The organism is Oceanobacillus limi (assembly GCF_900111445.1).
Taxonomy (GTDB): Bacteria; Bacillota; Bacilli; order Bacillales; family Amphibacillaceae; genus Ornithinibacillus; species Ornithinibacillus limi.
This window is the reverse complement of sequence record NZ_FOHE01000004.1, coordinates 56,945-172,287: the sequence shown is the minus strand read 5'-3', so window position 1 is coordinate 172,287 and position 115,343 is coordinate 56,945. Positions and strand designations below refer to the sequence as shown.

Genomic DNA, 115,343 nt, shown 5'->3' with positions numbered 1-115,343 from the left:
CTTTTCGTATGTCTACAGCATCTTTTCCCCAGCTATTTAAAACTTCACCTTTTGAATGCTTGGGGTCTACTATATAAAGAATATCGACTTTTGATCCTGGATTATAGCCTGCAAGTTCAAATGCTTTTTCCCCTGCACGAATGGAGTGCTCTGAACCATCAGCTGCAATAAGAATCTTGTTAAACATCATTATCCCACCTTTTATATAGGGTATGCTAGATGTGAAAAGGAAGTGCTTTCATTTAACTATTAACCTAGTATAACATGAATCGCACGGTCAAATAAAAATATTTTTGAAATAATTCGATAACTAGCGCTCTAAGTTACTATCTTTTGTTATAATGGTTACTAAATTACAGAGGATGGTGTGTATAGATGAAGAAAGGGTTGTTGCACCATGTTGAAATGAATGTATCAAACCTCCAGGCTACCGTTGATTTTTGGGGTTGGCTCTTAAATGAACTAGGGTATGATCGATTCCAATCCTGGGAGAAGGGGCAAAGTTGGAGGTTGAACGATACATATATTGTATTTGTTCAAGTAGAGGGGCGTTTTCGTGACGTACCATATCACCGCTCGCGTGTTGGATTAAACCATTTAGCGTTCCATACAGAATCAAGAGAACAAGTAAATGAACTAACGGATAAATTGAAACAAAAGGGAGTCTCTATTCTTTATGAAGAAAAGCATCCATATGCTGGTGGCTCGGATCATTACGCGGTTTACTTCGAGGATCCTGATTGCATTAAAGTAGAGATTGTGGCGCCATGAACCGTACGTTATTACGAGAAACATTAAAGGGTTTGAAGCAGGATGAATTTCAAAATATAAAATCCGTTGACATACGACAACTTACGAGTGCTATGCTGGAACATTTAGGTGATCCCGATGGAGAGTTGAGGGACTCGTTGATATATCGAACCTTTTCCTATTTGATAGCTAACGGTTATTAATCTGAAAGACAGTTAAAACAACTACTAGAAACGTGTCTCAGTGAGGACTATTTATTTTATCAAATTGGTGCTAAGGCGAATGATAGTGTTTTTACTAGATCCTTTTCCTCGTTGATTGTTGCTTTAATATTCTATGTTAATCATCAGGGTGATTTCTTGTCTGCTACTGAAATCGATTCTAGTATGAATAAGTTACTAGACTATGTGAACCGAGAAGTTGATGTAAGAGGGTTAGTGGAAGGTAAGGGATGGGCGCATAGCATTGCACACGTAGCAGATGCCATTACTGAAGGGCTAAAACAGTCAAAACTATCCAAAAACCTGCGTGAGGAATTACTTCTAGCAATAGTTGAAAAAATGTGTTTCCAAAACGATTCCTATTTGTTTGAGGAAAATGAACGTATGGTTGTTCCTATTATTACCATACTGCAATCGGAGGGGAATGATTATGTCCTCATGAAAAGAATCCGGGAGAAGGTTGCGGAACTATGTAATGTATTCCCTGAAGATGATGAAGCATTACTGATGTATCGATTTAATTTTAAACAATTTTTACATAGTTTATATTTTCATTTAGAAGCAAAAGATCAGAATGAGGAGCTAAGAACGCTAATCAAATATTCTTTGCGACAACTAAATGAGCCCTATTATCATTTTTAAAGAAGGAGTTAACAAAATGAACCCAATTTTACTAGAATTCCCACATGAAATTGAAACGGAGAGATTATTTATTCGTATGCCAATGCCTGGGGATGGTAAAGCCATTCATGAAGCTATAACAGCCTCTATTAATGAATTAAAACCTTGGATGCCGTTTGCTCAAAAACAACAAACAGAAGAGGAAACAGAAGCGAATATTAGAGAATCTTACGTGAAATTTTTGAAAAGAGAGGATCTTCGTTTTATCGTCTTCCGTAAAGAAACTGGTGAATATATCGCTTCATCGGGTTTACATCGAATCGACTGGGATATTCCAAAGTTTGAAATCGGATATTGGATAGATACGCGTCACAGTGGGAAGGGATATGTAACCGAAGCGGTGGAAGGCATCGCAAACTTCGCTTTTAGAGAGTTAAATGCCAAGCGAGTAGAGATTCAGTGTGATGCAAAGAATGTAAAAAGTCGGGCTGTGCCGGAGAGACTAGGTTTTGAACTAGAGGGGATATTAAAAAATGATGAACTTTCAGTCGATGGAAAAGAGTTACGGGATACGTGTATCTATGCTAAGGTCGTAAAATGAGCGTGGTGACCATATGATTAAAAATAACCATGGGCGTCAATTTCTTGACTTTATCCAAATAAATGAAAATAGGATCGAATCCTACCAACCATTAGCAGGTTCTTTTGCTGTTATAACATGCAATGAGAAATACTTACTTTGCTACAATAAGTGGAGGAAGCAATGGGAGTTACCTGCAGGGAGTAGGGAAAAAGATGAAACACCTCTTCGTTGTGCGATACGAGAACTGTATGAGGAAACAGGTCAAGTTGTACAGGATATGGAATTGAAAGGACTGCTCAAGGTGGAAAATCTTATTGATGGTACGGTTCAATATAATCCTGTTTATTTTCAGAAAGTATTCGAAATACAACCGTTAATTAAAAATGAGGAAACCACGGAAATCATGCTATGGGATCAAGAGACGCAGTTAACTACATATGATTGTGTTGATTTGCAGGTTCTAAAATATTTATCCCGGATATAACTGGCGAGTTGGGATAAACGAGTCGTCCTGTACATTGTCGGCACTAGCACGTCCTGTGCGTTGTAAGCCCCTCACTGCAAACCTATGTGGTAAAGCTAAGTAGATAAGTGGGGGGATCAACTGAACGTCAAATGTCCGATTTGTTTTTTAACAATCAGTGTGTGATGAAATCCCCTACTGATTAAAAATTCTTTTTAATAATTATTGCATAGGTCTTTACAAATAATAATAAATTATCTATAGTATAGATACCTAATATTTCTAGGTAGGTGAAAAACATGTTTAATAGGGAGCTTGTCAAAGGGAGTACTTCCTTACTAGTACTACAGTTGTTAAATGAGCGTGATATGTATGGTTATGAATTAGTAAAGGAAATGGATCAACGCAGTGAGCACCACCTGCAAATGAAGGAGGGTACATTGTATCCGGCGCTTCATAAACTGGAGAAGCAAGAGTATATTGAGTGTTACTGGAAGAATCAAGAAAAGGGACCAGCCCGTAAATATTATCGAATCACTCCACAAGGGCAGGAAATCCTACAAGAAAAAACAAGTGAATGGCATCGATATGTTCAAGTAATGAACAACCTTATCGGGAGAAGTGAATCATGACGGATGGTGGCAAACGATTTCTCCAAGAATTGGCTGAGGAGATTGGCGACCATCCGGATAAGAGCTCTATTTTGGAGGAGTACCACGCCCATATTTGGGAAATGAAAAAGGAAGCGTCCTTTTCAGAGGATGAACTTTACGACCAAGTTGTTGACCGACTAGGCACACCAAAAGAAATTGCGAGCATGTGGAAGCAGGAATCACGTATTACGCCACAAAAAACCCAGTGGTTATTTGTACTTTTGAATTTAACATTATTTATTGGTGGAGCTGTTTTAACATTAAGTTATAATGTGCTTGATTGGACCTGGATTGAAGTTCTTTGGGCGGAGCTTACTGATATTTCCATTATTATTATGCTGGTATACATATTATTTTGGGGTCTTTTGGGCTATGAAATTGGAAGAGAGTTCGGCCATCGGGGACGTAAGCTATTAAGGAAAACATTTTTTGTGTCGGTCATTCCAAATTTAGTTCTCATGTACTTAATTATATTTAAATTGATCCCTCATGAATGGTTTCAGCCATTGATAAATGTACCGTTTATGATCGCATGTATTGTACTTACAGCTTTACTATATCCTGTTAGCTGGCTTGGCTATCGATGGGGTAGAAAAGCGTCTGTTTAAATCGGACTGTTCATAAATTACGTTCAGTCCCTGTTAATTGGTTCATTTTTTTGCGTATATACATAGGAATACGATGTATATAGAATAACTATAGTGAGGAGGGTTTCGTATGGAGCTTAAAATGAAACGGAGGGATTTTATTTTCTTCCTTGTTTGTATAGGGTTAGGATGGCTGGCGGAAATTAGCTTTTTCCATGGTGAAATTGGCATTTCCTATCTCGTTTTTATTACTGGATTTTATGTTGTCCTTTTTGGTCGCTATAAACTGGCATTTTATAACCGGAGAATAGGGTTACTTCTAATGGTTGCTATTTGGGTGTTGGCCGGATCGTATACATTTTATGATAATGTCTTGTTTCGCCATGTAAATGTTTTATTTATTCCTGTACTTGTATTTTTTCATATTGTATTGATTACAAGTCCAAATAATATTAATTGGAGTAAACCTGCTTTTGTCGCATATTTAATTAGAAAGCTACAGCAAGGAATTAAATATAGCACTCGATTTTGTAAGTTGGGTTTGAAAAAAGTATTCAAAAATATGGATGAACAAACAGCACAGACGATTAAACGTATTATTATCGGGATGGTAATTGGAATCCCCTTGTTATTTGTTATAACAAGTTTATTAATGTCAGCAGATTCCGTTTTTCAAGATATGGTGTTACAACTCCCTGAGTTTATATTGCAGCTTAATTTTTTAGAAGGGTTATTTAGAGCAATTCTTGTTTTCGGATTTTCTTTCCTCTTCTTTGGTATATTTCAGGTGCTATATGTGCGGTTAAAGCCTCCAAAAGAGAGTTTTCGTCCTATTAATACCCAACAGAAAGAGCTGCGGTGGGATGGTGTTATAGCTATTACGATCTTAGTGTTGCTAAATGTAGTCTATGTTCTATTTACAATTATACAGTTTACGTATTTCTTTAATGGTGGATTACAGTCTGGTTTTACGTATGCGGAATATGCGCGAAGAGGTTTCTTTGAACTTGTATTTGTGACTTTAATTAACTGGAGTTTGTTAATTAGCTTTCTAAAACTAGTGAAGGAAGACAGCAGTTCGATGAAGTTGATGCTTAAAGTTATGTACTCGCTTCTTATTCTCGTAAGTGGTGTAATGCTTACATCGGCGTATCAGCGATTAAGCCTGTATGAAACGGCATATGGATTTACGTTGGACCGACTTTTGGCGCACGCATTTATGATCTTTTTAATGGTCATATTTGCATATACGTTCATTCGAGTATGGGTGGAAAGATTATCAATTCTTCATTTTTACTTAATTGTAGCTCTTGTATTTTATACCGGTTTAAATGCAATTAGTTTGGAAAAAATCGTTGTATCAAATAATTTAGAGCGTTATGAGGAAACAGGGAAAATTGATATTTATTATTTAAGTCGGCTTTCTTATACCGGTTTAGATGGATTGATGGATTTATATGAAAAAGAACCAGACTATCCCGAATTAATAAATTTACTGAGTCATCGAAAGCAATGGGTGGACGATCAACAAGATAGTACTTGGCAATCATTTAATTTCACGAAACAACGTGTGACACAACGATTGGAAGAGTTGGATTATTAGAAGGTTTTATTATTTACTAATGTCAACTTAGAACGGAGGAAGTAAAATGGAATCAAGTATACCAAAGCATGTTGCGATTATCATGGATGGAAATGGAAGGTGGGGGAAAAGTAGAGGCCTCACTCGAAGTGAAGGGCATTATGCTGGTGTAAAAGCAATGGAAAAAATGATTGATGCAAGTATTGAGTTGGGAATTGACATATTAACTCTCTATGCATTTTCATCAGAGAACTGGTCGCGACCTGAAGATGAGGTTAACTACTTGATGCACTTGCCAGTAAGATTCTTTAAACAAAAGCTTCCGGAATTTATGAGAAGAAATTGTCAAATACGGATATCCGGCAATACGAAGTCCTTACCTAATAAAACAAAACATGCATTGGAAAAAGCTGTTAATAAAACGAAGCATAATAATGGTCTAATTGTTAACTTTGCTTTTAATTATGGTGGAAGAGCAGATATATTGCAGGCTGTTAGTAAGGTGATTCAAGAAGTGAAAAGTAATAAGATAGACTTAGAAAATATGGATGAAACAATGCTTCAAAAATATTTGTACACCGGTGATTTACCAGATCCAGATATTATTATTCGAACGGGTGGTGAAAAAAGGATAAGTAACTTCCTGTTATGGCAATCCTCTATGTCGGAATTTTACTTTAGTGATGTTTATTTTCCGGACTTCACAAAATATGATTTGTTACAGGCAATTGGAGGAAATCACTATCATACATCGTCCATAGCCATGGAAATGTAAAAAATAAACTTTGCTAGAGGAGTAGGAGTATTAAAGGCGGTGAAAGCTATTTTAATACTCCTTTAGCATACTGAGATTTGATTATTATGGTTAATAGCTATTCTTTCAAAGTCTGCTAAATTCCCTTGATACTCTAGTTGGAATTCAGAAGTTTTTTGTAAATCGTACGGTGTTATAAGGGAAGTGGGTTTTGTAAAGCTGATAATCTTTCCCTCTTCTAATACGGAAGAGACGAATTGTGAGCAGAAGAAAGCTCGTTTACGTTTAATAGACTTATTAAACATGACTCCAAATAATCCAATCAAGTTGTAATGGTAAAGATGCTGTTGTTCTTCAATCTGATTAATAAAGGTCTTTGCCTTTTGAAATTGTTCGGTTGAAACTTCACAAGAATAAACGGCGCATCTTGCATGAAGAAAGATTGTTGCTTGAAAATCTTCTTTAACAAAGCCCCCGATAAATGGATTGTTCGGCATCTTACGCCCGAAGCTGTAAACATTGGATAAATTTTCGTCTAAACATATTGATGCATGATTAAATGGCTTTTTTGTATAAGCCTTTATTAATCTTGTAAATACTGTTCCTGTATCTGTTAGAATTAGATAAATCTTTTTCTTCTGCATATATTCTAGTCCCCTTCATCTCTAATAGCTTTATCTATACTCTATACAAAAAATATAAAGAATAGCTTAAATAAATTATTAAGAAATTCTTAATTTATAACTTACTAGTTTTTTGTAAATGGATGAAGCCACTTAAGGAATATTTTGGGGTAAGACTTGAGGCTTATTTTAATTATTGGTAATAAGAATGTCGGGATAATTGTTGATCGCTGGATTATAAAGAAGTTTTCGGGTAAGACAAGAACAGTCTGGGTTGTAACCGTATTTTTAAATGGATAGAGAGATGGAAAATGGATCTATTGAAAATTGGTATTCTAGTATTCGACTGGTGGTGGAATACTTTATTTTTTTTCAGTGAGAAAAAACAAGATTCATCCAACCACATTAGGTACAAATAGCGGAATGGATTCACATCAATGACGAAGTGGAACCTCATTCCGCTAAATGGCCAAATTTAGCCATCTGGAGCATGGTTTGGAACCTCATTCCTTTATTTACCTTTTTTCAGTACAATTTATCCTAATTTATGTCTAATAGCGGAATGAGAAACATCATACTCCTTGTTTGGCCTGTATTTTTGACAATTAACGGAACTAGGATCCACATCAATGACGAAGTGGAATCTCATTCCACTAAAGCAACTTTGTTTTGGAAAACTTGCAAAAGAAATCCGGTCACCAGATGTATAATTCTTTAACTCTAACCCATTAATTTTTCTTTTTCGTAGCTTCTGTCATTTGGTGCCAAATGGATCCTTTGGCTTCTTCTCCCCCTTGAATTCGTGCTAAAGCCATTTTTGCTTGCATACGAACTTCAAACTCTGGATCTTCTAAAGCATCTTGTAATGCTGGTACTGCCGTATCGTCACCAACCTCATATAAAAACATTGCAGCACGCCAACGAACGAGGCGGCTGGAATCCGTTAACGTTTTTGTCATTTCTGGGATAGCGTCTTTAAATCCAAGATCAGATAAACAATCCCCAGCTGTGCGACGGACATTAACAGCCTTATCATTAAGCGCTTTGTACAAATAAGGAAGTACAGCTCGATCTTCAATCATTCCAAGATATGCCGTTGCGAGTCGGCGAATGGATGCCTTTTGGTCATCTAATGCTTTCTCAAGTACGGATAAATCCTCCAGCGATGGATCCATTCGATCAAGTGCAGCATACCGTTCTTTCCAATTCGGATTATCTAGCATTTCTAACGTTACATTTTTCCAAGGTCGTTTTTCTTCAAATTGCTTCGATTCGGAGGCTAGTTTAATTAGGTTTTTTAACCTTTCTTCATCATAGCTAGCTGTTATTTCATCTACCACTTCCTGACCAATATCTTCAAGCTTTCCGTAACGTGGGCCTTGTTCCATCCATTTCCGTTCTTCTAACATATTATCTGATGTCATAGATGCTTCCATCACTGCATTCATGAATTGTTGGGGTAGACCAAAGCGTTGTTCTTTGTCGCCTTCCTCTAATTTTACTTGCATGGGAATATTTCGAAACAATTGAATGAAAACATTGACTTCACCAAAATGTTCATCTTTAGAAGTGGTATTGGCCGCTAAGGATGCATCTTCTCTAGCGCCAAAAATAGCACGAACCTCTGGTAATATTTCTTCCCAGTTGACGCGGGGATCTCTTTCTAAAGCAATAAAATCAATTACTCGGTATATTCCCTTAACTCCATGAACAGAAAACAATTTCGTGATATACTCAGGTGCGCTAGAAAGGTCGTCACCTTGCTTGTAATTTTCCGTCTTTCCATCAGCCAACCGCTCATCCAAAACGATTTTCATGGAGTATGGACTTGGAGTTGGTTCAATTGATACAATCTTCAATTCGTTTCCCCCTTTAATGGCATTCATTACAATTGATCGTATCAAAGAATAAGGTGCCTGTCACTTAGTCGAATTTCTGATAAACGGTAATCACTGAAACAAATTAGTTAAACGGGTCGTCTTATAGATAGATTTATATTTACGCATCTTTGGAAGGAGTTTTAGGTTGAAATTTCATAGCAAAATATTAATAGGATTAAGTGTAATCATTATTTTTTCGGTATTTTTCACAGGAGGAATTACGGTATCTGCTGCTAATAACGGTGAATCCGATTTAACAGAAAAGATGAAGGGGTGGGAAAACCAAGGGATTGATCCAAACCATTCAGAAGTTATTGAAGAAATAAGAATGTATATTGAATCAAATTTCGATCCAGAAGTATTTGCAAGCCTTCATATCGATCGGGAAAAAAGAGCACTTGGGACCATAGTCATTTCCTTTACAGAGCAACCTGCCAATGAAAAACAAAAAGAAATGGAAGCATTATTAGATGAACATGCAGAAATTGAGTTTCAAAAAGTAGACTTTACGGAAAATGAATTAGTACAGAAGCAAAAAGAAGTCGATAAAAATGAATTTGGAAATGGAGAAACTTTCGTCACACATACAAGTGTCGATATCATTACTAACAGAGTTGAAGTTGGCATTGATCCATACAATGAAGAAACAGTGGCAAGCATATATAAAAAATATGGGGATGAAAAGGTGATTGTAGTGGAAGGGAAGCAGGCCACCGCACTCAACGATATGGGAGAAAACGAGTTGGTAGAGAGGAATGATAGGGCAAAAGAGGGGAATTGGGTTGAAAGATTAATTACTTCCATTTCAAGATGGGTTAAAAACATATTCTAAACAGAGAGGGGCATCCCTATACATACAAAGGATGCCCCTTATATCTATTAATTATCGCTTTTTACTTGGTTTGTGTTTCTATCTTTCTCAAACCAAACCAATAATCCTGGAAGTAACACGCCTCTGATTAAGAAGGTATCAATTAATATACCAACTGCTACAATAAATCCAAAAACGAAAAGTAGTTGAATTGGCTGTGTCATTAGTACGGCGAAAGTTGCGGCTAAGATCAGTCCTGCAGAGGAGATCACGCCTCCAGTACTCGCAACGGCAACCTGTACCGCTTCTTTGACGGCCTTCTTTTTCCTTTCTTCCATAAATCGAGATACAAGAATGATGTTATAATCAATTCCTAGCGCTACTAGAAAGATAAACGCATAAACTGGAACTCTATTGCTAATCGTGTCTATATCAAAAAATAAGTTTGTTAGAAACATGCCTAACCCTAATGCTGCTCCAAACGATACAAGTATTGTTCCCATCATATAAATTGGCATCTTGAACGATCTTGTTAAGAATATGAGCATTAGGAAGATTAATATCGTTTCAAGTAATACGATGAGTATTAAATCACGGGTATTGGCTGAACGGTCATCTACGGAAGTTGCAGTTTCGCCTGTAAAATATAGCTCTCCGTTAATCTGATTATCTGATAAAATTGTTTCAGCATTATGTTGCATGGTTTCAAGAGCATCTAATGTTTCTTCGGCATAGGGGTTCTCCGTGAAAGTTAAACTAAATGTAATAGCAGTTGCTTCATCATTTTTCTGATCGACGCGAACATCTGCAACTAGCTCTTGTTCTAATAAGTATTCTATGAAGTCCTGCTGTTTTGTATCGGTTATCTTATCCTCGGATTCTAGCAAAATCGTAGTTGGTGCTAACTCTCCTGCTTCAAAGTTATTTTCCAATATCTCATAACCTACACGAGATGACATATCTTCTGGGAAAGATTTAATAAGATCAAATTCGTATTTCAAGTTAAACAAATAACTAGCAGAAATAATAATAAAGATTCCCACTACGATTACAGATGTTTTAGGTCTGTTTGTAACGGAATGACCAGCTTTACTCCAAAATGAGGTATCTTTTACTTTAGAATCTCCAACCTTAGGGATAACTGGCCAAAAAGATTTTCTACCGAATAAAGTGAAAAGTGCTGGAATTAAGGTGACCGACGATAAAATGATGACTACAAGTGTTGTTCCGAATATTGGTGCAAAGTTTTGGTAATCCCTTAATGTCGCAAAAATTAAGATTAACATTGCGGCTAACACCGTAGCACCCGAGTAAAACACAGGAAGTCCAGTACCTCGCATTGCTTCTTTCATAGCAAGGTATTTATCATCATTCGTTTTTAGTTCCTCTCTAAACCTAGAAAATACAAATAAGGAATAGTCAATAACAGCGGCGAATAAAAGAATGGACATTATGGAAACGGACTGTGAACTCATTAATAGTCCAGCTTTACCAAATATGCCTAAGATTTGTGTAACAATTTGATAAACAAATACAGCCCCTAATAAAGGAATGATTGCTAGTAATGGTGAACGATAGATTACCACTAACAATACTAAAATGATCGCTACAGTTGAGAAGATCAGTACGAGATCTGCTCTTGTAAATAAGTCTGTCGTATCAACAGCGATTCCTGCTGGACCTGTTACATATAATACTAGGTTTGTTTCATTTTCTACGATTGTATGAATCTGATTTAAAGCATGATCAATATCTGGTGTATCCAATGATGGATGAAAATTTAACGGTATAAATGCTGTTTTATGGTCTTCGGAATAGAAATTTTCTGTAGCTTGAGGCGGCAGTTGGCCAATTGGAAGGATTTCCTCAACTCCAGAAATATTTTCATCTGCAATTTGGTTGGTGATTTTTTCAAGATCTGTTCGTTCTACTTCACCAGTACTCGCTTTAAACACAAGTAATCCGGGAATTTGTTCATTACCTTCAAAGTATTTTTCTATTTTTTCAGTTGCGATAACTGATGGGGCGTCTTCAGGTAGTGATTCGATACTAGTCACTTGATAATCTCTTGCTGCAGGAGCGAACATCGTTAATACAATCATGGCAAATAGCCAAATCCCCAACGTGATCCACGTTCCTTTTTTGGAAGAAACACGGTCTGTGACAAACTGTAAGATGGTTTTCATAATATATTCCTTTCCATTTATAATTTTCATAAAGTGACACGAGTGTCACTTAAAGTAAAAAATAAGCGACACAGTCGTCACAAATAAATTATCTGTGAAAGTGACACCTGTGTCAATTATTATATTTTGAACATTCCATGACGGAGTATTTCTTTTATAGAGGAGACCCATTCGCTATAGGGAAGGTTTTCGTGATTTGGAATAGCAATCGTTTGAAAGATAAATCCTAAGAATAATCCATTAGGAATGGATGGTTTTATAATTCCCTCTTGTTTGCCTAACTCAACAAAGCTTTGTAAGCTTGTGTACATTTCGTAATGAAGCTGATCAAGTTGTTCTTGGTTTTCATGTACTTTCGTATTAGGAGACCTTGGTATTTCAAGCCCGATCTCTCGTAGTCGATGAATTTCTTGATCGTGGAAAATTAGATGGATTAAATAATCAAATTTCTCCTCAAATGATTTATATTCTTGAATTTTATGTAGTTGAACCATAAATTTTTTCATTTCAAAAACCATATATTCACTTATTAAAACTTCTTTATTCTCGAAGTATTTATAGAGAGCTCCCCGAGAAATATCTAAACGATTGGCTAGCATGCTGAATGTAAATCCATCATATCCATGTTCCAATAGTAGGTGCTTGGTTGATTGGTATAAGTCAACTGTTGAAAATTTGCGTTCACGTGCCATTTGCTCACCTCTAGATTTATTATAATGAATTCAATCTAAAAATGAAATAGAGGTATAAAGACGGTATGTAAAACGAAACCTACGTAATATGATTTAACATCCTAAATGAGGTGAAAAAATGCCATATAGAGAACAAATTCCAATTGATAAAGGAATAGATAATAGTCTAGCTCTGATGACGGAAGGCTATAAATATATTACCAATAGGAGGGAACGTTTTGGGAGGGATATGTTTGAAACAAGACTACTTGGCGGTCAAAGAGCAATATGTATTGCTGGAGAAGAAGCAGCGAAAGTGTTTTATGATGAAGAAAAAATCATGCGAAAAGGTGCGGCCCCTAAACGAATAAGGCAGACAATCTTTGGAGAGAAAGCGATTCAAACAATGGATGGTGCTTCCCACGAACATCGAAAAGCGTTATTTATGTCATTTATGAGTGAAGATAAGTTAAAAGAAGTTGTGAACATAACTAGAGATGTATATGACCAATTTATTCAGAAATGGGAAGAAATGGATAAGGTCGTATTATTTGAGGAATCCAAGGAATTGTTAACACTTGTTGCCTGTCGTTGGGCTGGTGTTCCCCTGCAATCGGGTGAAGTAAAACAACGGACAAATGAGCTTGCAGCCCTATTTGATTCTGCTGCTGCTATTGGTCCGAGACACTGGCGTGGTAGACAAGCTCGTAACAGTGCGGAAAGCTGGATTAGGAATATGATTGAACAAATTAGGTCAGGAAATATGAAAGCAGATGAAACCATATTATCTAAAATAGCGAATTATCGAGATTCGCAGGGTAATTTATTAAATAGTCAAGTTGCAGCTGTCGAAGTGCTAAATATATTGCGTCCTATTGTGGCGATCGCTGTATATATGACCTTTTGTGCACTGGCAATCCATAAGTTCCCCAAGCAATCGGAAAAGTTAAGTGATGCAGATGACGCTTATAATGAAATGTTTGTTCAGGAAGTGCGGCGCTATTACCCATTTTTTCCATTTGCAGCAGCACGCGTACGAAAGGATTTCCTTTGGCAAGGGCATGACTTTAAAAAAGGAAATTTAGTACTGCTTGATATTTATGGTACGAATCACCATCCTAAGCTATGGAAAAAGCCTTGGTTATTTAATCCGAATCGGTTTGCTAATCGAGATGATAATCCGTTTGATTTTATACCACAAGGTGGTGGAGATTATTATGAAGGTCATCGTTGTCCTGGTGAATGGCTGACAATTGAAGTCATGAAGATTACGACTGATATATTTGCGCGTAAAATGGATTATAATGTACCAGCACAAAACTTAGAGTATAGTATGATGAGAATGCCGAGCCTACCAAAGAGTAGATTTGTGTTTACAAGCGTTAAGAAAATAAATAGGTGAATTTAATTTCTCCCCTATAAAAATTGATTGAAAGTCTCTTTTTAGGGGATTCTTTTTGCTTCCATTTAAGGAGGGTTATTCTAAACAAATTCCTTCTTTTATACTAGGACAACCAAGTTTCGAATAACGTAATAAATAGATATTAGCTTATTGGGGGAATATGATATGGAACTTCATGTTGTCGAACGTGGTGAATCTTTAAGGAGAATTGCCGAGGAATATATAGCTGATGTAAATCAGGCTTTTTTACTCAATCGAATAGAGAATCCGAAAGAACTTGTTGCCGGGCAAACCCTTGGAGTACCTGAAGTCGAAGAGGATTATGTTGTGCAACCGGGGGATAATTTATGGTTAATTGCTAGTAATTTAGGAGTTACGGTTAAGGATCTTGTACAAACTAACGATATTACAAATCCAAGTTTGATATATGTAGGTGAAATGCTAAAGATACCCTTTTTTATCCATACGGTTAAACCGGGTGAATATCTCTGGGCCATCGCTCTGCGGTATGATGTTACCATTTATCAAATTTTACAAACGAATCAAATTGAAAGTCCTTCCTTAATTTATCCAGGTCAAACTTTACAAATCCCTCGAAAAAGAAAACCGACTATTGAAGTAAATGCCTATACAATAAGAATGAATGCACAAGGAAGGCAAGAAGTACTAGCACTTGGTCGGAATTTTACATACCTTTCTCCGTTTGTGCACAGTTTTCATCGTGATGGAAGTCTTACTGAAGTGCAAGGTATTCCAATGCTAGAGGCTGGTAATGCCAATCAAGTTTCCCCACTCTTCGTAATTACAAATTTTCGGGAGCAAACCTTTGACTCCGATTTAGCTGCAACCCTATTACGTAATACTCAACTCCAAGAAACTCTATTAACAAATATACTCAAAATCATGAAGGAGAAAAATTATGCTGGCTTAACTATTGATTTTGAATACGTATATCCAGAAGATCGCGAAAATTATAGTATATTTTTGCGACGAGCTAGGGAAAGGTTGCATCCAGATGGTTTTACACTATCTACTTCCCTGGCTCCAAAGGAAAGGGAGGATCAAAAAGGATTACTTTATGAGGCTCATGATTATCCAGTACATGGTGAAATTGTAGATTTTGTTATTTTAATGACCTATGAGTGGGGGTGGGCTGGAGGTGAGCCTTGGCCAATTGCACCAATTAATAAAATGCGTGATGTATTAGATTATGCTATTACTGCTATTCCTTCGAATAAAATAATGTTGGGAATCCCCTTGTATGGACGGGACTGGAAAATACCGTGGGAGGAGGGGACCATTGCTCAAATGGTAAGTCCCATGGAAGCAATAAATACAGCAGCAAAAATAAATGTAGCAATTCAATATCACGAAGTCTATCAGTCTCCCTATTACCATTACGTAGATGAAGGTGGGCAAGAACATGAAGTTTGGTTTGAGGATGCAAAAAGTATGCAAGCAAAGTACGATTTAATTAAAGCGTACGGCCTTAGGGGGCTAGTTTTTGGGTATTAGGAAGTTCATTTCCACAAAATTGGCCGGTCTTACAAGAAAATTTTCGTATTCGAAGATTTTAGTAGGAATCATTAAAACCCCATTATCGATAATGGGGTTTTTGAAGCTCGTTCTGTTAGTATATAACTTTCGCTGAAGAGGATAAAAATCAAGGTGAAAGACGATTCTTTCCATCGCTTACTCATTTTTGTGTTGAATGATTGTTTCCTCTAGTAGTTCTTTGAATTTTTGTCTTTCGGTGTCGGTAAAAGGTTTAGGCCCCTTAGTTTTTTGGCCACTTCTTCTAGCCTTAGCGCTAGCATGCCTTGTTTGTAACAAACGGTCAATATTTTCATTTGTATAAGCAAAACCTTTATGGTGTAAAACAATGCACCCTTTTCCAAGTCCTAAAGAGGCTAATCCGTAATCCTGTGTAATAATGATATCGTTTTTTTGAGCCATTTGCATAATTCGATAATCTGCAGCATCTGCTCCAGTGTCTACATATACTGTTTCAACACCTGCAACTTCTTCATCGTGAGAAAAGTGGCTAAAGCTTTTTACGAGAACAACATGGAGGCCGACTTTTTTTGCTACTGTAATCACGATATCCTTTACTGGGCTTGCATCCGCATCAACATAAATTTTCATGTGCTATCTCCTAAATTAATATTACTTTTATCTAATCGAACCGAAATTCATTTGTCAACTGTTAGGAGCATGAAGTTTGGTGGAGTAGTATACTTATATTTAATCTCTAGGTCGTACCATCGTCGTAATCTTTAATTTCAATGATTTCTTGGTTTTCAAAAGTCGGTTTCGTTAGCTTGTTTAATCCAGTTGAGGGTATGGACAAAGAAGATAATGTATTATTTATTCCGAGGTAAATAATAATGCCGGCTAATAAGATGACAATGATGATAAATCGATAAATTCCTTTCCTCATGTTTACCTCCTTTCAAATTTTTAATTATATATTATATAATATTCTGAACAAACAGTCAAATGGGATGTGTTTGAAACTATTTTCCTTCTGTACCGTAGTATAGGAAAGTATGAGCGTGGGGGGGCTGGATGAAGAAGATTTTAATGGTGGTCATCGTTGTTGGTGGACTAGGAATGTTTTTTCTTATTAATAGCTTTAGCGATGAAATTAGTAATAGTCAGAGTGAATTTAGTTCAGGATCCAAAGCAAATAGTATCTTTGAAAATTACAAGGCATCAGGAGCAGATTGTACAAAAGTAAAAGATATATTGATACGAGGAGATTGCTTCCAAGAAGTAAATGATAAGTATTTAGAATGGTATCTTGATCAATCCAAAAGAGATTTCGATTTTTCTTTTCAACAAGAACAAAACCATTGGAAGGATATTTTTTATTACGAAATTAGTCCAGAAGATCATTTAGAGGAATTAGTAGAAACAGAACATAATTTAGACGATGAAGATACCTTTCCGAGTGGTGATTCTAATTATCAGAGAGGAATAGAAACTGTTCAAGAATATTGGTATGTTTTTTCGAACATGATCCCAGTAGAGTACCGTGAATCACTAAAAAGCGTATATTGGACAGATACTGGGGAAGATTTTGTTTTAGGAATTGGGAGAGACGAAGAAAACCTTGAAGATACTCTATTCATGATTTCACACAATGTTGGAGAATATCACCCATTAATAAAAGCGACGTTGATTCATGAATTTGGCCATGTTCTAACTTTGGGAGAACAACAAGTATCCATAGATGAAGAAGTTTACCTTTCAGAGGAAGAGGATGTGTGGAAGGAAGCAGAAGAAGCGTGTTCTACTTATTTTGTATCCTATGGTTGGGGTTGTGTTGATGAATCGAGTTACTTATTTGCCTATTATCAGCAATTCTGGGATGATATATTTAACGAATTCGTTCAGATTGACTGGGCTGCTGAGCGTGATTATGAAGATTTTTTCTTTCATCATGAAGAGCGCTTTTTTAATAGCTATCAAGGAACCAATCCTGAAGAGGATATAGCAGAGGCATTTACCTTTTTTATCATGATGGATCGTACTGAAGTTGAAGAAGGATCCGAAATGAAGTACGAAAAAATACGTTTCTTTTATCAATACGATGAATTAGTGGCGTTACGAACGCGAATACTAGAAAACATTTATAACCTATCCGTGGAAAATGGAGAATTTTATTAACGGTGCCAGGCACTTGTCGAACATTCGACAGGTGCCTGGCACCGTTTTTTATGAAGTAAAATAATGTGCACTTTACAATAATGTGCGTCATACACTATAATGATTTTAGGAGTTGATTGAATGAGTGATGTTACGGTGCACATTGATAAGGTGATGCAGGAATTACGTAGGGGAACGATTACGATCGGTGTGTTAAGTCAGCTATCCGAACCGCAATATGGTTATTCGCTGGTCTCTAAATTAAATGATAAAGGCATTCAAGTAGAAGCTGGGACACTTTATCCGTTATTAAGAAGGCTGGAAAAGCAGGGGTTGCTAATGAGTGAATGGGATACAAATGAAGCTAGACCTAGAAAGTACTATCTTCTAAGCGACTTAGGAAAACAAGTCTTTCAGCAATTGTGTGATGAGTGGAATGGGATTGTAAGCAGTCTAGATGGATTACTAAAAGGTGAAGGGGGGAAGAAGAATGGAAGTGATTGAACGCTATGTATATGCTGTTACCCAGCGACTGCCGGAGAAACAACGGGAAGATATCGCAATAGAACTTCGGGGATTAATCGAAGACATGGTAGAAGAACGTTCCAATCACGAAAGTAGTAAAATGGAAGTGGTTAAAGAGGTGTTGATCGAGCTAGGAAATCCTAAGGAACTAGCACAGCGATACCGAGGTGTAAATAACTACCTGATTGGCCCTGAATTGTTTGATTCCTATCTCACGGTCTTAAAGATTGTACTATTTTCTTTATTAGGAGCAATGGGTATAGTTTTCATCATTCAATCAGTGGTATATCCAGTAGGTATACTGGATCATTTTATTGATTTTATTGTATCCATTGTTTCTGCTGGTCCGTCTGCGTTTGGATGGGTTACTTTCGTGTTTATGATGGTCGAGTATTCCAATAAAGATAAAGCTCAAGATAGCAAAGTGGAAAAACAGTGGGAACCATCAGAACTGCCACCAGTTCCCGATCCGAAGCTTGATATAAAGCGTCGTGAACCAATTATAAGTATCGTTTTTTATGTTTTCGCTATGGTTCTTTTCTTATTTTCAAGTAACTACTTTGGTGTTTTTGTATTCAATGAAGAAGAACCGATTCGGGTAATTCCTTTTCTCAATGAAAATGAAATATCAACCTACCTACCTTTTATATTAGTTATACTGGGACTTTCTATCGCCATGGAAGTGTTAAAAATTATTTTTGGAAAATGGAATTTAAAACTTGTCGTTTTTACATTTTTTATCCATTTAATTACAATAATAGGGATCATCATCCTTATAACACAAACTTCTTTTTGGAATCCAAACTTTATGATGGAATTAACAGAGGCGGGGATTGTTACTAAAGGGAGCGATGGATATCAAGTTATCAATCAAATATGGACACATTCAACTAACTGGATCATTGTAATCCTTATTATTGGCCTAGTGATAGATGTAGTAAGTGGTTTTGTGAAATCGAAAAAAGGATAAACGATCATTCTTCTTTGGTAGGAAAACAAGACTCAGTTAACGACAATTGGGTCCAATGAGTAGAATGAGGATGGTCCCCATCAAAAGAAGAAGTGGAACCTCATTCCGCTAAATGGTTGAAATTACGTGTCTGGAGCAAGGTTTAGGAACCTCGATCCTTTATTAACCAATTCTTAGTGCAATTTTCACTGATTTATGTCTAATAGAGGAACGAGGACCTCATACTTCAAGTTCGGGCGGTATTTTTGTCATATAACGGAACCAGGATCCTCATCAAAAGCGAGTTGGAACCTCATTCCACTAAATGGTCGGTATAATGCTACTGGAGCATAGTTTGGTTCCAGTGTATTATATTACTATTGTTTAGAAAGTAGATCATGCAGAAAGTGAGCTTGGTACAAATGGATAATTCAACAATCATTATAGAAGAGATGGAAGCGGAGGATTGGGACGAAGTACGCGATATTTATATTGAAGGAATTCAAACAGGTAATGCTACATTTGATACAGAAGCACCGACATGGGATGAATGGCATCGTGGACATTTAAATGATTGCCGACTGGTTGTGCGTGAAAATGGTACGGTTATTGGTTGGGCTGCTTTATCCCCGATTTCCAAAAAAACTGCTTATCAAGGTGCGGCTGAAGTAAGTATTTATTTATCTCAAAAAAGCGTTGGAAAAGGATTAGGAAGTTTATTACTACGTGAAATTATTAACGAAAGTGAGCAAAAGGGCTTTTGGACCTTGCAAGCTGGTATTTTCCCAGAGAATAAGACAAGTATTCATCTCCATGAAAAATATGGATTTGAAAAAGTTGGAGTTAGAAAGCGGATTGGTAAGTTAAATGGCGTATGGCGTGATGTTGTTCTATTAGAAAGAAGGAGTACAAATGTTGGAGTAGACTAATGTAAAGGAGGAAATCGATGAGTGGTTTACCGACGAAGGAGCTTGCTGTTGAAATAGAGAAGTCAGAGATAGAACTTTTCAAGTCTAGACTCTCAAGTATTGAAGCACAACCTGGTAACCCGATGGGAGTAGAGTTGAAGGATTTTGGAGGTGCGACAGCTTTTTCAGCGAAGCAAATCCCTGGACCATCCTATAATACGGTAAAGGGAATATCGGGGGATAGTCTGGGTTATGTAGATCCTATTATAAAATTCTATGAGAAACGTGGCATCCCTACTCAATTTGAGATCACCCCAGTTGGAGCTAGTTCTGAGCTGTTTAAATTGATTTACCAAAAAGGATTTTATCAACATGCTTTTCATACATCGTTCATCGTTCAATTAATCAAATAGATAGTACTAATCCTTTCACTGGGATTTCCATTAAGGCTTTAGAAAGAAATGATTTCAATCGATTCGCTGATCTATATGTTAGAGGCTTTGCGATGCCAAGTTTTTTAAAAGAATTCGTTGCTGTTAACAATAAAGTTTTACATAACAAGGCAGGATGGCGTTTTTACATCGCCTATGTAGATAAAATACCTGCGGGGATTGGGGTGCTGTTTAGGAAGGGGGCTTTTGGCATGCTTGCTGCATCAGCAACTGTTCCAGAATTTCGAAATAAAGGTGTGCATCGCGCCTTAATAAACCGCCGCGTGGAAGATGCAAAAGATATGGGGTGTTCATTTATGGTTGGTCAAGCTGCATATGGAAGTGTAAGTCAGTCTAATATGGAAAAAGCGGGAATGAATATTACCTATACAAAATCGATTTGGGTAAGAGCTGATAACGTAGTTTAGAAAACTATAGAATATAGGAGTTTATCATTCATTATGGTAGCGTATGTTAAAGGCTACCTTTTTCTTTTTATTTTTTTCCGTGTAGAATATGAAGTACTGTATGCCGATGTGATTTACGGTAATGTTAATAATGTGGTATATAGCAATAGACAAGGGTAGGGTGACATGATGAAAAAAGAAATGGACCTATTTGTGAATGCGAAACATGAAAAAAAGTTTAAAAATCACTATCCATTAATACATAAAGATGCTGTTCGTAATTATAGCGTACTTAAACAAGAGGGGAGTATCATCAATTTAATTGATCAAAATGGTCAGTTTATTGCAAAGGGTTATTATGGGATTCAAAACAAAGGAATAGGATGGGTGCTTTCCCACAATAAAGGAGAAAAAATTGATTTCCTATTTTTTAAGTCTAGGATGGAAACGGCAATAGATCGACGGAATGCTTTTTATAAAAGTGAAGAGACGAACGCTTTTCGGATATTTAATGGAGAAGGCGATGGGATAGGTGGGCTTACCATTGACTATTTTGATGGTTATTATTTAATCAACTGGTATAGTGAGGGAGTCTATTCTTTCAAAGATCAAGTAATTCGTGCCTTAGATGAGCTTACTGATTACAAAGCTATTTATGAGAAAAAACGTTTTGACACCAAAGGAAAGTATATTAATGATGATGATTTTGTTAAGGGAGATCGTGGTGAATTCCCGATAATTGTGAAAGAAAATGGTATGAATTATGCAGTTTATTTAAATGAAGGAGCCATGGTAGGAATATTTTTAGATCAGCGGGACGTTAGAAGTGTAATTCGGGAAAAATATGCTCTAGACAAAAATGTTCTAAACACGTTTTCCTATACAGGGGCATTTTCTATTGCTGCAGCATTAGGTGGTGCAAACAAAACGACAAGTGTTGACTTGGCAAAACGAAGTAAAAGTAAAACAATTGAACAATTTAGTGCCAATGGGATTGATTTTGAGCTTCATGATATTGTTGTTATGGACGTTTTTGACTACTTCAAATATGCTAATCGAAAAAAATTGACGTATGACCTAGTTATTTTAGATCCGCCAAGCTTTGCACGGTCTAAAAAGCGAACATTTAGCGCAGCAAAAGACTACCCAGGGTTATTGAAGGATGCTATTTCAGTTACGGAGAAGAATGGTGTAATTGTAGCTTCCACTAATAATGCTACTTTTGGTATGAAGAAGTTTAAAGGTTTTGTTGAACAAGCGTTTAACGAATCTGGTGACAAATATAAAATTCTTGAAGCTTATCAGTTGCCGGTGGACTTTCGAACGGTTCAAGAATATCCTGAAGGAAATTACCTTAAAGTATTATTTGTTGAAAAAATAAGTTAGACTACTGAAACTCAAAGTCGTTCCAGCCGTATAGCATTGTCTGGAATGATATTCATTGGGTGTATGTTTCTTGGAATTGGACTTGGGATGTTTTTGGATAATGTAGGTGCGGTACATTAGTAGGTATGGGAATTGGGTTTCTAGGTTTTGCATTGGCCGAAAGGAAAAAATGAATTCATTTAATACGATTTAAAAAGTCTTCTATATTTAGGAGGCTTTTTTTGTGCTTTTTAAACTTGTATCGCATATGTTAATATTGTATACTACATTACAACACTAATGTACTACATCGGTCGGAGGGAGGGTTTGTCATCTGATGATAAATACGGACGGTTCAAAGCCAATATATATCCAGATTTCTGAATGGATTGAAACAGAAATTTTAAATGGGAATTTTAGAGAAGATGAAAAGGTTTATTCTCAATACAAACTTGCTGATTTATTTACGATAAATCCAGCAACTGCAGCAAAAGGACTAAATTTACTCTATGAGGAAAATATTCTTTACAACAAGAGAGGGCTTGGGAAGTTTGTTTCTCCAAACGCAAAAGCGATTATTGTGGATAAACGGAAAAATCGAAAGCTGAAAGGGCTAATTCACGAAGTTGTTCAGGAATCTGAGAGGTTGGAAGTTACAGAGGAGGAGTTAGTCGAAATGATACAAACCGCTATAAAGGAACGTAAGGAGGCAGGAAAATGAAAGTAATCAAATGTCATGATGTAACCAAAGAGCATAAAGGTATAAAAGCTTTAGACGAGTTGAGTTTTGAGATTGAGGAAAACAAGATTACTGGATTAATTGGTAGAAATGGGGCAGGGAAGACAACCCTTTTAAAGATACTAGCCGGTCTGTGGAAGGAAACTTCAGGAGAGGTTCAAGTGTTTTCAAAACGTCCTTTTAACAATCTTATGGTTTCGGCTAATAGCCTTTTTGTTGATGATGGTATGACTTTTTCTAATTCACTGACGCTTCAAGAGTTGCTGAAAGAAGCGAGTACTTTTTATCCGAATTGGGATGTTGAGTTGGCTAATCGATTGTTTGATTACTTTCAGTTTGAGCCGAAGCAAATTCATGAAAGGCTATCAAAAGGGAAAAAGAGTACATTTAATATGATAATAGGCCTATCTGCTAAGTGTGCCTTAACAATTTTTGACGAACCAACTACCGGTATGGATGCGGCCGTAAGAAAAGATTTTTATCGGGCATTATTAAAAGATTACCTAGCACACCCTCGAACAATTATTATTTCAAGTCACCACTTGGATGAGATCGAGGATGTATTGGAAGATGTTTTATTGATTAACGAAGGAAAGCAATTAATGCACAAATCAATCGATGATTTGAAAGAATATGCAGTTGGTTTAACTGGACAGTCAGCAATTGTTCGACAGTGGATCGGTGGTAAAGAGGTGCTTTATAGCCAAGAACTTGGTATGGATCAATCGTATGTTGTGGTCAAAAACAACTTTGATCGGAATGCTGCGGAGCGTTTAGGCATATCCGTTTCTGCTGTTGCTCCTAGTGATCTATGTGTCTACTTAACTGGCTCGAATAAGGGAGGAATTGATGATGTCTTTAACAGCCGTAACGTTAGGTAATGTTGTCAAAAAACTGTACATTTTCAAAATGAAATCGTATATGGGATTATTTACTTCTCTAGTTATATTGCAGCTATTGGCACTTCTGTTTTCGTTATCTGGAGTAGGTTCAAGCGGTGGTAGCATAAATGGGAATTATGTTTCCGTAACCTATTATTCTGCTGACATGGTCATCGCGTTTACATTATTGTGGTCCTTCATCAGTGCGATCATGATTACAACAAAAGCCTATCGTGAAGATGATTTTATATTTGTCACAAATCGATTCATTAGTAATTTAGCAAATATAGCCTTCTTGATAACAGCTAGCTTGATAGGCGCTATAACAGCTTTATTATCCAGCTTTTTGTTAAAAGTAGTTATTTATTACTTTGTCCAAGTAGAGCCTGCCATCAATTCTAGTATGGTTTACTCTCCAATGGAGTTTATTTTAGGTATGGTAACGACTTTTGGTTATATCTTTTTATTTAGTGCAGTTGGCTATCTGATCGGGTCTTTTGTACAGTTTCATAAGCTTTTTATGTTTCTAATACCTGTATTACTCATTGGTTTTATTGTTCCGGTATCTCGAAATGGATTCAACATTTTAATTTATGCTGGGGAATTTTATTTCCAAGAGCCATCCTTTTTCCTAACGATTATGAAAGTGGTTGGTACAGTTGGTATTCTTTTTTCAGCATCAATTTTATTACTAAATCAAAGGGAGGTTAGGAAGTGATGACTTCAACAAACTTTATACCTTTAATAACCCTTATTATCTTACTATTATTTTTGATTTTCGTAACTACAGGAGTATCAAATAAAGTGAATCGGATTTTTTCCTTTGTAAAGGCTCAGTGGTTATTAGGAGTTTATATAGCAGTTCTTATTCTCTCAACAGGCTTCTATTTTCTAATTCCAAATGATGTAAATTCGGATGAACAATTTGATGTAGAACGTATTCCTAATTTATATAATGTTGTCAATCAAGGGGAAGAAGTTGACCAACAGTATATTCAGGATGAGTGGGAATTTGAGTATGAGAAAAATCAACTTCAATTAAATGCGCATTATGTTAATGAGGTAAACAGTGCCTATACCTTTATTGAAGCGCACTCAAATGGTACAGACCAAGTGGAGATCATTCATTACCGAACGCCTACGTTAATAGCAGGAGGAATTAACGTAACGGAAATAATTCCTCCTTTGGATATATCCATATCGGATAACGAACTGACTCTAATTAACTCGGATCCGATCGATCAACAATTTAGTAGCTATAAGAAGGAATTTACGATTACACAGCATTCGGGAGAAAAGTCAGAAGGATGGATGGAGCCGATTTATCGTCATCGAGGGGAGGATATCGTATTAATTCGTGTTCCACAGGATTTAGAGGTTGATTACGATTCGGAAATGAACGTACAATTTGTTAACAGGTAAATATAACATTTCTAGCTTGGATAAATACAACAATGGTTATGATTCGCACCGCGTTTTGTTTGAAAAGAATAAGAACGAAAAAAGATATTCCATAATACAATATTACAAACGACTAGGCATTTGAGGTGCTAATCATGCAATATGAGCGAGCGGGATTTACATTTATTTGTTGTTTGTTAATCGGTACAATCGTAGGAATATATTATGATAATTTGCAGCTGGGGGAACCGTAGGGCTTGGAGCTGGAATATTAGCCATTGTGTTACTAAGGAAAAAGTAAAGGCTAGTCACATCTATGATGCGATGGGTGTGACTTTTTTATGTGGATAATGATTAGTTGTATAAGAGCACAGGGTTATTCACTATTTTCCAAAGCAGAAAACTTGGCGATAGACCAAGTTTTCTGAACGAATTAATGTTGCTGTCCTTTTGAGGAGTAAAAATCATACGTATCCATTGCTAATGTAACTCCTTGAGAAAATGCTGCTCCACCACCTAATGCAGAGCAAACGGCTACTGTTTCCATTAACTCTTCCTCTGTAGCGCCGTGTTCAACGGCCCCTTTCGTATGATAAATAATACAATACTCATCCTGTGCATAGATGCTTATGCCTAGAGCCATAAGTTGTTTTTGTTTTTGATCTAATTTTCCTGGTTCGAAACATGCATCTGTAAATTTAAAATAGCTTTTTGTTATTTCTGGTAGATGTTTTTCCAGGCGGCTACTTCCTTGCTTATAGTCCAGTATGGATTGATCAAAATAATTTGCCATTTCTTCATGATTGATTTCCATTAGTATCACTCCATCCGTAAAAATTTTCCTACATGATTATCCTTCATTATTGATAGAAAAATATCCTTGTAAGAAATTGGGAATGGAAAGTTATTCTTTCTGTTCATCTGTATCCTGATAAAACCCATATTCAACGCCGTAATAATGATCATACCGCTCTTGGAATTTTACAAAGAGGTATGTGATAATAACTTTTAAAATGGCATAACCTGGTATACCGAGAATTACTCCAATAACCCCAAATAAATTTCCAGCTACAAGTAGAACAATGATAATCGTTAATGGGTGGATCTTCATTGTTCTTCCCATGATGTTTGGAGAAACAAAGTTACCTTCCAGAAATTGTACCGCTATCCAAACAATTGCAAGCTTGAGAAGCATAAAAGGAGAATCGACTATAGCAATAATTATTGCTGGAATAATGGCTATTGTTGGTCCTAAATATGGTACAACACTTGTAACGGCAGCAATAATAGCCAGCGTAATTGCGTAGTCTAATCCAATTATTAAGTATCCGATGAATAGTAAAATTCCGATGCAAGATGCAACAATAATTTGCCCTTGGATGTATGATCCAACTTGAACATCCATGTTATGAAGAATCTGTTGGACATCCCCTCTAGATCTTGGGGGGAACAACTTAATGAAATAGCGCTTAAAACGGTCTCCATCCTTTAATAAAAAGAATAGTATAAAAGGAAATGTAAAGAGCGCAACAAATACGTTTGTAACCGTTGATGCAACATTTCGAATACCTTCAAATGCATCACCTAAATAGGTACCAATCATTCCTGGGATATCACTAAAGTAGGAAACAACCCAATTGTATCCTTGTTCATAGTAATCTCCGAAGATGGAGTTTTGGATCCATTGCAATATACTATTTCCCATTTCACCAAGATAAATGGGAAAGTTTTTTATTAACTCCTTTACTTGAGCTTCTACAGCTGGAGCCGAAAGAAGAATAATTCCAGTTAATAAACCACTTATTCCAAGGATAATGATGAGAATTCCCCAAATCCGTTTTACCTTTACTTTTTCTAATAAATCAACAATCGGATTTAGAAGGTAGTAGGCAATGAAAGCTAAGATAATTGGTGGTGTGATGGTTGATAAGATAACCACAACGGGAGTAAAAATAAATGATATTTTAGTGTATATAAAAATTACTATTCCAAGAAGAATGAGTAAAACAAGTCCAAAAAGGAGGTCACGTCCCCCAATAAAATTCATAAACCTACTAAATGATTTCATGTTTGGTGCTCCTTCATCGGTTCATCGAGATTTGCTTCACATTATAAGGTGTAGCATTTCAAAATAATGACCTATTATTTTCACTGTAATTAAGTCTATTCATAATTATAAAATAAATTGAAAAAGATTCCAATTAATAGAACATATTACAACGTTCAATAGAGTCTATAATGGGAGGCGCGGAATACGATAAAGATAGCTTTTAGACGTATATCAAGAAATATTAGAGGATGTTTGGTATAATTGATGTTACTCATTGTAGTTATAAGGGAGGCAAAACCTCATTGCGTGATGAAGCTAAATTACAAAAAGAAGCAATGCATACACTGAAGCTTACTAGCAGAACGTTTTATATTCCAATTAAGTTGTTAAAACCCACGTTAAGGAAAACGGTAGCCTCAGCATACTTATGTATGCGAGCAATTGATGAGATAGAAGATCATGAACAACTTACTAATGAAACAAAAAGTCATTTATTGCGAAAAACAAGTGAGCTCTTAAAGGAAAGTAATTTTAACGAGGAAGCATATCAAGATCTAATTAAGCCATATCATGCTATACTACCTGATGTCTCCATAAGACTCGGTGATTGGATTCACTTTTGTCCGGTTGACATTATCGATCGAGTGAAAGAGTCAACAAGTATTATGGCAAAAGGAATGGCTGACTGGGCTGAAAAAAATTGGCAAGTGAAGACGAAAGCGGATTTAGATGACTACACCTACTATGTTGCAGGGCTGGTAGGAGTGATGCTCTCGGATATTTGGGAATGGTATGATGGGACGGAAACAGATCGCGAATTAGCAATTGGTTATGGTAGGGGATTGCAAGCGGTTAATGTATTACGTAACCAAGACGAAGATGCGGAACGCGGTGTGCAATTTTTCCCGGAAAATTGGAGTAGAGATGACATGTTTTCTTATGCTGAAAACAATTTAGATAAAGCGGATCGTTATATGAAAAGTATTCAAACAAAAAATATTATTCTTTTTTGCAAAATACCATTAGCGCTTGCCAAACGTACGTTAAAGGCACTTAAGAGTGGGAAAGAGAAGATGTCTCGTAGTGAAGTTGAACAGACAGTCGAAGAGATTATAAAAGAATAGAGGAAAAGCGGTTAGGTAATGTGAAACCTAACCCTTTTTTTATTTGTTATTCCTAAAGAACGGAGATGAGTAACCTAAATTTCAATTTTATTGAGGTTCGAGGGATTACTACAATTTTTTACGTTTGAATGGAAGAAAAGTTGGTAAAAGGTATGTATATAAAAATAAGGTGCAAAATAATAAGTGATTAGGAGGAATGTAGCGGATTTAGGTAGTATTTCAGTATTTTTGCGGGGTGAGTGTTTTTGGAATAGTTTGACCGAATGATGGATTGTTCCTATAATTGATAATTGTGATAAAAAATTGAGCAAGCTGATGGGTTTTGTCAATGGTTATGTATCTGTGTTTATTTAGGTAATCAGCTCCATCCGACGGTCTTAAATGGCAAATGGAAGATTATATTTTAGACACTTGCTCCTAACAAAATTAGGAGGAAAAACGTGAAATTAAACAAGAAGGAAACATTAGATTGGCCAGTCTTTATAGTTAGTGGTGGATTTCTCATCTTATTTATTATTCTATCATTTGTTAATAATGATATGGTGGGGTCTGCGATCTCCAATCTATTCGATTATTCAGCGAACTTATTTGGTGCTTATTGGCAGTTATTATTACTCGGTAATTTCTTTATTGGTATTGGTTTGGCGGTATCGAAATATGGAAAGGTTCGATTAGGTAACCAAACGAAACCGAAATACAGTTATTTCCGATGGGTTGCAATGATACTCGTTACATTACTTGCGAGTGGAGGTGTTTTCTGGGCAGCCTCAGAGCCAATGTACCATTATATGGATACTCCACCGCTTTTTGGCGGAGGTCAGTTTAACAATATGGATGCTGCTTTTGCCCAAGCATTTCTTCACTGGGGTTTCTTAGCTTGGGCTATTTTGGGAACTTTAGCTGTTATTGTAATGATGTATGTACATTATAGTAAAGGTATGCCTTTACGTCCAAGAGGTTTATTATATCCGATTTTCGGTGATAAAATATATCATAAAAATGTTGTTGGTTCGGCAGCAGATATATTTTCAATAATCGCAACAGTTGCTGGGACCCTAGGGCCACTAGGATTTTTAGGGCTACAAATATCCTATGGTTTAAATCATCTATTTGATGTACCTAATACCGTTACATTGAGTATTGTCGTGGTTTTAGCACTAGCAGGAATTGCTGCTATTTCTGCAGCTACTGGAGTCGATAGAGGAATTCTTACTTTAAGTAGATATAATGTAGGATTTACTATTTTCTTGGCGATTGTTATTTTAATTATCGGTCCAACATTATTTATTATTGATGCATTTGTTGGTGGAACTGGAGTGCATTTGCAAAACTTCTTCACCATGAGTATGTTCCGTGGAGATAGTGCTTGGAATGGTTGGTGGACGATCTTTTTCTGGGGATGGTTCATCGGTTATGCACCGATGCTAATTGTATTTATAAGTCGGATTTCTCGTGGAAGAACGATTCGTGAACTGATTATCGCCGTTTCGATTGTTGCGCCATTAGTTAATAATTTTTGGTTTTCAATCGTTGGTGGTACCGGAGTTTTCTTTGAAACAGAAAACCCCGGCTCTATTTCCAATGCTTTAAATGAAGGTGGAATGCCTGCTGCTGTAATGGCGATTACAGATCAACTACCAATGGGTGTAGTTTTTGGATTAGCTTTCTTACTTGTTTCCATAATTTTTGTTGCAACAACAGTAGATACGATGTCGTACACCGTTGCTGCTACGTTAACAGGTAGAGATAATCCGAAGCGTTGGTTACGTGTCTTTTGGGCTATCATATTCGGACTGACAACTGTGGTGATTTTAACAATTGGTGAGGATAGTATCTCATCTATTCAAAATTCCATTGTAATAACTGCTGTTCCGGTATCCTTCTTACTGTTGCCGCCATTATGGCATGCACCAAAAATAGCGAAGAAGATGGCATTGGAACAAGGATTAATTTGGCAAAGAGAATTGAAGCGTAAAGTGGATAAGAAACCAGAGTAATATATGGGACTATTTCAAGTGGCGATGGAAAGTCATTTGAAATGGTCCTTTTCTTATTGGATTTAATAAAATTTTAAGAAATGTATTCGGGTAAATTAATGTTTTGCTATCATAATAGTAGTTGCTATTAAGGATGTTATGAAAGAGGTGGTACTAGTGACAATAAAAAGGCGATTGGTTCTTTCAAATATAGCTATGATTATTATCCCGGTTGTTTCGTTCTTCTTAATTGAGATAATTATGGGATTTGTTTTATTTTATTTATTTAAAAGTGATTTGAATGATCGTAATATGGAGTTATTTTTATCCCTTCGATTTATAAGCTTATTAATCATATTAATTTTAACAAATGGGTTATTAACTTATTTCGTCGCAAGAAGCATCATTCGTCCGGTAGATAAGTTAACGTATGCTGCTAAACAAATTAGTGATGGTAATCTTAACTATAGAATAGACAAGACAGGTAAGGATGAGCTTGGTCAATTATCGGAGACATTTGAGACGATGCGGAGAAAGTTAAAAGAAGCGGAAGAGCTTCAATATCGGTATGAGGAAAACCGAAAAGAATTAATTGCTAGTATTTCGCATGATTTAAAAACGCCTATGACATCTATAAAAGGATATGTTAATGGTATCCGCGACGGGGTTGCGAACACACCAGAAAAGATTGACCGGTATATGGAAACAATCTACGCAAAGGCGAATGATATGGATCGATTAATTGATGAACTATTTCTATATTCGAAATTAGACTTACACCAAGTACCATTTCATTATGAGACGATTAACTTACAATTGTATTTGAGTGATTTCGTGGAAGAACTTGCTTTTGACCTAGATGAGAATGGTGAATTGGATTTCAGCTATGATTCCAGTAAATCTTATTTTGTACGAGCTGACCAAGAAAAACTGCGACGAGTATTAACAAATATCATTCAAAATAGCTTAAAATATATGGATAAGGAACAGAAGCGAATACAGGTTAGTTTACTTGATGAAGACACAAGCCAAGTTACGGTAAGAATAGATGATAATGGCAGTGGAATACAAGAGGACGCGATTCCTTTTATTTTTGACCGTTTTTATCGTACGGATACTTCTAGAAATTCGACTACAGGTGGCAGTGGATTAGGGTTAGCAATTGCTAAACGAATTATAGAAGAGCAAGGAGGCAAAATTTGGGCTGAAAGTAAAATTGGGATAGGCACCAGTGTGTACTTCACCCTTCCGAAAGCGAGTGAAAAGTCATGAAAAAAATCCTTATTATAGAAGATGAGCAAAGCATTGCTGAACTAGAACGTGATTATTTAGAAGTCAATGGCTTTGCCAGTGATATTGTATCAACGGGTAGAGAAGGTTTGAGAAGGGCAACGAACGAATTTTATGATTTAATTCTCCTTGATTTGATGTTACCCGAAATGGATGGTTTTGAACTTTGTAAGCAGATTAGAGAAGTAAAGGATATTCCAATATTAATGGTAACTGCAAGAAAAGAGGATATTGATAAAATACGGGGTTTTGACCGCGGAGCAGACGATTATATTGAAAAGCCTTTTAATCCAAATGAGCTTATAGCTCGAGTGAAGGCACATTTAGCTAGGTATGATCGACTTGTGAAAAATGATCAAGTGAACCAAGACATCCAAGTGAAAGGATTGCGAATTGACCAATTGTCTCGCCGTGTTTATGTAAATGAGGTAGAGAAGGTCTTTACCGCTAAAGAATTTGACTTGCTAACCTTTTTAGCAACAAATCCTAATCAGGTTTTTAGTAAGGATCATTTATTCGAGCGGATTTGGGGATTTGATTCTATGGGTGATATTACTACTGTTACCGTTCATATTAGAAAAATCAGGGAGAAAATAGAAATGGACCCTTCTAACCCGGTATTTATTGAAACGGTATGGGGAGTAGGATATCGTTTTATCGCCTGACAAAAGATCGTGGGAGCTCACTAGAGCTGTCACGTTTTTTGTTTGGACTCAAACATAGATAAGGAATAGCTAACTTATACTTAATAAATATTTAATAATTTCCTAAGGGGCTATTTAGATTCAGTTTGTAAGATAAATACATAGTTAATGAAAGAGATCTTAATAAAGGGGATGAAAATAGATGGTAAGGAAACGAAGCAACGTACCACAATATTTATATTTAGGACTATCTAGTATTTTTTTCATTTGTTTAATTGTACAAGTGTTTTTGGCAGGCTTAGCAACCTTTGATAGCGCAGCTTATTGGTTGATGCATACAACATTTGTCCATTTGTTCGGTTTTAATTTATTAATCTTCATGCTGTTCTTCGCATTTATTGGCAAGATGCCTAAATGGACTTATTGGCACATATTTGGATTATTGACTTTAGTATTCATGATGTATTTTACAGCAAATATGCAACTTAACTGGATAGGGTCATTACATCCAGTGCTAGCAATATTGTTAATAATGATTTCTTATTTAAATGTAAAAAAGGCTTGGTACAAATTAAATAGTGAAAAGAAAGGTGAGAATTAGTATGAGAGCGTTTATTGGTATGATTGTAGGTATAATTGGGGGTTTTGTTTTAGGAATTGCATTATCCAGCTTTATTGGTATTTTAGGAATGATGGTATTTAATCAACCGATGGGAATCAAATTTCTTCCATACTTTACTGCGATATTATGTGCAGTGTTGGTCCCATATCTAGATCATAAAAATGCTGGAAAGAAATCATAGTATTCTTTTTGGTAGGTATGCTAACGGTTGGATTTAATATGTAGTAGATATATTATGCGACGTAAAAAATGTATTCAAATATGAAGTTGATGGTGGAATACTTAATCCGCCAATGGGGGAAGTAGGATTCATCTAACCGTCATTGGGTCCAAATAGCGGAACCACGATCCTCATCAATGGCGAAGTGGTTCCTCATTCCGCTAAATCGCCGATATCACTCATTTGGAGCATGGTTATGGAACCTCATTCCTTTATTACCTATATTTAGTAAAATTTACACTGATTTAGGGCTAATAGAGGAATGAGGATCCTCTTACACCTTATTTGGGCGGTATTTTTGTGATTTAGCGGAACCACAATCCACATCAATGACGAAGTGGATCCTCATTCCGCTAAATGGAGGATATCATTCATTTGGAGCATACCTCATTCCTTTATATATAGGCTCAGGCAATCCGTGGAAAACGAAGTATTCTGTCGTAGCGGCTATATATCAATATTTACATTAGGTGAAACCTAAAATTATGACGCATTATATACGTTATGTGCATCAATCGTAAAATCGAACTAAGTATAAAGGAGGCATTCACCATTAAAGCTTGGTGAATGCCTGGGTTGAATCTTGAATGTGGTATGAAACTACTAATTAAAATGTTTGGTAAAGAGTGCTTTTAACCCTAAGTGAACCAATGCTAAGGAAAATACCAGGATAACGACTCCACCTACAATATCGAAGAAGTCAGCAATTGGCTCTGTGATGAGCGAGGATGTTGGGACAAATGCCATAGCAAAACCTGCTAAAATACTTGCTAAATATAGATATACGAGTCTATCCATAAACAATCCCTCCTTTTCCCTTATACAATATGTGAACAGGAGGGATTGTGTTTATATCATATACCTATAACAAATAGGATTTTTGCCTAATTTCATGTCTAACTAATAACACTGAAAAGAGTCAATTCTATCTAAGTCTATACCAAAATAGACCCATCTATTGCGTTGCCACCTAAACCCAGAAATTGAATTTCTACCTACAAAGGTTGGATAGAACCAGAATGATCCCCCTCGATCAAGCCAAACATAGGTGAAGCGAAACAAGCATCCTCTAATAGCACCAGGATCTACTGCAAATGTTTGAAATTGTGGCTGTTGAGGTGTAAATCCAGGTGGGGGGCTAGTTGGAGCGCCTCCTCCTTGTTGAGGTCCGCCACCAGGCTGACTAGGGAATTGTCCTCCAGGAAATCCAGGAAAGGCTCCTCCACCAGGCTGACCTCCTCCAGGAAATTGCCCGCCAGTTTGCCCTCCACCAGGGAACTGCCCTCCAGGCTGCCAAGGAAATTGCCCCCCACCTGGTTGGTTTGGATATCCGAAAAACTGTCCCAACCAATATCCTGGGAAATTAAAATATCGTTCATCGGTATGCGATTGTTCATATGGATTCATTTCATGTATCCTCCTCAAAAAGTATTCTATTTAATATATGGGAAAAACGTCTATATTGGGATATTATTTAGAAAAATAGGCATTTGTGTATGTAAACGTAATAATAATTTTATATTTACCCTTGACCCTATCGTAACGTCATACTCTATAGTGATGATAAAGGGAGGCTTAAACATGAAAGTGAAGGAAGTTGCAGAGTTAGTTGGGATTAGTGTGCGCACACTACATCATTATGATGAAATAGGTTTGTTAAAACCAGATAATACAACGGAATCGGGTTATCGAATATACTCTCAGGAAAACCTCGAATCCTTGCAGCAGATTTTATTTTTTAAAGAATTAGGTTTCCCTTTGAAAAAGATAAAAGAAATTATCAGTAGTCCGACTTTTGATCAACAAGAAGCTTTAAAGCTTCATAAAAAAATGTTAGAAGATAAACGAAAACGAATTGATCAAATGATTCGGACAATCGAAAAAACAATGAAACACTCGAAAGGAGAAATTAAAATGAGTAATAAAGAGAAATTTGACGGCTTTGATTTTAGTAATAATCCTTATGAACAAGAGGCACGTGAGCGATGGGGAGACGAAGCGATAGATGAATCCAATGCCAAAATAAACAATATGTCGACGGCACAACAAAAGAAAATGGGAGAGGATTTCGATGCCATCTACAAGGAGTTAGCTGCAATCCGCCATCAACCCGCCGATTCCCAAATTGCTCAACAAACCATAGAACGCTGGTATGAATACCTGAATAAAATAGGTAGTTATTCGTTGGAGGCATTTAAAGGCTTAGGTCAGATGTATGTAGACGATGTTCGTTTCACAAAAAATATTGACAAATATGGTGATGGCCTAGCAGTGTTCATGAGAGATGCGATGGCTGTTTATGCCGATAAAAATCAATAATAACAGCTGGTAGAAAGTGGGTAAAGTATAACTGTCAGTTTAACTCCTATCTTAACCCCGAGAAATTGATAGAAAGTGAACGATTCTAATGAATGGAATATCGACAAATTAACGATGATTGATGAGAGAGCTAAACGATTAGCTCTCTTTTTTAATAGCAAAGCCTGCTCACGTTTTTGTTCATTGTTAATTTAATAATGTCCAAAGTTAACTCGTAACTTGCTCTATGGTATTCGTTTAAATTATTCTTCCCTGCGAAGTCCATGCTGATATATATGTTTATATTATCTATGAATTTCTAACTGTAAATGGTATAACTAAAGTATTGAATTTTTGCGGAGAAGGGGGATTTGAGATCCGTGTTATCGATCAAAAATATAGAGAAGCATAGTGAAGAAACGATACTGTTTCCGGCGTTTAGTTTAACCTTGGAAAAAGGTGAGATTGTTGCCATTCATTCTAATTTAAATGTTCGACATGCATTAATACATATGTTTATGAGAAAAACGAAGCTTACACATGGAGAAATCTCTATTTTAGGACAACCGATTTCTGAGAATAAGACAGTATACCCGAAACAGATTGCAGTATCTTCTTATGAAGAAGGTTTGTATGATCGTTTATCTATAATGGATCATTTTAAATTTTATGAAGGGCTGTATGGATCCAATCAAAAAGTTGATAAAATTTTACAATTAACCCATTTATACACAATTAGACATAAACGAATTAAAAATCTAACAGACTCGCAAAAGAAACGAATAAATTTTGCTAGGGTACTTATTCAAGATCCATCTTTCTTTATTTTTGAAGAACCTGACTTAAACGTTGACGTGGAAACAAGAAAGGTTTTTCTTAATATTACAAAGTATCTACAGGATAACGGAAAAGGAATTTTAATACTAACAGGGAATATCGAAAGTGCCATTATGATAGCTGATCATGTATACCGATTACATGATCAGGGGTTACAGCCTTATGAATTAGCAGAAGAGCGGAATCAGGAAGAAAAGGAAATAGATACCGATGTAAGTGATAATGAAGAAAGTGGATTTCAATTTAACAAGATTCCTACAAAGGTTAATGACAAGATTGTCTTGTTTGATCCTCCTGAGATTGATTATATCGAAAGTAGTGCGGGACAATCGACCATATTCATCAAGGGAGAAGCTTTTCAAAGTATGTCTACATTAAATGAATTAGAAAAACGTCTCATCCCATTTGGTTTCTTTCGCTGCCACAGATCCTATATCGTAAACCTACAAAAGGTACGCGAAGTTATTCCATGGACAAAGAATAGTTATAGTTTAGTATTAGATGATAAACCAAAATCTTCCATACCGCTTTCAAAGTCCAAAATGGTTCATTTAAAAGAAATGCTGGGGCTGAAATAAGATCCATTCATCCCCGAAATTCCTCCATTCAACAGAAAAGTGCTGATTTCATAGGGTTTTTGATATATTCTAATTATTGTACTCGAATCAGTTAGGAGGAAAGAACGGTGGAAAATGTAATTGAAGTAAATAAGTTAGAAAAAGTATATGGCACTCAAACAGCCTTAGCAGATGTAAACTTCCAAGTGAAAAAAGGGGAAACTTTTGGTTTCTTAGGACCGAGTGGTTCTGGCAAAACAACTACGATTAAAATATTAACCGGTCAACTACGACCAACTTCTGGTGATGCTCAAGTATTTGGTCATTCCAATTCAGCTCTTAATCATCAGAGTTATCGCCAAAGAATAGGAGTTCTTACTGATAATAGTGGATTGTATCAACGACTTTCTATATATGATAATTTGAAATTGTACTGTGACCTGTATCATGTTCCCGTTCAGCGGATCGGAGAAGTGTTACAGCTGGTAAACTTAACAGACGAAAAGAAAAAGCTCGTATCGAAGTTATCAAAAGGGATGTTACAACGGGTATTATTAGCACGGACGTTATTACATGAGCCAGACCTTTTATTCTTGGATGAACCAACATCAGCATTGGACCCGGCTAATTCCAAACAAATTCATGAGGGGCTACGACGGCTAAATGAAAACGGAACGACTGTCTTTTTGACGACACATGACATGTCTGAAGCGGAAACATTGTGTGATCGAGTTGCTTTCTTGCATAAAGGAAAAATTAAACTGCTTGATGAACCGAAGAATTTACGTAGAAAATATTCCGATTCCACAATCACACTGGAGTTGAAGGATGGAAGGGAGATTGTTCTGCCTGGTGGTTCAGAAGGTGCAGATGTAGTTTACCAGTATTTATCTACGAATCAAGTTGTTTCCATTCATTCCAACGAGCCTACATTAGGGGATATATTTGTTGATATAACAGGGAGGGAGTTAGTATGAGTTTATCGTTAAAACGAATCTATGCGATCTTTCTAAAAGATTTGAAGGATTTATCGAAGAATCTATATGTAAGTTCGATTGTTATATTACCGTTGTTTTTTGCAATTATGTATAGTCGAATTGATCAACCAACTATTGAAATACACTATCTAATTATCAATTTAACCTTAGTGTCAATCACTGCAACTATTCAATGTGCCGTTATTGCAGAAGAGAAGGAGAAAAATACGTTGCGTGGTTTAATGTTATCTCCAGCTACCGTCTTAGAAATTTTAACCGGAAAAAGTTTTGTAAGCTTAGTATTAACTGCCGTTACGATTTTGGTCTGCATGAATATAACAGGATATATGCCAGAAAATACAGTTTTTGTTTTGATAGCAATATTATTATCGTGTGTTTTTTACTTAGGACTAGGTACATTACTTGGACTTGTCACTAGAACAGTAGTAGAAGCCTCTGTAATCATTATGCCTTTTTTGTTTCTATTTGGTTTTGGTTCTCAATTGCAAGGACTAACGGATCAGTATTCGATTCTTGCGTTTGTTAATTACATGCCAAATACCCAGTTAATTGAGTTTGCCCATAAAGTAGAGGATGGATTAGGGTTTGCTGATCTTTGGAGTCATCTGTTAATTATTCTTGCTTGGGGAGTGGCAATAGGAATTTTAACAATTGGCGTCTATCGTAAACGAGAAATGGATGAATAATAAACAGGGTGAGATCTGAAAACTACCAAGATCTCACCCTGTTCCTATTAACCTAATTCCTTGTCCAAGAATGCATAAAAGTCGACCCACTCATCTATAATCTTAGTGGTTGGTTTCCCTAGACCATGACCTGCTTTCGATTCTAGGCGTAACACAATCGTAGAATCCGGGTCTGCTTTCTCCAATAATGTTGCCGCAAACTTCTTCGCATGTGCAGGAACAACGCGATCATCACTTTCGGCAGTTGCAATGAGGACAGCCGGATATTTTTGTCCATTTTTAATATGATGCAGTGGGGAGTACGCAAATAGAAATGGAAACTGCTCCGGATTTTCTGCACTTCCATATTCAGGAACCCAGTAACGTCCAATGGTAAATTTGTGATAGCGTAGCATATCAATAACTGGAACCCTACAAATTACCGCTCCGAATAAATCAGGTCTTTGTGTCATGCATGCTGCTACTAATAACCCACCATTCGAACCACCCATGATGGAAAGTTTTTCTTTTTTCGTGTATTTGTTTTCAATCAGCCATTCTCCAGCCGCAATAAAATCATCAAATACATTCTGTTTATTTGCTAGCATTCCAGCTTTATGCCACTCTTCACCATATTCTGTTCCCCCGCGGAGATTTGCTACAGCATAGATGCCGCCTTTTTCGAGCCAACGTAAAATGGCGGGATTAAAGGAAGGGGTTATATTAATATTAAATCCACCATAACCGTATAATATTACTGGATTTTCCCCACTTAATTTGATTGCTTTGTGGCATGTAATAAACATTGGTATTTTAGTACCATCCTTCGATGTGTAGAAAACCTGTTTTGTTTCATAAGTTGACGTATCAATTGGGAGTTTCGACTCTGCAAATGTAGTTAATTGTTTACTTTTTAAATCGTATTGATAGACAACAGTAGGACTAAGGAAAGTTGTAATTCCAAAGTAAATTTCATCAGTATCTTTGCTTCGCGTCATGTTAGTTAAAGAACCGAGCACGGGCAAGTCAATAGGGTACAGGTAATCCCCGTTCATATGATAAACATGAAGCTGGTGGTGTGCGTCATGTAATAAAGCTACGATGAATTTATCATTGATGTATAGAACATTGTCCATTAGATCCGATTGTTCTGGAACGATCTCTCGCCAATTTTCCTTTTCAGGATGATTTGCATCAATTGCAATAATTTTTCCGTTTGGAGTATGTAGATCTGTTCTAAAATAGAAGATATTATCCTTATTTGTAATATAGGAGTATTCAGCATCTTGGTTATCTAATAATCTTACAAATTCACCATTAGAATCTAGCTTCCTCATATAGAACCGATTTTCCGTAGCTGTTCCATGTAATACATAGAGACATAGATATGTTTCATCTTCACTTACTACGGGCGAAAACATTAATTCCTTTTCTTCGGGTTGCTCATGGATAAGAACATCTTCACTTTGATCTGTTCCTAATTTATGAAGGTAGACTTTATTATAATTGCTTTCGTCCTCTGGTTTTACACTTCCGGGTTTAGGAAAGCGGCTATAAAAGAATCCTGAATGGTCAGGTAACCAAGCAATATTTGTAAATTTAACATACTGAATAAGGTCATCCATATCTTGTCCAGTTCTAACATTTCGTACGCGTATTTCTTGCCAATCACTACCATGAGTCGATGTAGCATACGCCATGTACCTTCCATCATTGCTAAATTTATAATTTGTCATTGCAACAGTACCATCATCACTTAGTACGTTAGGATCAATAAGAACTGTATCTTCTTTATCTCCTTGTTTATATAGGATCGCTTGGTTTTGTAATCCATCATTTCTTTGATAGAAGATCTGATCCTTTACCTTTTGTGGAACAAAGAATTTTGGGAAATTCCATAGCTCTTCCAGCCGTTTTTTGTCATCCTCTTTCGTAGTCGTATCCGAAAAGTATGCATCACATTGTTCTTTCATCCAATTGCTCCACTCCATGGATTCCTTTGAGTCCGGATTTTCTAACCATCGATATGGATCAGCTACTTCGGTGCCGTGGAAGTTTTCTATAATGTTATCTTTTTTTACGTTAATCAAGGTATCCCTCCTTTTCTGTGTAGTATAAAAATTCGCCAAACCTTGATCGAATCCCTTTATTAATTAAAATTTTTCAGTCTCCATCTAAAAAATCTGTTTACCTTAATTATAATATGGTTATTTGTTTCATAGTATATAGAAATGAGGCCGAATAATGGAATGCTAAATTGTATTTAGACATGAATAGTTTTATCGGTGCTTGGGTATAATTTCCTAGTGACAATTTCATCATCGATTATTGACTTTTTTAAATGGTGGATTTATACTTCCAATATAAGACTTTTGGAGATTCATATTTTTTTCAAGAAAAACTAAAACGTTTTCATATTTTTTTTAGTAGATTACTAAAACGTTTTAGTATTTTTAAAGAACAAATTCGAAAACGTTTTCGAAAGGAAGTATCCATATGATGGAATATTCGTTAGGGGAAGGGAACTTTAAAGATTGGATTGTTGCAGAAACTAAGTTTTCCCCTGATTTATTAGGTAAAGGTGAATCAATCATGTATCTTGGGAACGGATACATGGGACTGAGATCAGCGACTGAAGAACCTTACTTACAAGAAACTAGGAATTTATTTGTAAATGGTACCTTTAACAAAGCCTTTCCGAATGAAGTTACGGAGCTACCGAATATAGCTGACAGTACAAGAATTGACATACGTGTTGATGGAGAACGCTTTAGTCTTGAGCTAGGAAAAACAAATGAATACATCCGTCAACTAAATTTAAAGACAGCAGAATTAACCCGTAATATAAATTGGACATCTCCAAAGGGGAAGGAATTGCGGTTCCAGTTTAAACGATTTGTATCTTTAGATAATCTACACCTGATTGGTATGAAGATGGAGGTAGAGAGTTTAACTGACACGGTTGATTTATCGTTTGATTCAGGAATTAATGCTCAATTAAGTAATTCAGGCTCACAACATTTCCTTGAAGGTGAGCGTAGAGTTTTTGATAGACAGTTTCTATCACTCACACAAACTACTTCTGAATCAAATGTAGATATAGCAATCAATACAATGCATCGCATCTCTAAAAACGGAAAAGAGACTAACAATATAGAGCCAAGAATGGACATGGCACGGCGTAGTGTTTGGCTCACATATGATATCCAACTTGAGCCGAAGGAAAAATTGCAAGTTGAAAAGCTGACAACAATATATACAAGTCGTGATAACGTATTGGAAGAATCTAGCGATCAACTAGAAGCGTTACGTGATTATTCATTGAATCAATTGAAAGCGATTTCTGAAAAGGGTTACGATAAATTGTTTGAAGATCATCAGCATGCCTGGAAACGAAAAGTCTGGGACGTATATAACCTAGATGTCAAAAGTGAGTATTCCTATGATTTACTTGCATTACGATTTGCGATTTACCATCTTACGGTAATGACGCCAGCACATGATGATCGAATGGGAATTGGTGCAAAAGCCCTAAGCGGAGAAGGGTATAAAGGTCATTCCTTTTGGGATACGGAAATTTTCATTCTACCATTCTTCACGTATGCTAACCCGAAAGTTGCGAAATCACTATTAACCTATCGTTATCATGGTCTAATTGGTGCTAGAAGAAAAGCCAAGGAGAATGGATACAGTGGAGCGATGTACCCATGGGAAGCCGCTTGGCCAACAGATGGTGAAGTTACTCCGTTATTTGGGGATATTGATATCGTAACAGGAGAGCAAACAAAAATCTGGTCTGGTTTAATTGAACAGCATATTACCTCGGATATTGCCTTTGCCGTTTTTCAATATTATCTTGTTACAGGTGATCACGCGTTTATGGAACGATATGGTTACGAAATGATATTTGATACTGCAAATTTCTGGGCTAGCCGATTGGAATGGGATGAGAAAAGAAGGGAATATCATATTAACAATGTGATTGGGCCAGATGAGTATAAAGAGCATGTTAATAATAACGCATATACAAATTATATGGCTTACTTCAATTTACGACTAGCAGGACGTTACTATGAATTGTTAAAAGATAATAACCCTGACCTACTCTATCGTTTAAACGAGCGATTGAATTTAAAAGAGCCTTACCATGATTGGCAAAGGAAGGCTGATAACCTTTATATACCAAAGCCACGTAAGGAAGACCTTGTTATTCCACAAGATGATACGTATTTAAGCTTGAAAGAGATAGACTTATCTAAATATAAAAATCAAGAGCAGGTAAGAGGTATATATAGGGATTATAACCCGGAGCAAATTAATGAGATCCAAGTAACCAAACAAGCAGACGTATTAGTCTTACTCTACTTACTAGAACAAACTTTCTTAAAAGAAGATTTTCGTTTAACACGTGAGCTTAAACATGCAAACTTCGATTTTTATGAACCAAGAACATTACATGACTCATCCTTAAGTCTAGCAACGCACGCAATTTTAGCAAACGATATTGAAAAAGCAGATCTAGCATACGCCTTATTTAAAGAAGCTACAGAAATTGATCTTGGACCAAACATGCAGTCTTCAGATGAAGGTGTACATGCGGCATCTATTGGTGGTATTTGGTCATCAGCGATATTTGGTTTTGCCGGGCTACGTTTAGACGGGGAAAAGCTTCGTATTAACCCGTCATTGCCGAAGCATTGGGATGAAATGAAATTCACAATTAATTGGAAAGGGCAACCAATAACCTTGCTCATTACGCAGTCATTATTAACTGTAAAAGCTGAGAATAAGGAACCGATTAGTTTTGAAACCTTTGGTAAAGCATACAGTTGTACAGATTATTTGGAAGTACCAATTTAGTAAACATTAACTAGCGTTATTTACTGGGTGATTTAATCATCCTTAAATAAAAAAATTATTATTAAGGGGAGGATTTCAAATGAAATTCCGTAAAAGTCTTTTATTTTTAGTAGCAATCACGGTTGTGCTCGTATTAGCAGCATGTGGTGGAGAAGATAATGAAGGGAACGAGAACTCAGAAGGGTCTGAAGCATCTTCAGGAGAAAAAATTACCATTTTCCAAAGTAAAGTAGAAATCTCAGAGCAACTAGAAGAATTGGCGGCTGAATATGAAGAAGAAACAGGTGTTGAAGTAGAGGTGTGGGGAACAACCGGCGATGACTACTTCCAGCAATTACAGATTCGTTTAAACAGTAATCAGGGACCATCGATTTTCAGTGTTCGTCATATAACAGAAGCAGAGAAATTAGATTCTTATTTATATGATATGAGTAATGAACCGTTTGTTGAGCATATTGCTCCTGATATGGCATTAGAGTATGATGGAAAAGTTGTTGGTGTACCATATGGTGTTGAAGGTTTTGGATTAGTTTATAATAAAGATTTAGTTAGTGAAGAAGATATTGCTGACTATGAATCTTTCATTAATACATTAGAAGAATTCAATGGAACAGATGTAGATGGTCTTAGTCTAGCACAAGAAGCATATTTCTTAATCGGGCACTTAAGTAATTATCCTTTCTCACTACAGGATGACAACTATGAATATATTCAACAATTAAACAATGGTGATGTAACAATGGCTGATACAGAAGAGTTCCAAGCATTTGGTCAGTTAATGGAAGATCTACGTGCAAACATTCCAAACCCATTAGACATTACGTATGATGAGCAGGTTGGAGATTTTGCTACTGGTAAAACAGCGATGATCCATCAAGGGAACTGGGCATATGGTATGTTTGAAGATTATGATTTAGACTTTGAAATTGGTATGGCGCCACTTCCATTATTAGATAATGATAAGTTAGAGGTTGGTGTAGGAAGTAACTGGGGAATTAACGGAGAGAAAGATGATGCAGAAGTTCAAGCTGCAGCAGACTTCTTAAACTGGATGCACACGAGTGAAACTGGTATGCGCTACATTGTCGAAGAATTCGGTGCGGTACCTGCCTTCACAAATATTGAAGCAAATGACTTAGATCCATTATCACAAGCGGTGTTGGATGCGACGAATAGTGGGGAAACAATTCCATGGTCACATAACTACTATCCAGCAAATGTAATTGTGAATGACTTTGTACCAGCTACAGAGAACTTCTTCTTATCAGAGGATGTATCTGGTGATGATTTCATTGACAGCTTAGATACGGCTTGGCAAAACGCAACTAAATAAGTAGAGAATTAGAGACAAGATAGGGAGATAAATCAGAGATGAATGATCAACCAATGATGTATTATCTCAAAAGATTATCTTCCTATCACTTTTTCATAAATCTTTTATAGAACGATCTTTCTTCTAGTAGTAATAGGTTATAACCTTCTAGAGAAAAACGATCAAATTATTAAATTGGAAAGAAGGGGTTGACGTGACAAATAGAATGACCAAAGGTTGGTTTGCGTTATTCACTATCCCACTTTTATTAATCTTTGTTACGGTAGTAATTATTCCATTCTTAATGGGAATCTATTATTCCTTTTTCGACTGGGATGGTATTGGGGCAAACCCAATGGTATTTGTAGGGCTAGACAACTATTTGCAATTATTCAGTGATACCCGTTTTATGGACTCTGCTTGGATAACGGTAAAGTTCACAATATTAGCTCTTATAACGGTTAATATTCTTGGTGTTACTTTTGCACTGCTCGTAACATCTGCATTGAAAACAGTTAACGCAGCAAGGGCTATGTTATTTATGCCAAACTTAATTGGTGGACTAATTCTTGGTTATATATGGCAATTTATATTTACAGATGCATTTAAAATCATCGGAGAAGCAACAGGCTTTGAAAGTGTCTTCTTCAACTGGTTATTAAATCCGGATTATTCCCTATATGCACTTGTATTCGTATTTACATGGCAAATGGCAGGATATATGATGATTATTTATATTGCGGGTATACAAGGAATTTCCAATGACGTTATTGAAGCATCTATGATCGATGGAGCAAGCTATTGGCAGAGACTACGAAAAATTATTTTACCACTACTAATGCCATCATTTACAATCTGCTTGTTCTTAACATTATCGTTTGCTTTTAAAATCTATGACGTAAACTTATCCTTAACAGGTGGAGGACCAGTTAACTCGACGGAATTATTCGCATTACACATTTATAATGAGATATTCGGTTATGGAAACTATGGCTTTGGTCAAGCAAAAGCGGTTATCTTTTTCGTAATTGTTGCAGCGGTAACATTAACACAAGTTTATATTACGAAGAAAAGGGAGGTTGAGATGTAATGAAAAAATCCAGTAAATTAATAAGAGAACTATTACTCTTATTAGGCGCATTGGTCTTCTTATCTCCCGTTTATATCATGGTTGTCAACTCGTTTAAAAATCGCCAAGAGTTATATGAAAATGTGATTGCTCTTCCATCTGAATTTAGTCTACAGTATTATTTGGATGCAATGGATAAAATGAACTTCATGACAGCACTTGGAAATTCTCTATTTATTACGATAACCTCTGTCATATTCATTGTTATTCTATCTTCAATGACAGCCTGGATGTTGGCTAGAACGGATAATGTCTTGAGTAAAATTATTTTTATGACATTTATAGCAACAATGCTTATTCCTTTCCAAACCTTGATGATGCCACTCATTCAATTTATGGATACACTTTCAGGTGTATTACCTGTTGAAATGTTAAATACACGTGGCGGTTTAATCTACATGCATGTAGGTTTTAATGCAGGGATGGCTGTTTTCCTTTATCACGGTTTTGTTCGTTCAACTGTCCCAATTTCATTGGAGGAAGCAGCGACAATAGATGGTTGTACGAAGTTCGGATTATTTTGGAGAATCGTATTTCCAATGTTAAAACCAATTACAGTAACAGTTATCATCTTAAATGTTATTCAAATTTGGAATGACTTCTTATTACCATCTTTAACGTTAACGGATACATCCTTACGTACCATTCCATTGTCTACTTTCTATTTCTTTGGTGAGTTTACCATCCAATGGAACTTAGCGATGGCTGGATTAACGTTAACGGTTATTCCGGTTGTGATCTTTTATATTTTTGCTCAAAAGCATATTATTAAAGGGATTGGTGAGGGAGCAGTTAAGTAAATTGACTAATTGAAGAATAATCGGCATCCAAGAAGTACAAGAATATAATCCAAAAAGGATGCCGAATGTGTTTTTTCTATCTATTCCATTCAATCCAGGAGGGAAATGGAATGAATTATTCAGGATTTATGGGGGGATTATTTTCTCTAGCCGAATGGATAATGCGTTTTACGGTTGTAAATATCCTTTGGATAATAAGTAACCTTCCAATCTTTATTATCGTTTTCGTGATGTTCTTAACACCATCTAATCTAGCAAATGTTATATTAGCTATTCCGATCGCAATCTTATTCCCAATTTTGTTTTTCCCAAGTTTAGCAGCAGCGTATGCTACAGTTCGCGATTGGATTATCAACAAAGAGAAAGTGTCATTGTTAGGTGCTTTTTGGACATATGGAAAGGAAAATTATAAAACAAGTTTTCAATCCGGTCTACTAGTAACAGGCTTATGGATTATCTGGGCGGTAGATTTTTACTATTTCTATCAACAGAACAATTTTCTTGGCTTTATCATGTTAATCATTGGCGTAGGATTGTTTGTATTTATGACCAATTTCATTTGTTTAAGTGTACACTACCATATGACGAAAAAAGAACTTTTTAGAAATGCCTTTTTAATTACTGTAGGTAATCCATTATTATTTATATCCATTATAATTATTCATGCATCTGTCATTTACATGAGCATGAGAATTTGGTTCTTATTTCCGTTTTTCTCATTATCTGTTACTGCCTTCTTGACTTTTTATGCCTTTTATCGATTCACGTTAAAAATGGAAGCGAGAGCGATGAAGGTGACAAAACGCTAGAATTATATGGATGATTAGAAAGATGTAATTAAATTTACAGGAAGTGATGTGAAAATGGCAACGATAAAAGATGTTGCGAAAAAAGCAGGTGTTTCCAATAGCGTTGTATCGAGGGCGTTTAATAATTACCCAGACATCAATGAGAAAACTCGACAACGGATTTTTGAAATTGCAAAAGAACTAAACTACACGCCAAATATTGTTGCTAAAAATCTATCCTCTAAAAGACAAAAAACAATTGGATTAATTGCTTCAGGTATCTTCACTCAAAATACGAAGGATACGGTTTCATTTGAAGTACTTAAAGGAGTTTATACTGGTGTACAGGAAAATGATTATGAGCTCTCGATTTTTTTAATTGATTCTATGAAACAAGAACAAAAAAGTTATGCTCAGTTTTGTCGGGATCGAAAAATAGGAGGAATTATTTTACAAGGAATTCGTACGGATGACCGTTATTTTAATGAGCTTATGGATACCAATATACCTTGTGTGATGGTTGATGTCGTTTCAAAAAATAGTAGTCGTTTAATTGGTAGTGTTACGAGTGATAACTTTGGAGCAAGTAAAAAAGTGGCGACATATGTATTAAATCACGGACACAGGGATATCGCTGTCATTGCAGGAACGAAAGAAACCTATGTTAACTCGGAGCGATTAAAAGGAATTGAACGAGCATTTGGAGATTTCGGCTTGGAGCTTCGAGAAGAAAATATTCTTTATGCAAATTTCTCTGAAGAAAGAGCATATACCTTGGCTAAGAAATATTTAGAGGTAAAACGTCCTTCGGCATTCATTTGTATTAGTGATTTGATGGCATATGGTGTTATGAAAGCAATAAAGGATAAGGGCTTACGCGTTCCAGAGGACATCTCCGTTACCGGGTTTGATGATCTACTCTTAAGTGATTTCACACAACCAAGATTGACTACCATCAAGCAAGATTTTTTTGAGATGGGAAAACAATCTGCTTTATTACTTCAACAGCTTATGGAAAATAAAGAAGAGGAAAAGCTAGTATGTGTAGATCATGAGTTAATGGAACGTGAAAGTGTTCAAACATTTAAAGAAGACGTATTGGAGGCAGTAGACAACGATGGACAAACCAAACATCTTAATGATTATATCACATGATACAGGCAGGCATATCGGTAGCTACGGGCATAATGTAGAGACGCCAGAGTTAAATGATTTAGCTGAAAATGGTGTTCAGTTTAATAACTATTTCTGTTCTCAACCACAATGTAGCCCGAGCCGTGGCAGTATTTTAACAGGAATGTATGGCCACAATCATGGAATGCTAGGGTTAGCGCATATGGGCCATTCGATGAAAAAAGATATGGAGACAATCCCTTCTGAGATGAGTAAAGCCGGATATGATACTTGGTTGTTCGGTTTCTTTCATGAGTCAATTGATGGAGAATTAGATGGCTCCAAGCTTGGATATGAGCATGTGGTGGAAGTGCCGGGGAACGCAGCTAAAAAAGTAACCGATAAGGTCGAGACGTTTTTAAAAGAAAGAGCTTCCTCATCAGATCAGACGCCATTTTATGCTTCAGTTGGGTTCGAGGAGACACATCGTCCATTTGATGACTTTGAACCAGTTCCCCTCGAGTCGGTGGAAGTTCCCGATTATTTACCAGATACGCCAAAAGTGAGAGAGGATTTGGCATATTTCTATGGCTCTGTTAAAGAGCTTGATAAAGCTGTTGGCAGAATTAAAAAATCGTTAGAAGAAAATGGTTTGGCAGAGAACACATTATTAATTTATACAACAGATCATGGCATAGCATTCCCTAGAGCGAAAGGGACCTTATTAGATGCTGGTCTAGAAACCGCTCTTATTATGCGTCTTCCAAAAGGTATGAAAAATAATGGAAGGGTGCAAGATGAGCTGCTTTGTAATATTGACCTTATGCCAACCCTACTTGAACTAGCTGGTGGAAAGGTTCCAGATGGAATAGACGGAACAAGCTTCTTACCTTTATTAAGGGAAGAATCGTATAAAGAGCGTGAGAGTTTTTTCTGTGAGTTAACCTGGCATGATCGTTATCATCCGATGAGAGGTATTCGAACCAATAAATATAAATATATTCGAAACTTTGAGGACGGGCCAAAAGTATATTTACCATATGATATTCATGAAAGCTTGTCTGGGCAAGATGTTCGAGAAGAGTATTATGTATCCAATTCAAAAGAAGAGTTGTATGACCTTGAACAGGATCCATTAGAGCAAAAGAACCTTGCAAATAATGAAGAATATCAGGAAATAGTAAGTAACCTGCGGTTGAAGGTAGAACAATGGATGAGAGAAACGAAGGATCCGTTATTAGAAGGGCCTGTTCCAGGTGAAGAAGCGACAGAGTGGAGAAAAGAAATTGAAGCAGGAAGAGTATATAAAGGTTCAAGCAGCAACTAATTAAATCGAAAAAAGCAGGCTGGTACAAGGGTGAGGTGACTGGCTTGCTTCTTGCATCAGATACATAAAATGATTGGAGGAAGGGAAAATGAATGACAGAGGAGCTTCGAATTGTTGTGGGGTGAACCGATCATCCCAGACGAATACTTCCTTAGAGAAACTGCAAATACATAGCCATTCCTCCAATAAACAGGTAAATATAGAAAAAATGATCCGAATTACTGGTGGGAAGTTTTTGATGGGAACGGATTCGAAAAAAGGCTTTCCTAATGATGGTGAAGGTCCTATTAGAGAGGTAGAAGTTAACTCATTTTTCATGGATTCACATACCGTTACAAATAAGGAATTTAAAACTTTTATCGATGACACTGGTTATCTAACAGAAGCAGAACGTTTTGGTTGGTCCTTTGTTTTCTACCAGTTAATTAATCCGAAAACCGCAAGAACTGTTCGACAAAAAGTACAACAAACTCCTTGGTGGTGGGTGGTAGAAGGGGCTAGCTGGAAACACCCAGAGGGACTTGATTCGACAATAGAAAGCCGAATGGATCACCCGGTTGTCCATGTTTCCTGGAATGATGCCCAAGCATTTTGTAAGTGGGCAGGCAAAAGACTCCCAACGGAAGCAGAGTGGGAATATGCTGCTCGCGGTGGTTTAGAACAAAAGGAATATCCTTGGGGAAACGAGTTTATGCCAAATGGTGAGCATTATTGTAATACCTGGCAAGGGAAGTTTCCTTATGAAAATACACAAGAGGACGGTTATTTAGGAACAGCTTCAGCAAAATCATTTCCAGTGAACGGGTATGGGTTATATAATATGGCAGGAAATGTTTGGGAGTGGTGTTCGGATTGGTTCCAAAAAGATATTCACGTACTCGGTGAGAAGACAAACCCTTTAGGTCCAAAGAATGGGGATAGCCGGGTAATGAGAGGTGGATCTTATCTTTGCCAGGATTCGTATTGCAATCGCTACCGTGTGGCGGCAAGGACATCTAATACACCGGATAGTTCATCTGGAAACATTGGGTTTCGTTGTGTGATGGATATGGATTAAAGCGACCCTTTAATCAGGAGGAGCCTTCTTCCAATAGTTGTTAGTTGAACCAATAGGATTTTTGTGTACAGTCCCTTATCACTTGAACTTTCTATGGTGAGGATCTAGCTATCTGTTACATACGGGATAAAAATACAACAAGTTTTTTCAGAAAGGAATAAGGTTTATGTCACAATCGCCGAAGTTATTTATTTTTGATTTGGATGGAGTTATTACAGATACAGCAGAGTTTCATTATTTAGCTTGGAAAAAGCTAGCCGAGGAGCTTGGTGTTACGTTTGACCGACAGTTTAATGAGCAATTAAAAGGTATTAGTCGTATGGAATCACTAGAACGAATTTTGGCTTTAAATCCTGCTTTATCCTTAACCGAGGAAGATAAGGAACAACGTGCTCATGATAAAAATGAATATTATAAAAACCTTATCGCTTCAATTGACGGTGAACACACCTTACCGGGTATCGAAAATTTACTTAAAGAGATCCAGGGTAGTGGAATTAAAATTGCTCTTGGCTCTGCAAGTAAAAATGCATCAATGGTGCTAGAAAAGCTAGGTCTAACAAATTACTTTAATTATATTGTGGATGCGGCAAAGGTGAGTAAAGGGAAGCCAGATCCAGAAACATTTACAACTGCAGCAGATACACTAGGGATAGCATACTCCGATTGTATTGGGGTTGAAGATGCAGCAGCCGGAGTAGAAGCGATTAATAAAGCGGGGATGTTCTCCGTTGGCGTTGGTTCATCAGACCATTTAGCTGCCGCAGATTATATCGTAGAGGATACAGCTAAATTAAATTTTGAAGAAATTGTAAGACAATATGTAAGCTGGAAGGGAAAACCTTAAGAATTATAGACTGCCAGGAGTGTTTAATTATGACGTGGAAGTTAACGAAGTCCGAGTTGGATAATCAAAATCTATTAGTAAACGAAAGCTTGCTTTCCTTAGGAAATGGTTATCTAGGAGTGCGTGGTAATTTTGAAGAAGGTTATCATGATGGGTATAAATCTATTCGTGGTACGTATATTAATGCGTTCCATGATGAAACGGAGATATCTTATGGGGAAAAGCTACATGCTTTTCCAGAAACGCAACAGAAGCTGGTAAATATTATTGATGGTCAAGGAATCCATATTTACATTGATGATGAGTTATTTTCCCTATTTGATGGAGAAATTATTGCATTTGAACGGAATTTACATGTTGATGCTGGTTTTGTAGAGCGGATTATTCATTGGAAGTCTCCAAAAGGGAAGGAATTAAAGCTCCACTTCAGACGCGTTGTTTCTTTTGAAGTGAAAGAACTATTTGCTATTGATGTGAGAATTGAACCTGGTAGTAATGTGGAACAGGTGAAGATCGTTTCAACGCTTGAAGGGGATGTTTCCAACTTTGTTGATAAGAGTGATCCACGTGTAGCTTCAGGTCATGCGAAACGTCTTAAAGTGAGTGAGGTGGATAAGAAGGGGGCATATAGTGTCGTAAAGGATACTACCTATGTAACTAATCTAGAAGTTGCTAGTGTGACATCAACTAGGGTCTCTACTACCAACTCATATGATAGCGAAGTTACAGATACAGGGGTTAAAGAAGTGTATATTTGTGAGGGGAATGGAGTCATCGATTTCACAAAGTTTAATGTATACACAGATACACTCAGACACGGGAAAACGGTTGTGGAACAGGCATTAGCTATCCAGGACGAATTGGAAAACAAAACGTTTGAAGATCTGTTGGACGCACAGAAGCGCTATTTGGATGCATTTTGGAGTAAATCTGATATTCAAATTGATGGGGACGATGAGCTCCAACAAGGAATTCGATTTAATCTATATCATTTATTGCAATCAGCTGGTAAAGATTCGGTTAGTAATATCGCAGCCAAAGGATTATCTGGCGAAGGATATGAAGGGCATTATTTCTGGGATACCGAGATCTATATGTTCCCTGTATTCCTAATGACTAACCCTGAAATAGCTAAAAACTTATTGTTGCATCGTTATTCTGTGCTAGATAGTGCGAGAGAACGAGCGAAAGAGATGGGGCACACGAAAGGTGCGTTATTCCCTTGGAGAACGATTACTGGCGGAGAAAGCTCGGCATTTTTCCCTGCAGGTACGGCACAATATCATATCAGTGCAGATATTGCATACAGCTTTATCCAGTATTATTTAGTAACAAAGGACGAGGATCTTCTCAAGACGTATATGGCCGAAGTTCTATTCGAAACAGCACGTCTCTGGGTAGATACTGGGCATATGTTGGATGGACAATTTCGAATTGATGACGTAACAGGTCCTGATGAGTATACCTGCATTGTTAACAATAACTATTATACGAATGCGATGGCTAAACATAATTTATTATGGGCTGCGAAAGTATATCAACAGTTAAAAGAGACGGAATCGTTACAAGAGTTGGCTAGTAAAATTAATGTAACGGAACAAGAAGTCAATGAGTGGCTGGAAGCTGGAGAAAATATGTACTTGCCATACGACGAAGACCTGAAAATCAACGCTCAGGATGATAGCTTCTTGAAAAAAGAACGCTGGGATTTGGAAAATACGCCTAAGGATAAATTTCCGTTGCTACTTAATTATCATCCGTTAACATTGTACCGCTATCAAGTGTGTAAACAAGCAGATACGGTGCTTGCTCATTTTCTTTTAGAAGATGAACAAGACGAAGAAACAATTAAAAATTCCTATGATTACTATGAGCAAATTACCACACATGATTCTTCCCTGTCGTATTGTGTGTTCAGTATTATGGGATCAAAGCTTGGTTATGATGACAAAGCATATCGATATTTTAATGAAACAGCAAGATTGGATTTAGATAATACACATGGAAATACGAAAGATGGGCTTCATATGGCAAATATGGGTGGAACCTGGTTAGCTATCGTATTTGGATTTGCTGGTTTAAGGGTAAAAGAAAGTGGGATATCTTTGCAACCAACACTACCTAAGCAGTGGAATTCCTTAGCATTTCACTTGCAGTACCAAGGTCGATTGCTTAAGGTTCGGATGGAGAATGAAGTCATCACGTATACCATTGAAGAAGGCGACAGCTTGGAGATAATGCATCATGGCAAGCCTGTTGTTTTAGAAAAAGGTAAGGAAGTAGAAATGGCTATTCAAGTATAAATTCAAATTTAGAGATATAAGAAGTGATACCTTCTACTAGGGGGTATCATTTTTATTTTGGAATAGTTTGTAATGGCATTAGCGCGCTAAGCTTACTATTGCTATTTATTAAACAGTGAGTTACCATAACAGTGTCTTATATTGGTAGAATTTTCCCTTCTCTAATACCGTTTTGTTGTTCCTCCCCTCCTACTCACAAAAAATCCTTGTTCATTATTCTTTAAATCAATATTTAATAAAGGATGTGGTACTGTGAAACCATTTAAAGAAGCATTTAACGATTGGCTTCAAAAAAATATTAATGAAGAGAAGAATCATCGCAGAAGAGAAATATTGGAGAAAGGATTAGGACATGGAACTGTTGAATTTCTACGTCTTATTTGGTATCCAACCATTGGCAATTTTGACTATTTATATCCAGAATGGGAAGTAAGAGACTTCAATAACGGATACCGTTATCTTGATCTTGCCTATATGCCTAGAGATGCTAAAGGAGGAATAGAGATTCAAGGTTACGGTCCTCATGCTCGAGATCTTGATGTTAGAAGGTTTAAAGATTTATGCTGGCGACATTCTTTGCTAACTTTAGACGGCTGGACTTTTCTTCCGATTGCTTACTTATCCATCAAAGACGAACCCAAACAGTGTCAACAACTCATTCTCTCCTTTATCGGTAACTTTATTTCAACAAAAGCCCCCTCTCATTTATCCTGGTTAGAAGCAGAGACGGTACGATTTTCGCGACGAATGCTTCGGCCAATTACCCCACTGGAACTCGCAAAACATCTGAGAATCAGTGATCGTCATTCCCGAAAAATATTACATCAATTGGTAGAACAACAGATATTGGTTGTTGCAAGTGGCAAACAACGAGCGAGAACGTATAAGCTTAATACTCGGTAAGTGATACAGAAATGGTATGTAAGTCATGTGGATCCTCATTCCTCTATTCCCTTCAAACACCATATAATTTGCAGGTATTATGATCGACATTCCGCTATTTACCGATATCAAGCAGAATGAAGGCGCTAATTGCACCAATAGAGGAACGAGGAACCAATTTAACCCTTGAGAAGGGGAGTTCTGGCCGAATAGCGGAATGAGGAACCAGTTTATAAGTCATGTGGAACCTCATTCCGTTATTCCATTCAAACACCATGATAGTTGAAGATTATATGATCGACATTCCGTTATGTATTAAAATCAAGCGGAATGAAGGCACTAATTGCACCAATAGAGGAACGAGGAACCAATTTAACCCTTGAGAAGGGGAGTTCTAGCCAAATAGCGGAATGAGGAACCAGTTTGTAAGTCATGTGGATCCTCATTCCGTTATTCTGATCAATTATATTATCGGGTAGGGTAAAGGTTTGTTTTTGCACAAACAAACAATCCAAACCTGATAAACCTACAAATGTGAATGCTGGTTTGATGGAGCATAGCGGGCTCGAACCGCTGACCTTTTGTCTGCCAGACAAACGCTCTCCCAGCTGAGCTAATGCCCCCTAAATACTTATATATTATTATATAAGACCTCTTATGTTTATATCAACTCAATCCTAATTAAACTCATCTAATAACATATAGGAAAAATTAACTGTTTTATGAAAAATAGTAGATAAATAGACCGAGTTTCTAGGATTTTTACAATTAGTTAATGGTATCTTACTAAGTTCTATGCCATATTAATAGTGTGTTAGATTCGTATAATGTAACACAATATTATATTAAATGGAGGGTACGAATGAAAAATTCAATTGTTCAAAAAGGGTTTTACTTATTTCTTATTTTTGCGCTTGTATTTATGAACTTTTCATCGGTATTTACTATGAAAGTCTCAGCGGAAAGCGAAGAAGAATTTGCTGAGGATTTGTTTATCTCTGAGTATATTGAAGGCAGCTCGTATAATAAAGCAATTGAAATTTTTAATGGGACCGGGCAAGTAGTAGATTTAGGAGCATATCAACTACAATTGTATAGCAATGGGGCTAGTACACCAACGCAAACCCTGAATCTGTCTGGCGAATTGGAGCATGGAGATGTCCTTGTGATGGCTCATCCAAGTGCTGATCAAGCCATAATAGATGTGTCTGACATGACGAATGGTGCACTTATAAACTTCAATGGAGATGACGCATTCGTACTCGCAAAAAATGATCAAGTATTAGACGTTATAGGAATAGTCGGTGAACGAGAGAGCTTTGGACAAGATAAGACGTTCGTTAGAGATGCGTCTGTTACTGCACCGAAGAATACGTATGAGGAAATGGAGTGGACGGACTACGCTCAGGATACATTTGCGTATCTTGGAAGCCATACAATGGATGGCGTGGACCCTAATGATCCTGGAGAACCAGGTGAACCAGGTGAAACGATTGACATTGCCGATGCTCGTGAGCTTAGTGATGGAACAATAGTTACAGTGGAAGGAATTGTAACAGCAGCTAATGAAGCGATTAGTAATGGCTCACAATTTACGACCTATATTCAAGATGACACCGGAGGAATTAACCTTTTTTCCTATGAGCAAGGAGAACTACCAAATCTAGAAAAAGGTGATTTGGTTCAAGTTGTAGGGGAACTAGATTCCTATAATGGTTTAAAAGAAATTATTCCAGATTCAATAGAAGTAGTGGAGAAGGGTCAAGAATTACCTGAAGCACAACAAATCACACTTGAAGACTTACAAGATTCTGAGGTAGCTGAGTCTTATGAAGGTGAATTGGTTCAGGTTAACGGTTATATTCATAACATTCCTGACACTCCTGCTGGTGGAGGATATAACGTTTCCTTTATAGATGAAGAGTTTAATGGGACGACCTTACGTGTGATGGAAAATGCGCTAGATATTTCTCAAGTAGACTCAGATAGATGGTATGATGTAACAGCAATTGTAAGTCAATATAACGATTATCAGTTAATTCCTACGGAGCAGGCTGATATCGAACTAGCAGCGGAACAACCAGCGCCTCCATCTGCCAAAGGTTTTTATGAAACCACTGTTGAAAGCATAACGGATGGTGATACGATTCGTGTTGCTGATCCCGTGTTCGGAGAAACAAGAGTACGGTTTTTGAATATGGATACACCAGAAACATATGCTGCACATAATAATGATCCGGATAGAGAAGAGGTTAACGCTAATCAGAAGTATTATGGAGATCTAGCAACAGATTATATGCGTGAGTTATTGCAACCAGGTGATGAGATATATTTAAAAATAGGTGATGAACCAACAGATGATTATGGAAGGATTTTAGCAGAAGTCATTCGAAAAGACGATGATATAAATATTAATTTAGAAATGGTGGCACAAGGTTATGCTTCTACGTATTTTATAGCTCCGATTGATGAAGAAGTATACCCAGATTATCAAAACGCAGTCAAAGAAGCAAAAGACGCAGAGCTTGGTATATGGAATTCGGAAAATCCATTACTTGAACTACCTTTTGTATTTCGAGCATTTGATGATCAAAAAGGATTATTACGCTATGTTGGGAACTCGGACACACTGGAGTATGTGGAACCACAAGATTGGGCAGATGTACCGGTAGAAAAACGGATCTTTTTCTCCAGTGCAGAGGAAGCGGAGTCTTATGGATATGCACCTGTAGATGGAGGTGATAATGCAGATCCGAATATTCTCGAATTACAACTATTAAGCATGAATGATCTGCATGGGAAAATTGATCAAGAATATACTCTTGATCCTGATGGGGACGGCAATAGTGATTGGTATGGCCGTATGGATTATACGGCGTCGGCAATAAAGGAACGTAAGATGGGAAATGAAAACACACTCATCGTACATGCAGGCGATATGATTGGTGGAAGCTCCCCAGTCTCAGGCTTACTACAGGATGAACCAACAGTAGAGATTATGGAGGAAATTGGATTTGATGTAGGTACTGTAGGGAACCACGAGTTTGATGAAGGGCTTGATGAACTGCTACGAATGGTGAACGGTGGAGAGCATCCAGATGGCCTTGGGACCGATGATTATGATGGTATGAATTTCCCGGTACTTTGTGCGAATTGTATTCAAGAGGATACAGGTGAAAATTTCCTACTTCCATTCCATGTGGAGGAAGTCGATGGAGTGGAGATTGGTTTTATAGGTGTAAATACGCAGGAAACAGTCAATATGGTTATGCCTTCTTCCTTGGAAAATGTAGCATTCACTGATGAAGTAGAAGCGGTAAATGATGCAGCATCACAACTAACAGCACAGGGCGTCGAAGCTATAATTGTTTTGGCTCACATGCCTGCAAGTCAATCCGGAGAAAGTGCAACTGGTGATGCAGCCAACTTAGCTCGAGATGTTGATGATGCAGTGGATGTTATTTTTGCAGCTCATAATCATCAAGTGGTAGATGCGGTTGTGGATAATAAGTTAATTGTTCAAGCTGCAGAGTATGGTCAAGCATTTGCAGATGTAGATTTGAAAATTGATCGTACGACAGGAGACATTTTTGAAAAAGAAGCGGAAGTAGAATTTGTAAACCAAGCAGATTATACTCCAGATGAGAAAGTAGCTACCATTTTAGATACTTACGCAGAGGAAATTGCATCAATAATAAATGAAGTGGTTGGATATAACTTTCAAGATTTAACAGGAAGTTATACGAATGATTCTGATCATGGTTTAGGTAATTTAATTGCAGATGGTATGAACTGGGCAATGGACAGTGATTTCGCTATGATGAACGGTGGTGGAATTAGAGATGTATTGTTAGAGGGGCCGATTACATGGGGAGAATTATATAACATTCAGCCCTTTGGAAATACGCTTATGCGTGTTGAAATTAAAGGTGCAGATCTTTACCCTATATTAAATGATCAATTATCTAGTTACGGTTCTGACTATAGTATCTCAGGATTCCATTATACATTTAATCCGGAACTTCAAGAGGTTGTCGAAATTACTTTACCAGATGGTTCTCCTATCAATGAAGAGGCAGTATATACGTTAACTATAAACAATTATATGGGAACTTCTGAAGGGCCAATTAAAGAGCTTGGTCAGAATCCAATTATGGGACCAGAAGATATCGATGCAACCGTTGATTTTGTTCGTAGTTTGAATAGTTCTGAATCAAATCCAATCGTTTATGGTCCAGAAGGTAGAATCGCTGTTATGGATGAAGTGCCTGGTGAAGAAGAAAGACCCGTAGTAGAAATAGAACCGAAGAAAAACAATGGAACAGCTACCGTACACACAAGAGATTTAGAAGCTTTAGAAGATGGTGTTCAGGTTGTAATCAATATTTACAATGCCAAAAAGCCTAGAAAATTACTACTGAATAAAAAACAAGTTGATATATTAAAAGATAAAGAGGTAACCTTAGTTGTTACCAATGGTAGTAATTCAAAAACCTTTGAAATGATTGACGTGAAAGCTAAGGTTCTAAAGGTAAACTTAGAAGACTAATTTAAAGGCATTCTCCAATTAAGGGGGAATGCCTCTTTTTTCGCCGATATAACAAGCAACCATCATCTTCAGTAGTCAAATAAGGTAAAACTCTCTACGTATGTTTTAAATTGCTTCTTACATATGAAAATTATAAATTAACTGTTTCTTTTATGGTGTCTTTACAGTATATTATTAAGTGATGAATAGTAAACTAGTTTTTTAATAATAAAGGAGGTCTACACATGCAAGAAGATTACCGGTTTAAAATAGCAAATCGGGAAGCGTTAATTGGTGTTGGATTGGTTATCTTTAATTTTATTTGGTGGTTTGCTTTTGCCTATGGAATGGGAAGCAAAGATCCAGAAGAATACACCTATGTATTTGGACTACCGGATTGGTTTTTCTACAGTTGTGTAGTTGGCTTCGTTGTAATGGCAGTATTGGTAACCTTTATAGTGAAGAAATTCTTTGTAGAGGTTCCCTTTGATGATGAAGAGGAAGAAGGGAATGAAAATAAATGAACTGGGAAGCGATTATCCCACTAATTGGATTTTTAATCATTATATTTGGTGTTGGAATGTATGCAGGGAAAAAAGTTCAATCCTCCAATAACTTTCTAGATGAGTATTTTTTAGGCGGACGAAGTTTAGGTGGTTTTGTACTAGCAATGACAATGACTGCTACATACGGAAGTGCTAGTAGTTTTATTGGCGGACCTGGAACGGCCTATACACAAGGGCTAGGCTGGGTATTACTAGCGATGTCACAAGTAGCAACAGGTTATTTTGTGTTAATGATTTTAGGAAAGAAGTTTGCGATTGTAACTCGAAAGTATAAAGCTGTAACAATGGTTGACTTCTTGAGGAAGCGCTATCAATCAAAGTGGGTTGTACTATTTTCTGCTATTAGTATTATTATCTTTTTATTTTCAGCTATGGCAGCTCAATGGATTGGTGGAGCTAGGTTAATAGAATCCCTTACAGGTTTATCGTATATATCTGCATTATTTATTTTTGCTTTATCCGTTTTACTATATGTCACAATTGGTGGATTTCGAGCAGTAGCTTTAACAGATGCAATTCAAGGAACTGTTATGTTTATTGGAACATTGATCTTGTTAATTGCTGTCATTATTGCAGGTGGTGGAATTTCCTCTATTATAGGGGATCTAACAGCTGAAAATCCGAATTTAGTTACGCCATTTGGCTCGGAAGCTAGTCTAACACCGGCCTATGTATCTTCCTTTTGGATCCTTGTTGGTGTTGGGGTTGTTGCTTTACCACAAATTGCTGTACGCTCTATGTCTTACAAAAATTCTCGCTCCATGCACCGAGCATTAATTATTGGGACGATTGTCGTTGGATTTATCATGTTAAATATGCATTTGATTGGTGTTTTTGCAAGGCCGATCTTACCTGGGATTGATGTTCCAGATACGGTAATGCCGTTAATTGCCCTTGAAGTAATGCCAGCCTGGCTAGCTGGAATTGTATTGGCTGCACCAATGGCTGCAATTATGTCTACCGTTGATTCGCTGTTATTATTAGTTAGTTCATCGATTGTAAAGGACGTATATTTAAATTATGTACAGCCAAAAGCATCTCACCAACGTGTGAAATGGCTTAGTATTGGTATAACAGCCGTATTAGGGATTATTGTATTTTTAATGTCTTTAAATCCACCGGAATTAATTATTTGGTTAAATCTATTCGCCTTTGGTGGTTTGGAGGCTGCCTTTATTTGGCCAGTTGTAATGGGGCTTTACTGGAAGCATGGAAACAAATATGGCGCAATTGCATCAATGATTGTAGGGGTAGGTTTATATATTCTTTCTGACTTTGAGGTATTTGCACAACCATTTGGTATGCATGCAGTTGTTTTACCAATTTTTGTTGCTTTCTTTGCCTATGTTATTGTTAGTTTGGCAACGAAGAAGTTTGTTTCCAATCAAATGAATTTATCCTAATAACATTATCATTAGGTGTTTCTATAAATTTGATATAAATTACGTGCGTTCCGAAGAATGGGAGGACCCGGAACGGAAATACATTTTGCTTATTGATGGCAACTGCTAGTCCTCTTCATGCTACCGCATCTCGGGACTTCATCCTCCTTCATAGAATTCAATACTTTATCATGTTATAGTTTAGGTGAAGCATGGCTTACATGGAGGCGGGTTGTCATGAGTGGTATCATACTGTTTGATGGTGTTTGTAATTTTTGTGATCAGAGTGTTCAATTTATATTAAAAAGAGATGAAAAACACTATTTTCAATTTGCATCATTACAGAGCGACGCAGGAAAAAAACTTATAAAAGATTTCGATGTTCCAACTGATATAGATAGCATGATTTTAATCGAAAATAATAAATATTATTCCAAATCATCAGCAGCTCTTCGAATATGTAAAAACCTGAAGGGCTTGTGGAGACTTTTATATGGATTCCTCATTGTTCCAAAACCGATTCGGGATTTTGCATATGGGATAATAGCCAAAAATCGATATAAGTGGTTTGGTAAAAGAGACAGTTGTATGTTGCCTCCTCCAGAGGTCAGAGATCGCTTTTTGTGAAATTATTTTCCTATATAAAAAAACGGTGTCCCTTTTTAGGAGACACCGTTTTCTTCTGTTGCTTAATACATTTCTTGTTTAGCAAAATGCAAAAAATACTCTAATGATTTTTCGTTACTTAAAGATCCCTTATTAACTACCTGATCCAATGGTTTACCCATTAAAAGCTTCTTAACCGGTATTTCAAGCTTCTTGCCGTTTAAGGTTTTTGGTAGGTCTGGTGCATGGTAGATATCAGTTGGGACATGCCTTGGTGAGCATTGTGTTTTAATTTGTTGTTTAATTGCATGTTTAATTTCTGCTGTTAAAACATATCCATCTTTCATTATCACAAACAATGGAACAAAGGAATCCCCGTTGTCTTTTGGAATATCTACAATTAGGCTATCAGCTATTTCCTTTACTTGATCCACTGCTCGATAAATTTCGCTTGTTCCAATGCGAATTCCACCTCTGTTGATGGTAGCGTCAGATCTTCCGTAAATAACACATGTACCACGTTCTGTAACCTTTAAATAATCTCCGTGACGCCAAACTCCTGGGAACATGTCAAAATAGCTCTCCCTTAACCTGGATCCGTCAATATCATTCCAAAAGTAGATTGGCATTGAAGGGAATGGTTCTGTTAAAACAAGTTCGCCCACCTCTTCAATTTTAGCTTCCCCTTCATCGGTAAAGCTTTCAATTTTTGCACCTAATCCCCTACATTGTAGTTCACCTGCATATACTGGTAGAATAGGCACCCCTAAAATAAATGCGGTACAGACGTCCGTACCACCACTTGCAGATGCGATCCAAAGGTCTTCTTTAACATGATCATAACACCATTTAAATCCTTCTGGCGGAAGGGGGGAGCCGGTTGAACCGATGCTCTTTAATTGGGATAATTGAAAGGATTCTTTTGGTGAAAAATCCTCCTTCATACATGCAGTAATGTAGCTTGCACTCGTTCCTAATACCGTCATTGATGTGTCTTCTGCAAGTTTCCAAAGCGCTTTTTTGTCTGGATATGCTGGATTACCATCATATAAGATAATTGTGCTACCTGTAAGTAATCCACCTACAAGGAAGTTCCACATCATCCAGCCAGTTGTCGTAAACCAAAAAAAGCGATCATTTTCGTCTAAATCGACGTGAAAGCTAAGTGCTTTTAAATGCTCCAAAAGGATGCCACCTTGACTTTGCACAATTGGTTTCGGTTTTCCAGTTGTTCCAGACGAAAATAAAACCCATAGCGGATCATTAAATGGTACACGTTCATAAGTGAGAATTGTATTACCGTCATATTTTATGGCGTCGTCCCATAACGTAACATTTTTCAAATGATTAAAGTCGGCATTGTTGTTTAAGTAAGGGATTGCGATTGTTGCTTCTAATGTCGGAAGTTGGGCTTGAATGTTTTCAACAATAGCTGTTCGATCAAACTTTTTTCCACCATAGCTATATCCATCTACGGTTACCATAACTTTTGGCTCAATTTGTTTAAATCGGTCAATAACGCTTTGAGTTCCGAAATCAGGGGAGGCACTAGACCAAATGGCGCCTAAGCTAGCAGTTGCTAAAAATGCAACAGTAGATTCATAGATATTTGCAACATATGCAACGACACGATCGCCTTTTCGCACACCTAAATTCATTAATGTTTGCTGTAAAGCTGTCGTATCTTGATAAAGCTTTTCCCAGGTTACTTCAGTTCTTTTGCGAATTTCTGAATTATGTATAATGGCAGTTGTATGTTTATCTCGGTTGCGAAAGATGTGTTCCGTGTAGTTAAGTGATGCTTGAGAAAACCACTCGGCTCCAGGCATTTGATGGGTTGTTAAAACAGACTCATAGGTTCCATCAGATTGAATGTCAAAGTACTGCCAAATGGATTCCCAAAACTCTTCTATTTCTTGAACGGACCATTCCCAAAGAGAATGATAATCGGAAAAATGAAGTTTCTTATGGCTTTTTAACCAATTCATATATTGATAGATATTTGAGTTAACTTTTTGTTGTTCATTCGGTTCCCATAGCAATGTACCTTCTTCAATTCGTTCCACGTAATCACTCCCTGAATTATATCGCTAATTAATCTTATTATATGGAACCGCTTTCTATGTGTAAAGGTCCTTTGTTTTCAATTCTATCATTATATAATACCTAGTAGTAATAATGACGTAAAGATTTTCCATTTCAGAGTTAAACCACTCATCCTATGAAAGATAAAAATCTAGGTATCCTAAAAGAAGAATACCTAGAAATAAAATTGATAGTTATTGTTCCGCTAGCTTATCGGCAAATACCTTCATGTATTCAGGTAAATCTGGCGGACGGCGACTAGAGATAAGATGTCCATCTACCGTGACAGCTTCGTTAACCCAAGTAGCTCCAGCGTTTGTCATATCATCCTTAATACCTGGTGTACTGGTAACTTTTTTACCTTGCAGAATATCCGCAGAGATTAACACCCAACCTGCATGGCAGATTTGCCCAATTAGTTTCTTCGCTTGATCCATGTGCTTCACGAAATCGAGGACTTCTGGAAAGCGCCGTAGTTTATCCGGTGCCCATCCTCCAGGAACTAAAATGGCATCATAATCTTCTATAGTAATATCAGAAAAGGAGTAATCAGATTCTGCTGGTACACCATATTTTCCGATGTATTTGTTTTTAGCTTCCTTACCTACTAAATCAACCTGTGCGCCTTCTTCTTGAAGACGTAATATGGGATACCATAGTTCTAGATCCTCAAAATCTTCATCTATTAAGGCAATTACTTTTTTATCTTTTAAACGCATATAACCCCTCCTAACCTTATTGTAACAACTTAAACTATGTGATCCAACCAAAGTAAAACCAAGTTAAGTGGGGATCGACTGAAAGTCAAGTGTCCGATTCGTCACCTAACAATACAGTGGGGATTATGTAACTCCCACTGATTGAAGACTCACTTTATTTTTGATTATCGTATTCTGCAAATTTAATGAAATTTTGTTCATCCTCTATTAGCCCACAAGAGCCACACTGAATCTTATATTTTGGCCCCTTATAGGTGGTATGGAAGACCTCAACCGGTCCTGATGTATAGTCGTTGATGATGTCGCCAGTTTGCGGATCCAATTTTACAGGTTTTGCAACTTGTTCGATAATATTGAAGCGGGATCGATTTGTTTTACAGTTTGGGCATAAATAACGTGCCATGGTATACACCTCCACCATTATTATTTGTTTGGTGGAAGAAATTATGTGTGATTAAGTTACAAATTTCCATGCAAATAGCGGGCAGTTAACCCTGAATTGAATATTCATTTTACTGAAACATATTTTTGATTTTTGAAATGAATGAAGTAGACACTTCCTTCTCATCGGTTTCCTGGTCATCATTCTCTTGTTCTTCTAATAGATAGATATTTTCCCGTTCAACCGCATAATCGTAAGCTAAAACAGCACCAATATCTGTTTCTGATTCCTCGTTTGTGACAACGGTATATGGAATATTATACTTATCTGCAAGTTCTTTTTCTTCTTTGAGAAACTTACTTGCGACATCTCCATTAAAGATTAGTTTTGCGTCTTTATTTTTTTTCATTTCCTCTTCTAACTTTTCCAGTCCCTTATCTGTCATCACTTGTCCTTTCTTTAATGCAAGGACAATTCGTTCACGTAATGTTCCTAAAAAATAATTTCGTTCGCCTTGCTTCGGTAAGCGGGTGCCATATATTCCTTCGTTGAGGTAATCTTCAACGTTTTTCTTCGTCATTTATAAACCTCACTTTTATATAAATTATACTCTTATTGTATGTATATGCTCTGTTACTTGCAATAATTTGATTTAGAAAAGAGGCGATTCGTTAGAAGAATCGCCTGAGTACTTACTTCTTTTTTTTTGCGCGTAGATCTGCAGCACGACTTCTTGCTTGAGCCTCTTTATCTTCGTGGTCTGCTAATTCCTCTGAAAACTCTATATCTAGTCCATCTGCCTTCTGATTCTTTGGAGTTTGTGCGAGGTAGTTATGTCCTTTTGACTTGTTATGATCATCTCTTCCACCCATGTGTAAGCACCTCTTTCGTCATTTTTTCGTAGCAGTAAATAAAGAAAAACTTTTTCTACCCTGTATAACTTAGCATTCGTAATCCATACTAAGCTTCCATATTAGTATGCTCTATATAAAGTGAAAAATGTAAAAAAGAAGCAATCAACAGGATAAAATCCTATCGATTGCTTGTTGTTTTAGCGCTCACTATTTTCTTCTTTATCTTCTAAATATAAGACATCATCAAATGGTTCTTCATATTCTTGTTCAAGTTGCTCATTTTCTTCTTTTCCATACTTATAATTGGAAGGATCCACTGGTTCCCAAGCTTCTGTTGGTTGGTAAAAACGTAATAAATCTCCATTTAACAATTTATCGGACAATTCCAGTTCATGGTGGGCACCTTCGACAATTTCTTTCATTTCTTCTGTTGGTTCTATTTCCTCACCTGTCACCGTGTCGTAATAAGTGTCTGACACAACACTAAATTCTGGTGTAATGACGTCACCATTACGGAATGGCACGACTTGATTATGATCATCTGAGAATAAATCTGTTCCAAATTGGATATAGTCTTGTGCGTTTATTCCCATTAAGTGAAGCATTGTTGGCATTACATCAATTAAACCACCATAGTTATGGTTTGTTCCTTGTCCTTCGACTCCAGGTACTTTAATGATAAATGGAACGCGCTGTAACTGTGCATTCTTAAACGGTGTAATTTCTTCACCTAATAATTCCTTCATGGCACGGTTATGGTTTTGAGATATACCATAGTGGTCACCATAGATCATGATAACAGAATCCTCATATAAGCCAGATTCTTTTAGATCTGTAATGAATTGTTCCAAGGCCTCGTCTAGATAGCGAGCAGTTTGGAAATAACGGTCGACTGATTTATCGCCAGTTTCTGCCGGAGCAATAGTTGCTTCCTCTTCATCAATTAAATAAGGATGGTGATGTGTTAATGTTTGTAAGTGTGCATAAAATGGCTCATCCAAAGATTCCAATAATGGCATAGATTCTTCAAAGAATGGTTTATCTTTTAGACCATAGTTAATGACATTTTCTTCATTCATATCATAATAACTAGCATCAAAGTACGTATCGATACCGAATTGCTTGTATATTTCGTCACGATTCCAGAAGGATTTATAATCTCCATGGAATACAGATGAGTTATAATTTAACTCTTGATTTAGGATTGCAGAAAAAGCTTGGTACGTGTTATTTCCGCGTGTTACAAATGCAGAACCCTGTGGTAATCCATAAATAGAGTTAGCTAATAAAAATTCCGCATCTGCTGTTTTCCCTTGTTCCGTTTGATGGAAAAAGTTATCAAAATACGTGTAATTCTTTTCTTGATCATGAACTAAGGAATTGATAAAAGGTGTAACCTCTTCCCCATGTAATTCAAAATCGATCAAGAATGATTGGAATGATTCTAAATGAATTTTAATAATATTTTTTCCTTCTGCCACACCAAATAATTCATCATTTGGCTCTGCATACTTATTCTTTGTATAGTTTTCAACTTCTGCAATATCACTGCTGTCAGCTAAGACACGTTGTGATGATGTTTTTACATTTTGAACTGCATCATATAAGGCAAAGTTATAAATGCCTAGATACTTAACGATATAGTTACGATCAAATGTCCGTTTTAATAATTCAGGTCGATCTGCTTCTGCCATACTTAAGTTAACCGAAAATGCAATTGCGCCTGCGATCAGTACTAATAATGGTGTTCTAAAATGCATACGTTTCGTTGACCAGTATTTCTTACTCCAAATAAATAAGGCAATAAGAATGATGATGTCAACTGCAAACAATAGATCTGTCCAATTAGCAAGGCTCACAATACTACCACCAAGACTACCGAAATTATCCGTTTGAGTCATTGTCGGTAATGTGATGTAATCATTGTTAAATCGATAATAGACAACATTGGCATATAATAGGATACTCATGATTGTGTCTATCAGAATAATCCATATACCAGCACGTTTTCCTTTAGCAAATAATGCTAGACCGAGAAAAATTAAAGCAGAACTAAGAGGGTTAAAGAACAAAAGAAACTCTTGTACTCCACCTTTTATATCTAATCTAAATTCAGTAACATATATAAAATACGATTTTATCCAAAGTAAAATAACAGCTACGAAGAAGAAACTTATCTTTGATGTAAAGATTTTTTTCATCGTATTCACCCCATATTTCTTCTAATTATAGATGATTGTAATTTCATCAAGTTTTTATTCTAACCGATATTTAAAAAAGGTGCAAGCGTTTTTACATTTTTTACCATTGGGAAAGTTTTCACTTTTTATGATTCATAGAGAAATAGACCTAAAAATGATTCTATTTATGTTAGAATAGATTTTGTGTGCATTTCACAATGGAAAGGAACGTTGCATCTATGAGCATCGTAAATAAGCTAAACAAAACTGTGAAAGAGTATATCTATATTATATTTGGTGCTTCTTTAGTAGCACTGTCTTATAATATTTTTTTGCTACCTGCAAAGCTTGCAGCAGGTGGAATCTCAGGGATCAGTACGATCTTATTTGAACTATATGAATTAAGTCCAGCGCTAACCCAATTTATTATTAATTTACCAATCTTTATTATTGGTTGGTTTGCATTGGGGAAAGATTTTAGTGGTAAGACTTTAGTCGGAACTTTTTGGGTGCCTTTTATTATTTGGTTAAGTGAAGATATTCCGCTTACTGTAACAAATCCAATTTTAGGTGCAATCTATGGTGGGATTGTTCTTGGTGTTGGTCTAGGAATTGTATACAAAGGAAATGGTTCGACAGGTGGAACCGCTGCTATTGCTCAGGTAGTAAAAAAATTCACCGGGATATCTAGTGGTTATTCGCAATTAATTGTTGATGGAATTGTCGTGATTGGATCCATTATTGTATTCAATTTAGAATTAACTTTATTTGCACTTATGACAATTTATATATGTAGTAAAGCCATTGATGTTGTTCAGTTAAGAACGTCCTCTTCAAAGTTGATCTTAATTATCTCGGAAGAGGAAGAAAAAATACAATCTATTATTCGTGACGGAATTGACCGAGGGCTTACAAAAGTACGCTCGGTAGGTGGATATTCCAATAAAGACAAAACAATGATCTTATGTGTTGCAGAACAGCAGGAAGCTGTGTATTTAAGAAAAGTACTTCAACAAGATGAACCAAACTCCTTTGTTGTATTCATTAATGCATCTGAGATCCTTGGAAGAGGTTTTTCATTGGATAAATACTATGGACAGAAATTATAAAAAAACGCACTCCGCCAAGCTAAGGAGTGCGTTTTTAAATTAGGATCTGCTTACCTAAATTTAATTAACGCCTGTCTCCTCCTAAGAGGTCAAACAATCCTCCAGCAACACTACCTTCTCCTTTTGACCCACCACGTTCTGGAGCTGCAGCAAATACTCTACTTGCAAGTCTGCTGAATGGAAGGGATTGAACCCAAACTGTCCCAGGTCCTTTTAAGGTTGCGAAAAATAAACCTTCTCCTCCAAATAATGCAGTTTTTACCCCGCCGACATATTCTATGTTGTAATCAATGTCGCCAGTCATCGCAACTAAACAACCGGTGTCAACACGTAAGGTTTCTCCTACTTGTAGCTCCCTTTTATGTATAGTACCACCAGCATGGACGAATGACATCCCGTCTCCTTCGAGCTTTTGCATAATAAATCCTTCCCCACCAAAGAAACCAGTACCAATTTTGCGTTGAAATTCAACACCAACTGCAACGCCTTTTGCTGCAGCCAAAAAAGCATCCTTCTGACAAATTAACTTCCCGTTAATCTCACTTAAATCCATTGGAATAATCTTACCAGGGTATGGAGAGGCAAATGATACATGCTTTTTACCTGCCCCCTCATTTGTAAAAGTCGTCATAAATAAACTTTCCCCAGTTAAAACACGCTTTCCAGCACCAATTAATTTACCCATTAACCCGCCACTTTGATTGGAGCCATCTCCAAAGATTGTTTCCATGCGGATTTGGTCATCCATCATCATAAGGCTACCTGCTTCAGCTATTACAGTTTCTTGTGGATCAAGCTCCACCTCAACAAACTGCATATCATCACCATAAAGTTTGTAATCAATTTCGTGATTATTCATATTCCCAGTCCTTTCAAAAGGCTTATTAGTATGTATACGGTTTGTAAACCAAAAAGATTCAACTTTTGTATTTATTGATTCTAATAAGGAAATTTTTTCTGCATATAACTGGATATATCCACCACTGATTGACGCTTCCGCTTTATTTCACTTGTCTTCCTTTGTTCAAGCGGGATAATAATTTGAAAAACTCCATAGAATATAATAGGAAGATATTAATTTCTTAAGGAGGAAATACGATGGCATTAAATATAACGCAAAAATTAATTAAAGACCATCTTGTTAGCGGAGAAATGACTCCTGGAATGGAAATTGGACTGAAAATTGATCAAACGTTAACCCAAGACGCTACAGGAACTTTGGTTATGCTAGAGCTTGAAGCGATGGAATTGGATCGTGCAAAAACAGAGGCGTCAGCACAGTATGTGGATCATAATATCATTCAAGAGGATAGTAAAAATCCAGATGACCACTTATTCCTACATAGTGCTGCGAAAAGATTTGGGCTTTATCATAGTCGCCCTGGTAATGGAGTTAGTCACCCCGTCCACATGCAACGGTTAGCAAAGCCTGGAAAAACATTACTTGGTTCTGACAGCCATACATGTGCAAATGGGTGTATGGGTATGCTTGCCATGGGAGCTGGAGGCATAGATGTTGCCATGGCGATTGCTGGTGAACCGTTTTATGTAAAAATGCCTAAAGTCTGGGGAATTAAATTAACAGGAGAACTTCCAGATTGGGTAAGTGCAAAGGATGTGATTCTAGAGCTGCTACGTCGTCATGATGTAAAAGGTGGAGTAGGAAAGGTGATCGAGTATTATGGTCCAGGTTTAGAATCATTAAGTGCAATGGATCGCCACGTAATAGCTAATATGGGGGCAGAGCTCGGTGCAACAGGAACTGTGTTTCCGTCTGATAAAGAAATTAAGCGGTTTTTAAAAGAACAAGATCGGGAAGAAGACTGGAAAGAACTAGTAGCTGATAAGGGTGCAACCTATGACATAGATGAAGAATTAAATTTATCCGAGATTGAACCACTTATTGCAAAGCCTTCCAGTCCTGGAAATGTTGTTCCTGTTAAAGAGGTAGAAGGTACACCAATTTATCAATCGTATGTAGGATCCTCTGCAAATCCTGGATTCCGCGATTTTGCAGTAGCTGCTGAAATCGTAAAAGGAAAGCATATTGCAGGTGGGGTTTCCTTTGATATTAACCCTACATCTAGACAGATGCTGACGGACTTAGTAAAAGAAAGTCATATTGCTAGCTTGCTTTCTTCTGGTGGGCGCCTTCATCAAGCAGGCTGTAATGGTTGTATTGGCATGGGGCAAGCACCTGCTTCTGGACGAAATAGCTTACGCACAACACCAAGAAACTTCCCTGGAAGATCGGGTACAAGGGAGGATAGTGTTTTTCTTTGTAGTCCGGAAACTGCTGCAGCATCTGCGTTAACAGGAAAAATAACAGATCCACGTTCTCTCGATATGAAATATCCAAAGGTGAAGGATCCAAAGCATCCAACAATAGATGTGAATCTACTAGATGAACCATTACCATATGAAGAAGCGAGAAATGTTCAATTGGAAAAAGGGCCAAATATAGCTTCCATTCCAGAGATGGATGAAATGCCTGATAAAATTGAACTTCCTATTTTACTTAAAATGGGGGATAACATTTCGACTGATGAAATTCTTGCGGGTGGAGCTCGCGTATTACCATATCGAAGCAATCTCCCTGAAATAAGTAAATTCACCTTCGAAATAATTGATGAAGCCTATCACAAACGTGGGAAGGAAACCGTTGATAAAGGTGGTCATGCAATTGTTGGAGGGTTTAATTATGGGCAAGGATCTAGTAGAGAACATGCAGCATTAGCACCAAGGTATCTTGGTTTGCGTGTTGCTTTAGTGAAAGACTTTGCGAGAATCCACTGGCAAAACCTTGTTAATTTTGGAGTGCTACCACTAACATTTGTGAATGAAGCAGATTACGATGAACTTGAACAAGGGGATGTTATTGAAGCAACTGGTTTACGTGATAAAGTAAAACAAGGTAATGAATTTAGTGTTCAAGTAAAAGGAAAAAATAAAGAAATAAAAGTACGTCATGCCTTATCAGAGCGGCAAGTAGATATCATGTTAAAAGGTGGAATTATAAATTGGGTGAAAGATCGCAGGATTAAATCATAAACGAATGGAGGGTTTGTAATGGTTGATAATAGCAAACGATGCAAAGCATGCGATGGAACAGGAATTTTATCAGATCAGGAAGGTTGGCAATATAAATGTAGCGTATGTAATGGGGATGGCATATATAATCATACGGATGCAACTACAAGCGCACGTATAATGAATGTAGATGAAAATAATCGTTTATTGGATTAACTAAAATAAAGGTGTTTGCTTGTGGAGATGCCACGAGCAAACATCGGTTGACATCGAGCAAAGACCACATAAAAAGGGTGTTCCAATATATAGGGACACCCTTTACTTTGTTTAATGTGGCATTTGGCCTTGGATTGGTGCAAAGCTATTCATATAATTCTGCATATCTTCTTGTTTCAGTTGTGGTACCTGATAATATTGATTTTTGTTTTGATATAAGAATACTTCATAAGCCATTTCAATTAGGTTTGGTACACTATCTTGAAATACTCTTCTCATCACGGGATTGGTTGACTCAAGTGCTGCCATTGTAAATGAAGATGCAGCAGACTTTAAACATCCCATCATAAAGCTGGAGATGCATTGGTCATTAAGTTCATTTGCAGATTGTGCTGGTTTTTTCGGTTGAGATGGTTGCATACCGTACACGACGTCGTTATTCTGTGTCATGTTATATGTTTGCGTAGGTACACTTGGTTTTTGGCCAGTTTTCAAGGTTTCGACTAACGTATTATAGAGCTGTGTTAAAAAGGTTTGATGCTGTTGAAGCATTGTTTGTAACTCGGGATCCTGGACATGCTGTTCATAAAGCAAGTATTGTTCCATTCCGCCTACTAAACCACTAATTGCTTCATGCGCATCAAATAGTTCATGGCCTCCATGGCTTTGCTGCGCGGGCATTTGAGATGATCCTTGTAAGTTTTGGTTTTGTTGGTTGTTCACGTTTTATAGCCTCCTTATAATTGATCATAAGTATTTTTATCTTAAGTGAGTAATTTATGCATCATGACAAGGGTGACGGAGCCTTTTAGTTGGAAAGCTGATGGGATCAATAGTAAGTTTCATGTGCCGGATATATCCATTTGTCAAAACTCTTTGGTTCCGTAATAACCCAATGTATAATAATAACGTACATATTATTTTTCAAAGGAGTAACAAAATGTCAATAAAAGATCAAAACAAGGACGTAGAAAATATAGAGGTGTGGGAGGATCTTGTTCACATTAGGGATCTTGTCATTTGCCTCGTTATATGTAGTCTGACAACATTGGGAGGTTATTTAATTGCCCCGAATGAACCACCAACACCTTTAATAGTTGGATTAATAGGAGCGGTAGTCGGTTTTATTCTATGTAGTATAATCATTAAACCCAAAAGAACGTTCCGCTATGAGGAGGAGAAATAATTATGGAAATGGATTTAGTATTAATTCTGCACATGATTATCGCTTCCTTGGCAGGAACAGTGTTGTACACGCTTATCGGTATTGCTCCTGGTACAGATGAAACAGCAGTGCTCGCTCCAGTTACCATGGTCATGGTGTTAACAGGATTTGAACCAATTGTTATATTAACCTTTTTCATATCTGCAATTATCGCGAAAAAGTTAACAGACTCCATACCAGTAGCGATAGCGGGGATTCCTGGAGGAGTTATGTCTGCACCAATGGTAGAACATGCAATGGTACTTAAGAAACATGGAATGCCAGAAGTGAGTATTCGTAAGATGGCTTCTGGTTCTGTAATCGGTACTATAGTTGCTGTTCCACTCAGTTTGTTATTGGCGAATTTTATTCTTCCATTTGGAGATACACTTTCACAATATGCAAACCAAGTATTTTTGGGAGGCGCAGTTTTTCTAGCCCTTATGACAAAAAGTCGTTGGTTTGCTTTATTATCAATTCTTCCTTTTGCGTTTCTCATTCAAGGACTACGCAACTTTTATTGGGAGATTGGTGTTGTTCCAGAAGATACGACGGTATTTACTTCATTCTTCTTAGGAATCACATTAGGTCCTGTCATACTAAAATTAGTGGAGCTACTAAATAGAAAAGTTCGTGATCGATTACCACGTTATGGGATCAAGGAAATTATACTTACGAAAAGAACACCCGAAAAAGGTTTTCCTAATCCATTTAAAATACTTACCAAAAAAGAAGTTGGTACTTCGTCTATCGCTTCCTTTTTTGGTGTTTTGACTTTCTTTATGAGTCCAGTCGGAATGACAATTTTTCTCGGGGAAACATTAACAAGTAGAATAAAGGAACCGATTAAACGAGCTTCAAGGGCCGTATCAAGCATGGATGGGTTAACGAATGCTGCTTATATTTCAGGGACCTTAATTCCGCTCATTGCAATTGGTCTTCCGTTATCTCCTACAGCTATTGGACCTGGAGGGGCACTATTTAATGCACCACCTGTTTTTACGCCTGAAAATAATATTCACCATATGTTATCAATGGGTGATTTTGTATTAGCAACCATTATAGGGTCTGTCGTTGCAATTAGTATTACATTCTATATTACGATAAAATATGCTCAACAAATTTGTGCTTTCGTGTTCCGCTACATTCCTCACGAAGCAATGCTCGGTCTATTTATCGGTCTTGTCTTAATGCTTTCTTATATGGATGCGGGAATTTTGAATATATTTGGTGTCATCCTCGTTGGTTTAGTTGCAGGGTTTTTACACCGTAAAGGAGTAAATTATGGGGTTCAATTTATGACTCTCTATGCTGCACCTTGGCTTGTTTCTTTATTTTTCTAGGATTGAAGCACTGGCGGATAAGTTAGTGCTTTTTTTGAAAAAGAACTCACTTTAACTAGGAGGAAATCATGAGCAGAAAGAGTATCTTTTATATATTTTTTCTTCTTATTATACTTGTTGGATGTAAGGAAGAGGAAAATAACGCAAAGGAAGTTGCAAATCTTTCTGGAGAATGGACTGGAGAAATTGAAATTCCTAATCAGCCTTTAGGAATTCGAATGACGTTTGACGAGCAAGAAGACGTGTCCGGGAATATCAGTATCCCTGTTCAAGGAATACAAAACTATCCCTTGTCGTCGGTCACGATGAAAGAGGATAAAAATATTGTTTTCATATTGGATATTCAAGGCCAATACATGATATTTGAAGGACATATAGAGGAAGATAAGGTTACTGGCACATTCAAACAGAATGGACAGTCGTTTCCCTTTGAATTAAAAAAAGGGGAAAGTATCCTTTCCACTGAGGAGGAAGAAAAATTCTTGCAAGTAGAAACCTCCGCAGGAACTTTATATGGGGAACTATTGATGCCAAGTGGAGAAGGGCCCTTTCCGATAGCTATTATCATTCCTGGTTCAGGCCCTACTGACCGCAATGGTAATTCAACTGCTGGTGAGAATAATAGCTTAAAAATGTTAGCAGAGGGGCTTGCGGAAAATGGAGTGGCTACTTTACGCTATGATAAACGTGGTGCAGGAAAAAACCAACTGGCAGTAATACCAGAAGAAGAAATGCGGTTCGACCAGTTTATTGAAGATGCAGTGGATTGGGTAGAGTTGTTGGAAGAGAATCCTAATTTCTCGGATGTAGGAATTATTGGGCACAGTCAAGGATCATTGGTTGGGATGCTAACAGCCCAAAAAACGAACGTTGATTATTTTATCTCCATTGCTGGGGCAGGGAGGTCAATCGATCAGGTTCTGTATCAACAACTTCAAGAGCAGTTGTCTGACAAATTGCTGGCTGAAAGCAAGGAAATTGTGCAGGCGTTGAAGCAGGGAGAACGAGTGGAAAATGTCAGTCCTCAACTGGAAAGTATATTTCGTCCTTCTGTACAGCCATTTACAGCTTCTTGGATGAAGTACGAGCCAGTTGAAGAAATCGCTAAACTGGAAATCCCTATATTAATTATTAATGGGGAAAATGATTTGCAGGTACCTATAGAAGATGCAGAATTGCTTAAAGATGCAAAGCGGGATGCTGAACTTTTGCTCATTGAATCCATGAATCATGTTTTAAAAGATGCACCAACAGATAGAGAGGGAAATTTGGAAACGTATTCTAATCCAACACTTCCTATATCAGAGAGGTTAATTGATGGAATCAATCAATTTTTGGTGGAGAATTAATTACTTGCCAAATCAATCTATTAGTAGTTGTGCTATCATGAAAGTAATATCTTGTGATTAGGGGGAGTTACATGCAATCAAAAGAACCAATTCCATTAAACGACCGAATCCATTTAATTGATGGTTTTGACATGGGAGTACCAGAACGTACGGGTTCGTATGTAATTAATGAAGAGGAATTAACCATTATTGAAACAGGGCCTAGTCCATCTGTAAAACATATTAAGAAAGGCCTGAGTTCTCTAGGTTATTCATTAGACCAAGTAAAGTATATTATTGTGACACATATTCACTTGGACCATGCTGGAGGAGCGGGTTATCTATTACAACAATGTCCAAATGCTAGTGTTGTGGTTCATCCAAAAGGAGAAAGACACCTTATAAATCCAAGAAAGCTAGCTGCTGGCGCAAGAGCGATATATGGAGATAGTTTCTCTGAGTTTTTTGATCCAATTATTCCTATTCCAGAAGATCGAATCATTGTTAAAGGAGAGGGAGATACCCTGGAAATCGGTTCAGATTGTACATTATCGTTTCTAGATACACCCGGCCATGCCAAACACCATTTCAGCATTTATGAACCAAAAAGTAATGGGATGTTTACTGGTGACACGGTAGGAGTTAAATATGAGCAGTTGGTACGAGAAGGTATAGATCTATTTTTGCCTTCTACATCACCGAATCATTTCGATCCAGAGGCCATGCATGCTTCCATTAAGCGTATGCTTGATCGAAATTTAGATTGCATTTATTTTGGACACTATGGAATGACGGAAAAAACAACTAAAGCTTTGATTCAGGTTTCCGAATGGTTAGACATATTTGTTGAAGAGGGGGAACAGATAATTGCTGAGGGGAAAGGGTATAATGAACTTTCTGCTAGATTGCTTCAACGGGTGAAAGATTACTTAAGTGATTTGGGTGTTGCTAGTGATCATGAGGTGTATATTTTAATTAACTTAGATATGCAAGTTAGTGCTTTAGGTATAATGGATTATTTTCAAAAAATAAAACAATAACAGAATAAAAAGCTTACAGACATGATTAATCGTCTGTAAGCTTTTTATTAGCTGATTTCTATTTGATAATTAAGTTCCCATGAGATATTGTTTCGGTCTCTAACAATTGCATGCTTTGCCCCCCAAAACGTATCTTGTAGCTCCATTTGTACATGACCTTCATCTTTCAAGTTATTGTAGACGTTTGTTATCTCTTCTACACTATCAAAATCAGGACCGAGTAGAATATTGCTTCCGGATACGATATTTTCATCAAAAACATCAGCAAAGTAAAGAATACAGTGGGTATTAATATGTAGTTCAGCATGTATATATTTGCCTTCATGTCCTTTGAACATGTCGATACCGTCTGCTAATTGGGTGTTTTTTATTTCTCCACCAAAGATATCTCGGTAGTATTCCACTTGTTCCTTACAATTTTTCACACGAATATGTGGTACTATTTTTTTCAAACTAATTCCTCCTTTATATTGGTTATGTTTGTCCGAATTGATATACATAAAACCTTTTATCGTAAAAAAATTGGGACCTAACGAACGCACTGTTCTAGATGAAAATATGGTAGGATTATAAACGGTTATATTAAATGCGTAGTAGATGTATTATGCGACGTAATGATCTTAAAAGATTTTGGATATCATTTTCACCGCTACGGAAATACACTGCGCTTTCCGTGGGCTCGCGCTGAGCCTCCTCATTCGCAAAGTCCGCTCACTGTGGGGTCTCAGCGTCTTCGCTTTCCCACAGGAGTCTCCGTGTATTTCCTTCGCTAGGCTTGTGTGCGTTAATGTTTAAACATCATTCTATGTTATCCTTAGCAAAATAAGAACCGCTTCATCAGCGGAGGCAGAATGCGTAGACTCCTGCGGGAACAGCACGTGTCCGAAGACCCCGCAACGGTGGTTTGTCCGTGAGGAGGCTGAGGCCGTGCCCGCGGAAAGCGTAGCATTCTGCCGTAGCGGTATTCTAAAACTACATCCATTAGTAATGGAAAGTCAAAACAAAATGTTACGTCGCATTATATACATTATGTGTAATAAAAGCTGTGCAAATCAGTGTAGCTAGGGGGATGCTATTCGTCTACTTTTGTAAAAGTCAATAAAACAAATACAGCGAAGCTAAGTAGTAATGTTGATCCGCCAACAATAAAGAATACAGTTGTAAAGGTTTGACTAAAACCAAAAGGATTTAAATAGTAGAACCACATACCTGTCGTTAAGCCAATTGCCCCAATTATTGCTGTCACTACATGAATTCTAGCTAACAGCTTGTTCGTAGGTGGGAATAGTTTATAATATACCGCCCAGGCAAATAAGGTAAGCCAGCCAACAACAAGTATATGGGCATGTACCGACTTAAAAGCATAGCTTCCTGCACCAGCCATATGAGAGCCTAAAAATGCTCCAATAAAAGCAAAGATTGCAGAAAAGCGTAATAAGGTCTTACTATAGCTATTCATATTTTTCCTCCTATTTGTTTGGGTGATCGATCTCTAAGTAAATTGGACAATGATCACTTCCGTAGATATCGGAATGGATCTGTGCATCTTTTAATAATTCTACAAGTCTATTGGAAACAATAAAATAATCAATCCGCCACCCAATGTTTCTTTCTCTTACCGTCTTCATATAAGACCACCAAGTGTAAAGACCTTCTGTATTCGGGTGAAAATATCGTAACGTATCAACAAAGCCGGATTTTAATAGACGGGACATTTTGCCACGCTCTTCCTCGGTAAATCCAGAGTTTCCTTTATTCGTTTTGTAATTCTTCAAATCTACCTCATGGTGGGCAACATTTAGATCACCACATAAAATAACTGGTTTGACCTTATCTAATGCTTGGATATGCTCTAAAAATTTATCTTCCCATTCTAATCGTACATCAAGACGCGCCAAATCACGTTGAGAATTAGGCGTATATGAATTAACCAAATAAAAATCCTCATATTCTAGGGTGAGAATTCTACCTTCTGATTGGGTTGCTTCATCTCCTAAGCCATATTTAACCGAAATTGGTTTCTCCTTCGTGAAAACTGCTGTACCAGAGTATCCCTTTCGTTCAGCATAATTCCAGTACTGATAATATTCGTCTAAATCAAGTTTAATTTGCCCTTCTTGTAATTTCGTCTCCTGTACACAAAATATATCTGCGTTTACTTTATGAAAATAATCTAAAAACCCTTTTTTTACACAGGCACGAAGCCCATTTACATTCCAAGATACTAGTTTCATAGATGAGTCTCCTTCTATCCTAATTCCAGTTTATTTTAACATATTTATAAATTCGTGTTGACTTCTTAAGTGTATTAAGTCTATAATACACCTTAGATAGTGTATTAACTGCTTAATACATATTTTTTTGAGTTTGGTGTATTAACCGTTTAATACAGGGTGGACAATAACCCATCATGAATTTTAGGAGTTGTGACTATGAGTGTGACTTTTAACAACCGAGACCCAGTTTATATACAAGTAATTCGTCATTTTAAGGAACAAATAGCAACAGGGCGCTTGGAGCCGGGACAGGAGATTTCTTCACGCCGAGAGCTTGCGAATAAACTTAAGATTAATCCGAATACGGCGCAGCGTGCGTATAAAGAAATGGAGGAACAAGGCTTGATTTTTACCGAACGGAATTTACCAAGTCGTATTACAAGGGATGAGCATGTGTTAAATGCTGTAAGAGAAGAACTTATATTAGAAGCAGTGGATTCTTTTGTCACCTCTATTCATGCAATAAACGTTCCATTATCAGAGGTATTAGACCTAGTGAAAGAAAAATACGAAAATAAATCAGAGGATTAGGAGGGATATGTATGATCGAAGTAAAAGATGTAAAAAAAAGATTTGGTAGAAAAGAAGTATTAAAAGGTGTATCCTTCACAGCGGAAAAAGGCGAGATAACCTGTTTAATTGGTATAAACGGGGTTGGAAAAACAACCATTATGAACGCTATTGTAGCATTAACACCTATAAATAGCGGACAAATATTAATTGATGGCGAAGAACTTCATAAAGGGAGCTATGAAAAGATTACGTTTATTCCAGATGCAATTACAATGTTACCGCAAATGCGAATCATAGATGCCATGCAATTTATGGATGATTTTTATGATTGTTGGAATGAAAAACGAGCTGAGGAAATACTTTCATTTTTTAAATTGGATAAGCAGGAACGGATTGCGAATCTTTCAAAGGGGAATACGGCCAAGGTGAATTTGTTACTCGGTTTGGCAATGGATGTTGATTATATTTTGATGGATGAGCCTTTCTCTGGGATTGATATTTTTAGTCGTGAGCAAATAGCTGAAGTGTTTACAAGTCATTTAATTGAGGATCGTGGTGTAATTATTACAACACATGAAATAAATGATATTGAGCATTTAATTGATAAGGTAGTCTTGTTAAATGAAGGGTACGTATTAAAGGAATTTAGTACGGAAGAGATCCGTGAGAATGAAGGAAAATCGGTTATTGATGTAATGAGAGAGGTGTATCAATCATGAACAGATATATAAAATTGGTTAATTTTGAATTCAATCGATTTCTTAAAATATATCTCGTTTTAATTGGGATAACAATTGCTTCGCAAATCTTGGGTGCCATTATTCGTTCCAATCAGTATTTAAATGATATGAACGATTTATTATATGAGCAATTAATGACACGGGAAGCAGCTCTTGAGCAGCTAGGGAAGATTAGTTTTTATCATATTACCCAAACCGTTTGGTTTATGGGACCGATTGCAATATGTATTGTAACCTTGTTAATTTACATGTTTTTCATTTGGTATCGAGATTGGTTTGGAAAAAATACCTTTATTTATCGTTTATTAATGCTACCAACCGCACGCATAAATGTTTATTTCGCAAAAGCAACAACGATTCTTCTAATGGTATTTGGCCTTGTAGCAATACAATTATTAATGTTACCGGTTGGAAGGCGAGTGTTACAATGGATGATTCCCGTTGACTTTAGAGTGGATCAAACGATTCGGGAGATATTGACTTCATTCGATTATCTTATGATTCTTTTCCCAAGTACATTTTATGAATTTGTTATCCATTATGCCATTGGATTTGCAGTAGTTCTCGTTGTCTTTACAGCGATTTTATTCGAGCGTAGCTTTCGATGGAAGGGAATTGTATTTGGGTTAATCTTTGGGGCGTTTGCAGTTACCATCTTTATCTTTCCGGTCATTGTTCAAGCATTTATACTACCAGAGTTTTTCTACCCAATTGAATTATTTGCTTTAGAATGTATTGCTGGTCTAGTAGTTGTTTCGTTATCCATTTGGACTAGTAACTATCTATTAAAGAAAAAAATTAGGGTGTGATATATATGAATATAAAACGATATTGGAAGATGATAGCTACGTTATCGGTTATTGTATTAACAATAGGAACTTTTTATATACAATCTAGCTTTGCTGCAAGTGAATTTCCCGATATTACGTTTAAAACAGTAAGTGGTAGTGAAGAGGAGCTAGATAATCTTACAATTAATGCTAGTTATCATGAAGCGGAATTGTACCAAAGGGTAACGATTAATCGTCAAGGTTCCACTTTTCAGGAGCAATTGCCTTTCTATGAACGTTTCTTCGGTTCAAGCATGTATCCAGAAATAAACAGATATGAAAAAGACTATCGTAACTTTATGCGCGGTAAAGTGGGTGGAACGAACTTATTCTTTGAGGATGACTCAGTACTAGTATATGCGGATGTAATGTATGAAGGGTATAACCATAATACAAGAATAACAGATTATTCATTTAACATTGATGTATTGGATAAACAAGCTGTGGAGAATCATTCCACTGAATTATCCGTACCGAATGGGAACGATTATGCATGGATCTCAGTAGAAGATGTCCAAATCGTACAAGACAAATTGATTGTAATAACGCGAAATCAACTTTCCAACAGATCAGGAGATGAAGAAAAAGAGGAAGAAGTACATGGCTATACGTTTGATTTAGAAACGTTGAAATTGGAAAATAATCAAGAACTTCTTTCTATTCCTAGAGGAGATGAAGAAAGTTTTTCTAGATTATCTATGATGAATGACAATTTGAATGTTGAGCCTGAGAAGTATTTCTTGATTAGTAAAGTGGTTATGGAACAAGGGGTACTGGAGGAGTCACACGAGGAATATGAAGGAACAGAAATGGAAGTAAATGAAGCTCCGAACAACATGATAGCTACGGAACAATCGATCTTTGTATACGATTACGAAACTGCAAAGATGGAGGAGCTTAATCTACCAAATGAACTCGAATCTCTATTAGAAAGTGCTAGGGTGACCGTACAAAATAATTTGATTTATTTCATGAATCAACAGGAAGGTAGTTTAGAAGTTACTTCTTATAATATAGAAACGGAACAAATCGATATTGAACAAACTTTTAATTTGAATCGTACCTCTACTCATGAGCCTTTTATAAAAATTAATCAAGATAGGCTTTATTTAATTACTGCATCTTCAGAGGACATTGGGAAGGATATAGACGTAATGATTGCTAGTCTTTCAACGGGGGAGCTTTTATATGAGGGAAAGATTGAGGTAACTGAAAAAGACAATTCGACAGATTATGAATTATTTATAAATGATATAGACACCAAATAATAATGGGGGAATATGAATGATTACAGTACAAAAGCTTAATCATCATTTTGAATTAGGAAAAAAGGGAAATAAGACGATATTACCAGTATTGAAAGATATATCATTTCAAGTTGAAAAGGGAGAGATCGTGTCAGTTGTTGGTAAAAGTGGCTCAGGAAAATCAACGTTGTTAAATCTAATTAGTGGATTTATCCACCCTACGGAGGGGGAGATTCTAATAGGTGATCAGAGGGTAACTGATTTTTCGGAAACAAAGTTTGCTGATTTTCGTTTAAAGCATATGGGATTTATCTTTCAAAGCTTTCAACTAATTCCAAGTATGACGGCATTTCAAAATATAGAGCTTCCTTTAATTTTAAAAGGGGAGAGTGAATCTTCTCGAGAACAACGAACATTGGAAATGCTTAATAAAGTTGGTTTGGAATCGTTTAAAGATCATTATCCAAGTGAATTATCTGGTGGACAACAGCAACGAGTTAGCATTGCCCGTGCCTTAGTATTGGAGCCGCCTCTTATTCTTGCAGATGAACCAACAGGTAGTTTAGATAGTGAAACAGAAGCGGAACTTCTAACGTTTATCAAGCAGCTAAATACAGAATTGGGTGTTACGTTCTTAATTATTACCCATGATGAGGAAGTAGCACGTATTGGTCACCGCACAATTACAATTCGCGATGGACAATTAATAGAAGGGGCTGATGCGTAATGAAATGGAAGGATCAATTCCGATTTATTCGACAAAATATTAAAAAGAATAAAGTAAGAACGATGATGACCATTTTGGCAACAGCAATGGGATGTGCTTTTCTAATCGTACTAGCATCTGTTGGATATGGTTTACAGGAATCCGTTGTAAAGGACACCTTAGAGCAACAAGTGGTCACCGAAATTGATATATATGGGTTTGAAGAAGAAGGAGAATACCGTTCATTAACGATGGATGATATCGATTATTTGGAATCGATTGATGGGGTGAAAGCGGTAACGCGAAGGAACCAGGTACGTCAAATTCCTATGTATATGTTAGAGGAATATAAAGCAGAGGCCATGACTTATGTGACGCATTTTCCGTCCGAAGTTGAGGCTGGTTTGAAATTACAGGATGGTAGAATGCCTGAAAAAGAAAACGAAGTTATCGTTGGAAGTCATTTTCGAAACTATTTATCGGTAAATACAGATGACGAAAACATCTACGATGAAGAAACGGGTGAAGTAAAAGAAGAATATATTTATCCCGATGATCTAGTTGGCAAGACGATCAATATGGAAGTTCGCCAAGACTTAGAGGGGGAAAATGGAACTCATACCATTTCATTAACAGTTGTAGGAGTTTTACAGGAGCCTTCAAGGGAATGGATGCAGGATCAAAACGTTTATATTTCTGAATCAGTATATAATGAGATTGAGGAGTTCACAGGAACACCTGGGGGAGAATTAGGTATTGATCCAGGGAATCTCGAAACAGATACAACAGATACGTTTGATGAAGTGCACGTTTATGCCAAAAATTTAGAAAAAGTTCAAGGGATAGCCGATAAGCTAGAAGAAAACAATTATGCTATCTATTCTGTTGTTAATGAAATGGAACAGATAAATATGCTGTTTACGATTGCAAAAGCCGGGTTAATATTGGTTGGTACGATTGCGATTGTTATAGCATCTATTGGTATATATAACACAATGACAATGGCTGTAACTGAACGTGCGCCAGATATAGGGATCATGAAGGCAATTGGTGCCAATCCCAAAACAATTAAACAGATATTTGTATTAGAAAGTAGTTATATCGGAATCATTGGGGCAATAATTGGAACAATAGTGGCCTATCTGATTAGCGTTTTAGTTAATATTGGCCTGCCATTCATAATCGAAATGGCTTTTGAAGATGAATTACCTGAGGGACTACAATTTTCTGCTATTCCACCAAGTTTAGTATTTATTGCTGTTGGAATTTGCTTATTTGTTACGATATTATCAGGGATGCGTCCAGCGAAACGAGCAACCCAAATTGATGTATTAAAAGCCATGCGACGAGAAATATAAGTTTTTTGGGGATTCAATAAAGAAACTTATCTTTTATCTCCTTAAGAAAGTAGTATTAAATTAATGTGGTTGGATATTTTATTTATCATCCAACCACATTTTCATATATTCTTTTTACTTTATCTTCAAATAAATCCATATGCACAATTCGCGCCTCTCGAATATATTCCTTACCTTCTACAAAAAGCAATAAGACTGGGGCAGTAAATATCGAAAAATAACCTGCTACCTCCTCTACTTCACTTGCATCAATATATCCAGTTTTTATTGATGGATATTGTTCCATCATTTCTTGAACTTGAGGTAATAGAACCTGGCAGACACTGCAGTTTGGTCGAGATATAAATAGAAAAGAAAGTTGATGTTCCATTATAAACGACTGGATTCCCTGCATGTCATTGAGATAAGTAAACTCACTCATCATTTTCCTCCTTTTTGTTTATTATTTTTATATTATAGGATGTTCGAACCATAAACAATTTATTGATAAAAAAGAATCCAAAACTACATTCTCATGCAGTTTTGGATTCTTGTGGTCGTTATGCTTCTAATGGTGTGGTAGGAGATAGACATTGAATAGCGCAGAAACAGTGAAGGTCAACAGTTATACAGATTCCTGTTTCTACTAAATTGCCAGTATTAGGTGGTACGATTACTTCACAGCCACTAGGCTTTTTATGGTGATGAAGTGGGGGAGGTGTTGTTTCTTCAAATTCTAGAAGTTCTAGGACTGCGCAGCAATCTTTATCAACCTTTTTCGCACGAAATACTGCAGTTTCTACACATTCATAGACACTGTTTTCCCTAACGCCGGTTGCGACAAATAGATCACAGTCTCCCTTGCAGTACAGTAAGAAAGGAATTGTTGTATCCGTTGGTGCAGCTGCCGGAGATAGTAACTGTTCAATTGCTTGTTTACACCCAGTTGTACAACAATTATCGTTTGCTGCAGCAGCTACTTCATCTTGTGCTTTTACAATTTTTCGAACTACTTCACAAACGCAATCCTCTTTAGATTTACAATGAGAACAACTCATAAATAAAACCTCTCTTTCTTTAAATATTTCTTAATACACTATAATCTATGTAGGAAATTGAACCATGGTTGTTTACTAGTCTATTTCTATTAAAATTGATGAAAGTATCCAAGGTTTACTAATAAATATATGAATGTACTAATTGATTTGCCAACAACTAAAATGACACGATACATAAGATAATATAGACTACAACCTTGTAGTAGATTTATCCCAATCCATGAGTAGCTTTGGAGCCAGTAGTATATTCTGGCTCTTCTTTTGTTAAATCACTTAAGAATGTGATGTAGGAATTGGTTCGTTATAACGGAAGGTTGAATTTATAATTAGCAACAGTAGCTGATTTTCTATGTGGACGAAGTTGTTATTGAAGGAGAGCTACGTCGAATTGTTTACAAAACCACCGGTGTCAGCGCCAAACCATCGCACATGAAACCTGGACATATTCGCAAAATATCCAAGCGTATGGCAAAACGAATGGGACCGTGGTTTTTTAGTAATCTTTTTGTTTGCTGGTACTATTAAATACAAGCTGATTTATGCTATTTTAAATATAGGTGTTTTTTATTCTAAAGATTTGGTGGAAAAGCCGACATTCGGAAGGTTCATTTAAGCAGATAAACTGCGCAAGTGTATCTATGGCATTCACCTTAATTCTTGGCGAATTCCAAGTTTCTTAATAAGAAAGGAAGTCTATGATGAAGAAAAAAGTTGGCATCATTTTTGGTGGGAAATCAGCTGAACATGAGGTTTCTCTTCAGTCAGCAAAAAATATTGTAGATGCTATTGATAAAGAGAAATATGAAGTAGTACTTATCGGAATTGACAAAGAAGGGAAATGGCATTTAAATGATCAGTCTTCTTATTTACTAAATGCAGAAAACCCTAAACTAATTCAGCTAAATAAATCAAATGAGAATATAGCGATTGTACCTGGTTCAAATGATAAACAATTAATTCATGCAGGTAATGCTGTCAGCTTAGATCAATTAGATGTTGTATTTCCAATTGTGCATGGGACACTGGGGGAAGATGGAAGTCTTCAAGGTATGTTACGAATCGCTAACTTGCCCTTCGTAGGTCCAAGTGTTTTAGGTTCATCCGTATGCATGGATAAAGATGTTGCCAAAAGGTTGTTAAATGATGCAGGAATTTCCGTGGCAAAAGGTCTTAGTTACTTAAAGTCCAAGCGTCATAAGATAAACTACGATGAGGTAGAAAGCTATTTAGGTACACCAATGTTTATCAAGCCAGCTAACCAGGGTTCTTCTGTTGGGGTAAGCAAGGTCGCAACAGAAGAAGAGTTCCATGCAGCAGTTGATACAGCGTTTCAATATGATAATAAAATTGTTATTGAGGAAACTGTAATTGGCCGTGAGATAGAGTGTTCGGTTTTGGGAAATGATGACCCAATTGCGTCTGTACCTGGTGAAATTCTTCCTCAAACAGAATTTTATTCCTACGAATCTAAATATATTGATGAAAAAGGTGCAGATCTTGCTATTCCTGCAGAATTATCAGAAGAGAATACAGCGAGGGTTCAAGAGACTGCAATAAAAGCTTTTGAAGCTCTACAATGTGAAGGATTGGCTCGTGTGGACTTTTTCCTTACAGAAGATGGAGAGTTATATGTTAATGAAGTGAATACCTTACCTGGTTTTACAAAAATCAGTATGTATCCCAAACTCTGGGAAGTAAGTGGGATTCCATACTCGGAGTTGATTGGTAAGTTAATTGAGCTTGCAATTGAACGTCATCAAAGGGATAACCAATTAAAAAGTACCGTCTGGGAGTAAGGTAGAACCACTATAGATACATGAGAGCTAAACAAAACACCAAATGCTATCCGAGCATTTGGTGTTTTGTCTTAATGTTCTTATCCTTGATACGTATAAAATTTATCTGCAATTGCTACGCGATCTTTTTCCGCAGGCGCTTCATCAAAATAGCCCATGTGTAAAAATCCTACAATTTTTTCATGTTCACCAACATCTAATATCTCTTTTACTTTTGGATCATATATGTGTGGGTTCGTTTTCCAAACAACACCTAATTTTTGCTCCCAAGCAAGTAGCCAAAAGTTTTGAATCATACATGAAACAGCACCATAATTTTCATCCCACTGCTTTTGGTTTTCTGGTTCGTCCATAACTACAACTAGAATGGCGTTCGGTTCGTTTAAATACGCTTCTCTGTTTTCTTGTCTCTCCTCTGGATACGTAGCAGCAACCTTCTTTGCGAAGCTAGGTTTTTGATCCTGACCAATGAAAATAAATCGCCATGGTTGACGCATTCCATGGGTTGGTGCCCAAATGGCGTGGTCTAATAAGTCCTTTATTAATTCCTCTTTCACTTCGTTGTTATTATACCCTTTCTTTATAGCACGGCGCTCACGAATAACTTGAGCTAATTGCGATTGTTGCTTTGTTAATTCCATCTTCAACTGCCCCTTCCTTATTTAGCAAAAAAGTCACCTAATGCATTGTTCTCTATGAAATAGGAAAATCTAATATCTCCCTGTATTATATAATGTTAGTTAAGGATGATAAGTTCCTTTTTAATTGATAACGGTTATCAGTTATTGTATTCGATTACGAAAGGAAAAGCAAATTATCCTGTGACTTTTATCACGGGAATCTAGTGTAGAATGTTCTATAATGATTTGTAATAGAGGAAAGTTGTGGGGGGATAACATGTCGTTTTATGAACTTCTTGTATTTATTCATATTTTTTCTGCAATTTTAGGAATGGGGCCAGGTTTTTTTATGATTTTTACGGTATCCCATGCTTCTACGATGACAGAACTTAGACATGCGTATGCAATTCGCAATCGATTGCATATCTTTGTAATGATTGGTGGAACGTTACTGTTAATCACTGGATTATGGATGGGAATTTTAAATAATTACCTTTTCCGGCAGGGGTGGTATAGTTTAAGTCTAATATTGTTTTTAATAGCTCTAGCATTTGGTCCACTACTATTATCGCCGAGGTCAAAACCAATAAAAAAATTATTAAAGGAACATTCTGGTGAAGAAATTCCAGAAACGTACGTTACATTGTCCAAAAAGTTATTCTTTGTAGAAAAGCTAGAAAATGTGATATTCCTAATAATAATTGCTCTAATGATACTAAAACCTTTCTAACAAGCACATGTAATTATTGTGTTTGTTTTTTTCAAGATAGCAATGTGATAGAATTGATTTAATTACTAACGGTTATCTGAAAGGTTGATATGATGAGAGAGTGGAAAAAAGCGAAGAATATTAATGCTCCAATTGAACATGTGTGGAAGTTTTTAGATGGATCCTTGGAAGATATGCAAAAAATTATGCCAAACGTAATTGAGAATGAGCCTATCAAAGAAACAGAAAATGGTGTAGGAACTATCTATCGCCAAAAGTTTAAAGAGGGGAAAAAGGTCCAGGAATATGATGTTGAGACATTGCTCTATGAAAATACTGCCGATCATAAAAAAATGAAAGTCGGCTTTACACTAGCGAATATGTTTGAAATTACGACTACATACGAAGTTGAAAAATTAGACGAAGACAAAACGTACTTCGTTTATTCAACGACGAATAAACCATTAAAATGGCCAGCAAAGCTATTAATGAAACTTGGTGGGGGAGATAAAGTCGTTGTTCAGTTTGTAGAAAGAGTGAAGCAAGTAGCAGAATCTGAAATAGAAGCGAATCAGTAGGGGCCTATATCAAATATATTAGTTAAGGAAGTATAAGTTAAAACCGGAACAATTAATCAGTTCCGGTTTTTTGTCTCAATCTATTCAAACAAGTATACTTCAATCTTCTAAATATTCCTCTAAGGTAATGCCTTGCTCCATGATTTCCTTAGCTGCTGTGATCCCAACATATCGGATATGCCATGGTTCATACTGATATTTTGTAATTTCCTCTTTGCCTTCTGGGAATCGTATAATAAAACCAAATTCAGCTGCATTTTCTTTTAGCCAGTCACTCTCATCTGTTCCCTCAAAGTCACTACCGATTTGATAGTTAATCTCAGGACTGGTTACATCCATAGATAGACCAGATTGATGCTCACTTTCCCCAGGCTTTGCACTAAATTTATTAGCTTCTTCTTCTCCATAAGCACTTACATTTGATGCGAATATAGAATCCTGCCTATCATAGGAACGATATCCAGATTGGGCGAACAAGTCAATGCCTGCTTCATCACCAGCAGCAAATAATTCCTCTAATGCTTCAGCTGCTACTTTTCTCATTTGTTTTTTAGGTACATCTTCTTCAAAAGGGAATCGTACATTTGGGACTACGAGATCTTCTGGTTCATAATCAGCAGGTAATGCATGATTTTTATTAACCAATGCTAGGACCTCGTAAGGATTACCTAACTCTATTGTATCTTCATCCAACGTTTGATTTTCTTTATAGGTAAGAGCTGAACCGGGTTCAACATTACTCTCCTCTATAATCGTGTTTTCTAGACCTGCTCTAGTTTGTGCGTCATAGATTCCAGTTACATAAAGGTCGTCGTTTTGTAGTTGGAAATCGGTAATTGCCCATATCGTCTTATGGTCGTATTCACCAGTAGAATCGATATCGTATCCAATTTCTATTAAGGTTTTCTGTAAGTCTATTACAGAATCACTTTTGTCACCTTTTTGCAAATTTTCTTTTGGGAGGGTTAGAAAATCCTCATTAGCGTCTTCCTCAGGATGTGCATTCATATCATTTTCATTTAATGCAGAAGTTTCGTCTTCATTGTGGATCTCTTCCTGTTCACTTACTGCTTCAGGTCCTTCCTCTTGGGGACTTGTACAAGCAGTTAATAGACAGATTACCGCTACCGTTGTGATGGAGAATAAGTTTCTCGGCTGAAACATAAAATCGTCCCTTTCTTAGATGTGCTATATATTGTTATCTGTTCTAGTTTGATGCAACTACTCACTTCGGATGTTACGGACAAGTAAGAATGATCTCAGCAATTCAAGTAACCAAAGAAGTGGTTAAGGAAAACAGCCCATAATAATCCGATACTCTTTATTTTCTCATAAACTATCGCATAGAATCAATAGGCTATAACTGCTAGTTTCAAGGTGAAATAAGAGGTAGACACATGCACATTCTTCAGTTTTTTACATAGGCTTAGAAGAAGAGTATAAGAAGGTGGGAGAGCTTATGGACGAAGTGTTTCAAAAGGTGAAGACCGCTGAAACAACAAATTATAATTTTATCACTTTTGTAATGTTTTGGTGTGCATTAATTGTTGTTTCAAGTGTATACGTAACGACGCCACTTATCATCCCATTTACGAACCAGTTTGTTGTGTCACAGTCTTTAGCCGCTTGGACTAGTAGTTCCTTCTCTTTATTTTACGGTATCGGTTTTTTGTTATTTGGCCCATTAGCTGAACGCTTTGGAAGAAAAAGAATCATTGCATATGGCTTAGCTTCGTTGACAATTATTACTTGTATGATCGGCTTTATCCATTCTTTTTGGGCATTAGTTATACTTCGTGGAATTCAAGGGTTTATTGCTTCGACATTTGCACCTACTGCATTAGCTTATGTATTTGATTTATTTCCTAAGAACAAAATTGCTACAGTAGTTGGCTTTATTAGTTTTGGATATGTAACGGCGGGAATTTTTGGTCAGGTTGTTTCAGATTTAATCAATCAAACATTTGATTGGCAATATGTCTTTATCTTGTTTAGTATACTGTATTTTCTTACCTTTCTCTGTGTTCAATTTGGGTTACCTTCTACTGGAAAAGGCATTGCACATAAAGGAATAGAGTATTATATACATCAAGCAAAAGTTATCTTTTCCCAAAAAAACTTTATATTCTGCTATACGATCACAATCTTCCTATTAATGACCTTTATTGGAATGTATACAGTTCTTGGAGATTACCTTGGTGGTGCTCCTTTTCACCTCACAGACAAGGAGATCCTCTATGTTCGAGCAATTGGTATTTTTGGTATGATACTTTCTCCGCTTGCCGGTAGTATTGTGCGTAAAATCGGTTTAATGGCTACGCTGAGGCTAGGATTAGGGATTTCGATTATTGGGTTATTTTTGTTAGGATTTGGGAAGCATTTAATGGTGATTGTTAGCATGAGTGTTCTTTATGTAGCAGGTATATCGTTAATTTTTCCAGCTATTATGATGGTGGTTGGTCAACTAGGGGGGAAACAAAGAGCTTTAGCGAACTCTTTTTACGCCTTTATTTTATTTATTGGGGCAATGCTAGGTCCGCTAGTAGCCATTGGTTTAATGAATCTTGGGAGCTACTTGTTAACGTTTGGTGTGCTAGCAATACTGTTAGCTATTGCTTTACTCGTTTCCTTTTTTATAAAAATCTAAAATGAGTCAGATTCTAAAAAGGGAATCTGACTCTCGTAATAAGGAATATGCTTTTTGTATACACATAGGCCGCAAGTAAAGTGCTTGTAACTTTAACTACTATTTTTCTTCAAATAGCCTACAAATCTCAACAATTAATTTGGTCGCTTTTTCCATATTATCTACAGAAATGTATTCGAACTTGCCATGGAAATTCTCTCCACCTGTGAAAATATTAGGTGTAGGTAATCCCATGTAAGAGATTTGTGATCCATCTGTACCACCTCTGACAGGGCGGATAATTGGTTCGATCTCAAGATTTTGCATCGCTTCTTTAGCAATATTTACAATTTCCATAACGGGTTCAATCTTTTCGCGCATATTGTAATACTGATCTTTCATTTCTAATTCAACACTTGATTCACCGTATTTGCTCTTAAGCTCGTCCACATGTTTTTCAAGTGTTGCTTTTTTATCCTCGAAGCTGTCTCTATCAAAATCGCGGATAATATAATAAGCCTTTGTGTTTTCGACGTCTCCATTAACAGAAATTAAGTGGTAGAATCCTTCATAGTTTTCCGTATGCTCTGGTGATTCCTGCTCAGGGAACTTCATAATAAATTCTGCTACCATTTTCCCAGCATTCACCATTTTATTTTTTGCCGTTCCAGGATGGACACTATTCCCTTTAAAGGTTACTTTTGCAGCTGCAGCATTAAAGCTTTCATATTGTAATTCCCCTAATGGACCTCCATCGACTGTATAGGCATAATTAGCCTGAAAACGATCAACATCAAACTTATGCGGTCCACGACCTATTTCTTCATCTGGTGTAAAAGCAATGCGAATCTTTCCATGCTTGATTTCAGGATGTTTAATCAAATAGTCCATCGCGGACATGATTTCAGCAATTCCAGCTTTGTTATCAGCACCAAGTAGTGTTGTTCCGTCTGTAGTAATTAATGTGTGTCCTTTGTAACTTGGAAGCTCTGGAAATTCTGTTGCCGATAAGACAACATTTAATTCTTCGTTTAACGTAATATCGTTTCCATCAAAGTTTTCGATAAGCTGAGGATTAACATTTTTTCCCGTGAAATCAGTTGCTGTATCAACATGTGCAAGGAATCCTATTGTTGGTACATCTTTAGTTGTATTAGCAGGTAGTGTAGCCATTACGTATCCATTTTCATCGATTGTAACTTCTTCCATTCCGATTTCCTTTAGTTCATCAACTAATAGATTTGCTAATTCCAATTGCCCAGGTGTAGAAGGTGTCGTGTTGTTATCTTCATTAGATTGGGTATCGACCTTAACATATGTAGTAAGTCGTTTGATAATATCTTCTTTCATCGTCATTCACTCCTTCAAATGGTATTATCGTAATTATACCGTAACTCGAAATAATTTCTAAGAGGAAAAGCTTAACTTTTATCGAATATAAAGGGTAGATGGAATATTTTCGAATTTATAGGAGGAGGCAAGGATGGGGAGTGTCATACTTAATACGTGTCGATGGGTTGAAAAACAAGTTACAGAACAAACATGATGATCGGGTGGTAATTGTTGATGTTCGATTTGATTTATCAGATCCCAATGCAGGTCGAGCTGCATATGAGCAAGGCCATATAACCGGTGCAGTCTATTTAGATTTAAATAAAGATCTTTCGGGACAGGTTCAAAAGCATGGGGGAAAGCATCCATTACCAGATGTAGATACATTTGCTGAAAAGATAGGGAACTGTGGTATAGACCAAAAAACTACAGTTATTGTGTATGATCAAAATAATGATATGTTTGCCGCTCGACTTTGGTGGCTATTAGAATATATGGGTCATGAGAAAACATACCTATTAGATGGCGGTTTTGACCGTTGGGTAGAACAAGGAAATAAAGTGGAAACTAGCATTCCTATAGTTGAAAAAAGACATTTTAAACCAAACGTGAAAAATGATAGGGTAGTAAGTATCGAACGGATTAGAGAAAATTTGCAATCAAAAGAGGCTATTTTAATCGACTCGCGTGCAAAAGAACGTTATCTTGGAAAGGTAGAGCCTCTTTATTCAAAAGCGGGCCATATACCAGGAGCCAAAAACTTCTTCTGGAAAGATGTCCTTCGAGAAGATGGATCCTGGAAGACAAAGGAAGAATTAAACGACCGTTTTGCAGGCTTATCGAAAGATGCTGAAATAATCGTCTCTTGTGGATCAGGAGTATCCGCGTGTCCGAATATTTTTGCGCTAAAACGGGCTGGATTTAATCGTGTTAAACTATATCCAGGTAGTTTTAGTGATTGGATTTCATATGATGAAAATAAAATAGAAACAAAGGAAGAGTAGAATGAGTAAAAATCGATGTAAATGGGTTCCGACAGACGATCAATTATATATTGATTATCATGATACAGAGTGGGGAAGGCCAACTCATGATGAACGGGAACTATTTGAAATGCTCTCGTTAGAAGGTGCTCAAGCGGGACTAAGTTGGATTACAATTTTAAGGAGAAGAGAAAACTATCGAAAGGCATTTGATAATTTTGAGCCAAGTATTATTAGTCAATATGACGATGAGAAGGTAGAGGAGTTATTACAAAATGAAGGGATTATCCGAAATCGATTGAAGATAAATTCTGTTATTAAGAATGCAAAAGCTTTTCAAGAAGTACAAAAAGAGTTTAGTAGTTTTGATAAGTATATTTGGCAGTTTGTTGGAGGGAAACCAATAATTAATCATTGGCAATCCCAGGAAGATGTCCCAGCCTCAACAATTGAGTCGGAACAAATGAGTAAGGATTTAAAAAAACGTGGATTTAAATTTGTTGGTCCAACAATCTGTTACGCGTTCATGCAAGCTACGGGTATGGTGAACGATCATATTGAAGAATGCTTTCTTTCTTCTAAATAAGGAAAAACGATCTACCTGCTTTTTATTGGTAGATCGTTTTCGGTTAATCGATTATAACGGCTGTTCCATAGGCAATCACTTCTGAAGCTGCGCTCATAACTTGTGAGGTTTGAAGTCGCATACCGACAATGGCATTTGCGCCAAGTTTTTCGGCTTCTTCTTCCATTCGGTTACAAGCTACTTTTCTTGCTTCTATCATCATATCTGAGTAGCCTTTAATTTCTCCGCCTACTAGTGTCTTTAATCCGGCACCAATATCCCTACCAACATGCTTCGACTGTGCTTCCTTGTACAAATCCTTTAACTTCCGTGATTGTTTTCCCTGGAATGCTATCGGTTGTTACAACTAACATGATTTCACCTCCTACCTTAATATATGTTAGAAGAGCTGAGGATAAAAGTATTTTAGTATTCGGATTCAAATTACTTCACATCTACTTGAAGAGTCTTCGTAACTTTATTGCGTATAACGTATATAATGCGTCATAACTTTAGGTTGAGTTTATTTCAGCATCACCGACGTGATTTCCGATCCGGGCAGTCGCTTTCCGCGGGCACGGCCTCAGCTTCCTCGGAAGCAAAAACCACTTCCTGCGGGATCTTCGGACACGTGAGGCTGCTGAAAAAGTCTCTGAAAATCGCCAACAAAAATGTTTTGTTGGCGATTTTACTTTATAATTAGTGTAATAATAAAAATAGTGGGTGATTGCATGTTAGAAAAACAGGAAAGCCTTCCATTAAGTCCGTATTCTAACCTTTATGATTTGATTATAGAAAAAGACAATGAGTTACGCCGAATCAATGAGTTAATTGATTTTTCATTTATTTACAAGGAATTAGAGGATAACTATTGTTTAACGAATGGAAGGAATGCAATCTGCCCTGTCCGAATGTTTAAATACCTTCTGTTGAAACGGATGTATAAATTATCTGATCGAGATGTTGTGAAACGCTCTAAATATGATATGTCTTTCAAATACTTTTTAGATATGGCACCCGAGGATTCTGTAATCGATCCGAGTTCTTTAACTCAATTTCGTAAGTTACGTTTAAAAGACATCAATTTATTAGATTTACTGATTCAAAAAACAATCGAACTCGCTGTCGAACATGATTTGATTGACGTGAAAGCCACATTAATTGTGGACGCTACACACTCCCATTCTCGTCATCGTTCGAGGTCAGCTGGCCAATATCTAAATGAACATGCGAAGGCTGTTAGGAAAGCTACTTATGAATTCGATGAAAGTCTCAAAGAAAAATACCCAGAAAAGCCAACTGATGAGCATGATGTAAAAGTGTCTATGGCTTATTGCGAGAAGTTGATTGAAGTCGTAGAGAAGGAAGATGTCCGTAACATTCCAGCCGTGCAAGAAAAAATGAACTACTTGAAAGAGTTAGTGGAAGAATGTCAAGAGACAACGGAACTATCCGCCGATCGCGATGCGCGAACTGGTCATAAATCGGAAGACACGAGTTTCTTTGGTTACAAAACACACCTCGCTATATCAGATGAACGTTTAATCGTGGCGGCAGAAGTCACATCAGGCGAAAAAAGTGATGGAAAGTATTTAAGAAATCTGGTAGAAAAAAGTGAAAAAGCAGGTCTGACAGTTGAGACGGTCCTTGGTGATACAGCTTATTCAGGGAAAGATAACTTAATCTTAGCGAAAGAAAAAGAATTTCAATTGGTTTCAAAACTTAACCCAATGTTGACAAACGAACGAAAAGACACGGGTTTTGAATTCAATAAAGATGCGGATATGTATGTTTGTCCTGCTGGGCATTTAGCGACGAAAAAATATGTCAAGAACAGAAAAGACAGGAACGCTGAATATCAGTATCAGTTTGATATCGAGAAGTGTAAGGTTTGTCCATTGCGAGACGGCTGTTACAAAGAAGGTGCCAAATCAAAAACATTGACGGTGAGCATAAAATCGACGGAGCATCAAGAGCAGAAAGCATTTCAAGAGACCGAATTGTTTAAAGAATTAGCTCGAGACCGTTATATGATTGAGGCTAAAAATAGTGAATTAAAGAATCGACATGGGTACGATAAAGCCACCGACTCAGGTCTCTTTGGTATGGAAATTCAAGGAGCCACCACAATATTTGTAACAAACCTAAAACGAATCATGAAGCTCATAGACCAAAAATAAGGGGAATATGAGCAAAAAAAGAGAACTTTTTATGTAAAACACATAAAATTATCTCTTTTTTATTTTTTATTTTATTATCACTTAAAATCCTTGAGTTTTTCAGCAACCTCGGACACGTGCTGTTCCCGCAGGAGTCGACTGCCCTTCTCTCCAATCACTGTATTTGTTTTAACCAAATAAACGATAAAAAAATTCATACTAGCGAAGGAAATTCACGGAGACTCCTGCGGGAAAGCGAAGACGATAAGACCCCACAGGGAGCGTTCTTTGTGAGCGAGGAGGCTTATCGCGAGCCCGCGGAAAGCGTAGTGAAATTTCCGCAGCGGCGGTTTGAACTTTCATTTTATATATCAATTACTGAAAGCAAATTTAACAAATCATTACGTCGCATAATATATCTTATATGACAGAACGAATAATTTATTATTGGTATTAATTAAGCTCTCAATCGGTACTCGTTTGCCTGAGGGAATTTAGTTATGCCAAATGCAAAAAAATCTATGCCCAGTTCTGGGCATAGATTTTCAAAGGGTTCGTGCTATTTTATTACAATTTAAAGATTTTTAACTCATCATTTAGTTGTTCTGCTAACTTCGCTAGCTCATCAGCACTGCTTGATACTTCTTCCATCGAGCTTGAAGTTTGTTGAGCAGATGCTGCAGCTTGTTCCACTCCTGCAGCTGATTCTTCTGAAACAGAAGCAATTTCTTCAATTAGGTTATTCATATCGCTACTATTTTGAGAAATATTTTTCAGGTTTGCTGATATCGAAGTAATTTTCTCAACCATCTCCGATACGGATTGATTAATAGTTTCAAAACTACGACCTGTTTCTTCAATTTGAACGGTACCTTCTTTAACCTCTTGATAACCACTATTTAATGATGAAACGACATCATTGGTTTCTGTTTGAATACTTTTTACGATCGTAGTTATTTCGCCAACCGATGATGCTACCTGTTCGGACAATTTCCTCACTTCATCAGCTACGACAGCAAAGCCCTTTCCATGTTCCCCAGCTCTAGCTGCTTCAATTGCAGCATTTAGAGAAAGGAGGTTTGTTTGGTCCGCAATGTCTTTAATTACAAGGACTAGCTTTGAAATTTCATTTGATTGATTTTCTAATCCTTGTACTTTTCCAACTGATTCGGATACAATGGAATCTATTTGTTTCATTTGGTTAACCGAGCGTTTCATAAGTTTCGTACCATCTGTGGTCAATCCAAGAACATTTTCAGATGAAGTGGCGATGCCTCTTCCTTCTTGCTCGGATTGTTGAACTTTTTGAACGAAATCATTCATGCTTTCTGCTAAGTCTGAAGCACTGTTCGCTTGGGTTTCGGAACCAGATGACAGTTCTTCCATTGTTGTTGCAATTTGTTCGTTGCCTTCTTTCACTTCATTTGAAGAATGTGTTAATTGTTCACTTCTCGTAGCAACTGAATCAGATGCGGATGAAACCTTCGTTAAAATATTGTGAATATTTTCTTTCATTTGATTTACTGCATTTGCTAACTGTCCAATTTCATCTTTTCCACGATAGTCAATGGATTGAACAGCTAAATTTCCTTCAGCAACTTCAGAAGTAATATTTACAACTCGTTTTAAGTTAGCTGAGATTGTTCGGCTTATGAAGACCATTAGTACAATACCCGCGACAAGTGCAACTGGGATCGCAGTTGCTAGTAGTATAGCACTACCATCTAAACCTTTTTTCGATTGTTGTACGGCTGATTCCTGATCTTGCTTTACTATTTCCATAAGTTGGTTTACTAAGTCAACAGTTTCTACCCTTAGCTCAGACGACCGATTACGGATAAGTCCTGCCATATGCTGCTGACCACTATTGACTGCTTCGCTTATTTCATTGAAAAATATATCATTCATTTCTTCATCATTTGCAAGGATGTCACTGAATAATGTTTTTTGTTCATCCGTATGTAAAGTAGGTTCTAAATTATCTGTTAGTGTATCGAATTGCTCTTGGTACTCTGTGAATGCGTCTATGTATCGGTTGCTTTCAGAAAGTAAGTAATCGGCAATTTGCACATCCTTAACCTGGATAATGGATGCCATATCAGCCATCGTATTTACCCGTTGACTATATTCATTAATCGCTTCGATATCATTCTGGGATTTGTTCAACTGTAAAAATACAATAATGCCAGCAATCACAAATAGAGCAGCTGTGGTGTAGAAAGCAGTCATATATTTTTGACTGATTTTAAGGTTGCGCCAAAACTTTAATCCTTTGGCTAAGTTAAGCTTAAGCTTTTTTTTGCTTTCTATTGCTTTTACTGGTTTTGTTTTTTTGATCTTGTTCTTTTTCTTCATATGTATCCCCCATCTGCAGAAAAGGTGCTTTTTGTATATATCGGAATATTTTACTAAGAATTAAGTACTATTTTTATTTTCCGACATAGAATTTTCTAACACTTGAAATTATACCTTTCAATCTAGTAAAATAGCAAATTGTTGTGTTTTTTTTGACATGGAGGTGAGAAAAATGTCCTATTCAGCATTTTTGAACATGGATAAGGATAATAAAGATAAAGATCAATTAAAAAAAGAGTTGGATACTTTAGAGATTCAACTATTTCGTATGCAAAATAATATTAAAGAAATAGCTAAGCATGCAGAAGTAATTAGTATTGACCAAACAAAAGATGAAAACTGGGTAGTAATCTATGCAGATCGAGATAATAAAAATTTTCAGTTGATGCTTCATAGTTGTGAGAAACCATATCGTGGAAATTGGAATTCTGCCATACAAGCAGAAATTAAAGGAGAAAATACAATCCACATCTCTGATATTAAAGGGGAAGAGAATAAAGGATATGGTTCCATATTGATGAAGCATTTGAAGGAGAGGGCTAGAGAGAAAAACTTCCAATATATAACGGGAGACATTGTGAAGCGTGATTTCGATCATGTTGATCGGTTAGCATATTTTTATAAAAAGCATTATTTTCATGTAACAATTAATCATGAAGAACAAAGCGGTGAAATTGTTTGGAATGATGAATAGAAAAGTGGCTATTCTTATTAAGAGAGATAGCCACTGTTTTTTTATCCTAATTCTGGTGCTCTTCTATGCTTAGTTGCTTGCTCATAAGCATAAGCCAATTCTATTAGCCTTCCTTCCGAATAAGCTTGGCCGGTGAAAGTGATACCTAAAGGCTTTCCTTCTGAAGTATATCCAGCAGGAACAGTAATAGATGGATAACCTGCTTTGGCTGCAATTCCGGCTCCATAGTTGTTTACAAAGACCAAAGCGTCTAAGTTGTCTTTTTCTATTGCTGAATCGATACCTTCATACTGTGCTTGGTTAATGTCTGCTAATCTATCGTTTAAATATTCTTCCTCTGTGAGATTTCCACTTTTGGCTTCTGAATCTGTAAGTAGCTTTTGTCCATACTTTAGTGCATCTTTAGCATGTGTTTGGTTAAAGTTAATCACATCCACTAAAGAACGAACGGGTACATTTGCACTAGCATTAGATAAATATGCGTTTAGTCCATTTTTAAATTCATGGAAAAGGACAGTTGGCCCTGGTAGTTTGGTAGGAACTTCAACTGGGTCGATTATGGTTGCTCCCAATTTTTCTATGTCTTTGATTGCTTGATTTACTAATTCAAGCTCCTCTTCAGGTAATCCTTGTAAATAGTCCCTTGAAATACCGATTCTTTTGTTTTTTAAACCGTCTTTCTTTAAGAAGGTCGTATAATCGTCGAGAATATTGGGATTCGTGCTTGTTGCAGGATCTTCCTCATCTATCCCTGTTAACACACCTAGTAGAATTGCTGCATCTTCCACTGTGCGTGTGATGGGACCAGCTGTATCCTGACTATTAGATATTGGAATAATTCCCGTACGACTTAATAAGCCGACAGTTGGCTTAATACCCACTGTTGAATTACTGCTAGCAGGGCTAAGAATCGATCCGCTTGTTTCCGTTCCAATTGCCCCAACTGCAAAATTTGCTGCTATAGCTGCGCCAGGACCAGAGCTAGAACCACCTACATCAAATTTCCCAGGGCCATATGGATTTAAGACTTGCCCACCGTGTGAACTATAGCCATTAGGCATCCCTACCGTCATAAAATTGGCCCACTCCGTTAAATTCGCTTTGCCCAGTATTATAGCACCTGCTTCGCGAAGCTTTTTCGTAATAAATGCATCCGCTTTTGCGTAATGATCTTTTAATGCCAGTGAACCTGCTGTTGTATGTGTTTTATCTCCTGTATCAATATTATCCTTAAGTAGAACTGGGATTCCATGGAGTGGACCTCTTGGACCGGTTTTTTTTCTTTCCAAATCAAGTGACTCAGCGATATGAAGTGCATCTGGATTAACTTCTAAGACAGCATTTATCTTAGGCCCAGCATGATTATAGGTTGCTATTTGCTCTAAATAGAGCATCGTTAGTTTTTTGGCTGTTAAGTCACCAGATTCCATCCTAGATTGAATACCTGAAATCGAAGCTTCCTTCATTTCAAATGGTTGCATTTTAAATAACCTCCTTAAGTTTAATTTTAGTAGATATAGTGAAAAAGATTCGGAATTCTATAAATATAGTAGTAGAATTATATAACTTTTACGAAAGGAGGTCATCTAAAACGGTTTGTATGCTATTTTTTATATTCAAAAAATCCGAGCCGGTTATCCCATGGATCAGCAAATGTTCCCCATTTGACTGGAACCTCTTCTCTCGTGTATATCTCAAATTCACTTACCTGAAGTTCTTCTATAACTCTCTTACGCTCAGTCTCTATGTCTAAGACACCTAGTCGAATTGGTCCACCTTCTGTTGGTTTTCCTTCTGCAACTTGTAACCAACTTCCTGGTACAAGCTCCCATTCTGCAAATCCATCATGAGGCATAAAGTCTGGTTCACGTTTTAGTAGAGTTTCATACCATTTTTGGCCTTTATTCATATTTGCCACCCTAATTTGTATGGTCATTTCAAAGAACAATCATTTTCCCTCCTTAAACGCTTTCGAAAAGATGAAATCTTAACCCAAATGGATCTGAAATCATCATGCTTTTTTCATTATATTTGTTTGTGATTTCACACCCGTGTTCTAGTAAAAGCCTTTTAGATCGATCCAAATCTTTTACAGCAAATTCAAAAAATACACTTTGATTATCGCTGTTTTCAATGTAAAAATGTTGACCACCAATTTGGAACTTTGTTTCTTTTTCTTTTATGTCCACTGGAGTCATTCCAAGGATATTGGTGTAAAAATTTACTGCTTCCGGATAACGTGTCACTTGAATTGCGATGTTATTCGTTAACTGAAAATCTGATTTTTTATTAATTTTTCTGTTTGGATGGAATCCATGTGACCCACTTGGGAGGAGGTCAAATAATGGCCAAACAGAGCAGAAATCATCACCTGGTCCAAAGGGGGCATCTGCAACAAAGTAAATTTGATCATTATCATCCTTTGTAAATGTTGTAACACCGGGGTGGAAATGTCCGTCTTTTTCAAAACCAAACGCTTCTTTAAAATTCGTGCCGTGAGTGGAGATCATAGGGAATTGCCATCTTCGCTCTGACGCAAAAGCATCTTGAACTTCTGGTTTATCGGGAGACGCTACGACAAATGCTGCTTTATCAATTAAATGATGGTAGATCCCGTTAAATCCATCTGCCCACATTGTACAATAGGTGCAGGATTTTCCCATATTTTGAATGACGATAAGCTCCTCCTTATCTGCAAATAAATCGAGTAGGCTGACATTTTTGTTTGTAGAATCAAGAAAATGATAATTATCTACTTTTTGCTGAGGAATTGATTTTTTTAACTCCGTTAGTTCTTGTTTCTTTTCAACAATCTCTTTCTCTACCTGTGCAATTTTACTTAATAATTGTTGGTTATTCACTTACATCCTCCTTTATTTGGTGAATTCTACTATTTCAATTTTGTTTCCATTAGGGTCTTCAATGATAAAGAAATATCCTGGTGGACATGGTTTAGGCTCCTGTAAAATAGTTACTCGTCTAGACTTAAGCTTTTTATAGTCTTCTTGAATCGCATTGGATTGAATACCGAGAACAACCGTCGATCCATTTGATCGTTCTTCTGGATCCGTTTTTTCAAGAATTACTGGAATCCCCTTATGTTCTAATTGAATAATTTGATCGTTATACCTTTTGGCTACCTTAAAGTCTAATTGCTTCGTGTAGAAGTCAATTCCATCCTCCAAATCCTTTAATTTTATAGTTAGAACACAGACTTGATTTAGCATCGTAGCTTCCTCCTTCACCATTAATGGAATAACTGTACCATGTTATCGCTGACTTTTTTTCTTCTTGTTTGCTATTTTATCTTTATCAAAAAGTAATTTCGGAAGATTAACTAAGATAGGCGGATCGTACGGTAATGGTTCTCGTAATGTAATTCGAACGGAGGAATATGTATTTTCTTGTACATGTATAGGTTGATCTGCCTTTCCTCGCAAGGCGTTATCCAATACGAAGTAATTCTTTGGATTCATACTTTTAGATAAAGCAGCAGCTAATACGTAATAGGAGCCCGTAGGAACGTTTGAGAATGTGCAGGTTGTTTCGTTGTACCTTAAGGCTGTGCCAATAATCGGATGCTGATCGGGGATTGGTCTAGGAAATAACCCAATAAACAAAATGCCTTTAAAATCAGATGGGACGTCTAAGTAACATGTAATATAAGGTGAATCATTAGGATCAGCATTTGACTCTAACGGAAAATCATATTTATTCACAAACTGATGTAGTTCTGAAATAGTAGTTTGAAATTTTTTAGGTGAGATTCCCACTAGTTGTTTGAACTTCGAACTGAAGCTACCAATACTCCGAAAACCAACATGAAGTAATGCTTTTAAGATGGAGGAGGATGAATTTACTAGGATTTGCTTTCCGGCTTCAATTCGTAACGCAGTCAAGTATTGTCGGGGAGGAACGCCAGTAACTTCTTTAAAAATACGATTAAAATGATAGGCACTATATCCAACAAATCCTGCTAATTCTTCAGATGTGATTTCTTGATCTATATTTTTCTTCATATATTCAATAGCTTTAATGGTTATCTGTATTTTCTCCGCTTTCATAGATTTCCCCTTTTGAATTCGTCTTTATTATAAATTCGATATAAAGGAGAAATCTCCTATATAGAAATAAAAATAATGTAACTATAAATTTACAATCAGCAAATTTTCATACAAATTATCTAATATGGTAAAATAATTTATAAATTTATTGGAAGGGAAGCAGATAGTGATGCATTATATAACATTAAATAATGGATTAAAAATGCCGCAACTTGGATTTGGTGTATGGCAAGTTCCAGATGAGGAGGCTACTCCTGCCGTTTCAAAAGCATTAGAAGTAGGTTACCGCTCTATTGATACAGCAAAGGTATACCAAAATGAAGCAGGGGTTGGAAGAGCTCTCGCTTCATCTGAAGTTCCTAGAGAAGATTTGTTCATAACAACAAAAGTTTGGAATACGGATCAAGGGTATGAAAACACGTTAAAAGCATTTGATGCTAGTTTAGAAAGACTTGGACTTGATTATGTAGATCTTTACCTAATTCATTGGCCTACACCAGAATTTGATGAGTATGTTGAAACGTATAAAGCATTAGAAAAGCTATATAAAGATGGCCGTGTAAAAGCAATTGGTGTATGTAACTTCAACATTGAACACCTACAACGATTACTAGATGAGTGTGATGTTGTTCCTGCTGTGAACCAAGTGGAATGTCATCCTTTTTTACAGCAACCTGAATTAAAAGCATTCTGTAAAGAGCATAATATCTATCTAGAAGCTTGGAGCCCGCTGATGCAGGGAGGAGAAGTGCTGACGAATGATGTTGTAACAGGCATCGCTGAAAAATACGGGAAAACACCTGCACAAGTCATTATTCGTTGGCATTTACAATATGATAATATTGTTATTCCAAAATCGGTAACTCCTTCTCGTATAGAAGAAAACTTTAATGTCTTTGATTTTGAGCTAACTACGGAAGATATGGAGGACATTGCTAACCTTAATCGTAATCAGCGTAAAGGTCCTGAACCAAATGAAATGAATGTACGTTAAATAGAAGAATTAAATAACTAACAGGTGTCCCACGATTCCTGTTTACTACCAATAGCTAACGAGACATATTGGAAATCGCGTCTCGTTAGCTATTATTTATTATGTCCGTTTAATACTACTTCTGCTGATTCAGGCGAGTACTTCTTTAATATCTTTACGGATTCTTCCTCAAGTACCCCACCAATATAGTGATGAACCCGTTGTTTTATGTATGGATTGGATTCGATAAATGGTTTCATATTCATATATTTGTCTTCTACAGCAAATACGACATTACGAATGTTTGCCATTACAATGGTAGATAGGCACATCACACATGGCTCAACAGTTGAATAGATGATGCATTCTCTCGCATGAGTTCGTAGGTAACTCGTAGCTTTGTATATTGTCGTTGTTTCAGCATGGGCAACATTACTATCTGTGGTTTCAATGCTATTAGAACCTCGTGCAATAATCTCTCCATTATGGACAATAACAGAACCAATAGGTCGGTCACCGCGTTTGCCTGCAACTTCCGCCTCTTTTAAGGCTTCTTTCATAAAAATATGGTGATCCACAGAATTGATATTCTCTATCATCGTGTTCCCCCCTATTCCTATTTCCTAGTTTTACGATTATCTCATAGAAGGAGATTTTTCAAAAGTGTTCCAGTAGAAAATTTTCAAATTTTTTCACAAATGAGGGTTGCAATTTTATAAATATGTAATATGATGGAAAAGAAGAAAAAGGTTCTATCCATTGAAAGGAAGTGATGTTTTATGACAGTAATTAAACGATTCAACTTAAATAAAACAGAAGGAAGTAATGTGGAGGAACTGTCGGTATAAGACTTTCCTCCAATAATTAAGGAGGAAAAAATTATTGAGTAATTTAGAAAGGCTTGGTTGGGATCGTACTAACCAAAATCCTAGTACCATTGCGCGTGTAATAACGGTACAAAAAAATAGCTATCGATTATCTGATGGTATATTGGACTATATTGGGCACTTAAGTGGAAGATTCATCAATGAAACGATAAGCCAACTGAATTATCCCGCGATTGGTGACTGGGTCGAGGTACAAAAGCTAATTGATGAACAAAAGGCAGTTATTCATCGTGTTCTGCCACGTAATAGTCAGTTTGTTCGTCAGGTCGCCGGTTTGAGAACGGATGCTCAGGTGGTGGCTGCAAATATCGATACGGTATTCATTGTTCATTCTCTTAATCATGATTTGAATCTGAGAAGAATGGAAAGGTATATGCTTTTGGCTTATGAAAGTGGAGCTGTGCCTGTTGTTATTTTAACGAAGAAAGATGCTTGTACACCCGAAGAAGTGGCTGAGGCTGTTTCGTTAGTAGAAGAAGTTATTATTGGAGCCCCAATTATCCCGTTGAGTAATGTGACAAAAGAAGGCGTGGAAGAGATTTGGGAACACTTACAGCCAAAAAAGACCGCAGCCTTACTTGGTTCTTCTGGGGTAGGAAAATCAACATTAGTTAATACATTATTGGAAAAAGAAGTTCAATTAACAAAAGATATTCGTGAAGCAGATAGTAAAGGGCGTCATACGACAACACATAGAGAGCTGTTTATACTGCCAAATGGATCTATGTTAATTGATACTCCAGGAATGCGAGAGTTACAATTATGGGATGGGGAATCTTCTATAGATGCAACCTTTCAAGATGTTGAAGAATTAGAAAATGAGTGTCGTTTTAATGATTGCAGACATGATACCGAACCAGGATGTCGGATTCAACGTGCAATAGAAGAAGGGGAGCTATCAAAGGGGCGCTTCCAAAGCTATCTCAAACTAAAGCGTGAAATAGCATACGAAAAAAGAAAACAAAACAAGAAGTTACAAATGGAAGAAAAAAATAAGTGGAAAAAAGCAAAGAAATCGAGAAAAAACAAATATAAGATTGAAAAAATGAAATAATAAAAATCTCCTCCTATAATGGGGGAGATTTTTGCTTTAATCAAATACCCGTTGAATGACATCCTCAAATTCTTTAAAAAACGTTGGTGCCTTTGATTTATCCAATCCAATATACATATTTTTGGCAATGGAACGGTTATACCATTCTTGTTTATCCACACCTGCATTAAATTTTTTCCAAACAATACTTCCTTGTTCCTCGAGGTCCTTTTCTAAGCCAAGTAAATTATCCAACTTGTCAGCAACGATTAAGTATTTCACTTCTTTTTCAGCAAATGTAACCGTATCGATAGTATGTTGTTTGCGCTCCTGCCAAGATTTCGATTTGTCTTCTGTATGAGCAGCAACGAGTTCAGCAACTCGGGTGCCGAAGAGTGATTGGATATCTTCTATTTCGTATACGGTATCTTCCACTACATCATGCAAGTAGCCTGCGCAAATAAGTTCTTCCGTACAGCCTGCTCGCTCCAGGCGTTCGGCTACTCGAATTGGATGGGTGATATATGGGGCATCCGAATTTTTACGCATTTGACCTTGATGAGCTTTTTCGGCAAAAGCTTTTGCCTTTTCTTTCACGGATGACTCTCCTTTCGTACCCACCTACTTACAAAGGGATAGTAGGTGGTATTTTAATGTATGGATCATTTTATCTTTTGTGAAGGTTTCTGGGTGTAATAAATGATGAGAAGCAAGTCCATCTATTAGTGCATGGAGACGATCAACTTCTACCTCAAGGTCAATACCCTTTTTGGCAAGCTTGAACTCCTCTAATGCACGTAATATATTTTCTATCCCTTGATGCATCTCTTGATAAACCGCTGCACTTAAAGATTCAAGTTTAGAATCGACAAGCGTTTTCGCTGAGAAAACAAACCATACCTCCATTTCAATTCGTCGATCCTCGTCAATTGGTAGCAATTCGCTGATAACATTAGTCAGCATTTCCAATGGCGGGCCATTATAGGCTGTTGTTTGGATACGTTGTTTGACCCGGTTAGAAACAAGTTCCATGGAATAGGATAGTAAATCTGATTGGGAGGAGAAGTAATGACGTAAAGCGCCAACCGACAGTCCTGCTGTTGTAGCGATTTTCCTCACCGAAGCCTGCTCCAATCCATCATCAATAATAACTTTCCAGGTTGCTTCCGCTATTTGAATTCTACGTTTTTCATGATCTACTTTTTTTGGCATATAGTTATTTTAACACAGTTGTATTTAAAAGATAAGTGTGTTACTATTTTGGTACAATTGTGCTAAATAAAGGGGAGCGGAATTATGATTGGTTGGTTAATCATTGCTTGTGAAATAGGTTTTTGGATTTTTGTCCTATTGGGATTAGTTACAAGATATATTTTCAAAAAGAAGAAGCTTGGAGGAATATTTCTAATTTGCACACCGATTGTTGATATCATTCTTTTAATTGCTACAGTGGTCGATTTAAAGAATGGAGCGATTGCATCAACTGTCCATGGAGTTGCAGCGATTTATATTGGTGTCAGTATTGCGTTTGGGCATCGAATGATAAAATGGGCAGATGAGCAGTTCTCTTATCGACTTGCCAATGGGGTAAAGCCGGAAAAAAAGAAGAAATACGGAAAGGAATATGCAAAGCAAGAACGAGATGGGTGGTTCCGCCATTTCCTGTCATGGTTGGTAGGAGGAACTATATTGGCAGGGATTATTTTATTTATTGATAATCCGGATCAAACCGCTGCATTATTGCGAACACTACAATTATGGTCGGTGGTACTTGTTATTGATTTTGTAATCAGTTTTAGCTATACGATTTTTCCCAAGAAGGCACATACTAATTAGATCGTTTGTGAATTTCTCTAAACATTAGTGAAATGGGGATTCCGTTATTGTTCGAGGTGAATCCTCATTCCGCCATATGAACAAAGAAGGAATTATGGCAATGCAAGTAAAGTGAATACGGTTATCCCATTACATTTAATCAAATTATTGGTATGATAAAAGTAATGATAGGTGTTCGATCACCTCTTGGAAATCTTGAAAAAGATACAATTACTCATGTTACCATGAATAAATAGAATTTAGGAGTGTTTAAAAGTGGCAGAAGAAGGGATTAACAAACGGAAAACAGAGCATATTCGTATTTGTCTGACAGACAATGTAGAAGGTGTCAACAAATCGACAGGCCTAGAGGGAATTTCTTTTATACATAATGCATTACCAGAGGTTAATTTTCATGACATCAAATTAGAAACTCGTTTTCTGGATAAAACTTTACAAGCTCCATTTCTAGTGAGTTCCATGACAGGTGGTTCGGAAATGGCTGCTGAGATTAATCGCAATTTAGCAATTGCAGCTGAAGAACGAGGTTGGGCAATTGCATTAGGTTCGACAAGGGCTATTTTAGAAGGAGACAAGCATCAGGACTCTTTTTTAATCCGTAAGTATGCCCCAACGGTTCCTATAATTGCAAATTTAGGTGCAGTTCAATTGAACTATGGATATGGTGCAGACGAAGCACAAAAGCTAGTGGACTTAACAGAAGCTGATTCCCTTTATCTTCATCTAAACAGTTTGCAAGAGATTATTCAGGATGAAGGGGATCTCAATTTTGAAGATTTACTACCTAAAATAGAAGAAGTATGTAAACAACTAACGGTTCCTGTTGGAGTAAAAGAAGTTGGTTTTGGTATTGATGGTACGGTCGCACGTAAATTACATGATGCTGGTGTAGCTTATATTGATGTATCCGGTGCTGGTGGAACATCATGGAGTCAGGTTGAAAAGTTACGATCAAAAGATCCACTTCGAAAAGCTGCAGCAGAAGCATTTAACAATTGGGGCATCCCTACAAAGGACTGTATTGTATCTGTGAAAAATAATTTGCATCAAGTCCCAGTAGTTGCAAGTGGTGGTATGAAAACAGGGCTTGATGCTGCTAAAGCGATAACAATTGGTGCCGACATGATTGGGTTTGCCCGTACGCTATTGCAAGCGGCTACGGAATCAGCAGAGGCAGTGAATCGAGTGATGGAACAAATCGAGTTTGAATTAAAAATTGCGATGTTTGGAATTGGTGTGAAGGATCTTAAGGAATTAAAAAATACAAACCGCGTGGAAATCATGGGGAAATCATTATTAGAGGGTTAAAGCATATCGCTTTAACTCTTTTTTGTTGGTTAAATTCCAACAACCTTCAAATACTAGTAAAAAAAGTAGGTGAGAAAGATGGGTAAAGATATAAATAAAAGTGAGGATCATAAGTTTATACCGATGACTTCTATTGCAAGTAAAACTGGCCAAGAAGTTGGAACAGATGTTTATTATTACACAGACCAAATCGTAAACATTATTTTAATTGGGAATCCTGATGATGATAAATGGGTCTTAGTGGATGCAGGATTACCTGGCTCAGCCCAAGAAATTAAAGAAACGATACGTAATCGCTTTGGAACGGAAAAAATTCCTGAGGCAATTATTCTTACACATGGTCATTTTGATCATGTTGGTTCTTTAGTTGATTTATTAGAGGAATGGCAGGTTCCGGTATATGCACATGAGCTCGAATTCCCGTACTTAACTGGTGAGAGAAGTTACCCCGAGCCAGATGTAACCGTAGAAGGGGGGCTATTAGCGAAAATTTCAGCTATGTATCCGAATGAACCGATTAACATTAGTCCTTATTTAAAAGCTTTACCCCAAGATCAACAGATCCCTGGGTTGGAAGGGTGGAAATGGATTCACACCCCTGGACATTCCCCAGGACATGTATCCTTTTATCGAGAATCAGACTCTTTATTATTATCCGGAGATGCATTTATAACAGTGAGACAGGATTCTTTTTCTAAGGTGTTCGTACAAGAACCAGAAGTAAATGGTCCCCCTAGATATTTAACAACGGATTGGAAAGCTGCAAAGCGTTCTGTTGAGACTTTAGCTGACTTAAACCCAGCTATTGTTATTCCAGGACACGGACAAGCGATGGGGGGACTGGATTTGAAGGAAGGATTAAGAAGTCTAAAACAAACGTTTGATAAAGTGGCCCTTCCGGATTACGGAAAATACGTTGATGATCAAGAGGAAAGGCCGCATTAATAAGCAGAATAACTTCCAACCGCAATAGACCTGTGCTAAAATGTTGTCATAAGCGAGGTGCAAGAAATGAAGATAGAAGTTTGGTCTGATTTTGTCTGTCCATTTTGTTACATTGGAAAACGTAGACTAGAATCGGCTTTAGAGAATTTTCCAAATAAAGATGCAGTTGATATCGAATATAAAAGCTATGAGCTTGATCCAAATGCTGATAAAAACCCTGGGAAAACGGTTCATGAGTTATTAGCAAATAAATATGGAATGACAGTTGAAAAAGCCAAAAACATGAATGATAATATGAAAAAACAAGCAGCGGAAGTTGGATTGACTTATAATTTTGAGACGATGCAACATACCAATACGTTTGATGCACATCGTCTGGCGCATTATGCTAATAAGCAAGGTAAAGGGAAAGAAATGACAGAACGATTGTTGCATGCCTATTTTACCGAGTCTAAGTTAATCAGTGATTTGGATACACTTGTAGATCTAGCTGGTGAAGTAGGGCTAAACAAAGAAGAGGTCTTATCTGTACTAAAAACGGATCAATATAGATCACGTGTGCGTGAGGATGAAGATACTGCAAAACAAATTGGCGTTCAAGGTGTACCGTTTTTCGTTTTTAATGAGAAATATGCTGTTTCGGGAGCCCAGCCTGTTGAAGTTTTCTCGGAAGTTCTAGAAAAAGTATGGGAAGAAGAACAGGAGAAACCAACCTTACAATCCTTAAATCCAAAAACATCGAAAACAACGTATTGTACGGATGATGGTTGTATGGAAGAAGAATAAAATATTACCGAGTCACTAGAATATATTCCGTTTTTTATGAAGTGGCTTTGTGAATAGCATTTCATGCAAATGTTTTAGGTTGATGATTTAAAAGATTATAGACTTAAGTAGCACTCTTAATAGCATTTGACGATTGGTCATTGTGCAGAAAAGGGTGCTATTTTAGCTTATCAATCCCAAGGAAAAGCCAAAACGAAACTTGTTTACGGGTATTTTTTCCTATAAAGTCATTCATTGTTATAAGTGAGAAGCCGATAATAAGTATGTAAGTACTCAATTATACCGGGGGGAAACGAAATGACAAAAGCAATGCAACTTAAATTAGAAGATGTTAGAAAGAAAAATGTATTAACGCTTGTGGCTTTTTCTTTTTCGTTAGTTAGTGGATTAACTTTAGCTTTACTCCAAGGTGCCTCAGAAAAAGGGATTTATTATGGAGTTGAGTTGGTATGTCTATTGTTAGGTTATGTAGTTATAAAATTCTTAGTAAAGAAAGATACGTTATATCCATATTTTATCGTAGGTATTTCTTTCATATTTACTTTTGTTGGAATTTATCTTTTCGGTAGTACGTTGTCTATATTAATAATCTTTTACTTTTTGCTCTTTTTGACTACAACATTTCTCATGTTACCCGTGTTTTTAATAGGATTTGTTCTTGGGGGGATAGGTATTGTATACAATGGTTTAGCAGCAGGTGTTGAAGTACAGTATCTGAAAGAAAATTTAGCACTGGCATTGTTAACCTATTTCCTGTCTGGAGTAATTTCAGGAGTGTTAATTTATTTAAACAGAAAACAATTTAATCAAATTGAAAATCTTTTAGTTAAGACAGAACAAGAATCTTTGGAAAAAGAAAGGAATAAACATAATTTAGAAGTGCAAGTAAATCAAATTACTGAAAAAATAACCGTTGTAAATGAAAAAATACAGGGGAATGTTATATCCCAAGGGGAAATAAACGAAGCTATTTCCGAAGTAGCTACAGGCAGTTCGATTCAAAATGAAAAAATAGCAGATATTGCTCAGAGTGTTCAAGATACATTATCCCATTTATCCAAAATGCTACATGAGACAGGATCCCTTAAACAAGATTTTGACAGGGCTAAGGAAACTGCGCAAAATGGGAAAGGATTATCAGATGAACTTACTGATAATATAAATCAATTTCGAGAACATATCCAAGAGCTTAGCACTACATTTCATTTACTATCTGATAAAATTCTGGAAACAAATACTTTTTCCCAAGATATTATTAATGTAAGTGAACAAACGAATCTCCTTGCATTAAATGCATCTATTGAAGCTGCCAGAGCTGGAGAATCAGGAAAGGGATTTGCAGTTGTTGCTGATGAAATTAGAAAGTTAGCAGAGATGACTAATAATACTGCTGAAAGAATTACTAGTAACTTGGAAGAAGTAAATGGTACGAATGATTCCGCACTAAAAATAATGAATGAAAATATACAGATGGTCCAGAAAAATCTCGATAAAACAGAAAAAGTGAATCACGCTTTTAGTGATCTTTCCCTTCATATGGAAGAGACCAATCGTCGTTTTGTCAGTTTTCAAGAATTAGCGAACAATGTGAAAGAAAATTCTTCTATTGTTGATCAAGCTACAAGCGAGTTGGCAGCAATTATTGAACAGGCTTCCGCTGCTTTGGAGGAAATGAGCGCAACAGTAGAAAATCTTAATAACAAAAGTGAAACGATCGGTCGTGATATGAAAGAAACCGAGCTTGTAGCAAAAAATATATTGTAATAGTGACTAAGACTTGTTGGAAAATAGATCTAACAAGTCTTTTTTTAGTTTGCATAATTATGCCTATTAGTATAGAAACCTAGCAATTATTTGAAATTTGTAGAATAATGACATTATCTTTTTGTTGACGGAAATCACAATTATGCTATACTCAACGTATAAGATCTAATTGATAATGAATATCATTCTTATTAATTAGTTGAATTATTTCTAAATAAAAAGCAATTGAGGACTATTTTATGAAGATACGTTACTTGGCTTTAACTCTAATTATATTATCAGGTATGTCCGTGTTTATTGGGGTATCAAATGTGACGCCGTTGGATCTATTTCAATTAACGGAGGATCAGGCGCAAATTCTACTCGTAAGTCGCTTACCAAGATTAGTAAGTATCCTTATTGCGGGTATGAGTATGAGTATATGTGGACTAATCATGCAACAGCTAAGTCGAAATAAGTTTGTTTCACCTACAACAGCTGGAACTTTGGATTCAGCTAGATTAGGAATACTCGTTTCACTAATGATTTTTACAGCAGCAAGTCCAATTCAAAAAATGCTTGTATCATTTGTCTTTGCCCTAATTGGAACCCTTGTGTTTATGAAGATATTAGAAAAAATTAAGTTTAAAGATGCAGTATTCATCCCATTAGTAGGCTTAATGTTTGGAAATATTATAAGCTCGATCTCTACATTTTTTGCCTATCGCAATGATTTAATTCAAAACATGTCCTCTTGGATGCAAGGTGACTTTTCCATGATTATGAGTGGGAACTACGAGCTTTTATATGTGAGCATTCCAATTTTAGCAATGGCTTTCTTCTATGCAAACAAATTTACAATTGCTGGAATGGGGGAGGACTTTTCAAAGAATTTAGGACTTAATTACCGACAGGTTGTTAATCTTGGATTGATTATTGTTGCTCTTGTAACAGCTTCTGTTGTTTTGACGGTTGGGGTTATCCCTTTCTTAGGTCTAATTATTCCAAACATCGTTACCATATACCGTGGAGACCACCTGAAAAAATCTTTAATACATACAGCATTATTAGGAGCAATTTTCGTACTGTTTTGTGATGTTATTGGTAGAGTTATCATCTATCCATATGAAATTCCAATCAGCTTAACGGTTGGAGTTATAGGTAGTGGGATATTCATCTACCTGTTGGTAAGGAGAAAGAAATATGGGCTATAAAAAAAAGACAATTATCTTAGCTATCATAGCGATATTGCTCGCGGCGCTTTATATTTTCTATGATTTACGTGGGAATATTGGCTACATACTACCGAGGAGAGTCATAAAGGTTGTT

General features: G+C 36.7%; 113 protein-coding genes, 1 tRNA gene and 2 pseudogenes (2 of these 116 running past the window's edge). 77 read left to right on the top strand and 39 right to left on the bottom strand.

Annotated features, from left to right (window positions below):
• A protein-coding gene (locus BMX40_RS06505) for a universal stress protein (protein WP_090868044.1) crosses the window boundary here: on the bottom strand, window positions 1-187 show its beginning. Its footprint begins 230 nt before the window's first position; 187 of the gene's 417 nt are visible here — the first part of the coding sequence; its start codon is at window positions 185-187; its stop codon lies off the left edge, out of view.
• Between the two features lie 188 nt (window positions 188-375).
• Between BMX40_RS06505 and BMX40_RS06500 the strand changes: the two genes are divergently transcribed.
• The 9 genes from BMX40_RS06500 (at window position 376) to BMX40_RS06460 (ending at window position 6,235) form a co-directional block, all read left to right on the top strand.
• Window positions 376-771 carry a VOC family protein gene (locus BMX40_RS06500; RefSeq protein ID WP_090868042.1) on the top strand — a complete coding sequence of 132 codons (396 nt, stop codon included), beginning with the start codon at window positions 376-378 and terminating at the stop codon, window positions 769-771.
• A complete protein-coding gene (locus BMX40_RS20120; RefSeq protein WP_090868040.1) occupies window positions 768-953 on the top strand; it encodes a hypothetical protein in 186 nt (61 codons plus the stop codon). Before BMX40_RS06500 ends, BMX40_RS20120 begins: the two co-directional genes overlap by 4 nt.
• A 63-nt stretch (window positions 954-1,016) precedes the next feature.
• Complete coding sequence (locus BMX40_RS06490) at window positions 1,017-1,613, top strand: DUF2785 domain-containing protein (protein WP_090868038.1); 597 nt, start codon at window positions 1,017-1,019, stop codon at window positions 1,611-1,613.
• A gap of 16 nt (window positions 1,614-1,629) precedes the next feature.
• Window positions 1,630-2,193, top strand: a complete 564-nt coding sequence (locus tag BMX40_RS06485) for a GNAT family N-acetyltransferase (RefSeq protein ID WP_090868037.1) — start codon at window positions 1,630-1,632, stop codon at window positions 2,191-2,193.
• Between the two features lie 13 nt (window positions 2,194-2,206).
• Complete coding sequence (locus BMX40_RS06480; protein WP_090868035.1) at window positions 2,207-2,659, top strand: NUDIX domain-containing protein; 453 nt, start codon at window positions 2,207-2,209, stop codon at window positions 2,657-2,659.
• 278 nt (window positions 2,660-2,937) lie between these two features.
• On the top strand, window positions 2,938-3,270 hold the full coding sequence (locus BMX40_RS06475) for a PadR family transcriptional regulator (RefSeq protein WP_090868033.1): 333 nt from the start codon (window positions 2,938-2,940) through the stop codon (window positions 3,268-3,270).
• Window positions 3,267-3,899 carry an HAAS signaling domain-containing protein gene (locus tag BMX40_RS06470; RefSeq protein ID WP_090868031.1) on the top strand — a complete coding sequence of 211 codons (633 nt, stop codon included), beginning with the start codon at window positions 3,267-3,269 and terminating at the stop codon, window positions 3,897-3,899. Before BMX40_RS06475 ends, BMX40_RS06470 begins: the two co-directional genes overlap by 4 nt.
• Window positions 3,900-4,008: 109 nt before the next feature.
• A complete protein-coding gene (locus BMX40_RS06465) occupies window positions 4,009-5,481 on the top strand; it encodes a DUF4153 domain-containing protein (protein WP_090868029.1) in 1,473 nt (490 codons plus the stop codon).
• Window positions 5,482-5,527: 46 nt separating this feature from the next.
• Window positions 5,528-6,235: an undecaprenyl pyrophosphate synthase gene (locus tag BMX40_RS06460; RefSeq protein WP_090868027.1), complete on the top strand. Its 708-nt coding sequence runs from the start codon at window positions 5,528-5,530 to the stop codon at window positions 6,233-6,235.
• 62 nt (window positions 6,236-6,297) lie between these two features.
• Here the strand turns inward: BMX40_RS06460 and BMX40_RS06455 are convergent, their stop codons facing one another.
• Both BMX40_RS06455 and BMX40_RS06450 read right to left on the bottom strand, forming a co-directional pair.
• On the bottom strand, window positions 6,298-6,858 hold the full coding sequence (locus BMX40_RS06455; protein WP_090868026.1) for a hypothetical protein: 561 nt from the start codon (window positions 6,856-6,858) through the stop codon (window positions 6,298-6,300).
• A 707-nt stretch (window positions 6,859-7,565) separates the two neighbouring features.
• Entirely contained in the window at window positions 7,566-8,696 is a 1,131-nt protein-coding gene (locus BMX40_RS06450) for a conserved virulence factor C family protein (RefSeq protein WP_090868024.1), read from the bottom strand.
• A 166-nt stretch (window positions 8,697-8,862) separates the two neighbouring features.
• On the opposite strand from BMX40_RS06450, the gene BMX40_RS06445 reads away from it, so the two are divergent.
• Complete coding sequence (locus BMX40_RS06445) at window positions 8,863-9,549, top strand: hypothetical protein (RefSeq protein ID WP_090868023.1); 687 nt, start codon at window positions 8,863-8,865, stop codon at window positions 9,547-9,549.
• Between the two features lie 47 nt (window positions 9,550-9,596).
• Here BMX40_RS06445 and BMX40_RS06440 read toward each other — a convergent pair whose 3' ends face one another.
• Window positions 9,597-11,714: an MMPL family transporter gene (locus BMX40_RS06440; RefSeq protein WP_090868021.1), complete on the bottom strand. Its 2,118-nt coding sequence runs from the start codon at window positions 11,712-11,714 to the stop codon at window positions 9,597-9,599.
• Window positions 11,715-11,833: 119 nt separating this feature from the next.
• Window positions 11,834-12,406 carry a TetR/AcrR family transcriptional regulator gene (locus tag BMX40_RS06435; RefSeq protein WP_090868019.1) on the bottom strand — a complete coding sequence of 191 codons (573 nt, stop codon included), beginning with the start codon at window positions 12,404-12,406 and terminating at the stop codon, window positions 11,834-11,836.
• 118 nt (window positions 12,407-12,524) lie between these two features.
• On the opposite strand from BMX40_RS06435, the gene cypC reads away from it, so the two are divergent.
• Window positions 12,525-13,787: a CYP152 family fatty-acid peroxygenase CypC gene (cypC, locus tag BMX40_RS06430; RefSeq protein ID WP_090868017.1), complete on the top strand. Its 1,263-nt coding sequence runs from the start codon at window positions 12,525-12,527 to the stop codon at window positions 13,785-13,787.
• 165 nt (window positions 13,788-13,952) lie between these two features.
• Complete coding sequence (locus BMX40_RS06425; protein ID WP_342028672.1) at window positions 13,953-15,302, top strand: glycoside hydrolase family 18 protein; 1,350 nt, start codon at window positions 13,953-13,955, stop codon at window positions 15,300-15,302.
• A 177-nt stretch (window positions 15,303-15,479) separates the two neighbouring features.
• Here BMX40_RS06425 and BMX40_RS06420 read toward each other — a convergent pair whose 3' ends face one another.
• Together BMX40_RS06420 and BMX40_RS06415 are read right to left on the bottom strand one after the other, a co-directional pair.
• Window positions 15,480-15,932, bottom strand: coding sequence for a YaiI/YqxD family protein (locus tag BMX40_RS06420; protein ID WP_090868015.1), 453 nt, complete (start codon window positions 15,930-15,932; stop codon window positions 15,480-15,482).
• A gap of 106 nt (window positions 15,933-16,038) precedes the next feature.
• Window positions 16,039-16,227: a hypothetical protein gene (locus BMX40_RS06415; RefSeq protein WP_090868013.1), complete on the bottom strand. Its 189-nt coding sequence runs from the start codon at window positions 16,225-16,227 to the stop codon at window positions 16,039-16,041.
• A gap of 128 nt (window positions 16,228-16,355) precedes the next feature.
• Between BMX40_RS06415 and BMX40_RS06410 the strand changes: the two genes are divergently transcribed.
• The 10 genes and pseudogenes from BMX40_RS06410 to BMX40_RS06365 all read left to right on the top strand — a co-directional run bounded on the left by BMX40_RS06410 (window position 16,356) and on the right by BMX40_RS06365 (window position 25,065).
• Complete coding sequence (locus BMX40_RS06410) at window positions 16,356-17,459, top strand: hypothetical protein (RefSeq protein ID WP_090868011.1); 1,104 nt, start codon at window positions 16,356-16,358, stop codon at window positions 17,457-17,459.
• A 120-nt stretch (window positions 17,460-17,579) separates the two neighbouring features.
• The gene (locus tag BMX40_RS06405; protein ID WP_090868009.1) at window positions 17,580-17,942 is read left to right on the top strand and encodes a PadR family transcriptional regulator; all 363 of its coding nucleotides are present in this window, start codon (window positions 17,580-17,582) and stop codon (window positions 17,940-17,942) included.
• Complete coding sequence (locus tag BMX40_RS06400) at window positions 17,929-18,933, top strand: HAAS signaling domain-containing protein (RefSeq protein WP_090868007.1); 1,005 nt, start codon at window positions 17,929-17,931, stop codon at window positions 18,931-18,933. The genes BMX40_RS06405 and BMX40_RS06400 overlap by 14 nt, the downstream gene beginning before the upstream one ends.
• 377 nt (window positions 18,934-19,310) lie before the next feature.
• Window positions 19,311-19,841, top strand: coding sequence for a GNAT family N-acetyltransferase (locus tag BMX40_RS06395; RefSeq protein WP_244513394.1), 531 nt, complete (start codon window positions 19,311-19,313; stop codon window positions 19,839-19,841).
• Between the two features lie 17 nt (window positions 19,842-19,858).
• Window positions 19,859-20,679: pseudogene (locus BMX40_RS06390) on the top strand (GNAT family N-acetyltransferase).
• A gap of 168 nt (window positions 20,680-20,847) precedes the next feature.
• Window positions 20,848-22,044, top strand: a complete 1,197-nt coding sequence (locus BMX40_RS06385; protein WP_090868005.1) for a class I SAM-dependent rRNA methyltransferase — start codon at window positions 20,848-20,850, stop codon at window positions 22,042-22,044.
• A gap of 313 nt (window positions 22,045-22,357) precedes the next feature.
• Window positions 22,358-22,744, top strand: coding sequence for a GntR family transcriptional regulator (locus BMX40_RS06380; RefSeq protein WP_170840686.1), 387 nt, complete (start codon window positions 22,358-22,360; stop codon window positions 22,742-22,744).
• Window positions 22,741-23,643 (top strand): ATP-binding cassette domain-containing protein, encoded by a 903-nt coding sequence (locus BMX40_RS06375; protein WP_090868001.1) that lies wholly within the window; start codon window positions 22,741-22,743, stop codon window positions 23,641-23,643. The genes BMX40_RS06380 and BMX40_RS06375 overlap by 4 nt, the downstream gene beginning before the upstream one ends.
• Window positions 23,615-24,361, top strand: a complete 747-nt coding sequence (locus BMX40_RS06370; RefSeq protein ID WP_090867999.1) for a hypothetical protein — start codon at window positions 23,615-23,617, stop codon at window positions 24,359-24,361. Before BMX40_RS06375 ends, BMX40_RS06370 begins: the two co-directional genes overlap by 29 nt.
• Window positions 24,358-25,065 (top strand): hypothetical protein, encoded by a 708-nt coding sequence (locus tag BMX40_RS06365; RefSeq protein ID WP_139177916.1) that lies wholly within the window; start codon window positions 24,358-24,360, stop codon window positions 25,063-25,065. Before BMX40_RS06370 ends, BMX40_RS06365 begins: the two co-directional genes overlap by 4 nt.
• Window positions 25,066-25,477: 412 nt before the next feature.
• Here BMX40_RS06365 and BMX40_RS06360 read toward each other — a convergent pair whose 3' ends face one another.
• Both BMX40_RS06360 and BMX40_RS06355 read right to left on the bottom strand, forming a co-directional pair.
• The gene (locus tag BMX40_RS06360) at window positions 25,478-25,858 is read right to left on the bottom strand and encodes a carboxymuconolactone decarboxylase family protein (protein ID WP_090867995.1); all 381 of its coding nucleotides are present in this window, start codon (window positions 25,856-25,858) and stop codon (window positions 25,478-25,480) included.
• A 90-nt stretch (window positions 25,859-25,948) separates the two neighbouring features.
• Window positions 25,949-27,112 (bottom strand): AI-2E family transporter, encoded by a 1,164-nt coding sequence (locus BMX40_RS06355; protein WP_090867993.1) that lies wholly within the window; start codon window positions 27,110-27,112, stop codon window positions 25,949-25,951.
• A gap of 284 nt (window positions 27,113-27,396) precedes the next feature.
• Between BMX40_RS06355 and BMX40_RS06350 the strand changes: the two genes are divergently transcribed.
• From BMX40_RS06350 to BMX40_RS06325, 6 genes are all read left to right on the top strand, one after another.
• Window positions 27,397-28,218 carry a squalene/phytoene synthase family protein gene (locus tag BMX40_RS06350; protein ID WP_090867991.1) on the top strand — a complete coding sequence of 274 codons (822 nt, stop codon included), beginning with the start codon at window positions 27,397-27,399 and terminating at the stop codon, window positions 28,216-28,218.
• A 440-nt stretch (window positions 28,219-28,658) separates the two neighbouring features.
• Window positions 28,659-30,215, top strand: a complete 1,557-nt coding sequence (locus BMX40_RS06345; RefSeq protein ID WP_090867989.1) for a BCCT family transporter — start codon at window positions 28,659-28,661, stop codon at window positions 30,213-30,215.
• 156 nt (window positions 30,216-30,371) lie between these two features.
• The gene (locus tag BMX40_RS06340; protein WP_090867987.1) at window positions 30,372-31,466 is read left to right on the top strand and encodes a sensor histidine kinase; all 1,095 of its coding nucleotides are present in this window, start codon (window positions 30,372-30,374) and stop codon (window positions 31,464-31,466) included.
• Window positions 31,463-32,149, top strand: coding sequence for a response regulator transcription factor (locus tag BMX40_RS06335; RefSeq protein WP_090867985.1), 687 nt, complete (start codon window positions 31,463-31,465; stop codon window positions 32,147-32,149). The genes BMX40_RS06340 and BMX40_RS06335 overlap by 4 nt, the downstream gene beginning before the upstream one ends.
• Window positions 32,150-32,330: 181 nt before the next feature.
• Window positions 32,331-32,729, top strand: a complete 399-nt coding sequence (locus BMX40_RS06330) for a DUF6220 domain-containing protein (protein ID WP_090867983.1) — start codon at window positions 32,331-32,333, stop codon at window positions 32,727-32,729.
• 1 nt (window position 32,730) lies between these two features.
• On the top strand, window positions 32,731-32,931 hold the full coding sequence (locus tag BMX40_RS06325) for a DUF5957 family protein (RefSeq protein ID WP_090867981.1): 201 nt from the start codon (window positions 32,731-32,733) through the stop codon (window positions 32,929-32,931).
• 642 nt (window positions 32,932-33,573) lie between these two features.
• Here the strand turns inward: BMX40_RS06325 and BMX40_RS06320 are convergent.
• Window positions 33,574-33,768 carry a hypothetical protein gene (locus BMX40_RS06320; protein ID WP_090867979.1) on the bottom strand — a complete coding sequence of 65 codons (195 nt, stop codon included), beginning with the start codon at window positions 33,766-33,768 and terminating at the stop codon, window positions 33,574-33,576.
• Between the two features lie 102 nt (window positions 33,769-33,870).
• Entirely contained in the window at window positions 33,871-34,377 is a 507-nt protein-coding gene (locus BMX40_RS06315; RefSeq protein WP_090867977.1) for a hypothetical protein, read from the bottom strand.
• A gap of 174 nt (window positions 34,378-34,551) precedes the next feature.
• Here BMX40_RS06315 and BMX40_RS06310 point away from each other — a divergent pair, with 174 nt between their 5' ends.
• The 4 genes from BMX40_RS06310 to BMX40_RS06295 all read left to right on the top strand — a co-directional run bounded on the left by BMX40_RS06310 (window position 34,552) and on the right by BMX40_RS06295 (window position 38,346).
• Window positions 34,552-35,289, top strand: coding sequence for a MerR family transcriptional regulator (locus tag BMX40_RS06310; protein WP_090867975.1), 738 nt, complete (start codon window positions 34,552-34,554; stop codon window positions 35,287-35,289).
• 359 nt (window positions 35,290-35,648) lie between these two features.
• The gene (locus BMX40_RS06305; protein ID WP_244513392.1) at window positions 35,649-36,683 is read left to right on the top strand and encodes a LytTR family transcriptional regulator DNA-binding domain-containing protein; all 1,035 of its coding nucleotides are present in this window, start codon (window positions 35,649-35,651) and stop codon (window positions 36,681-36,683) included.
• 107 nt (window positions 36,684-36,790) lie between these two features.
• Complete coding sequence (locus tag BMX40_RS06300) at window positions 36,791-37,639, top strand: ABC transporter ATP-binding protein (RefSeq protein WP_090867972.1); 849 nt, start codon at window positions 36,791-36,793, stop codon at window positions 37,637-37,639.
• Window positions 37,636-38,346, top strand: a complete 711-nt coding sequence (locus tag BMX40_RS06295; RefSeq protein ID WP_090867970.1) for an ABC transporter permease — start codon at window positions 37,636-37,638, stop codon at window positions 38,344-38,346. Before BMX40_RS06300 ends, BMX40_RS06295 begins: the two co-directional genes overlap by 4 nt.
• A 47-nt stretch (window positions 38,347-38,393) precedes the next feature.
• Here the strand turns inward: BMX40_RS06295 and BMX40_RS06290 are convergent, their stop codons facing one another.
• Window positions 38,394-40,415, bottom strand: coding sequence for a prolyl oligopeptidase family serine peptidase (locus tag BMX40_RS06290; protein ID WP_090867968.1), 2,022 nt, complete (start codon window positions 40,413-40,415; stop codon window positions 38,394-38,396).
• A 406-nt stretch (window positions 40,416-40,821) separates the two neighbouring features.
• Here BMX40_RS06290 and BMX40_RS06285 point away from each other — a divergent pair, with 406 nt between their 5' ends.
• The 11 genes from BMX40_RS06285 to BMX40_RS06235 all read left to right on the top strand — a co-directional run bounded on the left by BMX40_RS06285 (window position 40,822) and on the right by BMX40_RS06235 (window position 54,764).
• Complete coding sequence (locus BMX40_RS06285) at window positions 40,822-43,185, top strand: glycoside hydrolase family 65 protein (protein WP_090867966.1); 2,364 nt, start codon at window positions 40,822-40,824, stop codon at window positions 43,183-43,185.
• 79 nt (window positions 43,186-43,264) lie between these two features.
• Window positions 43,265-44,518 (top strand): sugar ABC transporter substrate-binding protein, encoded by a 1,254-nt coding sequence (locus BMX40_RS06280; protein WP_090867965.1) that lies wholly within the window; start codon window positions 43,265-43,267, stop codon window positions 44,516-44,518.
• 205 nt (window positions 44,519-44,723) lie between these two features.
• Window positions 44,724-45,587, top strand: coding sequence for a carbohydrate ABC transporter permease (locus BMX40_RS06275; protein ID WP_090868186.1), 864 nt, complete (start codon window positions 44,724-44,726; stop codon window positions 45,585-45,587).
• Entirely contained in the window at window positions 45,587-46,426 is an 840-nt protein-coding gene (locus BMX40_RS06270) for a carbohydrate ABC transporter permease (RefSeq protein ID WP_090867963.1), read from the top strand. The genes BMX40_RS06275 and BMX40_RS06270 overlap by 1 nt, the downstream gene beginning before the upstream one ends.
• A 110-nt stretch (window positions 46,427-46,536) precedes the next feature.
• Entirely contained in the window at window positions 46,537-47,235 is a 699-nt protein-coding gene (locus BMX40_RS06265) for a YesL family protein (protein WP_170840678.1), read from the top strand.
• 54 nt (window positions 47,236-47,289) lie between these two features.
• Complete coding sequence (locus BMX40_RS06260) at window positions 47,290-48,369, top strand: LacI family DNA-binding transcriptional regulator (protein ID WP_090867958.1); 1,080 nt, start codon at window positions 47,290-47,292, stop codon at window positions 48,367-48,369.
• Complete coding sequence (locus BMX40_RS06255; protein ID WP_090867956.1) at window positions 48,332-49,654, top strand: sulfatase family protein; 1,323 nt, start codon at window positions 48,332-48,334, stop codon at window positions 49,652-49,654. Before BMX40_RS06260 ends, BMX40_RS06255 begins: the two co-directional genes overlap by 38 nt.
• Window positions 49,655-49,742: 88 nt before the next feature.
• A complete protein-coding gene (locus BMX40_RS06250) occupies window positions 49,743-50,711 on the top strand; it encodes a formylglycine-generating enzyme family protein (protein WP_090867954.1) in 969 nt (322 codons plus the stop codon).
• 166 nt (window positions 50,712-50,877) lie between these two features.
• Window positions 50,878-51,558 (top strand): beta-phosphoglucomutase, encoded by a 681-nt coding sequence (gene pgmB, locus BMX40_RS06245; RefSeq protein ID WP_090867953.1) that lies wholly within the window; start codon window positions 50,878-50,880, stop codon window positions 51,556-51,558.
• A gap of 29 nt (window positions 51,559-51,587) precedes the next feature.
• A complete protein-coding gene (locus tag BMX40_RS06240; RefSeq protein ID WP_090867951.1) occupies window positions 51,588-53,861 on the top strand; it encodes a glycoside hydrolase family 65 protein in 2,274 nt (757 codons plus the stop codon).
• 252 nt (window positions 53,862-54,113) lie between these two features.
• Window positions 54,114-54,764, top strand: coding sequence for a transcriptional regulator (locus tag BMX40_RS06235; RefSeq protein ID WP_090867949.1), 651 nt, complete (start codon window positions 54,114-54,116; stop codon window positions 54,762-54,764).
• Window positions 54,765-55,293: 529 nt separating this feature from the next.
• Here the strand turns inward: BMX40_RS06235 and BMX40_RS06230 are convergent.
• Window positions 55,294-55,366 (bottom strand) — tRNA-Ala (locus tag BMX40_RS06230).
• A 239-nt stretch (window positions 55,367-55,605) separates the two neighbouring features.
• Between BMX40_RS06230 and BMX40_RS06225 the strand changes: the two genes are divergently transcribed.
• From BMX40_RS06225 to BMX40_RS06210, 4 genes are all read left to right on the top strand, one after another.
• Window positions 55,606-59,292, top strand: coding sequence for a 5'-nucleotidase C-terminal domain-containing protein (locus tag BMX40_RS06225; RefSeq protein ID WP_090867948.1), 3,687 nt, complete (start codon window positions 55,606-55,608; stop codon window positions 59,290-59,292).
• A gap of 224 nt (window positions 59,293-59,516) precedes the next feature.
• Entirely contained in the window at window positions 59,517-59,795 is a 279-nt protein-coding gene (locus BMX40_RS06220) for a YhdT family protein (RefSeq protein WP_090867946.1), read from the top strand.
• Window positions 59,792-61,240 carry a sodium/pantothenate symporter gene (gene panF, locus BMX40_RS06215; RefSeq protein WP_090867944.1) on the top strand — a complete coding sequence of 483 codons (1,449 nt, stop codon included), beginning with the start codon at window positions 59,792-59,794 and terminating at the stop codon, window positions 61,238-61,240. Before BMX40_RS06220 ends, panF begins: the two co-directional genes overlap by 4 nt.
• 216 nt (window positions 61,241-61,456) lie before the next feature.
• On the top strand, window positions 61,457-61,846 hold the full coding sequence (locus tag BMX40_RS06210; RefSeq protein ID WP_090867942.1) for a thiol-disulfide oxidoreductase DCC family protein: 390 nt from the start codon (window positions 61,457-61,459) through the stop codon (window positions 61,844-61,846).
• Between the two features lie 62 nt (window positions 61,847-61,908).
• On the opposite strand, the gene BMX40_RS06205 is transcribed toward BMX40_RS06210, so the two are convergent.
• The 6 genes from BMX40_RS06205 to ltaS form a co-directional block, all read right to left on the bottom strand.
• Window positions 61,909-63,891 carry an acetoacetate--CoA ligase gene (locus tag BMX40_RS06205; RefSeq protein ID WP_090867939.1) on the bottom strand — a complete coding sequence of 661 codons (1,983 nt, stop codon included), beginning with the start codon at window positions 63,889-63,891 and terminating at the stop codon, window positions 61,909-61,911.
• A 213-nt stretch (window positions 63,892-64,104) separates the two neighbouring features.
• On the bottom strand, window positions 64,105-64,629 hold the full coding sequence (locus BMX40_RS06200; RefSeq protein ID WP_090867937.1) for a type 1 glutamine amidotransferase domain-containing protein: 525 nt from the start codon (window positions 64,627-64,629) through the stop codon (window positions 64,105-64,107).
• 154 nt (window positions 64,630-64,783) lie between these two features.
• Window positions 64,784-65,032: a DNA alkylation repair protein gene (locus BMX40_RS06195; RefSeq protein WP_090867935.1), complete on the bottom strand. Its 249-nt coding sequence runs from the start codon at window positions 65,030-65,032 to the stop codon at window positions 64,784-64,786.
• A 109-nt stretch (window positions 65,033-65,141) separates the two neighbouring features.
• Complete coding sequence (locus BMX40_RS06190; protein ID WP_090867933.1) at window positions 65,142-65,591, bottom strand: YueI family protein; 450 nt, start codon at window positions 65,589-65,591, stop codon at window positions 65,142-65,144.
• A 112-nt stretch (window positions 65,592-65,703) separates the two neighbouring features.
• A complete protein-coding gene (locus tag BMX40_RS06185; RefSeq protein WP_090867931.1) occupies window positions 65,704-65,883 on the bottom strand; it encodes a YfhD family protein in 180 nt (59 codons plus the stop codon).
• A gap of 179 nt (window positions 65,884-66,062) precedes the next feature.
• A complete protein-coding gene (ltaS, locus tag BMX40_RS06180) occupies window positions 66,063-68,066 on the bottom strand; it encodes a lipoteichoic acid synthase (RefSeq protein WP_090867929.1) in 2,004 nt (667 codons plus the stop codon).
• Between the two features lie 197 nt (window positions 68,067-68,263).
• Between ltaS and BMX40_RS06175 the strand changes: the two genes are divergently transcribed.
• Window positions 68,264-69,154 carry a YitT family protein gene (locus BMX40_RS06175; protein ID WP_244513387.1) on the top strand — a complete coding sequence of 297 codons (891 nt, stop codon included), beginning with the start codon at window positions 68,264-68,266 and terminating at the stop codon, window positions 69,152-69,154.
• Between the two features lie 64 nt (window positions 69,155-69,218).
• Here the strand turns inward: BMX40_RS06175 and BMX40_RS06170 are convergent, their stop codons facing one another.
• Window positions 69,219-70,013, bottom strand: a complete 795-nt coding sequence (locus tag BMX40_RS06170) for a TIGR00266 family protein (RefSeq protein WP_090867925.1) — start codon at window positions 70,011-70,013, stop codon at window positions 69,219-69,221.
• 239 nt (window positions 70,014-70,252) lie between these two features.
• On the opposite strand from BMX40_RS06170, the gene BMX40_RS06165 reads away from it, so the two are divergent.
• Window positions 70,253-72,205 (top strand): aconitate hydratase, encoded by a 1,953-nt coding sequence (locus BMX40_RS06165; protein ID WP_090867922.1) that lies wholly within the window; start codon window positions 70,253-70,255, stop codon window positions 72,203-72,205.
• Between the two features lie 18 nt (window positions 72,206-72,223).
• Window positions 72,224-72,400 (top strand): hypothetical protein, encoded by a 177-nt coding sequence (locus tag BMX40_RS20115; RefSeq protein WP_170840677.1) that lies wholly within the window; start codon window positions 72,224-72,226, stop codon window positions 72,398-72,400.
• A 111-nt stretch (window positions 72,401-72,511) separates the two neighbouring features.
• Here the strand turns inward: BMX40_RS20115 and BMX40_RS06160 are convergent, their stop codons facing one another.
• Window positions 72,512-73,123, bottom strand: a complete 612-nt coding sequence (locus BMX40_RS06160; RefSeq protein ID WP_244513385.1) for a spore coat protein — start codon at window positions 73,121-73,123, stop codon at window positions 72,512-72,514.
• Window positions 73,124-73,340: 217 nt separating this feature from the next.
• Between BMX40_RS06160 and BMX40_RS06155 the strand changes: the two genes are divergently transcribed.
• The 4 genes from BMX40_RS06155 (at window position 73,341) to BMX40_RS06140 (ending at window position 77,315) form a co-directional block, all read left to right on the top strand.
• The gene (locus BMX40_RS06155; protein WP_090867920.1) at window positions 73,341-73,586 is read left to right on the top strand and encodes a hypothetical protein; all 246 of its coding nucleotides are present in this window, start codon (window positions 73,341-73,343) and stop codon (window positions 73,584-73,586) included.
• An 8-nt stretch (window positions 73,587-73,594) separates the two neighbouring features.
• Entirely contained in the window at window positions 73,595-74,947 is a 1,353-nt protein-coding gene (locus BMX40_RS06150; protein WP_090868182.1) for a tripartite tricarboxylate transporter permease, read from the top strand.
• A 68-nt stretch (window positions 74,948-75,015) separates the two neighbouring features.
• On the top strand, window positions 75,016-76,296 hold the full coding sequence (locus BMX40_RS06145; protein WP_090867918.1) for an alpha/beta hydrolase: 1,281 nt from the start codon (window positions 75,016-75,018) through the stop codon (window positions 76,294-76,296).
• 71 nt (window positions 76,297-76,367) lie between these two features.
• On the top strand, window positions 76,368-77,315 hold the full coding sequence (locus BMX40_RS06140; protein ID WP_090867916.1) for an MBL fold metallo-hydrolase: 948 nt from the start codon (window positions 76,368-76,370) through the stop codon (window positions 77,313-77,315).
• Window positions 77,316-77,362: 47 nt separating this feature from the next.
• Here BMX40_RS06140 and BMX40_RS06135 read toward each other — a convergent pair whose 3' ends face one another.
• The 3 genes from BMX40_RS06135 to BMX40_RS06125 all read right to left on the bottom strand — a co-directional run bounded on the left by BMX40_RS06135 (window position 77,363) and on the right by BMX40_RS06125 (window position 79,549).
• Complete coding sequence (locus BMX40_RS06135; RefSeq protein WP_090867914.1) at window positions 77,363-77,767, bottom strand: VOC family protein; 405 nt, start codon at window positions 77,765-77,767, stop codon at window positions 77,363-77,365.
• 620 nt (window positions 77,768-78,387) lie between these two features.
• Window positions 78,388-78,774, bottom strand: a complete 387-nt coding sequence (locus BMX40_RS06130) for a hypothetical protein (RefSeq protein ID WP_090867912.1) — start codon at window positions 78,772-78,774, stop codon at window positions 78,388-78,390.
• A 10-nt stretch (window positions 78,775-78,784) separates the two neighbouring features.
• Window positions 78,785-79,549 (bottom strand): exodeoxyribonuclease III, encoded by a 765-nt coding sequence (locus BMX40_RS06125; RefSeq protein WP_090867910.1) that lies wholly within the window; start codon window positions 79,547-79,549, stop codon window positions 78,785-78,787.
• Between the two features lie 198 nt (window positions 79,550-79,747).
• On the opposite strand from BMX40_RS06125, the gene BMX40_RS06120 reads away from it, so the two are divergent.
• Genes BMX40_RS06120 through BMX40_RS06095 form a run of 6 tightly spaced genes read left to right on the top strand, consistent with a single transcriptional unit; the run spans window position 79,748 to window position 84,985 of the window.
• Window positions 79,748-80,122, top strand: coding sequence for a GntR family transcriptional regulator (locus BMX40_RS06120; RefSeq protein ID WP_090867908.1), 375 nt, complete (start codon window positions 79,748-79,750; stop codon window positions 80,120-80,122).
• Window positions 80,123-80,133: 11 nt separating this feature from the next.
• Window positions 80,134-80,823: an ATP-binding cassette domain-containing protein gene (locus tag BMX40_RS06115; RefSeq protein WP_090867906.1), complete on the top strand. Its 690-nt coding sequence runs from the start codon at window positions 80,134-80,136 to the stop codon at window positions 80,821-80,823.
• Window positions 80,820-81,653 carry a hypothetical protein gene (locus BMX40_RS06110; RefSeq protein WP_090867904.1) on the top strand — a complete coding sequence of 278 codons (834 nt, stop codon included), beginning with the start codon at window positions 80,820-80,822 and terminating at the stop codon, window positions 81,651-81,653. The genes BMX40_RS06115 and BMX40_RS06110 overlap by 4 nt, the downstream gene beginning before the upstream one ends.
• Window positions 81,654-81,658: 5 nt before the next feature.
• Window positions 81,659-82,942, top strand: a complete 1,284-nt coding sequence (locus tag BMX40_RS06105; RefSeq protein ID WP_090867902.1) for a hypothetical protein — start codon at window positions 81,659-81,661, stop codon at window positions 82,940-82,942.
• Between the two features lie 16 nt (window positions 82,943-82,958).
• On the top strand, window positions 82,959-83,648 hold the full coding sequence (locus tag BMX40_RS06100) for an ABC transporter ATP-binding protein (RefSeq protein ID WP_090867900.1): 690 nt from the start codon (window positions 82,959-82,961) through the stop codon (window positions 83,646-83,648).
• On the top strand, window positions 83,648-84,985 hold the full coding sequence (locus tag BMX40_RS06095) for an ABC transporter permease (protein WP_090867898.1): 1,338 nt from the start codon (window positions 83,648-83,650) through the stop codon (window positions 84,983-84,985). The genes BMX40_RS06100 and BMX40_RS06095 overlap by 1 nt, the downstream gene beginning before the upstream one ends.
• Before the next feature lie 85 nt (window positions 84,986-85,070).
• On the opposite strand, the gene BMX40_RS06090 is transcribed toward BMX40_RS06095, so the two are convergent.
• On the bottom strand, window positions 85,071-85,406 hold the full coding sequence (locus tag BMX40_RS06090) for a thioredoxin family protein (RefSeq protein WP_090867896.1): 336 nt from the start codon (window positions 85,404-85,406) through the stop codon (window positions 85,071-85,073).
• Window positions 85,407-85,524: 118 nt separating this feature from the next.
• Window positions 85,525-86,022, bottom strand: a complete 498-nt coding sequence (locus BMX40_RS06085) for a CotY/CotZ family spore coat protein (RefSeq protein ID WP_090867894.1) — start codon at window positions 86,020-86,022, stop codon at window positions 85,525-85,527.
• 695 nt (window positions 86,023-86,717) lie between these two features.
• On the opposite strand from BMX40_RS06085, the gene ddlA reads away from it, so the two are divergent.
• Window positions 86,718-87,818: a D-alanine--D-alanine ligase gene (gene ddlA, locus BMX40_RS06080; protein ID WP_090867892.1), complete on the top strand. Its 1,101-nt coding sequence runs from the start codon at window positions 86,718-86,720 to the stop codon at window positions 87,816-87,818.
• Window positions 87,819-87,898: 80 nt separating this feature from the next.
• Here ddlA and BMX40_RS06075 read toward each other — a convergent pair whose 3' ends face one another.
• Window positions 87,899-88,459 carry a nitroreductase family protein gene (locus BMX40_RS06075; RefSeq protein ID WP_090867890.1) on the bottom strand — a complete coding sequence of 187 codons (561 nt, stop codon included), beginning with the start codon at window positions 88,457-88,459 and terminating at the stop codon, window positions 87,899-87,901.
• A 256-nt stretch (window positions 88,460-88,715) separates the two neighbouring features.
• On the opposite strand from BMX40_RS06075, the gene BMX40_RS06070 reads away from it, so the two are divergent.
• Together BMX40_RS06070 and BMX40_RS06065 are read left to right on the top strand one after the other, a co-directional pair.
• Window positions 88,716-89,168 (top strand): DUF2269 family protein, encoded by a 453-nt coding sequence (locus BMX40_RS06070; RefSeq protein WP_090867888.1) that lies wholly within the window; start codon window positions 88,716-88,718, stop codon window positions 89,166-89,168.
• 92 nt (window positions 89,169-89,260) lie between these two features.
• Window positions 89,261-89,725 (top strand): SRPBCC family protein, encoded by a 465-nt coding sequence (locus BMX40_RS06065; protein ID WP_090867886.1) that lies wholly within the window; start codon window positions 89,261-89,263, stop codon window positions 89,723-89,725.
• Between the two features lie 99 nt (window positions 89,726-89,824).
• Here the strand turns inward: BMX40_RS06065 and BMX40_RS06060 are convergent, their stop codons facing one another.
• On the bottom strand, window positions 89,825-90,889 hold the full coding sequence (locus BMX40_RS06060) for a D-alanyl-D-alanine carboxypeptidase family protein (protein WP_244513384.1): 1,065 nt from the start codon (window positions 90,887-90,889) through the stop codon (window positions 89,825-89,827).
• 295 nt (window positions 90,890-91,184) lie between these two features.
• On the opposite strand from BMX40_RS06060, the gene BMX40_RS06055 reads away from it, so the two are divergent.
• The gene (locus BMX40_RS06055; RefSeq protein WP_090867884.1) at window positions 91,185-92,372 is read left to right on the top strand and encodes an MFS transporter; all 1,188 of its coding nucleotides are present in this window, start codon (window positions 91,185-91,187) and stop codon (window positions 92,370-92,372) included.
• A gap of 99 nt (window positions 92,373-92,471) precedes the next feature.
• On the opposite strand, the gene pepT is transcribed toward BMX40_RS06055, so the two are convergent.
• Window positions 92,472-93,701, bottom strand: coding sequence for a peptidase T (pepT, locus tag BMX40_RS06050; RefSeq protein WP_090867883.1), 1,230 nt, complete (start codon window positions 93,699-93,701; stop codon window positions 92,472-92,474).
• A 140-nt stretch (window positions 93,702-93,841) separates the two neighbouring features.
• Between pepT and BMX40_RS06045 the strand changes: the two genes are divergently transcribed.
• Together BMX40_RS06045 and BMX40_RS06040 are read left to right on the top strand one after the other, a co-directional pair.
• Complete coding sequence (locus BMX40_RS06045) at window positions 93,842-94,687, top strand: sulfurtransferase (RefSeq protein ID WP_244513382.1); 846 nt, start codon at window positions 93,842-93,844, stop codon at window positions 94,685-94,687.
• Window position 94,688: 1 nt separating this feature from the next.
• Window positions 94,689-95,252: a DNA-3-methyladenine glycosylase I gene (locus tag BMX40_RS06040; RefSeq protein ID WP_090867879.1), complete on the top strand. Its 564-nt coding sequence runs from the start codon at window positions 94,689-94,691 to the stop codon at window positions 95,250-95,252.
• A 43-nt stretch (window positions 95,253-95,295) separates the two neighbouring features.
• Here BMX40_RS06040 and BMX40_RS06035 read toward each other — a convergent pair.
• Window positions 95,296-95,605 (bottom strand): annotated as a pseudogene (locus BMX40_RS06035) (YbjQ family protein).
• Between the two features lie 357 nt (window positions 95,606-95,962).
• On the opposite strand from BMX40_RS06035, the gene BMX40_RS06030 reads away from it, so the two are divergent.
• The gene (locus tag BMX40_RS06030; RefSeq protein WP_090867877.1) at window positions 95,963-97,411 is read left to right on the top strand and encodes an IS1182 family transposase; all 1,449 of its coding nucleotides are present in this window, start codon (window positions 95,963-95,965) and stop codon (window positions 97,409-97,411) included.
• A gap of 546 nt (window positions 97,412-97,957) precedes the next feature.
• Here BMX40_RS06030 and BMX40_RS06025 read toward each other — a convergent pair.
• Window positions 97,958-99,745, bottom strand: a complete 1,788-nt coding sequence (locus tag BMX40_RS06025; RefSeq protein WP_090867875.1) for a methyl-accepting chemotaxis protein — start codon at window positions 99,743-99,745, stop codon at window positions 97,958-97,960.
• Between the two features lie 172 nt (window positions 99,746-99,917).
• On the opposite strand from BMX40_RS06025, the gene BMX40_RS06020 reads away from it, so the two are divergent.
• On the top strand, window positions 99,918-100,439 hold the full coding sequence (locus BMX40_RS06020; protein ID WP_090867873.1) for a GNAT family N-acetyltransferase: 522 nt from the start codon (window positions 99,918-99,920) through the stop codon (window positions 100,437-100,439).
• 41 nt (window positions 100,440-100,480) lie between these two features.
• Here BMX40_RS06020 and BMX40_RS06015 read toward each other — a convergent pair whose 3' ends face one another.
• From BMX40_RS06015 to BMX40_RS05995, 5 genes are all read right to left on the bottom strand, one after another.
• Window positions 100,481-101,920, bottom strand: coding sequence for an amidase family protein (locus tag BMX40_RS06015; RefSeq protein ID WP_090867871.1), 1,440 nt, complete (start codon window positions 101,918-101,920; stop codon window positions 100,481-100,483).
• Between the two features lie 122 nt (window positions 101,921-102,042).
• The gene (locus tag BMX40_RS06010) at window positions 102,043-102,387 is read right to left on the bottom strand and encodes a VOC family protein (protein ID WP_090867869.1); all 345 of its coding nucleotides are present in this window, start codon (window positions 102,385-102,387) and stop codon (window positions 102,043-102,045) included.
• 13 nt (window positions 102,388-102,400) lie between these two features.
• Entirely contained in the window at window positions 102,401-103,300 is a 900-nt protein-coding gene (locus tag BMX40_RS06005) for a DUF899 family protein (RefSeq protein ID WP_090867867.1), read from the bottom strand.
• 12 nt (window positions 103,301-103,312) lie between these two features.
• Window positions 103,313-103,666 carry a VOC family protein gene (locus BMX40_RS06000; protein WP_170840676.1) on the bottom strand — a complete coding sequence of 118 codons (354 nt, stop codon included), beginning with the start codon at window positions 103,664-103,666 and terminating at the stop codon, window positions 103,313-103,315.
• Between the two features lie 42 nt (window positions 103,667-103,708).
• Window positions 103,709-104,503 (bottom strand): helix-turn-helix transcriptional regulator, encoded by a 795-nt coding sequence (locus BMX40_RS05995; RefSeq protein WP_090867864.1) that lies wholly within the window; start codon window positions 104,501-104,503, stop codon window positions 103,709-103,711.
• Window positions 104,504-104,672: 169 nt separating this feature from the next.
• Between BMX40_RS05995 and BMX40_RS05990 the strand changes: the two genes are divergently transcribed.
• Window positions 104,673-105,497 (top strand): aldo/keto reductase, encoded by an 825-nt coding sequence (locus BMX40_RS05990; RefSeq protein ID WP_090867862.1) that lies wholly within the window; start codon window positions 104,673-104,675, stop codon window positions 105,495-105,497.
• 92 nt (window positions 105,498-105,589) lie between these two features.
• Here BMX40_RS05990 and BMX40_RS05985 read toward each other — a convergent pair whose 3' ends face one another.
• Window positions 105,590-106,075 (bottom strand): nucleoside deaminase, encoded by a 486-nt coding sequence (locus BMX40_RS05985; protein WP_090867860.1) that lies wholly within the window; start codon window positions 106,073-106,075, stop codon window positions 105,590-105,592.
• A gap of 283 nt (window positions 106,076-106,358) precedes the next feature.
• Between BMX40_RS05985 and rsgA the strand changes: the two genes are divergently transcribed.
• Window positions 106,359-107,417, top strand: a complete 1,059-nt coding sequence (rsgA, locus tag BMX40_RS05980) for a ribosome small subunit-dependent GTPase A (RefSeq protein ID WP_090867858.1) — start codon at window positions 106,359-106,361, stop codon at window positions 107,415-107,417.
• A 36-nt stretch (window positions 107,418-107,453) separates the two neighbouring features.
• Here the strand turns inward: rsgA and BMX40_RS05975 are convergent, their stop codons facing one another.
• Both BMX40_RS05975 and BMX40_RS05970 read right to left on the bottom strand, forming a co-directional pair.
• Window positions 107,454-107,993 carry an HD domain-containing protein gene (locus BMX40_RS05975; protein WP_090867856.1) on the bottom strand — a complete coding sequence of 180 codons (540 nt, stop codon included), beginning with the start codon at window positions 107,991-107,993 and terminating at the stop codon, window positions 107,454-107,456.
• Between the two features lie 24 nt (window positions 107,994-108,017).
• Window positions 108,018-108,608, bottom strand: a complete 591-nt coding sequence (locus BMX40_RS05970; protein WP_090867854.1) for a TetR/AcrR family transcriptional regulator — start codon at window positions 108,606-108,608, stop codon at window positions 108,018-108,020.
• Between the two features lie 84 nt (window positions 108,609-108,692).
• On the opposite strand from BMX40_RS05970, the gene BMX40_RS05965 reads away from it, so the two are divergent.
• The 7 genes from BMX40_RS05965 to BMX40_RS05935 form a co-directional block, all read left to right on the top strand.
• The gene (locus BMX40_RS05965; protein ID WP_090867852.1) at window positions 108,693-109,232 is read left to right on the top strand and encodes a hypothetical protein; all 540 of its coding nucleotides are present in this window, start codon (window positions 108,693-108,695) and stop codon (window positions 109,230-109,232) included.
• Window positions 109,233-109,487: 255 nt separating this feature from the next.
• Entirely contained in the window at window positions 109,488-110,540 is a 1,053-nt protein-coding gene (fni, locus tag BMX40_RS05960) for a type 2 isopentenyl-diphosphate Delta-isomerase (RefSeq protein WP_090867850.1), read from the top strand.
• 78 nt (window positions 110,541-110,618) lie between these two features.
• On the top strand, window positions 110,619-111,485 hold the full coding sequence (locus tag BMX40_RS05955) for an MBL fold metallo-hydrolase (protein ID WP_090867847.1): 867 nt from the start codon (window positions 110,619-110,621) through the stop codon (window positions 111,483-111,485).
• A 66-nt stretch (window positions 111,486-111,551) separates the two neighbouring features.
• On the top strand, window positions 111,552-112,271 hold the full coding sequence (locus tag BMX40_RS05950) for a DsbA family oxidoreductase (RefSeq protein WP_090867845.1): 720 nt from the start codon (window positions 111,552-111,554) through the stop codon (window positions 112,269-112,271).
• Between the two features lie 297 nt (window positions 112,272-112,568).
• The gene (locus BMX40_RS05945; RefSeq protein WP_090867843.1) at window positions 112,569-114,035 is read left to right on the top strand and encodes a methyl-accepting chemotaxis protein; all 1,467 of its coding nucleotides are present in this window, start codon (window positions 112,569-112,571) and stop codon (window positions 114,033-114,035) included.
• A 239-nt stretch (window positions 114,036-114,274) separates the two neighbouring features.
• Window positions 114,275-115,228, top strand: coding sequence for an ABC transporter permease (locus tag BMX40_RS05940; protein WP_090867841.1), 954 nt, complete (start codon window positions 114,275-114,277; stop codon window positions 115,226-115,228).
• Window positions 115,218-115,343: the beginning of an iron chelate uptake ABC transporter family permease subunit gene (locus tag BMX40_RS05935; protein WP_090867840.1), read on the top strand. 825 nt of this gene lie beyond the right edge of the window; the window shows 126 of its 951 coding nt (coding positions 1-126); the start codon lies at window positions 115,218-115,220; its stop codon lies off the right edge, out of view. Before BMX40_RS05940 ends, BMX40_RS05935 begins: the two co-directional genes overlap by 11 nt.

Excerpts from the sequence above, each read along its gene's own strand:
- BMX40_RS06130 (WP_090867912.1), bottom strand. The coding sequence starts at position 78,774 with ATGAATAGCTATAGTAAGACCTTATTACGCTTTTCTGCAATCTTTGCT.
- BMX40_RS06280 (WP_090867965.1), top strand. The coding sequence starts at position 43,265 with ATGAAATTCCGTAAAAGTCTTTTATTTTTAGTAGCAATCACGGTTGTG.
- BMX40_RS06400 (WP_090868007.1), top strand. The coding sequence starts at position 17,929 with ATGGAAGTGATTGAACGCTATGTATATGCTGTTACCCAGCGACTGCCG.
- BMX40_RS06320 (WP_090867979.1), bottom strand. The coding sequence starts at position 33,768 with ATGGATAGACTCGTATATCTATATTTAGCAAGTATTTTAGCAGGTTTT.
- BMX40_RS06310 (WP_090867975.1), top strand. The coding sequence starts at position 34,552 with ATGAAAGTGAAGGAAGTTGCAGAGTTAGTTGGGATTAGTGTGCGCACA.
- BMX40_RS06075 (WP_090867890.1), bottom strand. The coding sequence starts at position 88,459 with ATGGAATTAACAAAGCAACAATCGCAATTAGCTCAAGTTATTCGTGAG.
- BMX40_RS06330 (WP_090867983.1), top strand. The coding sequence starts at position 32,331 with ATGGTAAGGAAACGAAGCAACGTACCACAATATTTATATTTAGGACTA.
- BMX40_RS06500 (WP_090868042.1), top strand. The coding sequence starts at position 376 with ATGAAGAAAGGGTTGTTGCACCATGTTGAAATGAATGTATCAAACCTC.
- BMX40_RS06480 (WP_090868035.1), top strand. The coding sequence starts at position 2,207 with ATGATTAAAAATAACCATGGGCGTCAATTTCTTGACTTTATCCAAATA.
- BMX40_RS06355 (WP_090867993.1), bottom strand. The coding sequence starts at position 27,112 with ATGAAATCATTTAGTAGGTTTATGAATTTTATTGGGGGACGTGACCTC.
- BMX40_RS06125 (WP_090867910.1), bottom strand. The coding sequence starts at position 79,549 with ATGAAACTAGTATCTTGGAATGTAAATGGGCTTCGTGCCTGTGTAAAA.
- BMX40_RS06170 (WP_090867925.1), bottom strand. The coding sequence starts at position 70,013 with ATGAATAATCACGAAATTGATTACAAACTTTATGGTGATGATATGCAG.
- BMX40_RS06145 (WP_090867918.1), top strand. The coding sequence starts at position 75,016 with ATGAGCAGAAAGAGTATCTTTTATATATTTTTTCTTCTTATTATACTT.
- BMX40_RS06055 (WP_090867884.1), top strand. The coding sequence starts at position 91,185 with ATGGACGAAGTGTTTCAAAAGGTGAAGACCGCTGAAACAACAAATTAT.
- pgmB (WP_090867953.1), top strand. The coding sequence starts at position 50,878 with ATGTCACAATCGCCGAAGTTATTTATTTTTGATTTGGATGGAGTTATT.
- BMX40_RS06410 (WP_090868011.1), top strand. The coding sequence starts at position 16,356 with ATGAAGAAGATTTTAATGGTGGTCATCGTTGTTGGTGGACTAGGAATG.
- ltaS (WP_090867929.1), bottom strand. The coding sequence starts at position 68,066 with ATGAAAAAAATCTTTACATCAAAGATAAGTTTCTTCTTCGTAGCTGTT.
- BMX40_RS06085 (WP_090867894.1), bottom strand. The coding sequence starts at position 86,022 with ATGAGTTGTTCTCATTGTAAATCTAAAGAGGATTGCGTTTGTGAAGTA.
- BMX40_RS06285 (WP_090867966.1), top strand. The coding sequence starts at position 40,822 with ATGATGGAATATTCGTTAGGGGAAGGGAACTTTAAAGATTGGATTGTT.
- BMX40_RS06275 (WP_090868186.1), top strand. The coding sequence starts at position 44,724 with ATGACCAAAGGTTGGTTTGCGTTATTCACTATCCCACTTTTATTAATC.
- BMX40_RS06255 (WP_090867956.1), top strand. The coding sequence starts at position 48,332 with ATGGACAAACCAAACATCTTAATGATTATATCACATGATACAGGCAGG.
- BMX40_RS05970 (WP_090867854.1), bottom strand. The coding sequence starts at position 108,608 with ATGCCAAAAAAAGTAGATCATGAAAAACGTAGAATTCAAATAGCGGAA.
- BMX40_RS06120 (WP_090867908.1), top strand. The coding sequence starts at position 79,748 with ATGAGTGTGACTTTTAACAACCGAGACCCAGTTTATATACAAGTAATT.
- ddlA (WP_090867892.1), top strand. The coding sequence starts at position 86,718 with ATGATGAAGAAAAAAGTTGGCATCATTTTTGGTGGGAAATCAGCTGAA.
- BMX40_RS06155 (WP_090867920.1), top strand. The coding sequence starts at position 73,341 with ATGTCAATAAAAGATCAAAACAAGGACGTAGAAAATATAGAGGTGTGG.
- BMX40_RS05990 (WP_090867862.1), top strand. The coding sequence starts at position 104,673 with ATGCATTATATAACATTAAATAATGGATTAAAAATGCCGCAACTTGGA.
- BMX40_RS06270 (WP_090867963.1), top strand. The coding sequence starts at position 45,587 with ATGAAAAAATCCAGTAAATTAATAAGAGAACTATTACTCTTATTAGGC.
- BMX40_RS05965 (WP_090867852.1), top strand. The coding sequence starts at position 108,693 with ATGATTGGTTGGTTAATCATTGCTTGTGAAATAGGTTTTTGGATTTTT.
- BMX40_RS06260 (WP_090867958.1), top strand. The coding sequence starts at position 47,290 with ATGGCAACGATAAAAGATGTTGCGAAAAAAGCAGGTGTTTCCAATAGC.
- BMX40_RS06110 (WP_090867904.1), top strand. The coding sequence starts at position 80,820 with ATGAACAGATATATAAAATTGGTTAATTTTGAATTCAATCGATTTCTT.
- BMX40_RS06485 (WP_090868037.1), top strand. The coding sequence starts at position 1,630 with ATGAACCCAATTTTACTAGAATTCCCACATGAAATTGAAACGGAGAGA.
- BMX40_RS06070 (WP_090867888.1), top strand. The coding sequence starts at position 88,716 with ATGTCGTTTTATGAACTTCTTGTATTTATTCATATTTTTTCTGCAATT.
- BMX40_RS06060 (WP_244513384.1), bottom strand. The coding sequence starts at position 90,889 with ATGTTTCAGCCGAGAAACTTATTCTCCATCACAACGGTAGCGGTAATC.
- BMX40_RS06475 (WP_090868033.1), top strand. The coding sequence starts at position 2,938 with ATGTTTAATAGGGAGCTTGTCAAAGGGAGTACTTCCTTACTAGTACTA.
- BMX40_RS06150 (WP_090868182.1), top strand. The coding sequence starts at position 73,595 with ATGGATTTAGTATTAATTCTGCACATGATTATCGCTTCCTTGGCAGGA.
- BMX40_RS06165 (WP_090867922.1), top strand. The coding sequence starts at position 70,253 with ATGGCATTAAATATAACGCAAAAATTAATTAAAGACCATCTTGTTAGC.
- BMX40_RS05995 (WP_090867864.1), bottom strand. The coding sequence starts at position 104,503 with ATGAAAGCGGAGAAAATACAGATAACCATTAAAGCTATTGAATATATG.
- BMX40_RS06185 (WP_090867931.1), bottom strand. The coding sequence starts at position 65,883 with ATGGGTGGAAGAGATGATCATAACAAGTCAAAAGGACATAACTACCTC.
- BMX40_RS06000 (WP_170840676.1), bottom strand. The coding sequence starts at position 103,666 with ATGCTAAATCAAGTCTGTGTTCTAACTATAAAATTAAAGGATTTGGAG.
- BMX40_RS06030 (WP_090867877.1), top strand. The coding sequence starts at position 95,963 with ATGTTAGAAAAACAGGAAAGCCTTCCATTAAGTCCGTATTCTAACCTT.
- BMX40_RS06115 (WP_090867906.1), top strand. The coding sequence starts at position 80,134 with ATGATCGAAGTAAAAGATGTAAAAAAAAGATTTGGTAGAAAAGAAGTA.
- BMX40_RS06415 (WP_090868013.1), bottom strand. The coding sequence starts at position 16,227 with ATGAGGAAAGGAATTTATCGATTTATCATCATTGTCATCTTATTAGCC.
- BMX40_RS06440 (WP_090868021.1), bottom strand. The coding sequence starts at position 11,714 with ATGAAAACCATCTTACAGTTTGTCACAGACCGTGTTTCTTCCAAAAAA.
- BMX40_RS06240 (WP_090867951.1), top strand. The coding sequence starts at position 51,588 with ATGACGTGGAAGTTAACGAAGTCCGAGTTGGATAATCAAAATCTATTA.
- BMX40_RS20115 (WP_170840677.1), top strand. The coding sequence starts at position 72,224 with ATGGTTGATAATAGCAAACGATGCAAAGCATGCGATGGAACAGGAATT.
- BMX40_RS06370 (WP_090867999.1), top strand. The coding sequence starts at position 23,615 with ATGTCTTTAACAGCCGTAACGTTAGGTAATGTTGTCAAAAAACTGTAC.
- BMX40_RS06065 (WP_090867886.1), top strand. The coding sequence starts at position 89,261 with ATGAGAGAGTGGAAAAAAGCGAAGAATATTAATGCTCCAATTGAACAT.
- BMX40_RS06460 (WP_090868027.1), top strand. The coding sequence starts at position 5,528 with ATGGAATCAAGTATACCAAAGCATGTTGCGATTATCATGGATGGAAAT.
- BMX40_RS06335 (WP_090867985.1), top strand. The coding sequence starts at position 31,463 with ATGAAAAAAATCCTTATTATAGAAGATGAGCAAAGCATTGCTGAACTA.
- BMX40_RS06325 (WP_090867981.1), top strand. The coding sequence starts at position 32,731 with ATGAGAGCGTTTATTGGTATGATTGTAGGTATAATTGGGGGTTTTGTT.
- BMX40_RS06090 (WP_090867896.1), bottom strand. The coding sequence starts at position 85,406 with ATGAGTGAGTTTACTTATCTCAATGACATGCAGGGAATCCAGTCGTTT.
- BMX40_RS06015 (WP_090867871.1), bottom strand. The coding sequence starts at position 101,920 with ATGCAACCATTTGAAATGAAGGAAGCTTCGATTTCAGGTATTCAATCT.
- BMX40_RS06250 (WP_090867954.1), top strand. The coding sequence starts at position 49,743 with ATGAATGACAGAGGAGCTTCGAATTGTTGTGGGGTGAACCGATCATCC.
- BMX40_RS06220 (WP_090867946.1), top strand. The coding sequence starts at position 59,517 with ATGCAAGAAGATTACCGGTTTAAAATAGCAAATCGGGAAGCGTTAATT.
- BMX40_RS06435 (WP_090868019.1), bottom strand. The coding sequence starts at position 12,406 with ATGGCACGTGAACGCAAATTTTCAACAGTTGACTTATACCAATCAACC.
- BMX40_RS06295 (WP_090867970.1), top strand. The coding sequence starts at position 37,636 with ATGAGTTTATCGTTAAAACGAATCTATGCGATCTTTCTAAAAGATTTG.
- BMX40_RS06420 (WP_090868015.1), bottom strand. The coding sequence starts at position 15,932 with ATGAAAATTTATGTTGATGCGGATGCAAGCCCAGTAAAGGATATCGTG.
- BMX40_RS06040 (WP_090867879.1), top strand. The coding sequence starts at position 94,689 with ATGAGTAAAAATCGATGTAAATGGGTTCCGACAGACGATCAATTATAT.
- BMX40_RS06190 (WP_090867933.1), bottom strand. The coding sequence starts at position 65,591 with ATGACGAAGAAAAACGTTGAAGATTACCTCAACGAAGGAATATATGGC.
- cypC (WP_090868017.1), top strand. The coding sequence starts at position 12,525 with ATGCCATATAGAGAACAAATTCCAATTGATAAAGGAATAGATAATAGT.
- BMX40_RS06465 (WP_090868029.1), top strand. The coding sequence starts at position 4,009 with ATGGAGCTTAAAATGAAACGGAGGGATTTTATTTTCTTCCTTGTTTGT.
- BMX40_RS06140 (WP_090867916.1), top strand. The coding sequence starts at position 76,368 with ATGCAATCAAAAGAACCAATTCCATTAAACGACCGAATCCATTTAATT.
- BMX40_RS06195 (WP_090867935.1), bottom strand. The coding sequence starts at position 65,032 with ATGGCACGTTATTTATGCCCAAACTGTAAAACAAATCGATCCCGCTTC.
- BMX40_RS05945 (WP_090867843.1), top strand. The coding sequence starts at position 112,569 with ATGACAAAAGCAATGCAACTTAAATTAGAAGATGTTAGAAAGAAAAAT.
- BMX40_RS05940 (WP_090867841.1), top strand. The coding sequence starts at position 114,275 with ATGAAGATACGTTACTTGGCTTTAACTCTAATTATATTATCAGGTATG.
- BMX40_RS06175 (WP_244513387.1), top strand. The coding sequence starts at position 68,264 with ATGGAAAGGAACGTTGCATCTATGAGCATCGTAAATAAGCTAAACAAA.
- BMX40_RS06395 (WP_244513394.1), top strand. The coding sequence starts at position 19,311 with ATGCAGAAAGTGAGCTTGGTACAAATGGATAATTCAACAATCATTATA.
- BMX40_RS06375 (WP_090868001.1), top strand. The coding sequence starts at position 22,741 with ATGAAAGTAATCAAATGTCATGATGTAACCAAAGAGCATAAAGGTATA.
- BMX40_RS06455 (WP_090868026.1), bottom strand. The coding sequence starts at position 6,858 with ATGCAGAAGAAAAAGATTTATCTAATTCTAACAGATACAGGAACAGTA.
- BMX40_RS06025 (WP_090867875.1), bottom strand. The coding sequence starts at position 99,745 with ATGAAGAAAAAGAACAAGATCAAAAAAACAAAACCAGTAAAAGCAATA.
- BMX40_RS06105 (WP_090867902.1), top strand. The coding sequence starts at position 81,659 with ATGAATATAAAACGATATTGGAAGATGATAGCTACGTTATCGGTTATT.
- BMX40_RS05950 (WP_090867845.1), top strand. The coding sequence starts at position 111,552 with ATGAAGATAGAAGTTTGGTCTGATTTTGTCTGTCCATTTTGTTACATT.
- BMX40_RS06225 (WP_090867948.1), top strand. The coding sequence starts at position 55,606 with ATGAAAAATTCAATTGTTCAAAAAGGGTTTTACTTATTTCTTATTTTT.
- BMX40_RS06405 (WP_090868009.1), top strand. The coding sequence starts at position 17,580 with ATGAGTGATGTTACGGTGCACATTGATAAGGTGATGCAGGAATTACGT.
- BMX40_RS06100 (WP_090867900.1), top strand. The coding sequence starts at position 82,959 with ATGATTACAGTACAAAAGCTTAATCATCATTTTGAATTAGGAAAAAAG.
- BMX40_RS06210 (WP_090867942.1), top strand. The coding sequence starts at position 61,457 with ATGAGTGGTATCATACTGTTTGATGGTGTTTGTAATTTTTGTGATCAG.
- BMX40_RS06470 (WP_090868031.1), top strand. The coding sequence starts at position 3,267 with ATGACGGATGGTGGCAAACGATTTCTCCAAGAATTGGCTGAGGAGATT.
- pepT (WP_090867883.1), bottom strand. The coding sequence starts at position 93,701 with ATGAAAGAAGATATTATCAAACGACTTACTACATATGTTAAGGTCGAT.
- panF (WP_090867944.1), top strand. The coding sequence starts at position 59,792 with ATGAACTGGGAAGCGATTATCCCACTAATTGGATTTTTAATCATTATA.
- BMX40_RS20120 (WP_090868040.1), top strand. The coding sequence starts at position 768 with ATGAACCGTACGTTATTACGAGAAACATTAAAGGGTTTGAAGCAGGAT.
- BMX40_RS06020 (WP_090867873.1), top strand. The coding sequence starts at position 99,918 with ATGTCCTATTCAGCATTTTTGAACATGGATAAGGATAATAAAGATAAA.
- BMX40_RS06265 (WP_170840678.1), top strand. The coding sequence starts at position 46,537 with ATGAATTATTCAGGATTTATGGGGGGATTATTTTCTCTAGCCGAATGG.
- BMX40_RS06315 (WP_090867977.1), bottom strand. The coding sequence starts at position 34,377 with ATGAATCCATATGAACAATCGCATACCGATGAACGATATTTTAATTTC.
- BMX40_RS06360 (WP_090867995.1), bottom strand. The coding sequence starts at position 25,858 with ATGGAAATCAATCATGAAGAAATGGCAAATTATTTTGATCAATCCATA.
- BMX40_RS05955 (WP_090867847.1), top strand. The coding sequence starts at position 110,619 with ATGGGTAAAGATATAAATAAAAGTGAGGATCATAAGTTTATACCGATG.
- BMX40_RS06385 (WP_090868005.1), top strand. The coding sequence starts at position 20,848 with ATGAAAAAAGAAATGGACCTATTTGTGAATGCGAAACATGAAAAAAAG.
- BMX40_RS05985 (WP_090867860.1), bottom strand. The coding sequence starts at position 106,075 with ATGATAGAGAATATCAATTCTGTGGATCACCATATTTTTATGAAAGAA.
- BMX40_RS06425 (WP_342028672.1), top strand. The coding sequence starts at position 13,953 with ATGGAACTTCATGTTGTCGAACGTGGTGAATCTTTAAGGAGAATTGCC.
- BMX40_RS06095 (WP_090867898.1), top strand. The coding sequence starts at position 83,648 with ATGAAATGGAAGGATCAATTCCGATTTATTCGACAAAATATTAAAAAG.
- BMX40_RS06200 (WP_090867937.1), bottom strand. The coding sequence starts at position 64,629 with ATGCGTTTAAAAGATAAAAAAGTAATTGCCTTAATAGATGAAGATTTT.